This window comes from Streptomyces sp. NPDC056373 (assembly GCF_042262425.1).
Classification (GTDB): domain Bacteria; phylum Actinomycetota; class Actinomycetes; order Streptomycetales; family Streptomycetaceae; genus Streptomyces.
The window spans coordinates 57672-170803 of record NZ_JBHJPX010000002.1; the positions used below are offsets into that span (position 1 = coordinate 57672).

Annotated in this window: 101 protein-coding genes, 3 pseudogenes and 1 riboswitch (2 of these 105 cut by a window edge); of the genes and pseudogenes, 39 read left to right on the top strand and 65 right to left on the bottom strand. The window is 72.0% G+C overall.

Annotation, left to right across the window (positions count from 1 at the left end; translation table 11 throughout):
* On the top strand, positions 1-1572 hold the 3' portion of the coding sequence (locus tag ACFCXS_RS04220) for a glycoside hydrolase family 3 C-terminal domain-containing protein (RefSeq protein ID WP_376641559.1). Its footprint begins 1266 nt before the window's first position; 1572 of the gene's 2838 nt are visible here — the last part of the coding sequence; its start codon lies off the left edge, out of view; its stop codon occupies positions 1570-1572.
* Positions 1573-1692: 120 nt separating this feature from the next.
* Here the strand turns inward: ACFCXS_RS04220 and ACFCXS_RS04225 are convergent, their stop codons facing one another.
* The 3 genes from ACFCXS_RS04225 to ACFCXS_RS04235 form a co-directional block, all read right to left on the bottom strand.
* Positions 1693-3138 carry an aldehyde dehydrogenase family protein gene (locus tag ACFCXS_RS04225; protein ID WP_376641560.1) on the bottom strand — a complete coding sequence of 482 codons (1446 nt, stop codon included), beginning with the start codon at positions 3136-3138 and terminating at the stop codon, positions 1693-1695.
* 122 nt (positions 3139-3260) lie between these two features.
* Entirely contained in the window at positions 3261-4934 is a 1674-nt protein-coding gene (locus ACFCXS_RS04230) for a PucR family transcriptional regulator (RefSeq protein ID WP_376641561.1), read from the bottom strand.
* A gap of 119 nt (positions 4935-5053) precedes the next feature.
* Positions 5054-7186, bottom strand: a complete 2133-nt coding sequence (locus ACFCXS_RS04235; RefSeq protein WP_376641562.1) for an ATP-binding protein — start codon at positions 7184-7186, stop codon at positions 5054-5056.
* A gap of 251 nt (positions 7187-7437) precedes the next feature.
* Here ACFCXS_RS04235 and gabT point away from each other — a divergent pair, with 251 nt between their 5' ends.
* A complete protein-coding gene (gene gabT / locus ACFCXS_RS04240) occupies positions 7438-8772 on the top strand; it encodes a 4-aminobutyrate--2-oxoglutarate transaminase (RefSeq protein ID WP_376641563.1) in 1335 nt (444 codons plus the stop codon).
* Positions 8773-9193: 421 nt separating this feature from the next.
* Here the strand turns inward: gabT and ACFCXS_RS04245 are convergent.
* Positions 9194-9691 (bottom strand): annotated as a pseudogene (locus ACFCXS_RS04245) (acyltransferase); the annotation flags it as partial.
* Between the two features lie 316 nt (positions 9692-10007).
* Between ACFCXS_RS04245 and ACFCXS_RS04250 the strand changes: the two are divergent.
* Positions 10008-11637: pseudogene (locus ACFCXS_RS04250) on the top strand (IS200/IS605 family accessory protein TnpB-related protein).
* Here ACFCXS_RS04250 and ACFCXS_RS04255 read toward each other — a convergent pair.
* The gene (locus ACFCXS_RS04255; RefSeq protein WP_376641564.1) at positions 11634-11912 is read right to left on the bottom strand and encodes a hypothetical protein; all 279 of its coding nucleotides are present in this window, start codon (positions 11910-11912) and stop codon (positions 11634-11636) included. The pseudogene ACFCXS_RS04250 and the gene ACFCXS_RS04255 sit on opposite strands and share 4 nt — an antisense overlap.
* Positions 11913-11967: 55 nt before the next feature.
* Between ACFCXS_RS04255 and ACFCXS_RS04260 the strand changes: the two genes are divergently transcribed.
* Positions 11968-12639: a phosphatase PAP2 family protein gene (locus ACFCXS_RS04260; RefSeq protein WP_376641565.1), complete on the top strand. Its 672-nt coding sequence runs from the start codon at positions 11968-11970 to the stop codon at positions 12637-12639.
* Here the strand turns inward: ACFCXS_RS04260 and ACFCXS_RS04265 are convergent.
* The 7 genes from ACFCXS_RS04265 to ACFCXS_RS04295 form a co-directional block, all read right to left on the bottom strand.
* The gene (locus ACFCXS_RS04265; RefSeq protein WP_376641566.1) at positions 12621-13091 is read right to left on the bottom strand and encodes a hypothetical protein; all 471 of its coding nucleotides are present in this window, start codon (positions 13089-13091) and stop codon (positions 12621-12623) included. The genes ACFCXS_RS04260 and ACFCXS_RS04265 overlap by 19 nt on opposite strands.
* 142 nt (positions 13092-13233) lie before the next feature.
* Positions 13234-14652, bottom strand: a complete 1419-nt coding sequence (locus ACFCXS_RS04270) for an NAD(P)/FAD-dependent oxidoreductase (RefSeq protein ID WP_376641567.1) — start codon at positions 14650-14652, stop codon at positions 13234-13236.
* 20 nt (positions 14653-14672) lie between these two features.
* The gene (locus ACFCXS_RS04275) at positions 14673-15473 is read right to left on the bottom strand and encodes an ABC transporter permease (RefSeq protein WP_376641568.1); all 801 of its coding nucleotides are present in this window, start codon (positions 15471-15473) and stop codon (positions 14673-14675) included.
* The gene (locus ACFCXS_RS04280) at positions 15474-16403 is read right to left on the bottom strand and encodes an ABC transporter permease (RefSeq protein WP_376641569.1); all 930 of its coding nucleotides are present in this window, start codon (positions 16401-16403) and stop codon (positions 15474-15476) included.
* Entirely contained in the window at positions 16403-17548 is a 1146-nt protein-coding gene (locus ACFCXS_RS04285) for an ABC transporter ATP-binding protein (RefSeq protein ID WP_376641984.1), read from the bottom strand. The genes ACFCXS_RS04280 and ACFCXS_RS04285 overlap by 1 nt, the downstream gene beginning before the upstream one ends.
* Before the next feature lie 5 nt (positions 17549-17553).
* Positions 17554-18801 carry a spermidine/putrescine ABC transporter substrate-binding protein gene (locus ACFCXS_RS04290; RefSeq protein WP_376641570.1) on the bottom strand — a complete coding sequence of 416 codons (1248 nt, stop codon included), beginning with the start codon at positions 18799-18801 and terminating at the stop codon, positions 17554-17556.
* 56 nt (positions 18802-18857) lie between these two features.
* Positions 18858-20393: a gamma-aminobutyraldehyde dehydrogenase gene (locus ACFCXS_RS04295; protein WP_376641571.1), complete on the bottom strand. Its 1536-nt coding sequence runs from the start codon at positions 20391-20393 to the stop codon at positions 18858-18860.
* Positions 20394-20593: 200 nt separating this feature from the next.
* Here ACFCXS_RS04295 and ACFCXS_RS04300 point away from each other — a divergent pair, with 200 nt between their 5' ends.
* Positions 20594-21169 carry an NADAR family protein gene (locus tag ACFCXS_RS04300; RefSeq protein WP_376641572.1) on the top strand — a complete coding sequence of 192 codons (576 nt, stop codon included), beginning with the start codon at positions 20594-20596 and terminating at the stop codon, positions 21167-21169.
* A 51-nt stretch (positions 21170-21220) separates the two neighbouring features.
* Here the strand turns inward: ACFCXS_RS04300 and ACFCXS_RS04305 are convergent, their stop codons facing one another.
* Together ACFCXS_RS04305 and ACFCXS_RS04310 are read right to left on the bottom strand one after the other, a co-directional pair.
* Entirely contained in the window at positions 21221-21697 is a 477-nt protein-coding gene (locus ACFCXS_RS04305) for a DUF4190 domain-containing protein (protein WP_376641573.1), read from the bottom strand.
* A gap of 69 nt (positions 21698-21766) precedes the next feature.
* Positions 21767-22405 carry a DUF4190 domain-containing protein gene (locus ACFCXS_RS04310; protein ID WP_376641574.1) on the bottom strand — a complete coding sequence of 213 codons (639 nt, stop codon included), beginning with the start codon at positions 22403-22405 and terminating at the stop codon, positions 21767-21769.
* Between the two features lie 240 nt (positions 22406-22645).
* Between ACFCXS_RS04310 and ACFCXS_RS04315 the strand changes: the two genes are divergently transcribed.
* A complete protein-coding gene (locus tag ACFCXS_RS04315; RefSeq protein ID WP_376641575.1) occupies positions 22646-23707 on the top strand; it encodes an adenosine deaminase in 1062 nt (353 codons plus the stop codon).
* Positions 23704-24429, top strand: a complete 726-nt coding sequence (locus ACFCXS_RS04320) for a glycerophosphodiester phosphodiesterase (RefSeq protein WP_376641576.1) — start codon at positions 23704-23706, stop codon at positions 24427-24429. Before ACFCXS_RS04315 ends, ACFCXS_RS04320 begins: the two co-directional genes overlap by 4 nt.
* Here ACFCXS_RS04320 and ACFCXS_RS04325 read toward each other — a convergent pair.
* Both ACFCXS_RS04325 and ACFCXS_RS04330 read right to left on the bottom strand, forming a co-directional pair.
* The gene (locus tag ACFCXS_RS04325) at positions 24374-26032 is read right to left on the bottom strand and encodes an RNA polymerase sigma factor (protein WP_376641577.1); all 1659 of its coding nucleotides are present in this window, start codon (positions 26030-26032) and stop codon (positions 24374-24376) included. The genes ACFCXS_RS04320 and ACFCXS_RS04325 overlap by 56 nt on opposite strands.
* 440 nt (positions 26033-26472) lie before the next feature.
* Positions 26473-29550 (bottom strand): LuxR C-terminal-related transcriptional regulator, encoded by a 3078-nt coding sequence (locus ACFCXS_RS04330; protein ID WP_376641578.1) that lies wholly within the window; start codon positions 29548-29550, stop codon positions 26473-26475.
* Between the two features lie 291 nt (positions 29551-29841).
* Here ACFCXS_RS04330 and ACFCXS_RS04335 point away from each other — a divergent pair, with 291 nt between their 5' ends.
* The 3 genes from ACFCXS_RS04335 to ACFCXS_RS04345 all read left to right on the top strand — a co-directional run bounded on the left by ACFCXS_RS04335 (position 29842) and on the right by ACFCXS_RS04345 (position 33341).
* Positions 29842-30510, top strand: coding sequence for a LuxR C-terminal-related transcriptional regulator (locus ACFCXS_RS04335; RefSeq protein WP_376641579.1), 669 nt, complete (start codon positions 29842-29844; stop codon positions 30508-30510).
* Between the two features lie 159 nt (positions 30511-30669).
* Positions 30670-31359 (top strand): DUF4255 domain-containing protein, encoded by a 690-nt coding sequence (locus ACFCXS_RS04340; RefSeq protein ID WP_376641580.1) that lies wholly within the window; start codon positions 30670-30672, stop codon positions 31357-31359.
* Positions 31356-33341: an ATP-binding protein gene (locus ACFCXS_RS04345; RefSeq protein WP_376641581.1), complete on the top strand. Its 1986-nt coding sequence runs from the start codon at positions 31356-31358 to the stop codon at positions 33339-33341. Before ACFCXS_RS04340 ends, ACFCXS_RS04345 begins: the two co-directional genes overlap by 4 nt.
* A 13-nt stretch (positions 33342-33354) precedes the next feature.
* Here ACFCXS_RS04345 and ACFCXS_RS04350 read toward each other — a convergent pair whose 3' ends face one another.
* Together ACFCXS_RS04350 and ACFCXS_RS04355 are read right to left on the bottom strand one after the other, a co-directional pair.
* Complete coding sequence (locus tag ACFCXS_RS04350) at positions 33355-34764, bottom strand: RICIN domain-containing protein (RefSeq protein ID WP_376641582.1); 1410 nt, start codon at positions 34762-34764, stop codon at positions 33355-33357.
* Between the two features lie 86 nt (positions 34765-34850).
* Complete coding sequence (locus ACFCXS_RS04355) at positions 34851-36500, bottom strand: DUF4157 domain-containing protein (RefSeq protein ID WP_376641583.1); 1650 nt, start codon at positions 36498-36500, stop codon at positions 34851-34853.
* Between the two features lie 232 nt (positions 36501-36732).
* On the opposite strand from ACFCXS_RS04355, the gene ACFCXS_RS04360 reads away from it, so the two are divergent.
* The 12 genes from ACFCXS_RS04360 to ACFCXS_RS04415 all read left to right on the top strand — a co-directional run bounded on the left by ACFCXS_RS04360 (position 36733) and on the right by ACFCXS_RS04415 (position 51368).
* Positions 36733-38322 (top strand): phage tail sheath family protein, encoded by a 1590-nt coding sequence (locus ACFCXS_RS04360; RefSeq protein ID WP_376641584.1) that lies wholly within the window; start codon positions 36733-36735, stop codon positions 38320-38322.
* A 60-nt stretch (positions 38323-38382) separates the two neighbouring features.
* A complete protein-coding gene (locus ACFCXS_RS04365) occupies positions 38383-38826 on the top strand; it encodes a phage tail protein (RefSeq protein ID WP_142159014.1) in 444 nt (147 codons plus the stop codon).
* Positions 38826-39320, top strand: coding sequence for a hypothetical protein (locus ACFCXS_RS04370; protein ID WP_376641585.1), 495 nt, complete (start codon positions 38826-38828; stop codon positions 39318-39320). The genes ACFCXS_RS04365 and ACFCXS_RS04370 overlap by 1 nt, the downstream gene beginning before the upstream one ends.
* Positions 39317-39475, top strand: coding sequence for a DUF6760 family protein (locus ACFCXS_RS04375; RefSeq protein ID WP_376641586.1), 159 nt, complete (start codon positions 39317-39319; stop codon positions 39473-39475). The genes ACFCXS_RS04370 and ACFCXS_RS04375 overlap by 4 nt, the downstream gene beginning before the upstream one ends.
* Positions 39476-42088: 2613 nt before the next feature.
* On the top strand, positions 42089-43357 hold the full coding sequence (locus tag ACFCXS_RS04380; RefSeq protein ID WP_376641587.1) for a hypothetical protein: 1269 nt from the start codon (positions 42089-42091) through the stop codon (positions 43355-43357).
* 67 nt (positions 43358-43424) lie between these two features.
* Positions 43425-43847, top strand: a complete 423-nt coding sequence (locus ACFCXS_RS04385; RefSeq protein WP_376641588.1) for a phage tail protein — start codon at positions 43425-43427, stop codon at positions 43845-43847.
* Positions 43848-43914: 67 nt separating this feature from the next.
* Positions 43915-44640, top strand: a complete 726-nt coding sequence (locus ACFCXS_RS04390) for a peptidase M23 (protein ID WP_376641589.1) — start codon at positions 43915-43917, stop codon at positions 44638-44640.
* Positions 44640-46541 (top strand): VgrG-related protein, encoded by a 1902-nt coding sequence (locus ACFCXS_RS04395; protein ID WP_376641590.1) that lies wholly within the window; start codon positions 44640-44642, stop codon positions 46539-46541. The genes ACFCXS_RS04390 and ACFCXS_RS04395 overlap by 1 nt, the downstream gene beginning before the upstream one ends.
* 55 nt (positions 46542-46596) lie before the next feature.
* A complete protein-coding gene (locus tag ACFCXS_RS04400; RefSeq protein WP_376641591.1) occupies positions 46597-47037 on the top strand; it encodes a GPW/gp25 family protein in 441 nt (146 codons plus the stop codon).
* Positions 47037-48998 carry a putative baseplate assembly protein gene (locus tag ACFCXS_RS04405; RefSeq protein ID WP_376641592.1) on the top strand — a complete coding sequence of 654 codons (1962 nt, stop codon included), beginning with the start codon at positions 47037-47039 and terminating at the stop codon, positions 48996-48998. The genes ACFCXS_RS04400 and ACFCXS_RS04405 overlap by 1 nt, the downstream gene beginning before the upstream one ends.
* 28 nt (positions 48999-49026) lie before the next feature.
* Positions 49027-49587 carry a phage tail protein gene (locus ACFCXS_RS04410; protein WP_376641593.1) on the top strand — a complete coding sequence of 187 codons (561 nt, stop codon included), beginning with the start codon at positions 49027-49029 and terminating at the stop codon, positions 49585-49587.
* Positions 49584-51368, top strand: coding sequence for a zinc ribbon domain-containing protein (locus tag ACFCXS_RS04415; protein ID WP_376641594.1), 1785 nt, complete (start codon positions 49584-49586; stop codon positions 51366-51368). The genes ACFCXS_RS04410 and ACFCXS_RS04415 overlap by 4 nt, the downstream gene beginning before the upstream one ends.
* 60 nt (positions 51369-51428) lie before the next feature.
* On the opposite strand, the gene ACFCXS_RS04420 is transcribed toward ACFCXS_RS04415, so the two are convergent.
* Entirely contained in the window at positions 51429-52868 is a 1440-nt protein-coding gene (locus ACFCXS_RS04420) for a gamma-aminobutyraldehyde dehydrogenase (RefSeq protein WP_376641595.1), read from the bottom strand.
* A gap of 164 nt (positions 52869-53032) precedes the next feature.
* On the opposite strand from ACFCXS_RS04420, the gene ACFCXS_RS04425 reads away from it, so the two are divergent.
* From ACFCXS_RS04425 to ACFCXS_RS04455, 7 genes are all read left to right on the top strand, one after another.
* Positions 53033-53572, top strand: coding sequence for an Lrp/AsnC family transcriptional regulator (locus ACFCXS_RS04425; protein ID WP_376641596.1), 540 nt, complete (start codon positions 53033-53035; stop codon positions 53570-53572).
* Positions 53573-53585: 13 nt separating this feature from the next.
* Complete coding sequence (locus ACFCXS_RS04430) at positions 53586-54953, top strand: aspartate aminotransferase family protein (protein ID WP_376641985.1); 1368 nt, start codon at positions 53586-53588, stop codon at positions 54951-54953.
* 206 nt (positions 54954-55159) lie between these two features.
* The gene (locus ACFCXS_RS04435) at positions 55160-55909 is read left to right on the top strand and encodes an ABC transporter ATP-binding protein (RefSeq protein WP_376641597.1); all 750 of its coding nucleotides are present in this window, start codon (positions 55160-55162) and stop codon (positions 55907-55909) included.
* Complete coding sequence (locus ACFCXS_RS04440) at positions 55891-57576, top strand: hypothetical protein (RefSeq protein WP_376641598.1); 1686 nt, start codon at positions 55891-55893, stop codon at positions 57574-57576. The genes ACFCXS_RS04435 and ACFCXS_RS04440 overlap by 19 nt, the downstream gene beginning before the upstream one ends.
* A gap of 113 nt (positions 57577-57689) precedes the next feature.
* Positions 57690-58097, top strand: a complete 408-nt coding sequence (locus ACFCXS_RS04445; RefSeq protein ID WP_376641599.1) for a VOC family protein — start codon at positions 57690-57692, stop codon at positions 58095-58097.
* 24 nt (positions 58098-58121) lie between these two features.
* Complete coding sequence (locus ACFCXS_RS04450; protein WP_376641600.1) at positions 58122-59243, top strand: LOG family protein; 1122 nt, start codon at positions 58122-58124, stop codon at positions 59241-59243.
* A gap of 145 nt (positions 59244-59388) precedes the next feature.
* Positions 59389-60084: an LAETG motif-containing sortase-dependent surface protein gene (locus ACFCXS_RS04455; RefSeq protein ID WP_376641601.1), complete on the top strand. Its 696-nt coding sequence runs from the start codon at positions 59389-59391 to the stop codon at positions 60082-60084.
* A 272-nt stretch (positions 60085-60356) separates the two neighbouring features.
* Here ACFCXS_RS04455 and ACFCXS_RS04460 read toward each other — a convergent pair whose 3' ends face one another.
* The 4 genes from ACFCXS_RS04460 to rlmN all read right to left on the bottom strand — a co-directional run bounded on the left by ACFCXS_RS04460 (position 60357) and on the right by rlmN (position 65417).
* Positions 60357-61376, bottom strand: a complete 1020-nt coding sequence (locus ACFCXS_RS04460) for an ABC transporter ATP-binding protein (protein ID WP_376641602.1) — start codon at positions 61374-61376, stop codon at positions 60357-60359.
* On the bottom strand, positions 61377-63041 hold the full coding sequence (locus ACFCXS_RS04465) for an ABC transporter permease (protein ID WP_376641603.1): 1665 nt from the start codon (positions 63039-63041) through the stop codon (positions 61377-61379).
* A complete protein-coding gene (locus ACFCXS_RS04470) occupies positions 63017-64054 on the bottom strand; it encodes a thiamine ABC transporter substrate binding subunit (RefSeq protein WP_376641986.1) in 1038 nt (345 codons plus the stop codon). The genes ACFCXS_RS04465 and ACFCXS_RS04470 overlap by 25 nt, the downstream gene beginning before the upstream one ends.
* 125 nt (positions 64055-64179) lie before the next feature.
* A riboswitch (TPP riboswitch) is annotated at positions 64180-64286 on the bottom strand.
* Between the two features lie 24 nt (positions 64287-64310).
* On the bottom strand, positions 64311-65417 hold the full coding sequence (rlmN, locus tag ACFCXS_RS04475; RefSeq protein WP_376641604.1) for a 23S rRNA (adenine(2503)-C(2))-methyltransferase RlmN: 1107 nt from the start codon (positions 65415-65417) through the stop codon (positions 64311-64313).
* A 168-nt stretch (positions 65418-65585) separates the two neighbouring features.
* On the opposite strand from rlmN, the gene ACFCXS_RS04480 reads away from it, so the two are divergent.
* Both ACFCXS_RS04480 and ACFCXS_RS04485 read left to right on the top strand, forming a co-directional pair.
* Positions 65586-65807 (top strand): hypothetical protein, encoded by a 222-nt coding sequence (locus tag ACFCXS_RS04480; protein WP_376641605.1) that lies wholly within the window; start codon positions 65586-65588, stop codon positions 65805-65807.
* A gap of 211 nt (positions 65808-66018) precedes the next feature.
* Positions 66019-66207: a hypothetical protein gene (locus ACFCXS_RS04485; protein WP_376641606.1), complete on the top strand. Its 189-nt coding sequence runs from the start codon at positions 66019-66021 to the stop codon at positions 66205-66207.
* On the opposite strand, the gene ACFCXS_RS04490 is transcribed toward ACFCXS_RS04485, so the two are convergent.
* The gene (locus ACFCXS_RS04490; protein WP_376641607.1) at positions 66204-67112 is read right to left on the bottom strand and encodes an acyl-CoA thioester hydrolase/BAAT C-terminal domain-containing protein; all 909 of its coding nucleotides are present in this window, start codon (positions 67110-67112) and stop codon (positions 66204-66206) included. The genes ACFCXS_RS04485 and ACFCXS_RS04490 overlap by 4 nt on opposite strands.
* Before the next feature lie 80 nt (positions 67113-67192).
* Between ACFCXS_RS04490 and ACFCXS_RS04495 the strand changes: the two genes are divergently transcribed.
* Positions 67193-67348, top strand: a complete 156-nt coding sequence (locus ACFCXS_RS04495) for a hypothetical protein (protein ID WP_376641608.1) — start codon at positions 67193-67195, stop codon at positions 67346-67348.
* Positions 67349-67370: 22 nt separating this feature from the next.
* Here the strand turns inward: ACFCXS_RS04495 and ACFCXS_RS04500 are convergent, their stop codons facing one another.
* The 6 genes from ACFCXS_RS04500 to rpsB form a co-directional block, all read right to left on the bottom strand.
* A complete protein-coding gene (locus ACFCXS_RS04500; RefSeq protein WP_376641609.1) occupies positions 67371-67820 on the bottom strand; it encodes an SRPBCC family protein in 450 nt (149 codons plus the stop codon).
* Positions 67821-67949: 129 nt separating this feature from the next.
* Positions 67950-69077: a phosphatidate cytidylyltransferase gene (locus ACFCXS_RS04505; RefSeq protein ID WP_376641610.1), complete on the bottom strand. Its 1128-nt coding sequence runs from the start codon at positions 69075-69077 to the stop codon at positions 67950-67952.
* On the bottom strand, positions 69077-69634 hold the full coding sequence (frr, locus tag ACFCXS_RS04510) for a ribosome recycling factor (protein ID WP_006136598.1): 558 nt from the start codon (positions 69632-69634) through the stop codon (positions 69077-69079). Before frr ends, ACFCXS_RS04505 begins: the two co-directional genes overlap by 1 nt.
* Before the next feature lie 166 nt (positions 69635-69800).
* Positions 69801-70556 carry a UMP kinase gene (gene pyrH, locus ACFCXS_RS04515; RefSeq protein WP_376641611.1) on the bottom strand — a complete coding sequence of 252 codons (756 nt, stop codon included), beginning with the start codon at positions 70554-70556 and terminating at the stop codon, positions 69801-69803.
* A 184-nt stretch (positions 70557-70740) separates the two neighbouring features.
* Entirely contained in the window at positions 70741-71577 is an 837-nt protein-coding gene (gene tsf, locus ACFCXS_RS04520) for a translation elongation factor Ts (RefSeq protein ID WP_376641612.1), read from the bottom strand.
* 175 nt (positions 71578-71752) lie between these two features.
* Positions 71753-72664: a 30S ribosomal protein S2 gene (gene rpsB, locus ACFCXS_RS04525; RefSeq protein ID WP_376641613.1), complete on the bottom strand. Its 912-nt coding sequence runs from the start codon at positions 72662-72664 to the stop codon at positions 71753-71755.
* A 274-nt stretch (positions 72665-72938) separates the two neighbouring features.
* Here rpsB and ACFCXS_RS04530 point away from each other — a divergent pair, with 274 nt between their 5' ends.
* Positions 72939-73511 carry a M23 family metallopeptidase gene (locus tag ACFCXS_RS04530; protein WP_376641614.1) on the top strand — a complete coding sequence of 191 codons (573 nt, stop codon included), beginning with the start codon at positions 72939-72941 and terminating at the stop codon, positions 73509-73511.
* Positions 73512-73647: 136 nt separating this feature from the next.
* Here ACFCXS_RS04530 and ACFCXS_RS04535 read toward each other — a convergent pair whose 3' ends face one another.
* From ACFCXS_RS04535 to ACFCXS_RS04620, 18 genes and pseudogenes are all read right to left on the bottom strand, one after another.
* A complete protein-coding gene (locus ACFCXS_RS04535; protein ID WP_376641987.1) occupies positions 73648-74205 on the bottom strand; it encodes a TetR/AcrR family transcriptional regulator in 558 nt (185 codons plus the stop codon).
* 93 nt (positions 74206-74298) lie between these two features.
* Positions 74299-75141 carry an RNA polymerase sigma factor WhiG gene (gene whiG, locus ACFCXS_RS04540; RefSeq protein WP_376641615.1) on the bottom strand — a complete coding sequence of 281 codons (843 nt, stop codon included), beginning with the start codon at positions 75139-75141 and terminating at the stop codon, positions 74299-74301.
* Between the two features lie 271 nt (positions 75142-75412).
* Complete coding sequence (gene dprA / locus ACFCXS_RS04545) at positions 75413-76573, bottom strand: DNA-processing protein DprA (protein WP_376641616.1); 1161 nt, start codon at positions 76571-76573, stop codon at positions 75413-75415.
* Positions 76570-78195 carry a YifB family Mg chelatase-like AAA ATPase gene (locus ACFCXS_RS04550; RefSeq protein WP_376641617.1) on the bottom strand — a complete coding sequence of 542 codons (1626 nt, stop codon included), beginning with the start codon at positions 78193-78195 and terminating at the stop codon, positions 76570-76572. Before ACFCXS_RS04550 ends, dprA begins: the two co-directional genes overlap by 4 nt.
* The gene (locus ACFCXS_RS04555; protein ID WP_376641618.1) at positions 78196-78597 is read right to left on the bottom strand and encodes a YraN family protein; all 402 of its coding nucleotides are present in this window, start codon (positions 78595-78597) and stop codon (positions 78196-78198) included.
* A 76-nt stretch (positions 78598-78673) separates the two neighbouring features.
* Positions 78674-78982 (bottom strand): DUF2469 domain-containing protein, encoded by a 309-nt coding sequence (locus ACFCXS_RS04560; RefSeq protein ID WP_003993268.1) that lies wholly within the window; start codon positions 78980-78982, stop codon positions 78674-78676.
* Between the two features lie 56 nt (positions 78983-79038).
* Complete coding sequence (locus tag ACFCXS_RS04565) at positions 79039-79563, bottom strand: NUDIX hydrolase (protein WP_376641619.1); 525 nt, start codon at positions 79561-79563, stop codon at positions 79039-79041.
* Positions 79553-80335, bottom strand: coding sequence for a signal peptidase I (gene lepB / locus ACFCXS_RS04570; RefSeq protein WP_376641620.1), 783 nt, complete (start codon positions 80333-80335; stop codon positions 79553-79555). The genes ACFCXS_RS04565 and lepB (ACFCXS_RS04570) overlap by 11 nt, the downstream gene beginning before the upstream one ends.
* 51 nt (positions 80336-80386) lie before the next feature.
* Complete coding sequence (lepB, locus tag ACFCXS_RS04575; RefSeq protein ID WP_376641621.1) at positions 80387-81349, bottom strand: signal peptidase I; 963 nt, start codon at positions 81347-81349, stop codon at positions 80387-80389.
* A complete protein-coding gene (gene lepB / locus ACFCXS_RS04580; protein ID WP_376641622.1) occupies positions 81237-82331 on the bottom strand; it encodes a signal peptidase I in 1095 nt (364 codons plus the stop codon). The genes lepB (ACFCXS_RS04575) and lepB (ACFCXS_RS04580) overlap by 113 nt, the downstream gene beginning before the upstream one ends.
* Complete coding sequence (gene lepB / locus ACFCXS_RS04585) at positions 82324-83049, bottom strand: signal peptidase I (RefSeq protein WP_376641623.1); 726 nt, start codon at positions 83047-83049, stop codon at positions 82324-82326. Before lepB (ACFCXS_RS04585) ends, lepB (ACFCXS_RS04580) begins: the two co-directional genes overlap by 8 nt.
* A gap of 45 nt (positions 83050-83094) precedes the next feature.
* Positions 83095-83445, bottom strand: coding sequence for a 50S ribosomal protein L19 (gene rplS / locus ACFCXS_RS04590; RefSeq protein ID WP_053668736.1), 351 nt, complete (start codon positions 83443-83445; stop codon positions 83095-83097).
* A 136-nt stretch (positions 83446-83581) separates the two neighbouring features.
* The gene (gene trmD, locus ACFCXS_RS04595; protein ID WP_104781422.1) at positions 83582-84415 is read right to left on the bottom strand and encodes a tRNA (guanosine(37)-N1)-methyltransferase TrmD; all 834 of its coding nucleotides are present in this window, start codon (positions 84413-84415) and stop codon (positions 83582-83584) included.
* A complete protein-coding gene (rimM, locus tag ACFCXS_RS04600; RefSeq protein ID WP_376641624.1) occupies positions 84415-84975 on the bottom strand; it encodes a ribosome maturation factor RimM in 561 nt (186 codons plus the stop codon). The genes trmD and rimM overlap by 1 nt, the downstream gene beginning before the upstream one ends.
* An 84-nt stretch (positions 84976-85059) precedes the next feature.
* Complete coding sequence (locus ACFCXS_RS04605) at positions 85060-85299, bottom strand: RNA-binding protein (protein WP_031107040.1); 240 nt, start codon at positions 85297-85299, stop codon at positions 85060-85062.
* 2 nt (positions 85300-85301) lie between these two features.
* Positions 85302-85718, bottom strand: coding sequence for a 30S ribosomal protein S16 (gene rpsP / locus ACFCXS_RS04610; protein WP_030852064.1), 417 nt, complete (start codon positions 85716-85718; stop codon positions 85302-85304).
* 295 nt (positions 85719-86013) lie between these two features.
* Complete coding sequence (locus tag ACFCXS_RS04615; protein WP_376641625.1) at positions 86014-86616, bottom strand: hypothetical protein; 603 nt, start codon at positions 86614-86616, stop codon at positions 86014-86016.
* A gap of 253 nt (positions 86617-86869) precedes the next feature.
* Positions 86870-87037 (bottom strand): annotated as a pseudogene (locus tag ACFCXS_RS04620) (proline--tRNA ligase); the annotation flags it as partial.
* A 202-nt stretch (positions 87038-87239) separates the two neighbouring features.
* On the opposite strand from ACFCXS_RS04620, the gene ACFCXS_RS04625 reads away from it, so the two are divergent.
* Positions 87240-88094 carry a class I SAM-dependent methyltransferase gene (locus ACFCXS_RS04625; RefSeq protein ID WP_376641626.1) on the top strand — a complete coding sequence of 285 codons (855 nt, stop codon included), beginning with the start codon at positions 87240-87242 and terminating at the stop codon, positions 88092-88094.
* Positions 88095-88231: 137 nt separating this feature from the next.
* Positions 88232-88834, top strand: coding sequence for a hypothetical protein (locus ACFCXS_RS04630; RefSeq protein WP_376641627.1), 603 nt, complete (start codon positions 88232-88234; stop codon positions 88832-88834).
* A 78-nt stretch (positions 88835-88912) separates the two neighbouring features.
* Here the strand turns inward: ACFCXS_RS04630 and ffh are convergent, their stop codons facing one another.
* From ffh to ACFCXS_RS04655, 5 genes are all read right to left on the bottom strand, one after another.
* Positions 88913-90463 (bottom strand): signal recognition particle protein, encoded by a 1551-nt coding sequence (ffh, locus tag ACFCXS_RS04635; protein ID WP_376641628.1) that lies wholly within the window; start codon positions 90461-90463, stop codon positions 88913-88915.
* An 81-nt stretch (positions 90464-90544) separates the two neighbouring features.
* On the bottom strand, positions 90545-93010 hold the full coding sequence (locus tag ACFCXS_RS04640; RefSeq protein ID WP_376641629.1) for a [protein-PII] uridylyltransferase: 2466 nt from the start codon (positions 93008-93010) through the stop codon (positions 90545-90547).
* A gap of 37 nt (positions 93011-93047) precedes the next feature.
* Positions 93048-93386, bottom strand: a complete 339-nt coding sequence (locus ACFCXS_RS04645) for a P-II family nitrogen regulator (protein ID WP_003993253.1) — start codon at positions 93384-93386, stop codon at positions 93048-93050.
* Positions 93383-94723, bottom strand: a complete 1341-nt coding sequence (locus tag ACFCXS_RS04650; protein WP_376641630.1) for an ammonium transporter — start codon at positions 94721-94723, stop codon at positions 93383-93385. The genes ACFCXS_RS04645 and ACFCXS_RS04650 overlap by 4 nt, the downstream gene beginning before the upstream one ends.
* A gap of 338 nt (positions 94724-95061) precedes the next feature.
* The gene (locus ACFCXS_RS04655; protein ID WP_376641631.1) at positions 95062-96558 is read right to left on the bottom strand and encodes a hypothetical protein; all 1497 of its coding nucleotides are present in this window, start codon (positions 96556-96558) and stop codon (positions 95062-95064) included.
* Positions 96559-97002: 444 nt separating this feature from the next.
* On the opposite strand from ACFCXS_RS04655, the gene ACFCXS_RS04660 reads away from it, so the two are divergent.
* Entirely contained in the window at positions 97003-97665 is a 663-nt protein-coding gene (locus tag ACFCXS_RS04660) for a bifunctional DNA primase/polymerase (RefSeq protein ID WP_376641632.1), read from the top strand.
* 115 nt (positions 97666-97780) lie between these two features.
* Here the strand turns inward: ACFCXS_RS04660 and ftsY are convergent, their stop codons facing one another.
* Positions 97781-98980: a signal recognition particle-docking protein FtsY gene (gene ftsY / locus ACFCXS_RS04665; RefSeq protein ID WP_376641633.1), complete on the bottom strand. Its 1200-nt coding sequence runs from the start codon at positions 98978-98980 to the stop codon at positions 97781-97783.
* Positions 98981-99131: 151 nt separating this feature from the next.
* On the opposite strand from ftsY, the gene ACFCXS_RS04670 reads away from it, so the two are divergent.
* Positions 99132-100103, top strand: coding sequence for an LLM class flavin-dependent oxidoreductase (locus ACFCXS_RS04670; RefSeq protein ID WP_376641634.1), 972 nt, complete (start codon positions 99132-99134; stop codon positions 100101-100103).
* 136 nt (positions 100104-100239) lie between these two features.
* On the opposite strand, the gene ACFCXS_RS04675 is transcribed toward ACFCXS_RS04670, so the two are convergent.
* From ACFCXS_RS04675 to ACFCXS_RS04690, 4 genes are all read right to left on the bottom strand, one after another.
* Entirely contained in the window at positions 100240-101658 is a 1419-nt protein-coding gene (locus tag ACFCXS_RS04675; RefSeq protein ID WP_376641635.1) for a sugar porter family MFS transporter, read from the bottom strand.
* A gap of 223 nt (positions 101659-101881) precedes the next feature.
* The gene (gene smc / locus ACFCXS_RS04680) at positions 101882-105487 is read right to left on the bottom strand and encodes a chromosome segregation protein SMC (protein ID WP_376641636.1); all 3606 of its coding nucleotides are present in this window, start codon (positions 105485-105487) and stop codon (positions 101882-101884) included.
* A 212-nt stretch (positions 105488-105699) separates the two neighbouring features.
* Positions 105700-105903 carry a hypothetical protein gene (locus tag ACFCXS_RS04685; RefSeq protein ID WP_030852030.1) on the bottom strand — a complete coding sequence of 68 codons (204 nt, stop codon included), beginning with the start codon at positions 105901-105903 and terminating at the stop codon, positions 105700-105702.
* 378 nt (positions 105904-106281) lie between these two features.
* Complete coding sequence (locus ACFCXS_RS04690; RefSeq protein ID WP_376641637.1) at positions 106282-106563, bottom strand: acylphosphatase; 282 nt, start codon at positions 106561-106563, stop codon at positions 106282-106284.
* A gap of 161 nt (positions 106564-106724) precedes the next feature.
* Here ACFCXS_RS04690 and ACFCXS_RS04695 point away from each other — a divergent pair, with 161 nt between their 5' ends.
* Both ACFCXS_RS04695 and ACFCXS_RS04700 read left to right on the top strand, forming a co-directional pair.
* Entirely contained in the window at positions 106725-107879 is a 1155-nt protein-coding gene (locus tag ACFCXS_RS04695; RefSeq protein WP_376641638.1) for a CAP domain-containing protein, read from the top strand.
* Between the two features lie 152 nt (positions 107880-108031).
* On the top strand, positions 108032-108430 hold the full coding sequence (locus ACFCXS_RS04700) for a winged helix-turn-helix transcriptional regulator (protein WP_376641639.1): 399 nt from the start codon (positions 108032-108034) through the stop codon (positions 108428-108430).
* Here ACFCXS_RS04700 and mutM read toward each other — a convergent pair.
* The 7 genes from mutM to rsmD all read right to left on the bottom strand — a co-directional run.
* Positions 108420-109280 (bottom strand): bifunctional DNA-formamidopyrimidine glycosylase/DNA-(apurinic or apyrimidinic site) lyase, encoded by an 861-nt coding sequence (mutM, locus tag ACFCXS_RS04705; protein WP_376641640.1) that lies wholly within the window; start codon positions 109278-109280, stop codon positions 108420-108422. The genes ACFCXS_RS04700 and mutM overlap by 11 nt on opposite strands.
* Before the next feature lie 102 nt (positions 109281-109382).
* Positions 109383-110231: a ribonuclease III gene (gene rnc, locus ACFCXS_RS04710; RefSeq protein ID WP_344459010.1), complete on the bottom strand. Its 849-nt coding sequence runs from the start codon at positions 110229-110231 to the stop codon at positions 109383-109385.
* Positions 110232-110238: 7 nt separating this feature from the next.
* Entirely contained in the window at positions 110239-110412 is a 174-nt protein-coding gene (gene rpmF / locus ACFCXS_RS04715; protein WP_003951102.1) for a 50S ribosomal protein L32, read from the bottom strand.
* Positions 110413-110414: 2 nt separating this feature from the next.
* On the bottom strand, positions 110415-111065 hold the full coding sequence (locus tag ACFCXS_RS04720) for a YceD family protein (RefSeq protein WP_351639385.1): 651 nt from the start codon (positions 111063-111065) through the stop codon (positions 110415-110417).
* A 128-nt stretch (positions 111066-111193) separates the two neighbouring features.
* A complete protein-coding gene (locus tag ACFCXS_RS04725; protein ID WP_376641641.1) occupies positions 111194-112315 on the bottom strand; it encodes a cell division initiation protein in 1122 nt (373 codons plus the stop codon).
* Between the two features lie 121 nt (positions 112316-112436).
* On the bottom strand, positions 112437-112916 hold the full coding sequence (gene coaD, locus ACFCXS_RS04730) for a pantetheine-phosphate adenylyltransferase (protein ID WP_104781443.1): 480 nt from the start codon (positions 112914-112916) through the stop codon (positions 112437-112439).
* A 26-nt stretch (positions 112917-112942) separates the two neighbouring features.
* Positions 112943-113132: the final stretch of a 16S rRNA (guanine(966)-N(2))-methyltransferase RsmD gene (rsmD, locus tag ACFCXS_RS04735; RefSeq protein WP_376641642.1), read on the bottom strand. Its footprint extends 398 nt past the window's final position; the window shows 190 of its 588 coding nt (coding positions 399-588); the start codon falls outside the window, past its right edge — the gene reads right to left on this strand; it ends in the stop codon at positions 112943-112945.

Consider the following 113132-nt stretch of genomic DNA (forward strand, 5'->3'; position numbering starts at 1 on the left):
TTCCTGCACGTGCCGGTGGTGGAGGACGCCGCCGACCAGGTGCGCGGCGCCGAGGGCGCGCTCGACCCGGCGCTGCTCGCGGGCCGCACCGACCTGCCCCCGCTCACCACGGACCTGGAGGGCACCGAGCTGGCGCTGATCGACTGGGGCGAGGGTGTGCTGACCCTGCGCGCGCCCGACGGCCGCTATCTCTCGGTCGCCGAGGACGGCTGCCTGCGCGCCTCCGCCGACCAGCCGGGCGGGTGGGTCGTGCAGGAGACGTTCCGCCTGGAACCGCACGGGGACGGGCACCTCCTGAAGCACCTGGGGACGGGTCGCCACGTGTGTGTCTCCGCCGACGGCGTGAAGGTTGCCGACGCGGATCCCGAGGTCTTCGAGCTGGTCGTCGCCGAGCGCGGCGAGGAGGCGGTGGCGCGGGCCGCGGCGGCGGCCGACGTGGTCGTGGTGGTCGCGGGCAACGACCCGCACATCAACGGCCGCGAGACCGAGGACCGTACGACCCTGTGCCTGCCGGGGCACCAGGAGCGGCTGCTGCGGGCGGCTCGGGCCGCGAACCGGGCCACCGTGCTGGTGCTGGTCTCCGCCTATCCGTACGCCGTCGATCCGGCCGAGCTGCCCGCCGTGCTGTGGACCGCGCACGGCGGCCAGGCGGCCGGCACCGCCCTGGCCCGCGTCCTGGCCGGTGACGTCTCCCCCGCCGGGCGTCTGCCGCAGACCTGGTACGCCGCCGACTCCGACCTGCCGGGCCTGCTCGACTACGACGTGATCGGCGCCCGCCAGACGTACCTGTACTTCGAGGGGACGCCCCTGTTCCCCTTCGGGCACGGCCTGTCGTACACGTCGTTCGCGTACGGCGGCCTGAGGGCCCGGGTCGAGGGCGAGAGGGTGCGCGTCTCGTTCTCCGTCACCAACACCGGCGACGTCACGGCCGACGAGGTGGCCCAGCTCTACACCCGGGCCGTCGACGCCTGCGTGCCGCGTCCACGCCGCGAGCTGCTGGACCACCGCCGCGTCACCCTCACCCCCGGGGCGAGGGCCGAGCTCGACTTCGACGTCCCGCTGAGTGCCTTCGCGTTCTGGGACGTCGCCCAGGACCGGTGGCGCGTGGAGCCGGGCGCTCACGAGCTGCTGGCCGGGGCGTCCGCCGAGGACGTCCGGCTGCGCGCGACGGTCACGCTCGACGGGGAGCCGGCCCTGCCGCGCGCGGTCCTCGCGAAGGGCCTGGCCGCGGCCGGGTTCGACGAGCAGAGCGGCATCGAGATCGTCGACCGGACGAAGGTCTCGGGCGACGCGGTGACACCGGGCGGCACGGAGGCGGCCGAACTGGTCTACCGGGCCTGCGACTTCGGCCGGGGGATCTCCGAGGTGACGGTGGAGGTGGCCGGGTCGGGCACGGTGGAGCTCTCCCTCGACGGCGGCCCGGCCCTGGCGGCGCTGTCGCCCGCCGCACCGACCTCGGGTCCGTACGACTACGTCTCGCTCGGCGCGGCCGTCGCCGCCGCGGGCGTCCACGACGTGCACCTCAGGCTGCGCGGCCCGCTGCGGCTCGCGCACGTCGGCTTCTCCGGCTGAGGGTCCGAAGCAGGCCGGCGCGAAGAAGGGGCCCGGCACCGGAAGGCATCGGTGCCGGGCCTCTTCACAGAGCTTATATGAAAATGGTTTCCATAAGCCAGGGGGTGGGGCGGATGCGGGTCAGAGGTCGATGCCGGTCAGCACCAGCACCCGCTCGTACGTGTAGTCCTCCATGGCGAACCGCACGCCCTCGCGGCCCACACCGGACTGCTTGACGCCGCCGTACGGCATCTGGTCGGCACGGTAGGACGGCACGTCGCCGACGACCACGCCGCCGACCTCCAGGGCCCGGTGGGCGCGGAAGGCGGTCTGCAGGTCGTGGGTGAACACGCCCGCCTGGAGGCCGTACTTGGAGTCGTTGACGGCGGCGAAGGCCGCGGCCTCGCCGTCCGCCTTCTGCACGGTGAGGACCGGCCCGAAGACCTCCTCGCAGGAGATCGTCACGTCGGCCGGGACCTCGGCCAGGACGGTCGGCGCGTAGGAGGCGCCGTCGCGCTTGCCACCGGTCAGCAGCCGGGCACCGGCGTCCACGGCCTCCCGCACCCACGTCTCGACGCGCTTCGCGGCGTTCTCGTCGACCAGCGGGCCGACGTCCGTCTTGTCGTCACCCGGGTCGCCGGTGACCTGGGCCTCGACGGCGGCGACGATGCGCGGCAGCAGCCGGTCGTACACCGAGGCGTCGGCGATGACCCGCTGCACGGAGATGCAGGACTGGCCGCCCTGGTAGTTGGAGAAGGTGGCGATGCGGTTCGCCGCCCGCTCCAGGTCCTCGTCGCTCGCCCAGTCGGCGAGGACGACGGCCGCGCCGTTGCCGCCCAGCTCCAGGGTGCAGTGCTTGCGCGGCACCGAGTCCATGATCGCGTAGCCGACCTTCTCGGAACCGGTGAAGGAGATCACGGGCAGGCGCTCGTCCTGCACGAGGGCGGGCATCTTGTCGTTGGCGACCGGCAGGATGCTCCAGGAGCCCGCGGGCAGCTCGGTCTCGGCCAGCAGGTCGCCGATGATCAGACCGGACAGCGGGGTCGCCGGGGCCGGCTTCAGGATGATCGGGGCGCCCGCGGCGATGGCCGGGGCGATCTTGTGGGCGCAGAGGTTCAGCGGGAAGTTGAAGGGCGCGATGCCGAGCACGACGCCCTTCGGGAAACGGCGCGTGAGGGCGAGCCGGCCCTGGCCGCCGAGGTCGGTGTCGAGGCGCTGGGCCTCGCCGCCGTTGAACCGCCGGGCCTCCTCGGCCGCGAACCGGAACACGGACACGGCCCGGCCGACCTCGCCGCGCGCCCACTTCAGCGGCTTGCCGTTCTCGGCGGAGATCAGCTGTGCGATCTCCTCGGTGCGCTCGGCCAGACGCCTGCTGACGTGGTCGAGGGCGGCGGCCCGGACGTGGGCGGGGGTGGCGGCGAACTCGTCCAGCGCGGCGTGCGCGGCGGCCACGGCCTCCTCGACCTGCGCGTCCGTCGGCACGCTCACCTTGCCCACGAGCCGCCCGTCCCAGGGGGAGGTGACGTCGAAGGTTTCCTCGCCGGTGGCCTGGCGGCCGGCGAGCCAGAAGGCGTGGGTGGAGGTCATGTGAGTTCCGGCCCTTCGGCGTTGGGGGTGATCCTGTGCTACGGGACCAACGGTAGGCGCGAGGTGGCCGAAGCACGTTTGTCCGAGCCGTAGCAGTAGGGGACGCAGATGCTCCGGTTTGGCTACTCAGTGGAGGCCGCCTTCAGGGCCAGCCACAGCTCCATCCGGACGTCCGGGTCGTCCAGGGACCGGCCGAGGATCTCCTCGACGCGGCGCATGCGGTAGCGCAGGGTGTGCCGGTGGACCCCGAGCTCGGCCGCCGCCGCGTCCCACTGGCCGTGCTTGGACAGCCAGGCGCGCAGGGAGGAGACGAGGTCTCCGCGACCGGTGGCGTCGTGCTCGTACAGCGGACGCAGCATGCCGTCGGCGAAGGCCCGTACGGCGTCGTCCGCCAGCAGCGGCAGCACCGATCCGGCAGCCATCCGCTCGTGCTCCACGAGGACCCGCCCGCGCCGCCTCGCCACCGACAGTGCCTGCTCGGCCTGCTTGTACGCGGCGGACGCGGCGATCGGCCCGGCCGGTGCCGACAGGCCGACGACGAGCTCGTCGTCCTCGCCGCCCGGCACCTTCTCGCGTACGCCGGCCCGGGCCGTCTCCAGGGCGGCCGCGTACTCCCCGCAGGCCGCCGCGGCGGCGCCGCCGTCCGCGGCCAGCACCACCAGCCGCTCCCCCTCCGGCACGACCAGCACGGCCTCACCGGCGCGGGCCGCCGCGGACTCCATGACGTCGGCGAGAACGGCGAGGGGGTCGCCGCCGGTGTCGGCCGCGGCGAGCGCGGCGGCCGAGGACCGCTCGGCGGGCGCAGCGCCCTTGCGCGCCCCGGCACGGGCCAGCGCGGCCGACGCCGACACCGGTACCCGCTCCGCGACCAGCATCCGGAACGGCGCGTCCAGCAGCTCGCCGTACAGGTCCCCGGCGACGGCGCGGGCGTGGTCCGGCTCACCGGCCAGCAGCATGCGCAGCACCGCCGCCCCGACGCGCTGCTCGGCCGCCTGGAGGGACCGGGAGCGTTCCGTGGTCAGGGTCAGCAGCGCGATGGCGGAGTGGACGGCGTAGCGCTCGGCGGTGCCCGGGGCGGCGGCCGTGCCCACGGCGAGGGCCGCGCGCGGGCGACGGCCGGTGCCTATGGTGTGCAGCTCGACCCGGTCCTCGTTCTCCGGGCCGCCGGCCACGGAGGAGGCGGGCGCGGGGCGGTCCCGCAGCTTCTGCACGTCCCCGGTGAGCCGCGCGGCGCGGCGCCCCGCCCACTCCGGTGCCGTGGCGACGACCGCGCCCGAGGCGTCGTACAGCGCCGCCCAGCCGTCGACCTGCGCGGCCAGCGCGGCCAGGAGCCCCTCCGGGCCGCCGGTCTGGGCCTGCCGGGTCAGTTCGCGCTGGGCGGCGAACCCGGCGGTGACGGCCCGGTACTGGTCGGCGGCGATCGCGGCGGAGACGGCCTTGCTGATGGCGAGGAACGGCGTGCGGCGCGGCACCTCCAGCAGCGGCAGGCCCTCCTTCCCGGCCGCGTCGACGAGCGCCTCGGGGATCTCCTCGTAGTTGACGCCGACGGCGAAGCCCAGCCCGACCACTCCGGCCCCGGCCAGCCGGTGGACGTAGCGGCGCATGGCCTCCGGGGCCTCGGCGTCCAGCTTGAGCGCGGTGATCAGCAGCAGTTCGCCGCCCTCCATGTAGGGGACGGGGTCGGCGAGCTCGCTGACGTGCGCCCAGCGGACCGGCACGTCGAGGCGGTCTTCGCCCGCCCGCACGGTCAGTTTCAGCGCGGAGTGGTGGACGAGCGAGGCGAGCGTCGGGGGCATGAGGCCTTCTGCGTCAGGGCTGTGTGATCTCTGTGGTCTTTTGGCCGCCACGTATGAACGACCTGTGACGATTCTGCCTCACCGTACGGTCCCCGCGTACCCGCGCAGGTGGGAAGGGGTCAGCCCCGCAGATCCACCAGCAGCGGAGGCGCGTGCTCGCCCTTGACGTCGGTCAGCGACAGCACCGCGTGCCCGGCCGGCACGGCGTGCGCCAGCTCGGAGGCGGACCAGCGCTCCCGCTCGACCTGCCGCACGGTCACCGCCCGCGCGGTCGGGGCCTTGCCGGTGATCACCCGGCGCACCATGTGCACGGCCTTGCCCGCCGGGGTCTCCGCGATGATCTGCCGGTCGGTGACGTCGCGGGCCTCGGTCCACTCCTTGCCCCAGACCTCGGCGAAGTCCTGCCCGTCCCAGGGTGTGAGACCCGACAGGGCCATCCGGCAGCCGGTCGCGCCGAGCAGCGGCCCGCGCAGCGGCCGGGCCACGTCGTCGAGGGTCCGCAGGGTGAGCACGACCCCGGCGTTTCCGGAGCGCAGCCGCTGGATGCCGCGCACGGCCTCGGGTGTCACCACCCCGGTCGCGTCGTCCAGCACCAGGCAGGCGAACAGCGATCGGTCCTCGCGTACCGCGACACTCGCCGTGAACTGGGCGAGCACGAGGCGGGCCAGCATCTTGGAGGCGTCGGCGTGCCCGCGCTGGGGCAGGTCGATGCGCACCCGCACCGGGTGGTCGAGGGCCTTGAGGGTGAAGGGCCGGGACTGCCCGGAGGTGTCGAAGAACCCGGCGAACGCGGGCCGGTCGAGCAGGGCGACACGATCGCCGAGCACTCCACCGACGTCACCGGGCTGCCCCATCTGCCGCTCCCGGGCGTCGAGCTCCCGCAGCAGCGACTCCTGCCCGGCCTCCTGGAGCCCCTGCCGCAGCGCGGCGAACGGCCCGGGCGCGCCGTCGAGCAGCTGCCGCAGCTCGGGGACGGAGGGGAAACGCCCGTGCACGGCGCGGAACGGGCCGAGCAGCTGGGCGAGGACGGTGGTGGACCGGCGGCTGTCACTGCCGGGGTGCGGGTCGGCGAGGTCGCCGACGAGCGCCTCGGCGAGCACGGCCGCGGCCTCGTCCGGGTCACTGGTGCCGCCGTACAGATCCAGGTCGTACTCGGACTCCTGGTTGCCGATCCGCACGACCACGTCGTAGGCGTCGGCCGGTCCGAGCCCCGCGCCGGCCGCCCCGACGACGACCACGGCGGCCCGCCCGGCGAGGGCGTGCAGGCAGAGCGACTCGGCGAGAGGGCGGACGACGGTCCCGGTCTTGCCGGAACCCGCGGGGCCGACGGCGACGAGCGAGGTGCCGAGCAGGTCGGGCCCGAGGGCGAGCCCCGTACCGCGGTAGGTGTAGGGGTTGCGGGCGTCGTCCACGGTGGTGCCGAGCCGCACCTGCCCGGTGACGAGGTCGTGCCGGGAGAGCCGGGCGGGCAGGTCGCGCTCCCCGGAGGGGTGCAGGCACGCGGCGGCACCGTCCTTGAGCACGGCGCCGCTGAAGCCGGCGAGGCTGTGCCGCCCGGTGCGCACGCCCTGCCAGGCGCGCAGGATCCGGGCGTGGTCGACGTCCCGCATCAGTCCGGAGCGGGCCTCGGCGGCGAGCCGCTCGGCGGCATCGGGGGCTCCGGCGGCACGCAGTTCGTTCCACTGGGCCGGGTCGTCCTCGGGCGCCGTACGGGTCTCCTGGGCCTCCGGCCGGCGGAAGCGGGGGGTGACGAAGCGGCGCCACACCTCGCCCCAGCGGCCGAGCCGGGCCGCCCCGACCATGATCACCAGGGCGACGAGCAGCTCGTACCCCTGGTAGACGACGAACGTCCCGGTCTCCCCGAGGGCGCTGTCGCCGCCGCGCCAGGCGTCGGGGACGATCAGGTCGAACGGCACCCACCACCAGGTGCCGATGTAGCCGTTCTGCAGCAGCGACCAGATCAGCCATCCCACGAGGAAGGCGATCAGTGCCCCGCTGAGCAGCTGCCGGGTGGGGATCTCCTCGGGCTCCTCGGCGGGCCGCGGCCGGTGCCCGAACCGCCACACGCCCGGGGCGGCGTCGGGGCGCGGCGCCCGCAGCCAGGTGAGGAACGCCGACCCGTCCGCCGGCGGTGGCATCCCCGGCGCCCGGGGCGGCAGGGGAGGCATCGCGGGCACCTCGGGAGGTCCCGCCGGGCGCGGCACAGGGCTCGCATGCGTACCCCGCGCCTCCTGCGTCCCGTCGCTGTCCATCGCCCTTGCCCCCTGACCAGCCGTTCCGTCCACCATCAGCGAGCCAATCTAACGCCCTCTCCTGGGGAGTTCACCGCTTACGCGGCCGGGTGATGGGCACCAGCCCATCAGAGTGCCATGTCCACCCCGGACAAGGCGCCCCGCCGACAACGCCCACATGGAGCATGCCCACCCCCCTTCCCCCGCCCTAGCCTGCGAGAAAAGAAGCCAAGATTCCGCTGAGACCATCCGCACCACCCCAGGAGCCCCGCATGACCGCACTTCCGCAGGAGCGCCGCGTCGTCACCGCCATTCCCGGTCCGAAGTCGCAGGAGCTGCAGGCCCGCCGTACCGCCGCGGTCGCGCAGGGCGTGGGGTCCGTGCTGCCCGTGTTCACGGCGCGCGCGGGCGGCGGGATCATCGAGGACGTCGACGGCAACCGTCTGATCGACTTCGGGTCGGGCATCGCCGTGACCTCCGTGGGCGCCTCCGCCGAGGCCGTCGTACGGCGGGCGTCGGCGCAGCTGGCCGACTTCACCCACACCTGTTTCATGGTCACGCCCTACGAGGGTTACGTCGAGGTCGCCGAGGCGCTCGCCGAGCTGACCCCCGGTGACCACGCCAAGAAGAGCGCCCTGTTCAACTCCGGCGCCGAGGCCGTCGAGAACGCTGTGAAGATCGCGCGGGCGTACACCAAGCGGCAGGCCGTCGTGGTGTTCGACCACGGCTACCACGGGCGTACCAACCTGACGATGGCGCTGACCGCCAAGAACATGCCGTACAAGCACGGCTTCGGCCCGTTCGCGCCCGAGGTGTACCGGGTGCCGGTGGCGTACGGCTACCGCTGGCCGACCGGGCCCGGGAACGCCGGTCCCGAGGCCGCCGCGCAGGCCATCGACCAGATCAGCAAGCAGGTCGGCGCGGAGAACGTCGCCGCGGTCATCATCGAGCCGGTGCTCGGCGAGGGCGGCTTCATCGAGCCGGCCAAGGGCTTCCTGCCGGCGATCCGCAAGTTCACCGAGGACAACGGCATCGTCTTCGTGGCCGACGAGATCCAGTCCGGCTTCTGCCGCACGGGCCAGTGGTTCGCCTGCGAGGACGAGGGCATCGTCCCGGACCTCATCACGACGGCGAAGGGCATCGCCGGCGGTCTGCCGCTCGCGGCCGTCACCGGTCGCGCCGAGATCATGGACGCCGCGCACGCGGGCGGCCTGGGCGGCACCTACGGCGGCAACCCGGTCGCCTGCGCGGGCGCGCTCGGCTCGATCGAGACGATGAAGGAACTCGACCTCAACGCCAGGGCGAAGAACATCGAGGCGGTCATGAAGGCCCGCCTCGGCGCCATGGCCGAGAAGTTCGACATCATCGGCGACGTCCGGGGCCGGGGCGCCATGATCGCCATCGAGCTGGTCAAGGACCGCGCCACCAAGGAGCCGAACCCGGAGGCGACGGCAGCGCTCGCCAAGGCCTGCCACGCCGAGGGCCTGCTGGTCCTGACCTGTGGCACCTACGGCAACGTGCTCCGCTTCCTGCCGCCGCTGGTGATCGGCGAGGACCTGCTGAACGAGGGTCTCGACATCATCGAGCAGGCGTTCTCCCGCGTCTGATCCCTCGGCACGCGCATCTGAGCCGGCGTCCGGGCAGGTGAGCCGCCCCGGTTCCGCCACCGGGGCGGCGAGCGGCAGACGGTGTGAAGAAGGTGTGCGAGGTGGATGACAGGGGGCCCTACGGCCTGTCGTGCGCCCCGGCCCTGTCGTAGGTTCTACCCAGATGAGAGATACACCCCGCCCACAGGGGACTGTGGGTGACATCAGGCCGGGGCCTCCCCAGCTTCGACCTGGTCGTGCCCTCGCGCACACAACCGGAGCCTGAGGCTCTGGATCTCCTCACCGATCGGACAGTCGCCCGCCCCAAACCCCCCGGGGCGCGCGGCGTTCCGGTCCGGAACGGCCGCCCCGGAACTCCCCCCCCCTGTTCCGGGGCGGCCGACCTCTCTTTCCGCCCCTTGTGCGACACCGCGAGCCGCGGTCAGCCCCGTGTGAGGGGCGCGGGCTCCGGGCGGTGGATCCCCCGCGGGCGGTATCCGAGAATGTCGGCCACGCCGAGCACGTCCGCGAGCAGCCAGATGATCGCCAGCCACATCTCCGTGCCCTGGAGGCCCGGTTCACGGCCCGGCCCGGAGCCGTCGGGGGTCGGGCCGAAGCCGAAGCCCCGGCCGTCGTGCCATCGGCGCAGGGCGGCCGTGAGCTGGTTCGCCGCCCAGGAGCGCGCCTCTTCCGAGCGGTGAGCGGTCTGCCGGGCACAGAGCCACAGGGGGTGGATCACGTCCAGGACATTGCAGGCGTTCTCCCTGCCGGGCGCGAAGTGGCGGGGGTCGCGGGCGTGGTCGAGGACGGTGTCGATCACGCGCTCCGGGTACGGCACGGGCAGACCGAACTGGGCGAAGGAGCCCCGGGTGAGGCGGTAGTAGCCGTTGACCATCTGCAGGCGTCCGTCCTGGCGGGTGGGTGAGCCCCACATCCCGGTCCCACCGGCTGCTGATGAACCGGCAGATCCGGAGCGGAGCCGTGGTTGAAGCCGAGCAGTGAGCTGTGGGCGCCGATGCGCACCCCGTCCCCGAGGGTCACGGTGCCGCGCACCACCGTGAAGGGGTTGTGAACTGCTGGCGGCTGACTGTGCATAGGCGTGTTCAGGCATACATGAGTGAGCGTCAGTGCTGCGGCTGTTGCGGCCTCATGGGTGTGAAACGAAAGTTCCCCTGTCGAATGTGTGACCTCTGCCCGGAGTGGTCGTTGAGCGTGCGAAGGGGTTGATCGGCTGGCGCGGGGACGGGGGGAAGGATATGGGCGAGCTGCGGAAGCCGGCGGCCTCGTTCGTCGTCCTCGGCCCGTCCGGGGTGACGGTCCGCGACCGGCTCAAGCACCTGACCGCCGAGGACGAACGAGTGCTGCGTCTGGTCGGTGACCATCTGGGCACGCTCGCCTCCCGGGATCTGAAGGCGCGGTGCGCCGCGGGGCTGGAGCACGATAGTGAGTTGTGGGCTGAGCGTAAGCGGGTCCTGACGGTGGAGTCCGTCCTCGCGGTGGGCCGGGTCGATCACGAAGGCCACGCACGATCAGTGGGCGCTGGCCCGGCGCGGTCAGCTCGCGCACATTCAGAATCTTCAGGCGAGTGTGCGCACGATCGAGCACCGGTTGTCCCTGCCGGTCGGCGAGGCGGGCAGCAGGCGAGCTCCGGGCGGATACCGCAGCAAGCGGGAGTGGTTTGTCAAGACGCGCCGCCTGCACGTGCTGACCGACCGGCTCGATATGGCGCGGGCGGACTGGGAAGCCGGACGCGTGGGCGTGGTACGCGGCGGGAAGGGGCTGTTGAACACCCGCCACCATCTGCGGGCCGCCGGGCTCACAAAGGAGCAGTGGCGTGCGCGGTGGCGAGCCGGGCGGCGGTTCCTCGCAGCGGACGGCGAGTCGGGTAAGCGGTTCGGCAACGAGACGATCCGCGTCACGCCCGACGGCGAGGTCTCGATCAGGCTCCCCGCGCCGTTGGCGTATCTGGCGAACGCCCCGCACGGCCGGTATGTGCTCGCCGCGACGGTGGCGTTCGCGCACCGCGGTGAGCAGTGGGCCGACCGTATCCAGACCAACCGGGCGGTCGCCTACCGCATCCACGAAGACACCGTCCGGGGCCGCTGGTACCTCACCGCGTCCTGGACGATCCCCCCGGTCAAGACCGTGCCCCTGGCCACGGCCCGCACGGGCGGGCTGGTCGGTGTGGACACCAACGCCGACCACCTGGCCGCCTGGCGCCTGGACACCCACGGCAACCCCGTCGGCGAACCCCTCCGCTTCTGCTACGACCTGTCCGGTACCGCACAGCACCGCGACGCCCAGATCCGCCACGCCCTGATCCGCCTGCTGCACTTCGCCAGGCGGCATGGCCTTGCGATCGCGGTCGAGGATCTCGACTTCACCGCGGACAAGACGCGCGAGAAGCACGGCCGCCGCAAGACGTTCCGCAAGCTGATCTCCGGCATGCCCACCGCCCGGCTGCGGGCCCGGCTGGTGTCGATGGCGGCCGAACTCGGCATCACCATCGTCGGCGTCGACCCCGCCTACACCAGCCGCTGGGGTGCCCAGCACTGGCAGAAACCCCTCACCAGCACACGCCGCAACCCCACCCGCCACGACGCGGCCGCCGTGGCGATCGGCAGGCGCGCCCTGGGACACCCGATCCGGCGACGGACGGCACCGCCCCCCGCTCACCGGAGTGATGAGCAGGGGCATCGGACCGTCCAGGCCAGCTCGGTGGCCCCAGGGCGTGAGGAACCCCGCCCCCGCATTCCCGGACCACGGACACGATCCGTGCGCGCCGGATACGGGGCGAAAGCGGGCAACCAGGACACCCAACACCGTTCGGGGCGCCCGGCTGAGCATGAGTTCTGGCACCAGGACTCACTCCCGCTCAGTCTTTAGGAACGGTTGATCGTGCAGTCGGCCCCCGTGCGCATGCGGTCGGTGACATAGGCATGGGCGGCGATGTACGAGCGGTCTCCCAGGTGCAGGACGTCCGGGTGCACGGCCGCCGTCCCGGCCACGAAGCAGCTCTCGCCCAGGAGCACCTCCCCGGGCCCCGCCAGCAGCCGCCGCTGCCGCTCCCGCTGTGCCGCGCGCTGCCCGTCGCAGGCCCGCCCGGCGAAGAGCCAGGGGCAGTGGTCGAAGAGACTGTCGTCGTCGGACGGCTGGTTCACATGATCCTCCGAAGGGCCGCGAGAGGGCGTCGGCGCTCGTGCCAAGCTGTGCCCCATGCCGATCACCGCGCACCAGGACCGTACCGCTCCCCCGGGCCCCCTCGCCCTCCTGCTCGCCCTCCCGGCTGTCCTCTTCGCGCTGATCACCTGGCAGGTCGTCGCGGACGGTCCGCTCGTCCGGCTCGACGAACGCCTCAGCCGCGTCCTGGTGGAGCCGGACCGCTGCTCCGAACTCCTCGCCGACCTGGGCAACGTGCAGGTCGCGGTCCCGGTCCTCGCCGTCGCGCTCGGGTACGCCGCGGTACGTCACCGTCGTACCGGCGTGGATCGCTGGTGGCTGCCCGTCGCCGCCGCGGCCCTGCTCATGGCCCTGGTCCCGGCGCTGGTCGTCCCGCTGAAGGAACTCACGGCCCGCCCGGGCACCCCGGCCGTGCCGCCCGGCACCGGTTACTACCCCTCGGGCCACACCGCCACCGCCGCCGTCGCCTACGGTTCCGCGACCCTGCTTCTGCTCCCCTGGCTCCGCACCACCCTGGCCCGCCGCTTTCTGGTCGCCGTCTGCGTCGCCCTGGTCCTGGGCGCGAGCTACGGCCTGGTCCGTCGCGGCTACCACTGGCCGCTCGACGTGCTGGCCAGCTGGTGTCTGTGCACGGTGCTGCTGGCGGCGCTGTGGCTGGTCGTCCGGGCCGTGGCGAGGCCCGGGCGGTCTCAACCACCAGGGGCCTGACCGTCGTTCTCCGTGGCCAGGGCCGCCGCCGCCTCGTGCATCGCCAGTTCCAGCAGGGCCGGGTCCGTCAGCATGCCCGAGCCGTCCGGGGGGACCAGCCAGCGGACGCCGCCGGGTGAGGAGCGGCCCGGGTACGGCACGACGATCCAGGTGCCGGCGCCCGCCGTGCGGATGCCCGTGCCGAGCCAGCGGGCAGCGGTGCCCGGCGGCACGAAGAACCCCATGCGGGCGTCACCGAAGTCGACGAGCACGGGGCCCGGCCGGTCGAGGACGCGGGTGAGCACGTCGAGCGTGGCGTACCCGAGTTCGCCGGGCAGGATCAGCACGTCCCAGGCGCTGCCGGCGGGCAGCAGTGCGACCCCGAGCGGGTTGCGCTCCCACTCCCAGCGGCAGGCCTCGGGATCGGGCGCGACGGATGCGAGCCACTCGACCGCCGTCTTCGCACCGGTCATCGTCAAAGACCCCCTTCTCTCTCGCGTATCCCCCGGACGCGCGGGGCGTCCGAGGGGCATCACGAGGGAGAAGGGGGTGTCCCCCAGGCCATTACGCGGGTTCCGGCACCTCGTTGGAGTGAACCGGATCACACCCGGTCGATCAGCTGTCGAATCCCAGCCCCAAGCGGTCCATCGTGCGCAACCACAGATTGCGGCGGCCGCCCTGGGCGTCCGCGCGGGCCAGTGACCACTTGGTGAGGGCGATGCCCGTCCAGGCGAAGGGCTCCGGCGGGAAGGGCAGGGGCTTCTTGCGGACCATCTCCAGTTCCGTGCGTGGCGTGCGTTCGCCGGACAGCAGGTCCAGCATCACCTCGGCGCCGAAGCGGGTGGCACCGACCCCGAGGCCGGTGTACCCGGCCGCGTACGCCACCTTGCTCTGGTGGGCGGTGCCGAAGAACGCCGAGAAGCGGGAGCAGGTGTCGATGGCGCCGCCCCAGGCGTGGCTGAAGCGGACGCCCTCCAGCTGCGGGAAGCAGGTGAAGAAGTGCCCGGCGAGCTTGGCGTAGGTCTCGGGGCGGTCGTCGTACTCGGCGCGGACCCGGCCGCCGTAGGGGTAGATCGCGTCATAGCCGCCCCACAGGATCCGGTTGTCCGCGGACAGCCGGAAGTAGTGGAACTGGTTGGCGCTGTCGCCGAGGCCCTGGCGGTTCTTCCAGCCGATCGATTCGAGCTGCTCGGGGGTGAGCGGCTCGGTCATCAGGGCGTAGTCGTAGACCGGGACGGTGTACGAGCGGACGCGTCTGACCAGGTTCGGGAAGATGTTGGTGCCGAGGGCGACCTGGCGGGCGCGGATCCCGCCGTAGGGGGTGCGTACGGCCATGCCGGGCCCGTACGGCTTCAGGGTGAGGGCGGGGGTGTTCTCGTAGACGCGCACGCCCAGTTCCACGCACGCCCGCTTCAGGCCCCAGGCGAGCTTCGCCGGGTGGAGCATGGCGACGCCCCTGCGGTCCCACAGGCCCGCCTGGAAGGTGGGTGAGTTCACCTGCTCCCGTACGGCGTCGGCGTCCAGGAACTCGACGCCGTCGGCCAGGCCCCGGCGGGACGTCTCCTCGTGCCACTCGCGCAGTTCACGTGCCTGGTAGGGCTCGGTGGCGACGTCGATCTCGCCGGTGCGCTCGAAGTCGCAGTCGATGGAGTGCCGGGCGACGGCCGCCTCGATCTCGTCGAGGTTGCTCTCGCCCATCCGCTGGAGGGTGTGGATCTCGTCCGGCCAGCGGGTGAGGCCGTTGGGCAGGCCGTGGGTGAGGGAGGCGGCGCAGAATCCGCCGTTGCGGCCGGAGGCGGCCCAGCCCACCTCGCGGCCCTCCACCAGCACCACGTCCCGCTGCGGGTCGCGCTCCTTGGCGATCAGCGCCGTCCACAGACCGCTGTACCCGCCGCCGACGACCAGCAGGTCGCAGGTCTCGGAGCTGGTGAGGGCGGGTTCGGGACGGGGCCGGCCGGGGTCGTCCAGCCAGTACGGGACCGGCTGGACGTCGGAAAGCGAACGGGTCCACTGATTCATGGCGCTCGGGGCCATGATTTCAACTCCCTACGGGGTTATGCCTTCTGCCTGTTGCGGCGGTTTCCGGCAACCATGGAAACCAGGACGAACAGTACGGCGACGACGAACATGGTCGTGCCGATGACATTGATCTGAACGGGCGTTCCGCGCTGCGCCGAACCCCAGACGAACATGGGGAAGGTGACGGTCGAGCCGGCGTTGAAATTGGTGATGATGAAATCGTCGAAGGACAGCGCGAAGGCGAGAAGTGCGCCCGCCGCGATGCCCGGTGCGGCGATCGGCAGCGTCACCCGGACGAAGGTCTGGAACGGGCCCGCGTACAGGTCCCGGGCCGCCTCCTCCAGTTTGGGATCCATCGACATCACGCGTGCCTTGACGGCCGTGACCACGAAGCTCAGGCAGAACATGATGTGCGCGATGAGGATGGTCCAGAAGCCCAGCTGGGCGCCCATGTTGAGGAACAGGGTGAGCAGCGAGGCGGCCATGACGACCTCGGGCATCGCCATCGGCAGGAAGATCAGCGAGTTCACGGCGCCGCGGGCGCGGAACCGGTAGCGGACCAGGGCGAAGGCGATCAGGGTGCCGAGGAGGGTGGCGCCGAGGGTCGCCCAGACCGCGATCTGGAGGCTGAGGGACAGCGACCCGCACAGCCCGGAGACCTCGCACGGGTCCTTCCAGGCGTCCAGGGAGAACTGCTGCCATTCGTAGTTGAAGCGCCCCTTCGGTTTGTTGAAGGAGAACACCGTGACGACGACGTTCGGCAGGAGCAGATAGCCGAGGGTCAGCAGTCCCGCCAGGACGACGAGATTTCTCTTGAGCCAGTTGACGAAAGCCATTCAGACCAGATCCTCCGTCCCGGACCTGCGGATGTAGAGCGTGACCATGAGCAGAATGGCCGCCATGAGAATGAAGGAGAGCGCCGCGGCCGTCGGATAGTCGAGCACTCTCAGGAACTGCGTCTGGATGACGTTTCCGACCATGCGGGTGTCGGTGGAGCCGAGCAGATCGGCGTTCACGTAGTCACCGGCCGCCGGAATGAAGGTCAGCAGCGTTCCGGAGACCACGCCCGGCATCGACAGCGGGAAGGTGACCTTGCGGAAGGTGGTCCACGGCCTGGCGTACAGGTCCCCCGCCGCCTCGTGGAGCCGGCCGTCGATGCGCTCCAGCGAGGTGTAGAGCGGAAGGATCATGAACGGCAGGAAGTTGTACGTCAGACCGCACACCACCGCGAGCGGGGTGGCCAGGACGCGGTCGCCGGCGGTCATGCCCAGCCAGTCGGTGACGTCCAGGACGTGCAGCGTGTTGAGCGCGCCGACGACCGGTCCGCCGTCCGCGAGGATCGTCTTCCAGGCCAGGGTGCGGATCAGGAAGCTGGTGAAGAACGGCGCGATCACCAGGATCATGATCAGGTTCTTCCAGCGGCCGGCGCGGAAGGCGATCAGATACGCCAGCGGGTAGCCGAGCAGCAGGCACAGGATCGTCGCCGTGCCGGCGTAGAGCACCGAGCGGACGAACTGCGGCCAGTACGCGGAGAGCGCGTCCCAGTAGGTTGCGAAGTGCCAGGTGACCTTGTAGCCCTCCTCCAGGGAGCCCGTCTGCACGGACGTGGAGGCCTGGTAGATCATCGGCAGCGCGAAGAAGACGACCAGCCAGAGGATGCCGGGCAGCAGCAGCCAGTACGGCGTGAAGCGGCCCCTGCGCTTGGGGGGCTTCGGCTCGGGGGCCTCGGGTGCGAGGGGCGGTGGCGCCTCGGTGAGTGTCGACATCAGGCCGCCTCTTCCACGCCCGCGTCGGCGTCCTGGGCGGCGTCCAGGCCGAAGGTGTGGGCCGGGTTCCAGTGCAGGACGACCTCGGCGCCGGGTACCAGGCGGGGGTCGCGGTCGATGTTCTGGGCGTAGACCTCGAAGTCGGAGCAGACCGGGCTGTCGACGACGTACTGCGTGGAGACGCCGATGAAGCTGGAGTCGGCGATCCGGCCGGTGATGCGGTTGCGGCCCTCGGGGATCTCGCCGGCGTCGTCGGCGTGGGTCAGGGAGATCTTCTCGGGGCGCACACCGACCAGTACCTTGCCGCCGGTCGTCGCGGGGGCGGAACATCGCGCTTCGGGCAGGACGAGTTTGCCGCCGCCCGCCTTCAGCACGATCTCCTCGCCGTTCTTCGAGTCGACCTCGGCCTCGATGAAGTTGGAGGTGCCGAGGAAGTTCGCGACGAAGGTGGTGCGCGGGTTCTCGTAGAGGTCGGTGGGGGCGCCGAGTTGCTCGACGCGGCCCGAGTTCATCACGGCGACCGTGTCGGCCATGGTCATGGCCTCCTCCTGGTCGTGCGTGACGTGCACGAAGGTGATGCCGACCTCGGTCTGGATGCGCTTGAGCTCCAGCTGCATCTGGCGGCGCAGCTTGAGGTCGAGGGCGCCGAGCGGCTCGTCGAGCAGGAGCACCTTGGGGTGGTTGATCAGCGCGCGGGCGACGGCGACGCGCTGCTGCTGGCCGCCGGAGAGCTGGTGCGGCTTCTTGCGGGCCTGCTCGCCGAGCTGGACGAGGTCGAGCATCTCCTCGACCTGCTTCTTCACCGACTTGAGGCCGCGACGGCGCAGGCCGAAGGCGACGTTCTCGAAGATGTCGAGGTGCGGGAAGAGGGCGTAGGACTGGAAGACCGTGTTCACCGGCCGCTTGTACGGCGGCAGGGCGGTCACGTCCTGCTCGCCCAGGAAGACGGTGCCGGCGGAGGGTTCCTCCAGGCCGGCGATCATGCGCAGGGTGGTGGTCTTGCCGCAGCCGGAGGCGCCGAGCAGGGCGAAGAAGGAACCCTGCGGGACGGTCAGGTCGAGCGGGTGGACGGCGGTGAAGGAGCCGTAGGTCTTGGCTATGCCCGTGAGGCGGACGTCGCCGCCGGGGCCGGTCTTGTTCGTCATGGTGGTCACGCCCCCGTCAGCTTCGCGAACTTGGCTTCGAACTCGGTCTCTTCCTTCGAGCTCAGCGAGCGGAAGGCGTGGGACTTGGCGGCCATGGCCTTGTCGGGAATGATCAGCGGGTTGTTCGCCGCGTCCTTGTCGATCTTCGCGAGCTCGGTCTTCACACCGTCGACGGGGCACACGTAGTTGATGTACGCGGCGAGTTCGGCGGCCGGTTTCGGCTCGTAGTAGAAGTCGATGAGCCGTTCGGCGTTGGTCTTGTGCCGGGCCTTGTTGGGGATCAGCAGGTTGTCGGTGGACGTCACGTAGCCGCTGTCCGGGATGAGGAAGTCGATGTCGGGGCTGTCCGCCTTGAGCTGGACGACGTCACCGGCCCAGGCGACGCAGGCCGCGAAGTCGCCGCTGGTCAGGTCCGAGGTGTAGTCGTTGCCGGTGAAGCGGCGGATCTGGCCCTTGTCGACGGCCTTCTGGAGGCGGGCGACGGCCGCGTCGTAGTCGTCGGCGGTGAAGTCGGCCGGGTCCTTGCCCATGTCGAGCAGCGTCATGCCGATGCTGTCGCGCATCTCCGACAGGAAGCCGACCCGGCCCTTGAGCTTGGGGTTGTCCAGCAGGTCGGACACCGACCTCACCTCGACGCCGTCGAGGGCCTTCTTGTTGTACGCGATGACGGTGGAGATGCCCTGCCAGACGTACGAGTACGCGCGGCCCGGGTCCCAGTCGGGGCTGCGGAACTGGGCGGAGAGGTTGGCGTAGGCGTGGGGCAGGTTGCTCGGGTCGAGCTTCTGCACCCAGCCGAGGCGGATCAGGCGGGCGGCCAGCCAGTCGGTGAGGACGATCAGGTCGCGGCCGGTGTCCTGGCCCGCGGCGAGCTGCGGCTTGATCTTGCCGAAGAACTCGTTGTTGTCGTTGATGTCCTCGCTGTACTTGACCGTGATGCCGGTCCGCTTCGCGAACCGGTCCAGGGTCGGGTGGCGCTTGCCGCTGTCGTCGACGTCCATGTACTCGGTCCAGTTGGAGAAGTTCACCGTCTTCTCCTTGGCCGAGTGGTCCTCTGCCGAGACGCCGCCCTGCGTCTGACCGGCGGCGGGAATGCCGCAGGCGCTCAGCGTCCCGAGTCCGCCGGCCGCGAGCGCCCCGCCCGCCGAGGCGCGCAGCAGGGACCGCCGGGTGAGGGCGGCCCTGCCGTTCTTGAAACTGCGCCGCACGGCGGCCACTTGGGCCGCGGACAGGCGGTCGGGCTCGTACTGCTCCATGCGCGTGGTGCCCTTTCGGAGGGTGGACGGCCGTTGGTCAGGCGGCCTGCGAACGGCTATCGATCCCCGAACACGGTGCGGTGCCAGTCCTTCGCGGCCACCGCGGTGTTGTCGAACATGACGTGCTTGATCTGGGTGTACTCCTCGAACGAGTACGCGGACATGTCCTTGCCGTAGCCGGAGGACTTGTGGCCGCCGTGCGGCATCTCGCTGATGATCGGGATGTGGTCGTTGATCCACACGCAGCCGGCCTTGATCTCGCGGGTGGCCCGGTTCGCGCGGTACACGTCCCGGCTCCAGGCGGAGGCGGCCAGGCCGTAGGGGGTGTCGTTGGCGAGCGCGAGGCCCTCGTCGTCGGTGTCGAACGGCAGCACGACCAGGACCGGGCCGAAGATCTCCGACTGGACGACCTCGCTGTCCTGGGCCGCGTCGGCGATGAGGGTGGGCCGGTAGTAGGCGCCCTTGGCCAGCTCCCCCTCGGGTGCCTCGCCGCCGGTCACCACGCGCGCGTAGGCCCGCGCGCGGTCCACGAATCCGGCGACCCGGTCCCGCTGCACGTGCGAGATCAGCGGGCCGAGGTCGGTGCCGGCGGCGAAGGGGTCGCCGAGCCGGACGCTCTCCATGAGCGCCGCGGTCCGCTCCACGAAGGCGTCGTACAGCGGCCGCTGCACATACGCGCGCGTGGCTGCCGTGCAGTCCTGCCCGGTGTTGATGAGGGAGCCCGCGACCGCGCCGTGGGCGGCGGCCTCCAGGTCGGCGTCGTCGAAGACCACGAAGGGTGCCTTGCCGCCGAGCTCCAGGTGGAGGCGCTTGACGGTGGCGGTGGCGACCTCGGCGACGCGCTTGCCGACCGCGGTGGAGCCCGTGAAGGACGTCATGGCCACGTCGTGGTGGCCGACGAGGTGCTCTCCGGCCTCCTTGCCGGTGCCGGTGACGATGTTGATCACGCCGTCGGGGATCCCGGCGTCCGTGGCCGCCTGGGCGAAGAGCAGTGAGGTGAGCGGGGTGAGCTCGGCCGGCTTCAGGACGATGGTGTTGCCCGCGGCGATCGCCGGGAGGATCTTCCAGGCGGCCATCTGGAGGGGGTAGTTCCAGGGCGCGATCGACCCGACGACCCCGATGGGCTCACGCCGGATGTACGAGGTGTGGTCACCGGAGTACTCACCGGCGGACTGCCCTTGCAGATGCCGTGCGGCACCGGCGAAGAAAGCGGCGTTGTCGATGGTGCCCGGGACGTCGAACTCGCGGGTCAGCTTCAGCGGCTTGCCGCACTGCAGCGACTCGGCGCGGGCGAAGTCCTCGGCCCGGTCGGCGAGGACCGCGGCGAACCGGTGCAGGGCGTCGGACCGCTCGCCGGGGGTGGTCCCCGCCCAGCCGGGGAAGGCCGCGCGGGCGGCGGCGACGGCCCGGTCGACGTCGGCCGGGCCGGCCAGCTCGTAAGTGAGGGCCTCCTCGCCCGACGCCGGATCGACGACCGCGTGCGTGCGGCCGGAGGTGCCCCTGGTCAGACGGCCCGCGATGTACTGCGCGCCCTCCGCGAAGCGCTCCTCGGCCGGAAATCGGTCCGGGGTGGCGGTGCCCGGGTTGTGCATGTCGCTCTCCTCCGTGTCCCCTGACGGGGGCCGGCGTGGCTCAGGCTCGATTTGAGTGCCGATCCTGACAGAGGTATGCCACTCCAACAAGTGATTCCGTTGTTGATTTTTGGTTACGCGACGGAATCTGTCGACCAGGTGTCGAGTTCACCGCGAAAAGGCAGGACGCTGTGTCAGTGGTGCGTGCCAGACTCGCCTGCATGGAGAAGATCACGGGGGCGGTCGGCTCGCAGGAGGCCCTGATCGCGGCGGTCCGGGCGGGGGCCAGGGTCAGGTATCTGCACTTCTGGGGGCACCGGCCGCGGCCGGACGGACGGATCGGGGCGAGCTGTCTGAGCCAGTGGTGGCCGGCGCCGTTCACGGTCGACGGCGTGGACTACGCGACGGCCGAGCACTGGATGATGGCGGCCAAGGCGCGGCTCTTCGAGGACGCGGCGGCGGAGCGTGCCGTGCTGGCCGCGGAGCATCCCGCCGGGGCGAAGAAGGCCGGGCGGCTGGTGCGCGGCTTCGACGAGCCGGTCTGGGCGCGGGAGCGGTTCCGGATCGTCGTGGAGGGCAGTGTCCACAAGTTCGCGGCGCATCCCGAGCTGCTGGGCCATCTGCTGGGCACGGGCGACCGGGTGCTGGTGGAGGCGAGTCCCGTGGACCGGGTGTGGGGCATCGGGCTGGCCGCGGACGACGAGGCGGCGGCCGATCCGCAGCGGTGGCGAGGGCCGAATCTGCTGGGGTTCGCGCTGATGGAGGCGCGGGAGCGGCTGCGGACGGCCGGAGCATGAGCAAGGGGCCGGTCCTCGGGACCGGCCCCTTGCGAAGCCACGGGAGCCGCGTCAGGACGCCGCGCCGAGACCGCCCATGATGCTGGCGAACAGCAGGAAGCCCAGCAGCGGCAGGATCACGGTGGCGATGATGCCGCAGACCAGGCCCGCGGTCGCGGCGCCCTTGTTGGTGGCCTCACCGCGGTTGGCCCTGCCGCGGCCGATGGCACCGAAGATGATCGCGAGAATGCCCAGGATCACGCCGAAGAACCACATGATGAACGTCACGCTGCACACCACGCCGATGATGCCCAGCACCAGTCCCGTGGTCCCCATGCCGTTGCTCGGCTGCGCCGGCATCCCGTAGCCGGGCGCCTGCGGGTAGCCCACGGGCGGCGCGGCCGGGTAGCCGGGGCCGCCCTGGGGGTAGCCGTAGCCCGGGGCGGCGGGGGGCTGCTGCGGATAGCCGTAACCGGGGGTGCCCGGAGGCTGCTGCGGGGGCTGGGCCGGCGGGCCGAAACCACCCGGGGGCGGATTGGTGTTGGACATGGACGATCTCCCCTCCGTTGTCAGACCAGGGCATCGTAGTGGCCAAGTCGGCCGCGCAGAGCCGCTGTTTCAGCGGTGGGACGGGGCGGTGGCCACCGGGCCGAAGGCGCCGTAGGACGAGTCGTCGTCGTAGCTGTCACTGTTGATCGCGGCGGTGATGCCGACGGCGATCAGGACGATCACGGTGATGCCGAGGATGATCCCGATGATGCCCATGATCAGACCGGCCTGGGCCTGACCGTGGTTGGTGGCCACCCCGGCCTCGGCGCGCTTGCGGCCCTTGATGCCGAAGACGACGGCGAGGATGCCGGTGACCAGGGAGACCACGCCGTAGAGGCAGAAGAGGGTGCAGGAGACGATGCCGAGCACCATCGCGGCGATGCCCAGGCCGTTCTGGGGGGCCGGGGGCATACCGGGCCAGCCGTAGCCGGACTGGGTGTACCCGGACTGCGGGTAGCCGGGGTAGCCGTAGCCGCCGGGCGCTCCGGGGCCGGTGGGAGCCACGGGCGGGGGCGGCACGGCGCCGGTGCCGGACGGGTCGTACTGCGGCGTGCCGGTCGGCGGGGTGAAGCCCGGCATGGAGGTGACCGTGGCCTGGTCGTGGACGGACGGCGGCTGCGGCGTCTGGTTCTTGTCGAGCGAGGGCGTGCTCTCCGGCGGCGCCCACGGGTCGTGGCTGCCTCCGTCGGGCTGCGTCGCGTCCGTCATCGTGCGGTCCCCCCTGGGTCGATCGTGTGGTCATGCTACGGGGCGGGTCGGTGCATGCCACAGTGCGGGTGCGTGGGGCCGCTCGTCCCCCGGCGGCGGAGCCGCACGACGGCACGGCCCGCGCCCCTGGAGAAGGGCGCCGCACCACACGGCATACGATGAATTCGCGTCAATCGATCAGCCGATCACCCGCGCCCCGCCCGCCTCATGCCGCGGTGGCGCCGTTCCGGGGAGGAACCCTTGACCGAGCATCTCGTCGACCCCCGCGCCCCACGCGACCTGAAGGCCTTCATCGCGGAACTGCCCAAGGCCGAACTGCACGTGCACCACGTGGGATCCGCCTCCCCCCGGATCGTCTCCGAACTGGCCGCGCGCCACCCCGACTCGAAGGTGCCGACCGATCCCGAGGCCCTGGTCGACTACTTCTCGTTCACCGACTTCGCGCACTTCATCGACGTGTACCTGTCGGTCGTCGACCTGATCCGCACCCCGGAGGACGTCCGGCTGCTGACGTACGAGGTGGCCCGGGACCTGGCGCGGCAGCAGGTGCGGTACGCCGAGCTGACCATCACCCCCTTCTCCTCCACCCGGCGCGGCATCGACGAGCGGGCCTTCATGGACGCGATCGAGGACGCCCGCAAGGCCGCCGAGTCCGAGTTCGGGACCGTGCTGCGCTGGTGCTTCGACATCCCCGGCGAGGCGGGCCTGGAGGCCGCCGAGGAGACGACCCGGCTCGCCACCGACGACCGGCTGCGCCCCGAGGGCCTGGTCTCCTTCGGTCTCGGCGGGCCCGAGGTGGGCGTCGAGCGGCCGCAGTTCAAGCCGTACTTCGACCGGGCGATCGCCGCCGGGCTGCACTCCGTACCCCACGCCGGCGAGACGACCGGCCCGCAGACGGTGTGGGACGCGCTGACCCACCTGCGGGCCGAGCGCATCGGGCACGGCACCAGCTCCGCGCAGGACCCGAAGCTGCTCGCGCACCTCGCCGAGCACCGGATCCCGCTGGAGGTGTGCCCGACCTCGAACATCGCCACGCGCGCGGTGCACACCCTCGACGAGCACCCGATCAAGGAGTTCGTGCGCGCCGGGGTCGTCGTCACCGTCAACTCCGACGACCCGCCCATGTTCGGCACGACCCTGGAGAACGAGTACGCGGTCGCCGCCCGGCTCCTCGACCTCGACGAGCGGGGCCTGGCCAAGCTGGCCAAGAACGCCGTCGAGGCGTCCTTCCTGGACGCGCCAGGCAAGGCCCGGATCGCCCGCGAGATCGACACCTACACCGCGCAGTGGCTCAGCCGGTGACGCCCGCCCCGGTCGCCGTGGCCCACCGGGGCGACCCCTACCACGTCCGCGAGAACACCGTCGCCTCGCTGCGTTCCGCCCTGCGCCGGGGCGCTGACGCGGTGGAGATCGACGTACGGCTCACCCGGGACGGTGTGCCGGTGCTGTTGCACGACGCGACGCTGAAGCGCCTGTGGGAGCACGAGCGGGCCCTGCGCGCACTGTCGTCCGAGGAGGTGCGCGGGCTGACCGGCGGCGGGGTGCCGACCCTGACCGAGTCGCTTGGCGCGACCGACGGGCACCGGGTGATGATCGACCTGCCCGGGTCGCCCGATGTGCGGGCGGTGCGCCGGATCACGGGCGTCGTGGCGGAGGCCGGTGCGGCCGACCGCGTCTACTACTGCGCGGACGCCGAAGCCATGCTCGCCGTGCGCGCGGTGGACGCGGACGCCGAGATCGCCCTCACCTGGACGACACTGGCCCCGCCGCGGCCGGTGCTGCTGGAGGCGATCCGCCCGCGCTGGCTCAACTACCGCTTCCCCCTGGTGGACCGCCCCCTCGCCGAGCGCGTGCACCGCGACGGGTATCTGGTGTCGGTCTGGACCCCCGACACCCGCCGCTCCATGCGCCGGCTGCTTCAGGCGGGCGTGGACTCGATCACGACGAACCGCGTCGACGTGCTGTGCGCTACACGCGCGAGCGCTGCGGCACCGTCGCCGGATCGGCCGGGGTCGCGCGCGTGAGGTACTGCGGCACCGGTGCGCGGTCCGTGCCGGTGTCGCGGACGAGCCCGTAGCGGATGGCCCCCTGGGGCGGACCCTGGCCGATGTCCTCGACCACGGCGTCCCGGTTCGTCGGGAAGACGATGAGGCCGTAGTCGCAGCCCCGTTCGTTCTGGGTGAGGGTGACGGTGCCGTCGACGTAGAAGTACTCGTTCTGCCACATCTGCTGGGTGCCGGACGGGAGGACGGCGTAGCCGATCGCCGGGCCGCCCATGCCGGTGGCGTAGCCGCCCGGGGCACCGGGCAGCGGGTCGTCCATCCGCCGCGAGCCGCCGGACGCCACATGGAAGAGCCTGCCCTTCAGGCCGGTCCAGGACGGCATGACCAGCGTGCCGGGCCGGGACCCGGGCGAGATCTGCCAGCGGACCAGGACGTAGCCCCGGCCGGTGAGGGTCACGCTGTCGCCGCGGTGCTGCATGACGGCCTTTTGGCCGCCGGTGCTGGTGACGCCGGACTCGGGGCGGCGCGGCAGGGCGGCGGGCCGGGCGCCGGGGTCGGGAGCACGGTCGACGGCGTCGACGACGGTGCCGTACGGGTCGCTCTTCTCCCGCACCGCCTTCTCCTTCGTCGCCGACGGCGAGGCCTCGGGAGTGGCCGCGGGCGGGGCCGGGACCCGCGGAGGCAGGGAGGCCGCCGTGGTCGCGGGGGTGACCGCGGCCCGGGGCGGTGGGGCGTCCGGCGGCTGGGTGACGACGTAGGCGCCGCCCGCGACGATCGTGGCGCCCGCCGTCATCGCGACGGCCGGCTTGGTGAGCGCGCCGAGCAGCTTGGCGGACCAGCCGGCGGAGGTGGCGGCCGCCGCGGTCTTGCCGCCGAGGGCGAGCGACAGGCTGAATCCGGCGGGCAGCGGGACCAGGGCGAGGCCGACCAGGAGGCGTTCGGCCGGGACGACGGCCTCGCGGGTGCCGCCGCAGTAGCCGCAGCCGCGGATGTGCCGGGCCAGCCGTTTGCGCCACACGGAGTCGGGCCGGCCGTTCCAGCGGCCGGTCGTCTCGCGCAGGTCGGGGCAGGCGCCGTCCAGGGCGCGGACGATGCCGCGCGAGGTCTCCAGGCGCTCCTTCATCCGCTGGACGCGCACGGCGGCGTGCTGCCGGGTGATGCCGACGGCGGCGGCCAGTTCGCGCCGGGTCAGTTCGCCCGCGACCTCCAGCCACCACAGGGACAGCAGGTGCCGGTCCTCGTCGTCGAGCCACCGGGCCGCCTCGGCGACCTCGCGCCGCTGCCCCTCCAGCTGGAGTCGCAGCACGGTCAGTTCGGCGAAGTCGCAGGCGGCTGCCTCCTCCAGCCGGTCCGGGGTCCTGCGCCGGGCCCGGTCGCGGACCTGCCGCACGGCGATCGCCACGAGCCAGGACCGGAAGCTGTCCGGGTCACGCAGCGAACCGAGGTTGCCGACCGCCCGCAGCATGGTCTCCTGGACGACGTCGTCGACGTCGGCGTGCCCGTTCAGGGCCCGGCCCACGATGTTGTAGACCAGCGGCAGCCAGCCCGCGACCAGCTCGTCCAGCGCCCGCCGGTCACCGGCCTGGGCCGCCGTGATGACGGCGCGCCAGTGCTGACTGTCCACGACGGCCTCTCTACGCCCGATGTCACCGATGTTCCGCACGCACCCTCTCAGCAGGTCCAGGGGTCTCCGCCATGTCCGGGATCACAGGGTGGAGACGGAGCGCGGGGCGGGCGATAACACTTTTCCCGTCCGGGGCCTGCCGGGCAGGGGCGGGTGCCGGCCCTCAGTTCCGGTGCAGCGCCTGCAGGGCAGGGCGGGCGCGGGACCGTGTGGGCCACCGGCCCCCGCTCAGGGCCCGCCGGACACGAGCCGGCGCGAACCGTCAGCCCCGATCGGCATCCGCCGGGCACGGGCGAGCGCGGGCCGTCAGTCACCGTTCAGGGCCTGCCGGCCACGGGCGAGCGCGGGCCATCAACCCCCGCTCAGGGCCCGCCGGACACGAGCCGGCGCGAACCGTCAGCCCCGATCGGCATCCGCCGGGCACGGGCGAGTGCGGGCCGTCAGTCACCGTTCAGGGCCTGCCCGAGTTCGGCCCGGCGCCGGATGCCCAGCTTCTTGTACGTGCTGGTCAGATGGGTTTCCACGGTGCGACGGGCGAGGTGGAGGAGACCTGCGATCTCCGTGTTCGTGCGGCCCTCGGCGGCCAGGCGGGCGATGCGCAGCTCGCTCCCGGTGAGGGAGCCCGAGCCGGTGCGGGCGGTGGCGGCGCGACGGGCCCCGCCCTCCCGCAGGGCCTCCTCCGCGAGCGTCCGCAGCCGGACCGCGCCCAGGCGTTCGGCGTGCCGGGCCGCTGTCCGCAGGCACTCCCGGGCCCGGGCGCGTTCCCCCGCGGCGGTCAGCTGCCGGCCCTGGGCGAGCAGCGCGGCCACCAGTTCGCTCTGCGCGGCCGCCGGCGCAGCCGCGAGGAGACCCACGGCCTCCTCGGCCAGGCGCAGGCCCCGGCGGCCACCGGTGACCGCGCCGAGCACCCTCAGGGCACGGCCGACCGTGCGGGGTGTGTTCCACACCCGCGCCAGGCGCAGCTCCTCCTCGGCCAGGGCGAGCGCCTCCCGGGTGCTGCCGAGGGCCAGCCGGCACTCGGCGGCGGCGGAGCGCCACGGGGTGACGACCGGGCTGACCACCTCGCGGGCCGTCTGGCGGCGACCGCACTCCAGGAAGTCGTGCAGCGCCCCGGCCGTGTCACCCGCCGCGGCCCGCTGCACGCCCCGCGCGTACAGGAACCGGTTCAGCTCCCAGTTGTCGGGCGCCTCGCGCAGGTCGAAGCCGTCGGCGAGTCGCCGGGCCTCCTCCGTGCGGCCGGTCTCCACGAGGGCGATCAGGGTGGTGGCGTGCACGTTGGAGGGCCCGTGGGCGGGCCCGGGCCGTTCGGCGGGCAGCAGTGCGTAGCGACCGCGCGCGGCGGCGATGTCGGCGCGGGTGTTGAGCAGGGCCGCGTGCATCGGGTGCAGCAGGTCGGGGCGCTGACCGGCCAGTCCGCGATCCACCAGTCGGTCGGCCTCGTCGAGTTCGTCGGCCCACTGGGCGACCGCGGCGGCGGTGCCCAGCAGGAAGGGCTCGGTCAGCGGGTGGGCCGGCTCGGCGAGCAGGGCCCGCATCCGCCGCATCGCGTCGTCCGCCGAGGTCAGTGCGGCCGTGGCCGCGTACCGCACGAGCAGCGCCCGGGCCGCGGGGCCGACGAGTTCCGGCGCGTGCTCGGCGGTGTCGCTCAGGCTGCGGTACACGTCCTGACGGACCGTCTGGTCCTGATCGGACAGCAGGGCGGACGCGGTCTGCAGTGCGGCTCCCAGGTCGGGGTGCCCGGTCAGCTGGCCGTCCACCGAGCGCAGCACCTCCACCGCGGCCCGGGTCCGGCCACGCCCGGCCAGCGCGGTACCGAGTGCCACGGCGGCACGCACCCGGTCGTGCGGCGTGCCGTGCAGCCGCAGCGCCTCGGTGAGGCGATTCATCCCGGCCGAGGGCTCTCGGCCGGCGAACTCCAGCGAACCCAGCTCGGTCAGGGTCCGCTGCCGGTGGTCCTCCGGGAGTGGCTCTTGCAGGGCCCTGCGCAAGAACGCCACCGCCTGGTCGGAGCGGCCGTCGCGCAGGGCGAGGACGGTGGCGTCGCGCAGCACGGCCGGGGCCCAGGGGGCGCCCACGGGGCCGGACCGCAGGAGCTGCAGGGCCACCACGGAGGTGGGGGCGCCGCGGTGCAGCATCGCCTGCGCGGCGGCCCGGTGCACCGCGCGCCGCCGGGCGTCGGGGACGCCCGTGAGAACGGCGTCCCGCAGCAGGGGGTGGGCGTAGCGCGGTCGGCCGTCCGGGCCGGGGCGCAGGACGCCGAGTCCGGTCATCGCCGTGAGCCAGCCCGCCACCCGTGCCGGATCGGCTCCGGCGAGCTCGGCGAGCAGCCCGGCCAAGGACTCTCGCGGGCCACCGCCGGCGCATGCGGGCCCGCTGACGTCCGACCCGCGACCACCACCGAACGGCCCGAACCCGCCGCCCGCCAACTCGGGACCACCACCGAACCGCCCGAACCCGCCGCCCGCCGACTCGGGACCACCGCCGGAGGGGCCGGGCCCGCCGTCGGCCTGTCCCGTCGTGTCGTCGATGTCTTCGAGTACGGCGAGCACCCGGGCGACCTCGGCCGTGGCGGGTCCGGCGCTGTCCAGCCACCACTGCACGGCGGCCGGGTAGGAGCCGGGGTAGAGGGCGGCGGAGGTCTCGGGGACGGGTGGCCAGGGGGCGGGGGTGTCGTCGGCGGGGACGTGACTGCGGGTGCTCGGCGCGTCTGCCGGGGCGCTTCCCGCGGGCTCTCGTGCGGGGGCCCGGGGCGTCACGGCTCCGAGGTCGTCGAGGAGCGCACGCAGCAGCAGGGGGCTGCCGGCACCGGCCCGGGCGCAGGTCTCGATCCACTCCGCGGGCGCGCCCGGGTGCTCGGCGCGCACCAGCCGGGCCGCCGAGTCCGTGGTGAGCGGGGCCAGGGTGTGGGTGTCGACGAGGGCGGGCGAGAGGGTGTGGGTGAAGCCGGGAGCGGGCGGGTCGATGTCGTACTGGCTGCGCTCGGTGACGGCCAGCAGGACCGGCAGGGGTAATCGCCCGACGTGCCGGGCCGCTTCGACGAGCCAGCGGTACGAGGGTCCGTCGGCGAGGTGGACGTCGTCCACGGCGAGCAGCATCGCGGAGTCACCGGCGTGCGCGTGCAGGATCCGCCACAGCCGGTCGGCGTGCTCGCGTTCGTCAGCGTCCGGGCCCGGTCTGTCGAACGCGGCGACCCGGTCGAGGAGTTGGTGGACCGCGGCGAAGGGACCGGCCGCGTACCCCGGTGCGCAGCGGGCGCGCAGCACCCGCATGCCCTGGGCGGCGGCGTCTTCGGCGGCGGCTTCCAGGACGCTGGTCCGGCCGGTGCCGGTCGCGCCGCGCAGCAGGACGAGGCCGCCCGTGCCGGACCGTGCGCGGGCGATGCCGGTGGCCAGCAGGGCGGCAGCATCCCGGTGTTCGCCGGGCCGGTCGTGGGAGCGTGACGGTCCGGAGCCGGGCTGCTCGGGCTGCGGATCGCGTGACGGCCCGGACCCGGGCTGCTCGGGCTGCGGATGGGGCATTCCTGGCTCCTTGGTCGGACGTGTCGTCTTCCCCCGTCGAGGACGGCCTGCGCGCGGGGGCGGTGCCGTGACGAGAACCACGGCGGCGGGATCCGGCCCCGGCGCAACCGGGCGGCCCCTCATGTCCCCGCCCGCGTGCGGCCGTTCGTGGTTCCGGCCGCTTCCCGATCTCGTGGTCCCCCTCGTGGTCCTCCACGATTGCGCCCGTCCCACCTGTCCCAGAAGGCTGAGGAGCGCACATCGGCCACCGACCCCACGGAGGTGGCACGCACGCGGACACAGGGGAATCGGTTGCTCAGCTCATCGCGGACCACAGGCCCCGGCACGGCCGACGTGACGGCCCGGATACCCGTGGCGGTGCATGCCGCGGACCCGATCTCCCGCGAGGGGGCGGTCAGCCAGCTGCGCCGGTTCCCGGAGATCGACCTGCGGGAGGAGACCGGGTCCGGTCCCGGCACGGTGGCCCTGCTCATCGACGACGTGCTCGACGACGCGGCGCTGGCCCGGCTGCGCCGGCTCGTGCGCAGCGAGGGCGCGCGAGCGGTGCTCGTGGTGGGCGCACTGCGGGAGACGGAGCTGCTCGACGTGATCGAGTGCGGGGTCGGTGCCATCGTGTGGCGGCGTGAGGCCACGGCGACCCGGCTGGTGCAGGCCGTGCTCGCGGCGGCCCGCGGCGACGGCGACCTGCCGGCCGACCTGCTCGGCCGGCTCATCAGCCAGGTGGGCACCCTGCACCGCGGGGCAGCCGGACGGACCGGCGCTCCGGTCTCTGGGATGACACCGCGTGAGGTGGACGTGCTGCGCCTGGTGGCCGAGGGGTTCGACACCGGTGAGATCGCCAGCAAGCTGTCCTACTCCGAACGCACCGTCAAGAACGTGATGCACGGGCTGACCACCCGACTGCACCTGCGCAACCGGGCGCACGCCGTGGCGCATGCCCTGCGGGAAGGCTACATCTGACCGAACGGACATCCGGATCCGCCCCTGTGGGCAGCGCTTTCTGCCCCGGAGCGGTCCCCGGCGTCCCTGCGGGCCGGGGCGGCACCCGGGGCAGGATCGAGCCGGGGCGGCAGGTGGCACGCGGGACATGCACGGCACGGCGGAAGCAGGAGCGCAGCGGTGATCCACGAGGTGGACGAGGTCCTCAAGGGCCTGCTCAGCGGCGGCGCGCTCGCCGGTTCCGGCATCGACATCGCCCTCGACGCCCCGACCCGCGACTGGGCCGCCCGCCGCAACGCGCCCACGATCAACGCCTACCTCTACGACATCCGTGAGGACGTCAACCGCCGCCAGCGCGGACAGCTCCCGGTCCGGGACGAGCGGGACATCGTCGTCAAGCGCCGTCAGCCGCCGCGCTGGTTCCGGCTGTCGTACCTGGTGACGGCATGGACGAAGCAGCCCCAGGACGAACACCGGCTGCTGTCCGCCGTGCTGGCCACGCTGATCCCGCGCGAGTTGCTGCCGCCCTCCGAACTCCCCGGTTCACTGGCCGCGCTGGGCATGACGATCCCGGTGTCGGTGGCCGGGATCCAGACCGAGTCGCGTTCCCTCGCCGAGATCTGGTCGGCGCTCGGCGGCGAACTCAAGCCGTCCCTGGACCTGGTGGTCACCGCGCCCTTCCCGGCCTACCCCGAGTACGACGCCGGGCCGCCCGTCACCGAGGGCGCCGCGGTGCGCGTGCGGGCCCTGGACGGCACGCCGCCCGGCACGGAGGAACGCGCGCACAGTCCCCGGCAGGTGGCGGCCGCCGAGGAGGCCCGCAGGAGGGCCCGGCGCATCTCGGGACGCGGACGGAAACCGGCGACGTGACCACCAAGACCTCCGAGGCGGCCCCCTCCGCCGCGCTCCTCACCCGCCTCGCGGCACTGCGGCACCAGGCGGCCCTGCTGGTCGAGCACCGGTCGGCCGGCGACCCCACGGCCGGTGACCCGCTGCGCGGCCTGTACCTGTCGGACGAGGCCGTACGGCATCTGCTGCGCCCGGCCGAGCCGTTGCCGCTCGCGTGCCCCGAGCCGGACGGGCCGCCCGGGGACCGGCTGGCCGGGCTGTCCGCCCGGCTCGGGCTGACCGAGCTCGACAGCGCGCTGCTCCTCATCGCCCTCGCGCCCGACCTGGACCGCGGGTTCGAGCCGCTGTACGGCTATCTCAACGACGACGTCAGCAGGCGGCGGGCCACCGTGGCCCTCGCCCTCGACCTGTGCGGTGTCCCCGTCCACCTGGCCGGGGCACGGGCCCGGCTGCGTCCCACGGCCCCGCTGTGCGCGCTCGGGCTGCTCACCGTCGAGGAGCCGGAACGGCCCTTCCTCAGCCGCTCGTTGCGGGCACCGGACCGGCTCGTCGCGCATCTCCTCGGGGACGACACCCCCGACACGGCTCTCGCCGGGCACCTCCATCCGCTGCCGCACATCCTCCCCGGCGACGACGAGGAGTCCGCCCGTTTCACCGGCCTGCTCGCCGCCCGCCTCACCACCGGCGCGCCCCTGACCGCGTACGTCCGGGAGCGCCGCGAAGGGGACGCACTCCCCTGCGTCACCAGTGCGCTGCGGGACGCGGGTCTCACGGCCGTGCAGTTCTCCGGCCCCGCGGACCGGGCCCCCGATCTGCTGTGCGAGGCCCGGCTGAGCGGCCTCGCGGTCGTCGTCACCGGACTGCCGGACGAACCCGGGCCTTTGATGCGGCAGTTGGCCGCGGCGGAGGACGTGCCGGTACTGGTCACCGGAGCGCAGCCCTACGACCCCCGGTGGTGCGAGCAGGACCCGCTCGTCCTTGAGGCTCCGCCGCGGCGCGCGGGAGCGGTGCACGTCTGGTCGGCCGCCCTCGGCGGGGAACCGGACTTCGACCTGGCCACAACCGTCGCCCCGTACCGCCTCGCCGGTGACCACGTCACCCGTGCCGCCCGCGCGGCCCGGGACCTCGCCGCGTTCGAGGGCGTCCCGCTCTCCCCCGCCCATCTGCGCCTCGCCGCCCGCCGGCAGTCCGCCTCCGGTCTGGAGCGGCACGCCCGGCGGATCCGGCCCGCCGTCGACTGGCGGGACCTCGTCCTGCCCGAAGGTCCCCTGGCCCAGCTGCGGGAACTCTCCCTGCGCGCCCGCCACCGCGACCGGGTCCTCGGCGACTGGCGGCTCAGCGCGGGCGGTGGCCGGGGCCGCGGTGTCCTCGGCCTGTTCGCGGGCGACTCGGGCACCGGCAAGACGCTCTCGGCGGAGGTGGTCGCGGCCGATCTCGGCCTCGACCTGTACGTCGTCCAGCTGTCGTCCGTGGTCGACAAGTACGTCGGCGAGACCGAGAAGAACCTCGAGCGCATCTTCACCGAGGCCGACCGCACCGACGCGGTGCTCCTCTTCGACGAGGCCGACGCCGTCTTCGGCAAGCGGTCCGAGGTGAAGGGCGCGCACGACCGGTACGCCAACCTCGAGAGCTCCTACCTGCTCCAGCGGCTGGAGTCCTTCGACGGCATCGCGCTGCTCACCACCAACCTGCGCGCCAACATCGACGAGGCGTTCACCCGGCGCCTGGACCTGGTGGTCGACTTCCCGTTCCCGGACCCGGGGCAGCGCCTGGCGCTGTGGCGGCACAGCCTGTCGCACGTGCCCGGCGCGGACGGCGTCGACCTGGGTTCGCTGGCCGGGGACTTCGAGCTGGCGGGCGGTTCCATCCGCAGCGCCGTGGTGACCGCCGCGTACCTGGCCGCCGGCCGCGGGGGCGAAGTCACGGCGGGCGACCTCCTGGAGGGCGCCCGCCGTGAGTACCGCAAGGCCGGCCGCCTGGTGCCGGGGGAGGGCACCTGGTAGCCGCCCCGCGGGGTCAGCCCTCCGACGGCTTCACGATGTCCCATTCCTGGTCGTCCGTGTTGGAGCAGTCGAAGAGGGTCAGGTTGGCGCCTTCGCCGCCGGTGCTGTAACCGGCCACGTCCAGGCACTTGTTGTTGCTGGCGAAGTTGCGGATCCAGTAGGCGCCGCTCGGCTGCTTGTCGATCCACCACAGCTGGTTGTCGCGGGTCGTGCCGTCACAGGTGTACTTGGTGATCGGGGACCGCACGGGGGCCGCCCCGTAGTCGGGCAGATCCGCGCAGAGCTCTCGCTCCTTGACGTTGCGGATCAGGAAGAGCGCGTGGCCGCCCGGCCCCTTGTCCGGTTCCGTCACCTCGAGGTTCCACCGCTGGGTGCCCTGCGGGGACTCGTTGCACGTGTACTGATGCGGGCGGCCGTCGTCCTTGTCGGCGCCGGGAAGGCCGACGCACCGCTTGGTGGTGGTGTTGCGCAGCAGGATGTTCTCCGCCGGCACCACGGGCTTCGGCGGCTTCTTGGTCTGCTTGGGCGCGCCACCGCCTCCACCCCCCTGTCCGTCTCCGCCCTCCGGCTGCTGCGGGGTCGGTGACGGGGGCGGCGGGGCCGAGGTGAGGGCCGGGGTGGGGCTCGGCGACGGCGCGAGGGTGCTGCCCGCCTCGACGGCCCGGCCGGGACTGGCCTTGGAGGCGACCGCCGGCTTGTAGGTGATCCACAGCATGAGGAAGGTGAACGCGAGGGCGAACAGGATCCCGAAGCAGGTCGCCAGCCAGCGCGGCAGAAATCCGCGCTGGACGAACGTCCCCTCCACGGGCAGCGGTTCGGCGCCCGAGCGCTGCACCGTGAGGGTGTAGGGCCGCTGCTCCTTCGAACCGAACCAGATGATGTTCTTCGGCTTGAGCGTGGCCTTGACGAACGTGGCCCGGCCCGGCTCGATCTGCACGTTGCCCGGGTGGAGGTCGTACGACAGCTCGTCACCGTTGTCGCTGCCTGCGAGGGACGCGGTGAGCCGGGTGTTGCCCACGTTGTCGACCGCGAGCCGGGGCCGTCCCCGCAGGCGCCCCTTGACGGTGGGCGGCACCAGCTCCGCCCGCACCTCGGTGAACGGGGTGATGGTCAGGTTCCCCTCGGGGACGGTCGTCGCCTCGGGGTGCTCGGTCGGCGTGATGCGCACCGCGTAGGGGTTGGGCCCCGCCGTCGCGTCGGGCGTCCGGGGCGGCGCGAACGTCAGCTCCACCGTGCCGGTCGTACCGGGGTAGAGGCGCACGGTTGCCGGTTCGACCGTCGTCCAGGGGGCGACGGGCCCGACCGGTTCGAAGCGGTACTCGTCGACGACGTCGCCGGTGTTGCGCAGGCGCAGCCGGACGCGCGTCACGCTGCCCGGATCGACGGTCGCGGACGCGGGTTCCAGGGAAGTCCACAGGCTCACTGTCGCGACGCTAGCCCGCGGCCGACGGATCGTCAGGAAGCGTGAGGGCAGGATGACATGACCGAACGGGCCACGCCGCGGGGCCGTCAGGTCCGGGGCGTCTGCGCCCCGGTCGCCGTCAGGATGAACTGGGCGTAGGAGTCGGCGTTCATGAGGGCGCGCCGGCCCAGGGCGTACCAGTTGGCCTGCTTGGGCCGGAACGTCTGCTCGTCCTTGCCGGTGAACTCCTTCGGGTCGCGCACCTTGCGCCTCTCGAGCGTCGAGGGCTCCATCGCCGCCGCCACTTCCGGGTCGGCCGCGGCCAGGAAGTCGTCCTCCTTCACCTCCTCGAAGTACGGGCTGTACTGGAAGTCGAGGGTTCCGGCGAACCGGTGGGTGGCCTCGTGGACGATGTACCAGGCGTTCTGGCCGCGTTCCAGCAGGTGGAGGGGGCCGGAGCGCTCCATCATCGGCGGCAGTTCCTCACTGGTCTTCTGATGGCCGAGGTTGAAAAGGCCCGCCAGGTTCTCGGACAGGTTCCCGTCGACCCAGGCGGTGGCGTTGCCCGGCACGCCGGGGACCCCGCTGCCGACCATGGCGATCTGCGCGCCCTGCGCGTTCAGGCCTGCCTGGATGCGCTGGACCACCTCGGTGATGTGCGGCAGGAAGGCCCCGAGCTCCTGGGCCGGAACCGTCCGGAACAGGGGGAAGCCCGAGTGGAGGGCGGCCAGCAGCGGACCCCCGGGGGCGCCGCCGCCGGCCGACTTCAGCAGCTGGAGCGCCGAGGCGATGCGGTGCTTGGCCTCGGCGACCGCGCGCCTGGTCCGGGTGGTGACTTGGGCCAGCTCCCGCTCGGGGATCCGGCCCTCGGTGGAGAACTCGACGTTGTCGCTGCTGTGGAGCTGCTCGGTCGCGTCGTCGTAGAGGTCGCCGGGCCGGGGCTTGCGCTCGGGGTCGAGGCCCAGGTCGCCGGAGGACTTGAGGGCGCCGGGGGCGTCCCCGCTGCGCCAGCGGTAGTGGGGCCGGCCGCGCTCGTCCTGGACGCTGGAGCTCTGGTCGAAGGTCCACACGGTCCGCTGCACCGTCCCCTCGCGCGGTGCGCCGGTGGCGGCCGGGACGGGCTGTGCGACCGTTTCCCGCTCGCCCTGCGCCGCGGGTCCCGGCCCGCCGGCGCCCGTCTCGGGGGCCCGTTGCACGGCGGGCACCGGCCCGTTCATCACCCGCCGGGCGTTGTCCACGGCGTGCCGTTCACCCGAGTCGTCCTCCTGGGAGACCCGCACCCCGGCGCCGTTGTCGGTTCCGGGGACGGGGCCGGTCATCTGGTCCTGGTAATGGGTGAGTTCGTGCGCCCAGTCCTCCTTGGTCAGCGGCGCGCCCTCGACGATGTGGGCGCCGGAGGTGTACGCCTTCGCGCCCAGCTCCGCCGCCGACTCCTGGGCGAGGGGGCCCTTGTGCACGCGTACGCCGCTGAAGTCGGCGCCGCCGAACCGGGCCTCCATCTCGGTCCGCAGCCCGGCGTCCATGCCCTGCCCCGGGCTGTTCAGCACGTCGTGCACCAGGGCGCGGCGCTGCACGGAGGGGGTGTGACCGCAGTTTCCGTCGTGCTCGTGGCGCTCCTCCGCCACGGCGCGGGTGACGGCCGCGTTGCCGGCCATGCGCTGCAGGGCCAGCAGGCGGTGGGCCGGCGCGCCGGGCGCGTCCGCGCGGCGCTCGTCCCGGTCAGCGGCCCGTCCGCCCCGTGTTCCGTGTGCGTGCACGGCGTTCCCCTCGATGATCGACGGCTGACCCGTCAGCTGTACCGGCCGTCGCCGTGTCCCGGGAGGGCCGGGAGGGCAGACCCGGGGGCAGAACGGGCCGGGGGTGTCGCCGGTGCTGCCCTCGCGGGCAACGGCATTGCCCCCGCTCCGGCACCGGAGGACGTTTCGTCCGCGGTCGGGCGCGCGCGAGGGTGGGAGGTGTTCGTGTCTCGTACCCCGAGGAGAGCAGAGCATGCCGTCCTACCTGTCGCCCGGCGTCTACGTCGAGGAGGTGGCCAGCGGCTCGCGCCCGATCGAGGGGGTGGGGACGTCGGTGGCGGCCTTCGTGGGGCTCGCGCCGACCGGTCCCCTGAACGAGCCGACGCTGGTGACCAACTGGACGCAGTACGTGGCGGCCTTCGGTGAGTTCACCGACGGGTACTACCTCGCGCACTCCGTCTACGGCTTCTTCAACAACGGCGGTTCCGCCGCGTACGTCGTGCGCGTGGGCGGCTCCCCCGAGGGTGCTCCCGTCGAGGCCGGCCAGGGCCCCGCGGCCGTCACCGGCCGCTCGAACGCCCCGGCCGAGCTGCCCGCGGGCGAGCCGAAGCAGCTCGGCACGTTCTCCGTCACCGCCGTGGCGCAGGGCGAGTTGAGCGTCGAGGTCGCCGACCCCGAGGGCGAGGGCCCCGCCGAGCGGTTCCGGCTGATCGTCAAGGACGGCGGCAAGCCGGTCGAGACGTTCGACGTGACCGCCAAGAAGGGCGGCCGCAACTACGTCGTCACGCAGGTCAAGGAGCGCTCCAAGCTCATCAGCGTCACCGAGGCCGCGCCGGCCGCGCAGCTGGCCCGCCCGGACAACCAGACGGTGGCCCTGGCGGCACCGGCTCCCGCGCCCGCCGCAGCTCCCGCCGAGCCGGCCGGCACCGCGCAGCCGGGCCCGGCCCAGTACCTGGGTGACTCCGCCGACCGGACGGGCTTCGGCGGTCTGGAGGCCGTGGACGAGATCTCCATGGTCGCGGTGCCCGACCTGATGGCCGCCTACCAGCGCGGCGCGATCGACCTGGAGGCCGTCAAGGCGGTGCAGCTCGGGCTGATCGCGCACTGCGAGCTGATGGGCGACCGGGTGGCCGTCATCGACCCGCCGCCGGGCCTCAACGCCCGCCAGATCCGCGTCTGGCGGCAGGAGACCGCCGGGTACGACTCCAAGTACGCGGCCCTGTACTACCCCTGGATCAAGACCTTCGACCCGGCCACCGGCCAGGCCCGGCTGGTCCCGCCGAGCGGCCACGTCGCCGGCATCTGGGCCCGCAGCGACGCCGAGCGCGGGGTGCACAAGGCGCCCGCCAACGAGGTCGTGCGCGGTGCGGTGGACCTGGAGACCCAGATCACCCGCGGCGAGCAGGACCTGCTCAACCCGATCGGCGTCAACTGCATCCGCGCCTTCCCCGGCCGCGGCATCCGCGTCTGGGGCGCCCGCACCCTCTCCTCCGACCCGGCCTGGCGCTACCTCAACATCCGCCGGTACTTCAACTACCTGGAGGAGTCGATCCTGATCGGCACCCAGTGGGTGGTGTTCGAGCCGAACGACCACAACCTGTGGGCCCGGATCCGCCGCAACATCTCGGCGTTCCTGGTCAACGAGTGGCGCAGCGGAGCGCTCTTCGGGCAGCGGCCCGAGGAGGCGTACTACGTCAAGTGCGACGAGGAGACCAACCCGCCCGAGTCGGTCGACGTCGGCCGGGTCGTCTGCGAGATCGGCATCTCCCCGGTCAAGCCCGCCGAGTTCGTGATCTTCCGGCTGGCCCAGTTCTCCAGCGGCAACGGGGAGCTGGAGGAGTAACCGCCCCGGCCCCCACCCCCGTACACCCCTCACGCTCTTCGTCACAAGGACATCCCACACATGAGTCTCCAGCCGGGTGACGCCCTCACCTCACACAACTTCGGCCTCCAGATCGACGGTGTGATGGTCGAGTACCTCGCCGAGGTCAGCGGCCTCACCCTCGAACAGGACGTCATCACCTACCAGCAGAACACCGCGCAGGGCCGGTCCGAGGTGGCCCTGCTGCCGGGCGTGCAGAAGAACGGGCAGTGCACCGTCGTGCGCGGCATGACCCAGTCGGCGTCGTTCACGCAGTGGATCAACGACTCCATCGCCGGCCGGATGGCCACGGCCCGCAAGAACGCCTCGATCATCATGATGGACTTCGAGGACAACCCGGTGAAGCGGTACAACCTGCGCAACGCCTGGTGCAGCAAGATCGACACGAGCACGGTGAAGGCCGGCGAGGCGGCCGCCCTCACGGAGACCGTCACCATCGTGTTCGAAGAACTGGTCATCGAGTAATGCGGCGTACGGCAGCGAGGGCGGGCGGGGCCGCGCCGGAGGCACCGGGGAGTGCGGAGCCCGGTCCGGAGCCGGCCCAGGACCTCGCCACCCCCGAGCAGGCCCCGCTCCTCCCCCAGGACCACCTGCGCACCGAGTTCCCCTTCCAGCTGCCGCGCGGCTACGTCGACGACTCGGGCACCGTGCACCGGGACGGCGTGATGCGCCTGTCGACGGCGCGGGACGAACTGGTCCCGCTGCGGGACGTCCGCGTCCAGGAGAACCCGGCGTACCTGTCGGTGGTCCTGCTGGGCCGGGTCATCACCCGGCTCGGCACGCTGCCGATGGTCCACGACGGGATCGTGGAGAACATGTTCGCCTCCGACCTGGCGTTCCTGCAGGACTTCTACCGCCAGATCAACGCGGAGGGGCACACCCGGGCGGCAGTGCGGTGCCCGCACTGCACGGAACACTTCGAGGTGGAACTCGGCGGGAGCCGCCTGGGGGAATCGTGACGTACGCGACCGACCGGCTGCACGAGGAGATCGCGTACGTGGCCTACCACTTCCACTGGAGCATGGACGACATCCTGAACCTGGAACACCACGACCGCCGCCGGTTCACGAACGAGATCGCGTCCCTGGTGACGCGTGCCGGGGCGGAGGGCTGAGGGGTGGGGTTTCTGGGGCGTCGGCGCGGCTCGGAGCGGGGGAAGCGGACTGAGGCACGGTCCGATGCCCGCCCGGGCGTGCCGGACGGGCCGGGCACGGAGGTGCGGGCGGAAGCCGGTACGGGCGTGCCGGGCGGATCGGGCACGGAGGTGCCGGCGGAAGCCGGTACGGGCGTGCCGGGTGCCGGCGCACGGGCGGATGTCCGACCCGTGGTGGCCGCTTCCTGGCCGGGGCTGCCGCCGATCCAGCGGGCGCTGGCACCGGGGCAGGGGGCCGGGGTCGCGGACGCGGGGTTCGGCGGGCGGTTGCCCACGTGGCAGAACCCGTCGTTCATGGGCATGGCGTCCCACGCCGTCCTGGACGGACAGTCGAGCGCCGTACTCGCCGACGTTCCCCGCCCGACGGCGGGCCGGCCGGTCTCCGGCCTCGAACGCCGCTCGGGTGCACTGCCGTTGGCCGGCCCGGAGCCGTTGGCGACGCGGCCACCGGCCGTGCCGTTGCGGGCACTTCCGCCGAGGGGTCCTGAAACGGCCGGTGGGCCTGGGGCCGCCGGTGGTCCTGGGACCGCCGGTGGTCCGAGGGTGGTCGGCAGCTCCGGGGCCGCGGGTGGTTCGCGAGCGCTCGGTGCCTCTGGAGCCGCCGGTGGAACGACAGGCGTCGGTGGGTCCGGGGGCGCCGCTGGTCCGCGGGGCGTAGGTGGCTCCCGGGGTGCCGGGCGCCCCGGGGTGACCAGTGGTCCTCGGGTGGCCGGCCGGACCGGGGCCGGGGGTTCCGGTGCGGTGGCGGACGCGGCGCCCGGTGCTTTCCGGGGCACCGGGAACGGGCCTGCCGTGCAGCGGACGCGCAGTGGCGCGCCGGCTGTGTCCGCGAGCCCGTCGCCGCGCGCGGGAAGTGCGGTGGGCCCCCCGGCCGCTCGCTCCGGCAACAGCGGGGCCCCGGCCGCCGGACCGACCCCGGCCGGCAGGCCGTCGGCCGGCAGGCCGTCGGCCGCTCCGCGATCCTCCGCTGCCGGTCAGCCGCGTCCGGGCCAGGGGTGGGGCTCGGCGCCCTCGGCCCGAGCCACCCCCGTGACAGCACAACGCACCCCCGCGGCAGGTTCCGGGCGCCCCGGGCCCGGGCCGGGAACCGCCCCTTCGGCGCCCTCGGGCAGGACCGCTCCCGCCACAGCACACGAGGCAGCACCGGCTGCGCAGCGCTCCCCTGCCGCCCGACCCGGGCACGAGGCGGGGACCGCCGTCCCGACGCCCACGGCCGGACCGACCGTCACCGCGCAACGCACCCCCGCCGCCGCACCCGGGGGACGGCCGGGCACTGGGACGGACGGCTCGGCTCCTGAGGCTCCCGCGGCAGCGCCGGGAGCCCGCCCGGCGTCGCCACGTGCCGGGTCCGCCGACTCGGCGGCTGCCCTGCCGGCACCGGAAGCGACCGCCTCCACGCCGCCCTCGTCGGGCGTCCGGGTGACCCCCGTGCCGGCTGACCAGCCGTTGCGGCCCGGGTCGTTGACGAGGACGTCGGCCGCGGGGACTCCGGTACAGCGGCGAACCCTGCCCACGACACGAGGAGCCGTCAGGTCCCCCCGGGGCAGCACGGCGGGTGCGGCTCCGACGGCAACCGACAGCGGTGGGGCGCACGTTCCCACCCCCGCGATGTCCACCGCACCCGAGCCGCCGGCTCCGGCGCCGGGCAGCCGACCCGCCGGCTCCGTACCGGGGTCGACCAACACCGGCGCCACCGAGGGCGTTCAGGTCCGGAAGGGTGAGCCTCCGCGCCCGGGCCACGGACTCGACCCGGAAAAGGCCCCGACTCCGCTGCGGGCGCCCGGCGGTCATGAGGCAACGGGCCCGGGTACCCCGACGGGACCCCCCAGCGCACCACTCGGGCCCCGCGCCGCCCCAGGGCGGCCCGTGCCCGTCCGTCCCGGCAGCGACCCGGCGGCACGGCCCGGCAGCCCCGCGGCACCGAGCTCCTCCCCGGCCCCGGTGCAGCGACCCGCCGGCCCGCCGGCACGGCCCGGCGCGCCCGGCCCCCACGACGTCCCGGTGCAGCGGCGGTCGTCGCCCTCACCCACGGGCAACTCAGCAGCGCTGCCCGGCACCCCGGCACCCCGGACCGGCGGCACCCCGGTGCAGCGCACGACCGAGGTCCGGCGGGATGCGGCGCACGAGCCCGGGCGAGGCACGCCCGGGCATGGCGAGGTGCCGTCCTCCGCTGCCGCCCCCGGTCCTCACCGAACCAGCCCCACGGCGCCCGCCCCGGGAACCGACACCGACCCGCACCACGGCCGACCCGCCACGGAAGCGCCCGCGCAGCGACTCCCCGGCCCGACGACGCCCTCAGCCCCGGTCGGGCCGCCGAGCCCCACAGCGGGAACCGCCCGGACACCGTCCTCCCGTCCCGCCACCCCCTCAACCCCGGTCGGGCCGCCGAGCCCCACAGCGGGAACCGCCCGGACACCGTCCTCCCGTCCCGCCACCCCCTCAACCCCGGTCGGGCCGCCGAGCCCCACAGCGGGGACCGCCCGGACACCGTCCTCCCGTCCCGCCACCCCCTCCTCGCCGGCCGAGCCGCGACGCCCTGTCCCCGGCAGGCCCGCGAGTACCCCGGCACCTCCCGTGAGGGCAGCGCGCACCTCGGCCGACGGCTCCGGCGAGCCCGCCCCCGCCGTTCAGCGCCGCCCGGCCCTCTCCGGCCCCTCGCCACGGCAGCCGGCCACCGGCAGCGGTACGGCCGTCACCCCCGGCTCCGGCGCCACCACGACGCCCAGCCCCGCCGTCCGGCCCGACACCCCCGCGGCCCCTGCGGTCCAGGCCCCTCACTCCTCGGCACCCACGCCCGTACAGGCACCGGCCGACCGGAACCGTACGACTCCGACCACCGCCCCAGCGGCCGCCCACCCCCAGGGCACCCCCGAGGCCCCCGGCCCTCACACCCCCACGACCTCGACCAGCACCACCCCGGCGGCCCGCCCCCCGGGCATGCCCTCCACCACCGCCCCCGCACCGACACCCGGCAGCGCTCACCCCACCCCCACGGCATCCGCCTCCCCCTCCACACCTGCCCGGGCCACCCGCCGCTCCGCTCCCCCGGCCCCGGTCATGGACGTACAGCGGACGACGGCCCCCACCCGCTCCCCGTCCACCACCCCCCGCCCCTCTCGTCCCGGCCTCGGCGCTCCCCTCACCGCACGCCCCGCCCCCGCGACGCAGTCCCCGGCGCCCGCCACAACCCCGCAGTCCCAGGCGCCCGCCAAGACTCCGCAGTCCACGGGCTCCGCCACGCCCCCCTCGTCGTCCCCGTCACCCTCGCGCACTCCCCACACCACCTCGTCGCTCCCACGCCGCTCCCCCCTGGGCGCCCCCGTTCCCACCCCGCCCGCCCACACCACGCCACTGGCCGCTCCGAGCGGTCTCCCCGCAGCACGCTCCAGCAGCACACCGCACCCTGCACCCCCGCCACCGCAGTCCTCCGTACCGCACGCCCCGGCTCCCCGGCCGACCGCCCGAGCGACCACCCCCACCCCTCAACCGCCCCTCCCCGTCGTCCAGCACCTCTTCCGCAAAAAGCCCAAGACGGCACCCGGCGCCACGCCTCCCTCGGCCACCGGAGCCCTCGCCGCGGCCGCCGCGGCCACGGTCGCCACCACCCTCACCGACCAGGCCCCGCCACCCCCCGACGGCCGGTCGCATCCCGCAGCCCCGGCCGGCCCGCCCCCGCCCGCGTACGCGGAAGTCCCCGCCGGCGCCTTCGACCCCCGTGAGCTGACCGACTTCCAGCTGGACGAACTCGTGCACCGCATCATCGGCCGCATCACCCGCCTGATCCGCGCGGAACTGCGCCTGGACCGCGAACGCATCGGCCGGCTCCGCGACCCCCGCCACTGACCGGCGCCCCCAGCCGCACCACACCCCGGAAACGATCGACCGGGAACGACAGAAAGGCCCACCCGCGATGTCCCGCCAGGATCCGGGCTCCACCATCTGGTTCACCCTCAGCATCGACGGCGAGAGCCTCGGTTTCTTCAACGGATGCGAAGGGCTGTCCTCGCAGGTGGAGATCGAGCAGCGCCAGGAGGGCGGCAACAACGGCTTCGTCTGGCAGCTGCCGACCCGCGTGTCGTTCTCGACGATCCGGCTGACCCGGCCGCTCACCCCGGACACCACCAAGGTGGCCAAGTGGATCTCGTCGCTGCAGACGGGCATCAAGCGGCCCACCGCCCAGATCGCGGCGCTGCGCGCCGACGGGTCGGAGGTCGCCCGTTGGGGGCTCATCGACGTACTGCCGGTGAGCTGGACCGGGCCCACCCTCGACCCGGCCAACCCGGCCGTGGCGACCGAGGTGCTGGAGATCACCCACCACGGGTTCACGGACTGAGCGGACGTACGGAACGGGCAAAACGAACGGAACAGACGGAACGGACCGAGGGGAGGACCGGGACACCATGGCCAGGGGCAGCAAGAGGGGCGCGGGCAAGAGCCTCATCCGCGCCACGCTCGCCATTCACGAACCGCCGAAGGGCAAGAGCAGGACGCCCGGCGGGATCATCAAGACGTTCGACTTCGACTTCAACCCGGCGCAGCTGTCGCTGAGCCGCCGCGCCCAGTGGAAGGCCACCCCCGCGCAGACCGAACGGGTCGGCCCGCTCCCGGAGTTCATGGGGGCGGAGCCGCGCGAGATGGCCGTCGAGATCTTCCTGGACTCCTCGGACGAGCCGACCAGCAACTCCGTGATGAAGAAGGTCGACTCGCTGCTCGCCTGCTGCGAGGTGACCACGAAGAGCATCGCCGCCAAGCAGCCGTCCCCGCCGTGGGTCGTCTTCCAGTGGGGGTCGTTCTCGACGGCCCGTTTCACGGCGTACGTGAGCTCCGTGTCGGCCGACTACACGCTGTTCTCGACCACGGGCGTGCCCATCCGCGCCACCTGCCGGGTGCAGCTGCACGAGATCCCGATGAAGACCAAGGGGCAGAACCCGACCTCGGGCGCGCTCACCGCGCAGCGGGTGCACCGGGTCGTGGCGGGCGACTCCCTCCAGTCGCTGGCCTGGCGGGAGTACGGCAACGCGGCCGCCTGGCGGTCCATCGCCGAGGCCAACGGCATCGACGACCCGTCGCGGCTGCCGACCGGCGTCGAACTCGTGCTGCCGGCCGCCGAGGAGGTGCGTTCCTGATGGTGCAGTCCTCGTTCGTCAGCGTCGTCGACGTGAAGATCGGCGGCGCCCCCCTGCCGCCCGAGTTCCTCCCGGATCTGGTGGAGAGCCACGTCGACCAGGGGGTCGGCGTCCCGGCCGCGTTCCGGCTGACGTTCCGCGATCCGTACCGGCTGCTGCTGGGCAAGCTGGGCATCACCTTCGGCACCGAGGTGGTGTTCACGCCGGTGGCCGACGGCGAGGGCGCGGGCGATCCGCTGCTGACCGGCGAGGTCACCGGCCTGGAGGCCGACTACGACGGCACGGGCAGCTACACCGTCGTCCGCGGCTACGACGCCGGGCACCGGCTGCTGCGCCGGCGCCGGGTGGCGGCGTACCGCAACCAGAGCGCCTCGGACATCGCCCGCAAGCTCGCCGGCCAGGACGGTGTGCCGATCGGGCGGATCGAGTCGACGAAGACGGTGTACGAGTTCATCAGCCAGTCCAACGTCACCGACTGGGACTTCCTCGCTCGGCTCGCCGACGAGAACGAGATGGTCATGTCTGTGGACGCGGACGGCAGATTCCAGTTCGTGCGCCCCAAGTCGGCCTCCGGAGCGCCCTCCCCGAACACCGACGGCGACAAGAGCCCGTTCGTGCTCCAGGGCGGTCACGACATCCTGCGCCTGCGGGCCGCCGTGACGGCCGCCGACCAGGTGGCCAAGGTCGAGTCGCGCGGCTGGGACGTGACGACGAAGAAGAAGCTGACCGCCACCGCGCCCGCGACCGGCAACCCCGGCATCACCATCGGCACCACCCCGGGCGCGGCGGCCGGGAAGTTCAAGGCCACGAAGCTCGTCGAGACGGGCACGCCCTACGACAAGCAGAGCGAGGTGAAGTTCGCCGCCGACGCCCTCGCCGACGACGTCACCGGCTCGTTCGCCGAGCTGGAGGTCGTCGCGCGCGGAAACCCCAAGCTGCGCCCGGGAGTTCCGGTCGCGCTGGCGGACGTGGGCGTGCCCTTCGAGGGCAAGTACACCGTCACCTCGGTGCGGCACGACTTCGGCGACGGCAGGCACTACGAGGCGTGGGTGACGGTCAGCGGACGGCAGTGGCGCTCGCTGTTCGGGCTGGCCTCGGGCGGGACGCCCGCCGCGCCCCGGCTGCCCGGCGTGGCCAACGCCCTCGTCACCGACGTGAACGACCCGCTCAAGCAGGGCCGGGTGCGGTTGCAGTTCCCGTGGCTGGACGACACGTACGTCAGCGACTGGACGCGGACCGTGCAACTGGGCGGTCTGGGCGGCGGCGGGGTGTTCCCGATGGACGTCAACGACGAGGTGCTGGTCGCGTTCGACCGGGGCGCCCTGGACCATCCGTTCGTGATCGGCGGGCTCTACAACGGGCGGGACAAGCCGACCACCGTCGGCGATGTGCCGCTGCACGACACGGTCCGCAAGAAGGCGAGCCGGCACACCGTCTCCGACCGGGACGGCAACCGGATGGACCTGCTCAGCCAGAAGACGGGCCTGCGCAAGCAGGGCGTCCGGCTGGTCTCCGGTGACAAGCAGCTGACCATCAACCTGGACCGGACGAAGACCGAGATCACCGTGGACAGCAAGGGCTCGGTGACGATCAAGGGCAGCCGGTCGGTGTCGGTCGAGGCCGGTACCGATCTCACGCTGAGCGCCAAGCGGGCCGTGAACATCAAGAGCGGCGGGCTGGTCAACATCCAGGGCCGCGGGCTGGTCAACCTCAAGTCGCTCGGCGGAGCGGTCACCGTGGACGCGATGGGCGCGCTCAATCTCAAGGCGGTCGGCGCGGCGACGTTCACCGCGGGCGGCACGGTCCAGGTCAACACCATCGCGAACGTCGGCATCCGGGCGATCACCGTCGCGCTGCAGGGCGCGGTGCTGGTCAACAACAAGCCGTATCCGCTGCCGTGACGGCCGGCGAGCCCTTCAAGATCGTCAGGATGAGGAGAAGGCAGGTGGCCCACTGATGGCCGAGCAGTTCGTCGGCTCCGGCTGGTCGTTCCCGCTGCGTATCGGGCCGACCGGCGGGATCGCCCTGGTCAGCGGGGAGCGGGAGGTCGAGGAGGCGATCCGTCTTGTGCTGTCGACCGCGCCGGGCGAACGGCCGATGCGGCCGGACTTCGGCTGCGCGATCCACGACCTGGTGTTCGCGCCGGTCAACGAGCAGACGGCGGGCCGCATCCAGCACGAGGTGTACGTCAGCCTGGACCGCTGGGAGCCGCGCATCGAGGTCGAGGACGTCGAGGTCACCGCCGGCACCGACCAGAGCGTCCTCTGGATCGACGTCCGCTACTCCATCCGCGGCACCAACAACCCGCGCAGCCTGGTCTTCCCGTTCTACGTCATTCCGTCCCACGAGGAGCCCGACGCCCCCGGCGCGGGCACCGCCCCCGAAAGCGACCGCTGATGGCCCTGCCCTCACCCAACCTCGACGACCGCCGCTTCCAGCAGTTCGTCGACGACGCCAAGCGCTACATCCAGCAGCGCGCCCCGGAGTGGACCGACCACAACGTCTCCGACCCCGGTGTCACCCTCGTCGAGACGGTGGCCCACATGGCCGACCAGATCGTCTACCGGCTGAACCGGGTGCCGGAGAAGAACCATCTGGCGTTCCTGGACCTCGTGGGGATCACCCTGTTCCCGCCGTCCGCGGCCCGCACCGACATGACGTTCTGGCTGTCGGCGCCGCAGGAGGAACCGGTGCGGGTGCCGGTCGGCACGGAGGTCGCCACGCTGCGCACCGAGAGCGAGGAGGCGGTCGTCTTCGCGACCGAGCGCGAACTGCGGGTGGTGCCGAGCGCGTTGCGCCATCTGCTGGTGCAGCACCGGGGCGAACCCGTGGCCGACCGGACGCACGACCTCGCCGAGGACGGCAAGGACGTACTGTGCTTCGCCGAGTCGCCCGGCCCGGGGGACGCCATGCTGCTCGGCCTGACGGCGGCGGTGCCGCACTGCGCCGTCGCCCTGGACCTGGACAGCCGGGTGGACGGTGTCGGCGTGGACCCGCGCCAGCCGCCGCTGGTGTGGGAGGCGTGGACCGCGGACGGCTGGCAGCCCTGTGAGGTGGACCGGGACGGCACCGGCGGTCTCAACCGGCCCGGTGAGGTCGTCCTGCACGTCCCCGGCGGGCACGTGCTGTCCCGCAACGCCGGGCAGGAGGCGGGCTGGCTGCGCTGCCGGGTCACCGACCCGCTGCCGGACCAGCCCTTCTACACCACCTCGCCGACCGTGCGGGCCGCCGATGCCTTCACGATCGGCGGCACCACCGGGGCCGTGCACGCGGAGACCGTCCACGACGAGGCACTGGGCGAGTCCACAGGGCTGCCGGGGCAACGGCTGCGGCTGGCGCACGCACCGGTCGTCGGGGACGACCCGCCGGTGCTGCTGCAGACCGCCGAGCACGACGGCTGGGCGGACTGGCGGGTCGTACCGAACTTCGCGTCCTCCGGGCCCGAGGACCGGCACATCACGCTCGACGCCACGACCGGCGAGATCGCCTTCGGTCCCGCCGTGCGCGAACCCGACGGCTCGCTGCGGCAGTACGGGACGGTCGCACCCAAGGGCGCCCCCGTGCGGGCCCGCCGCTACCGCACGGGAGGCGGCCGGGCGGGCAACGTGGCACGCGGCGCCGTGCGGATCCTGCGCACCTCCATCCCGTACGTCTCCGAGGTCGTCAACCGCGAGGCCGCGCGCGGCGGTGTGGACGGCGAGACGGTCGAGGAGGCGAAGGTCCGGGCGCCGATCACGCTGCGCGCCCAGGAGCGGGCGGTGACCCTGCGCGACTACGAGGAGCTGGCCCGCCGCGCCGCCCCGGAGACCGCCCGCATCACCTGCCTGGAAGGCGAGGAGGGTGAGCACGGCGCCTACGCGGTACGGGTGCTGGTGGTGCCGCAGGCCGTGCCGGACCCGGGCGGCCGGCTGCGCTTCGAACAACTGGTGCCCGGAGACTCCCTGTTGGACCGCATCACCCGGCACCTGGACGAACGACGCCTGATCGGCACCCGGTTGGCGGTGGGCCCGCCGTACTACCAGGGCGTCACGGTCGTGGCCACGGTGCACGCGTTCCGGGGCGTCGACACCGACCGGGTGCGCCGGCAGGCGCACGACGCCCTGTACCGGCACCTCGATCCGCTGACCGGCGGTGCCGACGGCAGGGGCTGGCCGTTCGGGCGGCCCGTCCAGGCCGGGGAGGTGTTCGCGGTGCTGCAGCGCGTGCCCGGGGTCGAGCTGGTCGACGAGGTGATCCTGCACCCCGCCGACCCGCTCACCGGCAAACGCGGCGAGCCGACGGACCGGATCGACCTGTCGGCGCCGTCGCTGGTGTTCTCCTTCGACCACCGCGTCCGGGTGATCGGGGACGGATCCTGATGGGCCGGATCCTGACGGGGAGCAGCGCATGAGGGGCTCCATCGACGGCCTCGGGTCCCCCGCGCCGATCGGCGTGATGCTGCCCGCCGTGTTCGCCGACGACGACCTGGCCCAGCGGTTCGTGGGCGGGCTCGACGACGTTCTCGCCCCGATCCTGGGCGTGCTGGACAGTCTCGACACCTACTTCCGCCCGTCCCTCGCGCCGCTCGACTTCACGCAGTGGCTGGGCGGCTGGGTCGGTGCGGAGACCGACGGCGACGAGCCCGAGGCGCTGCTGCGGGCAGCCGTGGCCGCCGCCGCGTATCTGCACCGCATCCGCGGCACCCGGCTCGGGCTGTCCGAGGCGGTCCGGCTGGCGTTCGGCGTGGAGCCCGAGATCACGGAGAGCGGCGGCGCGTCGTGGAACGCCCGCCCGCTGGGCCCTTTCCCCGGCGACCCGCGCCCCCGCCTCCACGTCCACCTGCGCCTGCCCGCCCCCACCACCGCGGACCGGCACCGCCTGGACACCCTCGTGTCCGCCGCCCGCCCCGCCCACATGCCCTACACCGTCCAGGTGACCGCCACCCCCGAGAGGACCCCGCACCCATGACGACCCCCCAGAAATGCGCCGACTGCGGCACCCGCGCGCAACCGGGCCAGTCGTTCTGCGACGCATGCGGGTCCGTACTGAGCTGGACGGACGGCGCCGCCGCAAGCACCGGAACCGGCGGCTCATCAGGTGCTCCCGGCAGCGCCCCGGCCCGCGGCCCGTCCGACGCCGCGCACGGCGCCACGACCGGCAGCACGCCCGGTACCGCGCACGGCGCCACCACCGGCAGCACGCCCGGTACCGCGCACGGCGCCACCACCGGCAGCACGCCCGGTACCGCGCACGGCGCCACGACCGGCAGCACGTCCGGTGTCCCACACAGCAGCACGTCCGGTGCCGCACATGTCACCGCGGCCACCGGCGCTCCCGGCACCACCGGCAACGCCCGGCCCCACGGCGTGTCCGGTGCCGCAAGCAGCGTCGCAACCCACGGCCCGTCCGGTGCCCCCGGCGGCGACGCGGGCGGGGCGTCCGCCACGCCGCCCTCACCGGGCACGGCCGCCACAGCCGCTCACGCCGACGCGCACCCCGGCCGGGACGCGTTCTCCGGCCCGGACGGAGCCGCCGGCCTTCCCCGCACGGCCCGGGACCAAGCCGTCACCGGCAACGCACCACAGGCCGCCCCCGCCACGCGAACCCCCGCCACCCCCGCCCCCGCCACCGCCACCGGCACCGCCCCGGAGGAAGATGCCGCCGGCGCCCGGGCCGCACAGCACCCGGAGCCCGGCACCGCCCCCTCCCGACCCGCGGACCACCACGGCGCACCCTTCGGCGACCCGAGCCGACCGCCCGCCACAGCCCGCCCGGCCCCGGACGACACCGCCCCCACCGAACCCGTCCCCCCGGCCGCCCAGGACCCGGACCCGTCCAGCACCCAGGGCATCAACACCCGGGCCCGCCGGCTCCTCGTCCCGGTCACCGACGCCGAACCCCGCCCCGTCGCCGAGCCCTCCGTCGCCCCCGTCCTGCCCGGCCGGCCCACCCCCCGGCGTCCCGAGTCCGTCCGGGCCCCCGGCGAGGAGCACGGTGTCGACGGCGGCGCGCCCTGCCCCTGGTGCGCCACGCGCAACCGCCCCGAGCGGCACTTCTGCGCGCGATGTGCGATGCCCATGGCCGGTGACGGACCCGCCCCGGCCCGGCTGCCCTGGTGGCGGCGGCTCGGCCCGTTCGGCAGCCGGGAAACGCCCTGGGCGGGCGACCGCCCCCGGCTGCGCCGCACCTTCGACCGGGTCCTGTCCTGGCTGGGCATCGGAATCGTCCTGGCGCTGCTGATCGCCCTGGCGGTCAACATCCCGCAGGGCATCCAGGCCACCCGGGACCACTTCGCCAAGCGCGCCCCGGTCTCCCCGGACCGCTACAGCGCCTCGCGCTCCTACCCCGGCCACAAGCCGGAGCTGGCCTTCGACAAGGTCAACGACAGCTGGTGGGGGCCGGGCGTGTCCGAGACGGGCCGGGGCCAGTACATCGAGGCCCGTTTCGACCAGCCCACCCGGCTGCTTGACCTGATCATCACGCCGGGCACGTCCACCCGCGCCGACGAACTCACGAAGTCGGCGCTTCCGCACCGGCTCACCGCCACCATCACCGGCGCGGACGGCAAAACCACGACCCGTCGGCTGACCCTCGACCAGGGCGCGGGCCCGCAGCGGCGTGCCTTCCGCGTCGGAGAGGTCACCGCCGTCCGCTTCACCATCGACTCCGCCTACGGCACCTCGGCGGAGAAGCAGGTCGCCATCGCGGAGATCGAGTTCTTCGGCCCGTCCAGCGCCAACGGCACCTGAGCACGCCGCGGCCCCGGACGGAACCAGCCGTCCGGGGCCGCTCGGTCGTGTCCGTCCCGCTTACGCGTCCAGCGACGTCATCACGTGCTTGATGCGCGTGTAGTCGTCGAAGCCGTAACCCGAGAGGTCCTTGCCGTAGCCGGACTTCTTGAAGCCGCCGTGCGGCATCTCGGCGACCAGCGGGATGTGGGTGTTGATCCACACACAGCCGAAGTCGAGCTTCTTCGACATCCGCATGGCACGGCCGTGGTCCTTGGTCCACACGGAGGAGGCCAGCGCGTACTCGACGCCGTTGGCCCACTCGACGGCCTGCTCCTCGTCGGAGAAGGACTGCACGGTGATGACCGGGCCGAAGACCTCCTGCTGGATGATCTCGTCGGTCTGCTTGAGGCCCGAGACGACGGTCGGCGCGTAGAAGTAGCCCTTGTCGCCGACCCGCTTGCCGCCGGCCTCCACGCGCGCGTGCGCGGGCAGCCGGTCGATGAAGCCCTCGACCTGCTTGAGCTGGTTGGGGTTGTTGAGCGGGCCGAACAGCACGTCCTCGTCGTCCGGCTGCCCGGTCTTCGTCTCGGAGGCGGCCTTGGCCAGCGCGGAGACGAACTCGTCGTGGATGGACTCGTGCACGAGCACACGGGTGGCGGCCGTACAGTCCTGGCCGGCGTTGAAGTAGCCGGCGACGGAGATGTCCTCGACGGCCTTGGCGATGTCGGTGTCCTCGAAGACCACGACCGGGGCCTTGCCGCCCAGCTCCAGGTGGACGCGCTTGACGTCCTTGGCGGCGGACTCGGCGACCTGGATGCCGGCGCGCACGGAACCGGTGATGGAGGCCATCGCCGGGGTGTCGTGCTCGACCATCAGGCGACCGGTGTCGCGGTCGCCGCAGATGACGTTGAAGACGCCCTTGGGGACGATCGAGCCGATGATCTCGGCCATGAGGACCGTCGAGGCCGGGGTGGTGTCGGACGGCTTCAGGACGACGGTGTTGCCCGCCGCGATCGCCGGGGCGAACTTCCACACGGCCATCATCATCGGGTAGTTCCACGGCGCGACCTGCGCGCAGACGCCGACCGGCTCCCGGCGCACGATGGAGGTCAGGCCCTCCATGTACTCACCGGCCGAGCGGCCCTCCAGCATCCGCGCCGCGCCCGCGAAGAAGCGGATCTGGTCGACCATCGGCGGGATCTCCTCGGAGCGGGTCAGCCCGATGGGCTTGCCCGTGTTCTCCACCTCGGCCGCGATCAGCTCCTCGGCGCGCTCCTCGAAGGCGTCCGCGATCTTCAGCAGGGCCTTCTGCCGCTCCGCGGGCGTGGTGTCGCGCCAGCCGGGAAAGGCCTCGGCGGCCGCCGCCATCGCCGCGTCCACGTCCGCCTGCCCGGACAGCGGAGCGGTCGCATACGCATCACCCGTCGCGGGATTGACCACCTCGGTGGTCCGTCCGTCGGCGGCGTCCCGGAACTCACCGCCGATGTAGTTGCGCAGACGACGAAGCTCGGTGCTCACTGCCGGCCCTCCAGTTCGGATGTCCAGTACTTGAGACACCCACCCTAGTCGGCCGACCCACGTTTTCAACACCCCCACTCCCTTCGATCGTGCGGAATCCGCAGGACTGAAGGACTGAAACAACGAATTTCATCGATCCAGGCTTGCGGAAGTGTCGAGACCTCGTGCACAGTGACCCCGTGGCCAGTCGAAGCGCAGAACAGAAGGGCTCGCGGGAGTCCCGCGAGCCCTCCCGCGAGTCCAGGAACGGCAGCTCGCCGCAGCTGGACGCCGTCTCCCTCGCCATCATCGAGCAGCTCCAGGAGGACGGCCGCCGGCCGTACGCCGCCATCGGCAAGGCCGTGGGCCTGTCGGAGGCGGCCGTGCGCCAGCGCGTCCAGAAACTGCTCGACCAGGGCGTGATGCAGATCGTCGCCGTCACGGACCCGCTCACCGTGGGCTTCCGCAGACAGGCGATGGTCGGCGTCAACGTCGAGGGCGACGTGGAGTCGGTCGCGGACGCGCTGTCGGCCATGTCCGAGTGCGAGTACGTGGTGATGACCGCGGGCTCCTTCGACCTGATGGTGGAGATCGTCTGCGAGGACGACGACCACCTCCTCGACGTCATCAACAAACGCATCCGGGCCGTGCCCGGAGTGCGCTCCACCGAGAGCTTCGTCTACCTCAAGCTCAAGAAGCAGACCTACATGTGGGGAACCCGATAACCGTGAGGACCCGATAGCCGTGAGCAAGGACCTCTCCCAGTCCGCGTACGACCACCTGTGGATGCACTTCACGCGCATGTCGTCGTACGAGAAGGCCCCCGTCCCCACGATCGTGCGGGGCGAGGGCACCTACATCTACGACGACAAGGGCAAGCGCTACCTGGACGGCCTCGCCGGCCTCTTCGTGGTGCAGGCCGGGCACGGCAGGGTCGAGCTCGCCGAGACCGCCTTCAAGCAGGCGCAGGAGCTCGCGTTCTTCCCGGTGTGGTCCTACGCCCACCCCAAGGCCGTCGAGCTGGCCGAGCGCCTCGCCCACCACGCCCCGGGCGACCTGAACAAGGTCTTCTTCACCACCGGCGGCGGTGAGGCGGTGGAGACCGCCTGGAAGCTCGCCAAGCAGTACTTCAAGCTGGTCGGCAAGCCCACCAAGCACAAGGTGATCTCCCGCGCGGTCGCCTACCACGGCACCCCGCAGGGCGCCCTGTCGATCACCGGCCTGCCGGGCCTGAAGGCCCCCTTCGAGCCGCTGGTCCCCGGCGCGCACAAGGTCCCGAACACCAACATCTACCGCGCCCCGCTGTTCGGCGACGACCCGGAGGCCTTCGGCCGCTGGGCCGCCGACCAGATCGAGCAGCAGATCCTCTTCGAGGGCCCCGACACCGTCGCGGCCGTCTTCCTGGAGCCGGTGCAGAACGCGGGCGGCTGCTTCCCGCCCCCGCCCGGCTACTTCCAGCGGGTCCGCGAGATCTGCGACCGCCACGACGTCCTGCTCGTCTCGGACGAGGTCATCTGCGCCTTCGGCCGCCTGGGCACCATGTTCGCCTGCGACAAGTTCGACTACGTCCCGGACATGATCACCTGCGCCAAGGGCATGACCTCGGGCTACTCCCCGATCGGCGCCTGCATCATCTCCGACCGCCTGGCCGAGCCGTTCTACAAGGGCGACAACACCTTCCTGCACGGCTACACCTTCGGCGGCCACCCGGTCTCCGCCGCGGTGGGTCTCGCCAACCTCGACCTGTTCGAGCGCGAGAACCTCAACCAGCACGTCCTGGACAACGAGGGCAACTTCCGCTCCACCCTGGAGAAGCTCCACGACCTGCCGATCGTCGGCGACGTCCGCGGCAACGGCTTCTTCTACGGCATCGAGCTCGTGAAGGACAAGCACACCAAGGAGTCCTTCGACGAGGAGGAGACCGAGCGCGTCCTGTACGGCTTCCTGTCCAAGGCGCTGTACGACAACGGCCTGTACTGCCGTGCCGACGACCGCGGCGACCCGGTCGTCCAGCTCGCCCCGCCGCTGATCTCGAACCAGGAGACCTTCGACGAGATCGAGCAGATCCTGCGCGCCACCCTCACGGAGGCGTGGACGAAGCTCTGACGGCTGTCGCTCCGATCGTCTGCCTGGATGATCAACACCGGCCCCGGTGCCGCCCGTTCGAGTGAGAAACGGCGGCCCGGGGCCGCGTGCTGTCCGGCGTCCCGCCGCCTTCTGCCTAGCGTGCCCAGTGACCGATCGGCCCCGCCTTCGTTCCCCCGCACGGGGGATGGCACGGGAACTACGGATCTGAACCGAGGTGTACGCGCATGGAGGCCCCGCCGGACAACGACGTGCTCTGGGCACGCGCCCTGCACTTCCAGCACGACGACGGCTCGCCCGCGCTCTGCGGCGTCTCGCTCGGGGTGCGCGAGGGCGAGATCCTCGCCCTGAGCGGCCCGCGCGGCAGCGGCAAGACGACCCTGCTGCGGTGCCTGTCCGGCCTGGTGCCCGTCCGGCGCGGCGAGGTCTGGTTCAACAGCGTGCCCGTGCACACCATGGGCCCCCTCACCCGTGAACGGTTGCGCCGCGACCGCTTCGGCTGGATCGACCCGGCGCCCTCCCTCGTCCCGGAGCTCAACGCCTGGGAGAACACCGCCCTGCCGCTGATGCTGCGCGGCACCAGCCGGCGCCGCGCCAAGAAGGCGGCCCTGGAGTGGCTGGAGCGACTGGACATCGGCGAGAGCGCCCGCAAGCGCCCGCGCCAGCTGGTCCAGGCCGAGCGGCAGCGGGTCTGCATCGCCCGCGCGCTGGCCCCCGCGCCCTCGGTGCTGTTCGCCGACGAGCCCACGGCGCCCCTGCACCGCGCCGACCGCGCCCAGGTGCTGCGCACCCTCACCACCGCGGCCCGCTCCCACCGCATCACCGTCGTCCTGGCCACCCACGACGCGGACACCGCGGCCCTCGCCGACCGCACGGTCTCCCTGCTCGACGGGCGGCGCGTGCAGACGGTGCACCTCCCGCCGGTCCCCGAGACCAGCGAGCCGGAAGGCCGGGCGGCGTGCTCGCTCTCCGTCTGACCCGCGGCGCCCACCCGGCCGTCCAGCTGCGCCGTCTCCTGGTGGCGGCGGCCTCGGCGGGCACGGGCTTCCTGTTGCTCTGCGCCCTCGGCTACGCGATGGGCCACCCCGGCTCCCCCGGTTCCGCCGCGCTGCGACTGGCCTGGTGCGCGGCCCCACTGGCCGCCACCGTGTACTTCGCGCTCGCGGTCGCCCGTACCGATCCCGGCACCAAGCCCCGCGCCGCGCTCTCGGCGATCGGTCTCGGCCCGGTGCGCATGATGGCCGTCTCGGCGACGACGACGGCGCTGTCCTGCACGCTCGGCTCGATGCTGGCCCTGCTCGTCTTCCTGCACCTGCGGGGCGACCTGACGGGCATGCCGTTCGACGGCGCCGCCGCCGATTCCCTCGCCGCGGGTCTGCCCTTGCCGCTGCCGGCCGCCCTGACGCTGCTGTCACTCGTGCCCGTCGGCGCGTCGGTGGCGGTGGCCCTGGCCCTGCGGCCACGCGAGGCAGGGCCGACCGGCCCACGGTCGGCCACCCGGACGTACGGCCGCTTCGGCGCGTACCGGCGCACCCCCACCCGCGAGACGTTCGGGGCCTACGGCCGGTTCGGCCGGCAGATCGTCCGGCCCACGGGCGGCTCCGTCACCGGGCCCGCCGCGAAGAGCGGCCCACCGGCGGCCCGGACGAGCGAGCCGGCCCCGGCGGCGGTGCCGGGCTCCGGGGCGGTGAGCGCGCTCGCGGAACACGGCGGGACGGTGAGCGCGGTGGCGGGGTCCGTGGCCCGGGTGCCGGGCCACACGCTCGGCGGACCGGCCGAGCCGGCCACCCCGGAGACGGACGGCGGCAACCCCTCCGACCCGGCCCGGCCCTCCGCGGCCCCCCGGCCGGCCTCACCGGAGGCAGCGGCCGCGAGTGCCCCGGCCGGCGATCCCGCCCAGTGGCTCAGCCCCCGCGCGGCGGAACCGGACGCGGCAGGAGCCATCAGCCCCGCCGGGGCCCTGGCGAGGCACCAGGGCCCACCTGCCGCGGCCCCCGGCACCCCCGACGATTTCAGCGCCCCCGACGCGGCCCTGCCGGACACCATCGCCGCCCCCTCCGGTCTCCCCTGGGGCATCACCGTGCTGGCCGCGGGCCTGGCCGTGGAGAGCTACACCAGCCGTACCGCCCCCACGCCCCCCGACCTGTCCTTCTCCGGTGCCTCCCCCGGCGTGATGGCGGGCTGGGCGCTGGCCGTCGTCGGCCTGGCCCTGGCCGGTCCGGGCCTGACGCACCTGTGCGGACGGCTGCTCCAGTCGGCCCGCCCAGGCGCCCGGCGGCTCCTGGCCGGCCGCATCCTCATGGCGGAGTGCGTCCGCATCGGGCGCCCCCTGGGTGTCGTCTGCGCGGTCATGTCCGCCGCGTGGGCGATGGCGCTGCTGCACGCTCCGGACGGGCTCGCGCTCGGTCCGCTCACCACCCTCGGCGTGCTCCTCGTGACCGGATGCACCACGGCGACGCTCCTGACGGCCGCCGTCGAGGCCCGGCAGGCCCGCGCCGGCACCACGGCCGCGCTGCTGCGGCTCGGCGCCCCGGCCACGTTGCTGCGCAGCGCCGCCGCCCTGCGCGCGGGCGCCCTGCTCGCCCTGTTCGCTCCCCTCACCCTGACGGTCGCGGAACTGGCCGCGCTGCCCCTGGCGCGCTGAGCCGGCCCTCGCCGGAAGGCCCGTACGAAAAAAACTCCGCGGGGCGATGAGTTCCGGGCCGGCCCCCGGTCTGTCCCCGCGTAACCACACGGACTTGATGGGAGAGACCCCGCATGTACCAGCAGATGATCTTCGTGAACCTGCACACCGGCGACCTCGGCGCCTCGAAGAAGTTCTTCACGGAGCTGGGCTTCACGATCAACGAGCAGTTCAGCGACGACACGACCGCCTCGGTCGTGATCAGCGACACCATCGTGGTCATGGTGCACACCAAGGAGAAGTACCTCCAGTTCACCAAGAAGGAGATCGCGGACTCGACGAGAACCAGCGAAGTGCTGATCGCGCTGAGCGCCGAGAGCCGCGAGAAGGTCGACGAGCTGGTCGACAAGGCGGTCGCGGCGGGCGGTTCCGTCTCGGGCGAGACCCAGGACCACGGCTTCATGTACGGCCGCGCCTTCGACGACGTGGACGGCCACACCTTCGAGGTCGTGTGGATGGACCCCGCGGCCCTCCAGGGCTGACGGCGTGCCGCCTAGCATGGGCGGGTGCAGACGATGCCCGCCCATGCGGCCCACCACGACGACCGTGAGATAGAGACCCTCGAGGAGTTCGACGCAACCGTCTCGGCGCGCGGCACCCTCGCCGGACACCGCGTCCAGGCAGTCGATCTGACGGACCGTACGCGCGAACTGCTCACCCACGACACGGCGGGCGCGGTCTTCCTCGGCTGCGCGATGCGCGAGGACGCGGCCGCGAAGATCCGCGGCGACGGCGCCCTGGTCTTCCCTCCGGTCCCGGGCCTGCCGTTCGACCCGTACCGCGGCCTGGTCTACTCGCCCGACGAACTCTTCGCGTCGCTGGCCGACGGCTACGAGGCCACGCCCGACGCCCTTGCCTACGCCTGGTTCCAGCGCACGAAGACGGACCGCGACATCTACGCGTCCATGCTGCGCTCGATCCACGACGACTCCGTGTCGGACGCACTCGACGAACTCCTGTCCGGCGCCCGGGTCGTGGGGGTGATGGGCGGTCACGCGATGGCCCGCGGCACCGAGGAGTACGCGGGCGCCGCACGGCTGGGCCGGGAGCTGGCCCGGGCCGGCTTCACGATCGCCACCGGTGGCGGCCCGGGCGCCATGGAGGCGGCCAACCTCGGCGCGTACGCCGCCCCCTTCGACGACGAGATGCTCACCGAGTCGCTGGAACTGCTGGGCAAGGCACCGCACTTCACCCCTTCGATCACCCAGTGGGCCGCAGCCGCCTTCGAGATACGCACCCGCTGGCCGCAGGGCGGCCGTTCGGTCGGCATCCCGACCTGGTTCTACGGCCACGAGCCGCCGAACGCCTTCGCCTCCCACATCGCCAAGTACTTCTCCAACGCCACCCGCGAGGACGGCCTGCTGGCCCGGTCCAACGCGGGTGTGGTCTTCCTGCCGGGCGCCGCCGGGACCGTGCAGGAGATCTTTGACAACGCGACGCCCAACTACTACGAGTCGCGCGGCGAACCCACGCCGATGGTGCTGGTGAACCGGGTGCACTGGACGGAGAGGCTGCCCGCGTGGCCGCTGCTCCGGTCGCTGGCCGGGGAGCGCGCGATGGAGGCGCGGATCGCGCTGGTCGAGCGGATCGAGGAGGCGCCCGAGGCGTTGAAACGTCTCGGCGGTTAATAAGAAGGCAAAGCAAGTGCTTGCAGGCTGCATATGCGTTGACACTACTTATGCGCCGCTTATAGACCTGTGAGCCTCACGGTAGTGCTGATGCCCAGTCAACACTGCCTCAGCCCCCCGCATCTGCAATCTTGTAAGGACAAACGTGGCAGTTCTGTCCGTATCCCGCCGCGCACGCGCCGTGCGCATCCTCGGCATCGTCTCCGCCTCGGCCGCGCTCGCGCTCGGCACCGCCGGCAACGCGCTCGCCTGCAACATCAGCGAGTTCTCCGCCGAGGCGAAGTGCGACGGCGACAAGGGCGTCATCACGGTCACCGACGTGGACCCCGCCGGCATCCCGGCGACGGTCACCGTCTACCTGCAGAACAACGGCGCCGACGCGAAGAAGGTCGGCGAGCAGGTCGTCAAGGGCTCGCGCGAAGGCACCACCATCACCTTCGCCGACGACTGGAAGGCGAACGCCGAGTACCGCATCCACGTCAAGGCGTCCTCCTACGTCGACGAGGACATCAAGCCGAACCTCGTCACCCCGGCCACGGCCTGCAAGAAGGAGGAGGAGCCCCCGGCTTCGACTCCCCCGGCGACCCCGACCCCGACCCCGTCGGCGTCCCCGTCCAAGCCCGCCGAGGAGAGCGAGAGCCCGGCTCCGGAGCCCTCGGAGAGCCAGAGCAGCTCACCGGCGGGCAACGCGCCCGCCCCGGCCGGTGACTCCAACCTCGCCGAGACCGGCGCCGACTCCAACACCGGCCTCATCGCCGGCATCGCGGCGGCCCTGGTCGTCGTCGGTGGCGGTGCGGTGTTCTTCGGCATGCGCCGCCGCGGAGCGAACAGCGACAGCTGAGGCCCGCGCAGACCGCGACGTGGCCCGTCCCCCGACCCGGGGGCGGGCCACGTCCCGTCTCACCCGAACGTCGCCCGCTCTGCGACCGGCACCGCGCAGTTCCCTCGCCCTGTCGTGCGGCACCGTGCGCTGCACGTCAGGTCGGCACCGTCGCGGACAGGTCGGTGCCGGAGGTGACCACCGACCTCAACAGGGCTGCCTGGTGGGCGATCTCGTCGCAGTAGCTCTCGTGCGTGAGTGGCGTCGTGCCCCGCGCCCCGGGCCGGGGACGATCAGTCGAGCACCACGATTTCGGCCGCGTCGAAGTCCACGCCGACCTCGTCCCCCACTCCCGGTGCCGCCCGCAGCGGGCACGCCGCCTCCAGGCGCGGGGCGTCCTGCGGCTGGAGGTGGAGGGCGACATGGGTGCCTTTGAAGGTGCGCGCGGTCACCGTGCAGCGAAGGCCGGTGTCGGCGGTCACCAGGCGTACCCCGGCGGGCCGCACCAGCAGGGTGCGGGTGCCCTGCGGGGCGCCCACCGGCACCGGTACCTTGCCCCAGGGCGTGTCCGCCGCCTCCGTCCCGACGGTCGCCTCGACCACGTTCTCGAAACCGAGGAAGCGGGCGACGAAGGCATCGGCGGGCCGCTGCCACACCTCGAGGGGCGTGCCGGACTGGGCGATCCGCCCGTCCCGCATCACGACGACCCGGTCGGCCAGCGCGAAGGCCTCCCCCTGGTCGTGCGTCACGGCGAGCACGGTCGTACCCAACCGGCCGAACAGTTCCTTCAGTTCGACGACCAGCCGCTCCCGCAGCGACCGGTCGAGCTGCCCCAGCGGTTCGTCCAGCATCAGCAGCCGGGGGCTCGGCGCGAGGGCCCGGGCCAGCGCCACCCGCTGCTGCTCCCCGCCGGACAGCGCGGCGACGGCCCGGCGGCCCGCGCCCGGCAGCCCCACGAGGTCCAGCAACTCCTGGACGCGCTCGGCCTGTCGCCGCTTGGGCTCACCACGCATCCGCAGTCCGAACGCCACGTTCCCGGCAACGTCCCGCTGCGGGAACAGCTGATGGTCCTGGAACATCAGGCCGACGCCCCGCCGGTGCGCGGGCACGCCCGCCCGGTCACGGCCGTCGAGCACCACCCGCCCGGAGTCGAGGGGCTGCAACCCGGCCACCGCCCGCAGCAGCGTCGACTTGCCGCTGCCGCTGGGCCCGAGCACGCACACGATCTCGTGCTCGGCGACCTCCAGGTCGACGGCGTCCAGCACGGCGCGTCCGCCGAAACGGACCGTCGCGCCCTCCAGGCTGAGCAGCATCTAGAACTCCCCCGTCCGGTCCGAGCGGAGCTTCTCCAGCACCAGCAGGGCCACGGCGCACACCACCATCAGAATCGTCGAGAGGGCCATCGCCTGCCCGTAGTTGAGGTCCCCCGGCCGGCCCAGCAAACGCGCCACGGCCACCGGGAGCGTCGGCCGGTCGGGCCGTGCGATGAACACCGTCGCCCCGAACTCCCCCAGGGACACGGCGAAGGCGAACCCGGCCGCGATGAGCAGCGCCCGCCGCACCATCGGCAGGTCGACCTCCCGCCACACCCGCCAGGGCGAGGCCCCGAGCACCGAGGCCGCCTCCCGCAGCCGCACGTCCACGGCCCGCAGCACGGGCAGCATGGTCCGGACCACGAACGGCACCCCGACCAGTGCCTGTGCGAGCGGCACGAGGATCCACGAGGACCGCAGATCCAGCGGCGGCTCGTCGAGGGAGATCAGGAACCCGAAGCCGACGGTCACCGCGGACACCCCGAGCGGCAGCATCAGCAGCGCGTCGAAGCCGCGCACGAACCGACCGGCGTCCCGGCGGGTGAGCGCGACCGCGGCGAGCCCGCCGATGACCACGGCGATCAGCGTGGCGGCGACGGCGTACGACAGGGAGTTGCCGATCGCCTCGATCGGCGGGACCAGGAACACTCCCCCGTCCTCGCGGGTCAGCGCCCGGTAGTAGCCGAAGCCGGGCGCACCCAGGGAGCGCTGGACCAGCACGGCCAGCGGCAGCACGAGCAGCACGGCCACGGTGAGAAGTACCCCGCCGAGCAGCGCCCACTCCCCGGCGCCGCGCGGCCGGCGCGCGGTCAGGGAGGCGTCCACCAGCCGCAGCGCGGTCTCGCGCCGCCGCACGGTCCAGGCGTGCAGGGCGAGGATCGCGCCCACCGCGACGAACTGGATCAGCGTCAGCACGGCCGCGGTCGACAGGTCGAAGATCTCCGAGGTCTGCCGGTAGATCTCCACCTCCAGGGTGGAGAAGGTGGGCCCGCCGAGGATCTGCACTACACCGAAGGAGGTGAAGGTGAACAGGAAGACCATCAGCGTGGCGGCGGCCACGGCGGGGGCGAGCGCGGGCAGTGTGACCTGCCGCCAGGCCTTCGGCGGCGACGCCCCGAGCACCCGCGCGGCCTCTTCCTGCCGCGGGTCGAGCTGCGCCCAGAGCCCGCCGACCGTCCGGACGACGACCGCGTAGTTGAAGAAGACGTGCGCGAGCAGGATCGCCCACACGGTGGTGTCCAGCCGTACGCCCCACAGCTCGTCGAGCAGCCCGCCCCGGCCGACCAGCGCGAGGAACGCCGTACCGACGACGACCGTCGGCAGCACGAACGGCACGGTCACGACCGCCCGCAGGACCTGCTTGCCCGGGAAGTCGAAGCGCGCGAAGACGTACGCGCCAGGAAGCGCGACGAGCAGCGTGAGCGCGGTGGAGACCGCCGCCTGCCAGGTGGTGAACCACAGGACGTGCCGGACGTCGGACTGCGCCAGCACCTCCCCGATCCGCCCGAGGTGCCAGGCCCCGCCGGTCTTGAGGCCACGCGCGACGATCGCGGCGACGGGGTAGGCGAAGAAGACCGCGAAGAACGCGACGGGCACGGCCAGCAGACCGAACCGCGCCGCCGCGCCCCGCTTGCGGGCGGCTACTTCAGTACGAGTGAGGTCCACGACTTGACCCACTGGTCACGGTGGTCGGCGATCTTCGCCGGGTCCATGGTCTCCGGGTCCTTCGCCTGCGGCCCGTACTTCACGAACTCCGGCGGCACCTTGGCGCCCTCGGTCACCGGGTACACGAACATGTTGAGCGGCATGTCCTCCTGGAACCTCTTGCTGATGAGGAAGTCCAGGAACGCCTTGCCACCCTTGGTGTTCTTGGCGTTGGCGAGCAGCCCGGCGTACTCGACCTGCCGGAAGCAGGTGCCTTCGGCGACGCCGGTCGGGGCGGTGCTCGGCTTGGGGTCGGCGTAGACGACCTCGGCGGGCGGCGAGGAGGCGTACGACACGACGAGCGGCCGGTCGCCCTTGGCCTTCTTGCCGCCGGCCGACCCCGAGAACTCCTCGTTGTAGGCCTGCTCCCAGCCGTCGACGACCTTGACGCCGTTGGCCTTGAGCTTCTTCCAGTAGCCCTCCCAGCCCCCGTCGCCGTACGCGGCGGCGGTGCCGAGCAGGAAGCCGAGGCCGGGCGAGGAGGCGGAGGCGTTCTCGGTGACGAGCAGGTTCTTGTACTGCGGCTTGACGAGATCGCCGAAGCTCCGCGGCGGCTGCAGCTTGTGGTCGGCGAAGTACTTCTTGTCGTAGTTGACGCAGATGTCGCCGGTGTCGACGGGGGTGACCCGGTGCTTGTCCTGGTCGACCCGGTACTCGGCCTCGATCTGCCCGGACCCCTTCGTCTCGTACGACTGGAACAGGCCGTTGTCGAGGGCGCGGGACAGCAGGGTGTTGTCGACGCCGAAGAAGACGTCGCCCTGCGGGTTGTCCTTGGTGAGGATGGCCTTGTTGACGGCCTGCCCGGCGTCGCCGTCCTTCAGGACGGCGACCTTGTAGCCGGACTGCTTCTCGAAGGCCGCGATGACGTCCTTGGACGCGGCCCACGAGTCGTGGCTGACGAGCGTCACCGTCTTGGAGTCGCCGGACCCCTGGCCGCTGTCGGACGAGCCGCACGCGGCGAGCGTGCCGGCCATGCCGAGCCCGACGACGACGGCCGTCAGTCGCTTCTTGTTGTTGCTCACTGAATTCCTCCTGGGGTGACCAGGAGAAGACGCGGCCCTGCCCGGGACTTCTGGGGATCCCGGGCAGGGCGCAACAGCTCGAGTGGTGACCGATCTCCCTACCCAGAATGACCTGGGCGAGGTTCGGAGGGTCTGCGGCCGTGTGCCGCACTCTCAGCGCTGTGGCGCTCCCCTGTCGGAATATGCAGATGTACTTACGACGGTCAGACTACCGTTCGGTGGCGGCGAGCTGACCACATGCCCCGTCGATCTCCTGACCACGGGTGTCCCGGATCGTCACCGGCACACCATGGGCGGCGATGGCCTCCACAAAGGCCTTCTCGTCCTCGGGCCGGGAGGCTGTCCACTTCGACCCGGGTGTCGGGTTCAGCGGGATGAGGTTGACGTGCACGGGCCGGCCCTTGAGCATCCGGCCGAGCCTGTCACCACGCCAGGCCTGGTCGTTGATGTCCCGGATCAGCGCGTACTCGATGGACAGCCGCCGCCCCGACTTGGCGCTGTACTCGAAGCCGGCGTCCAGCACCTCGCGGACCTTCCAGCGGGTGTTCACCGGCACGAGGGTGTCGCGCAGCTCGTCGTCGGGCGCGTGCAGCGAGATGGCGAGGCGGCACTTGAAGCCCTCGTCGGAGAACCGGTGGATGGCCGGGACGAGCCCGACCGTCGACACGGTGATGCCGCGCTGCGAGAGGCCCACACCGTCGGGCTCGGGGTCGGTGAGCCGCCGGATGGCGCCGGCGACCCGGTTGTAGTTGGCGAGCGGCTCGCCCATGCCCATGAAGACGATGTTGCTGAGCCGCGCCGGGCCTCCGGGGACCTCCCCGTCCCGCAGCGCCCGCATACCGTCGACGATCTGGTGCACGATCTCGGCGGTGGACAGATTCCGGTCCAGTCCCGCCTGCCCGGTCGCACAGAACGGGCAGTTCATGCCGCATCCGGCCTGCGAGCTGATGCACATGGTCACGCGGTCCGGGTAGCGCATCAGCACGGACTCGACGAGCGTCCCGTCGAACAGCCGCCACAGGGTCTTGCGGGTGGTGCCCTGGTCGGTCGACAGATGCCGCACGACGGTCATCAGCTCGGGCAGCAGGGCTTCCTGCAGCCGCCCCCGGGCACCGGCAGGAATGTCCGTCCACTGCTCCGGGTCATGCGCGTACCGCGCGAAGTAGTGCTGCGAGAGCTGCTTGGCACGAAACGGCTTCTCCCCGACCGCGGCAACGGCCTCCTTGCGCTCGGCAGGAGTGAGATCGGCGAGATGCCGCGGCGGCTTCTTGGCTCCGCGGGGGGCGACGAATGTGAGTTCTCCGGGCTTAGGCATGGCCGTACCAGTGTCGCAGATCAACTCCGGCCATCCGGGCCGGAGTGGGGTGGGGGCGGTCACCTGTGGGGTCGGCTGCAGCGGTGGCCGCCCTCGAACGGCGCAGGGACGGCCCGGGGCGCGCGTCATGGCGATGGGATGATCGCTGCGGGAGGGGTGCGAGTGGACATGCTCGAACTGATGGAGTGGCTGGCCGAGCAAGGCGTCACGACCGTCTTCAAGGTCGACGGTGACCGCATGGCCGAGCGACGGGCGGCATGGATGGTCATCGTCAGCGGTGGGCCGCTCGACGAGGACTCGTTCTTCCGTGCCGACTTGGCCACGCCAGATGCATGCCTGGACTCGTTGCTCGCCCATCTGGAGAGCAAGGGCCTCTCACCGTTCGCGTGATCACGCTCCTTCCCGCCCCGCTCCCGGACCTGAGCGTTCAGTGGCACCCGCGCCGTGCGCGGGCCCAGCGGCCACCCGACCCGACGGACGTCGGATGACGCGCCAGCCGCTCCTGCGAGCCCGGCTGCGCAGCCGTGGCCCTGGAGAGCAGCTGAAGGTGAGGTGCCCCTGACATGATGGGGCGGACCATCACAACAAGCGGGGGGCGAGCATGCTCGTGCTCATACTGTCGGTAGTCGTTCTGCTCCTCATCGGCGGCTGCGTCTGCGTCTTCTGGGCGGCCCGGGGCGACGCCCCCCGCTGGGCACGCGGGGTGGCCAAGGTGACGCTGCTCGGCAGCGAACTGGCCCGCAGCACGAGCCGGAGTTCCCGCACCCAGTCCGACGGCGGGGATGACTAGCGTCTGTCCGGAGACCTGAGTCCCGCGTCGGCCGTTGCCGGTCGGCCGGGACCGTCGCTGCCGAGCAGGTCGAGGATGTGGGGCCAGGCAGCCTCGCCCAGGAGTGCGTCGGCTTCGGCGGTGCCCCCGTACGCGAAGTGGGTGGACGCCGGCGCCGGGCTCTCGCCGGGAAAACGTGGCCGGTGGCCGGCGTCGTCGCGGGCGATCAGCCGCACCGTCCGCCCTGCCCCGCGCCGACGCCGGACCAGCTGTTCAGCGAAGGGAAGCGACGGCCACATCGCGTCATCGCCGCCCGCAACCAGGAGAAGATCGGCTCTGGCCGTCTCCACGGGGATCTCCGTATCCGGCAGCGAGCGGCCGAAGGCCCGCTCGCTCTGTTCGTACCAACCACGGATGGCCACAGGCCCGCTGCCCGGTTGCGCGGGAGCCCAGGACTCGTCCAGGGGCGCGAACGGGAGCGGCCGCTCCTGCCAGGTCCAGGACGAGCGGTACGGGCGGTGCTCCCCGTCACGGCCTGCGCCGATGTTGCACCACACCCGGGACGTGGGCGACAGCGCGACGGCCACGTCCACGCGGGGATCGTGCACCGCCGTGAGCAGGGCCGCCTCGGCCCCCTTGGAGACGCCGAGGACACCGATGCGCCGCGCTCCGCCCCGTCGCAGCAAGCCGACTGCGGCGGTGAAGGTCTCCAGGGGAACCTCACAGATCCCCGGGGATTGCCCGGGGCCTCCGAACCACCGGATCGCCAAGGCCGTGAAGCCCTGCCGGGCAAGGATGCACGCGCGCTCCCGCTCGACGCGTCCGCTGGATCCGGCGAGGACCAGAACACCGACGTCACTGCCACGGACCGGAGCGGCCAGCATGCCTTCCCAAGGACCGGACGGCTCCCGCTCGGTGATCTCCACGCGCTCCCCCTGTCGTCCGGTCTCACTCCAGCCCCGCGGAACCGAGTGTTCCCGTCCGAGCCTGCGGGCACGCGCGAGCAATGACGTCCTTCTACGCGGCACCGGTGCAGCTGGCGGACAAATGGCAGGGCCCCCCGTGGTTCAAGTGGGCCTTTCTCGCGGTGTGGGCGCTGTGCGGCGCGTTCGTCCTCTTCCAGCTGCGGCAGAACGGCTGGAAGTTCCCCCGGCGGCGCTGAACCGAGCCGCCGCGGGGGCACCCTACTCGGCCGCCTGCTCCAGCCGGTCCTTGAGCAGTTGCTCGTTGCGTGGGAGTTCCTTGCGGACCTGGGGGCGTACGACGAGGGGGACCAGGACCTTTCCCATGCCGTGGCCCTCGAAGTCGATGTCGATCGTGACGTGTGAGCGGCGGCCCTCGTCGTAGGGCTCGACCTCACCGTGCACCTGCGCCCGGACAGGGCCGTCGACACCGCGCATGCCCCAGCTGTGCGGCGGGTCGTACTCGGTGACCTCCATGGTCATCGGCATGACGCGACGGCCGACGTGCCGGGTCACCCGGACCTTCGAGCCGATACCGACGGGCCCCTCGTCGAGGCGCTCCGCGGAGACGGCGCTCAGCTGCCATTCCGGCATGCGACGGGCGTCCATGACGTAGTCGTAGACCTCCTCCGGACGGCGCTCGACGTCGACGCTCTCTCGGATGATGGCCATGATGACCTCCTTGGGAGATACATCTGAATCGTCCCACTCCAGGCCCCCGGACGTCTCCCCGAGACGGCAGCGAGCCCCCGACCGCAAGGACGGGGGCTCGCTGACAGAAGTACGCCTCGGCAGTACGCCTCAGCCGGACCCGACGAACAGCACGAGCAGCAGCCACACCACCGGAGCCGTGGGCAGCAGCGAGTCGAGCCGGTCCATGATGCCGCCGTGCCCCGGCAGCAGCGTGCCCATGTCCTTGATGCCGAGGTCCCGCTTGATCATGGACTCGCCGAGGTCGCCCAGCGTGGCGGTGACCGCGACCGCGAAGCCCAGCACCAGTCCCTGCCACCAGGCACCGTCGTCGATGAGGAACTGCATGCACAGCGCCCCCGCGACCATGGCGAAGGAGACCGCGCCGAGCAGCCCCTCACGGGTCTTGCCGGGGCTGATGCGCGGGGCGAGCTTGTGCCGGCCGAACCGCCAGCCGACGGCGTACGCCCCGGTGTCGCTGACGACTGTCAGCAGCAGGAAGGTGAGCACCCGCTGCGGTCCGTCGTCCGCGGTCAGCATCATCGCGACGAAGGTCGCCAGGAACGGCACGTAGAACGCCGCGAAGACACCGGCGGTGACGTCCCTCAGGTAGCCCTCGGGCGGTTCGGTCATGCGCCAGACCAGGACAGCCAGTGCCGTGAGCGCCATCGCCACCCACGCGCCCTCGGCGCCCCGCACGTACCCGGCGACGACCATCGCGGCACCACCGAGCGCGAGCGGCACGATCGGCGCCCGGATGCCCTTGCGCTCCTCCAGCCGCTTGGTCAGCTCCCACAGGCCCACCACCACGGCCACCGCGACGACACCGACGAACACGGCCTTGACGACGAACAGCGAGGCGACGATCACCACGCCGAGCCCGACACCGACCCCTATCGCGGCACTCAGGTCGCGGCCCGCGCTCTTCTTCGGCGGCTTGGGCGCCGGCTGCGAGGCGTCGGGCATGGGCTCCGGATTCGTGTCGTTTCGGACCGGGGTGCCGCTCGGCCGAGCAGCTCCCCGGTCGTCATCCTGGTTACCGCCGAATTCGGTCACGTCGGGCACGATGGGCATGGGGCGAGTCTGAGGCGCTTCATACGCATCGTATGCGGGACCCGCCGGGGCGGCCCCTCGGACGTGCCCCTGGCCCGGGCCCTGGACGTGCCCGTGACCATGCCCTTGGTCGGTGGGCCCCCAGTACCCGGCCTGCGGCGGCGCCCCCCAGGAAGAGTCGTTCATCAGACCTCGAGCAGCTCCGCTTCCTTGTGCTTCAGGAGCTCGTCCACCTGCGCCACGTACTTCGCGGTGGTGTCGTCGAGCTCCTTCTCCGCACGGCGGCCCTCGTCCTCGCCGACCTCGCCGTCCTTGATCAGCTTGTCGATGGCTTCCTTGGCCTTGCGGCGCACGGAGCGGATCGAGATCTTCGCGTCCTCGCCCTTGCCCTTGGCGACCTTGATGTACTCGCGGCGGCGCTCCTCGGTGAGCTCGGGGAACACCACCCGGATGATGTTGCCGTCGTTGCTCGGGTTGACGCCCAGGTCGGAGTCGCGGATCGCCTGCTCGATGTTGCGCAGCGCGCTCTTGTCGAACGGGGTCACCACGGCCATGCGCGGCTCGGGCACGGAGAACGAGGCCAGCTGGTTGATCGGCGTCGGCGCGCCGTAGTAATCCGCCACGATCTTGTTGAACATCGCCGGGTGCGCACGGCCGGTGCGGATCGCGGCGAAGTCCTCCTTGGCGACCACGACGGCCTTCTCCATCTTCTCCTCGGCCTCGAGGAGGGTCTCTTCGATCACCACTTGCTCCTGCGTGTCTTGAGTAGGCCCGGCTGCGGTTCCATGTGGGGCGGCGGCCGGCTGCGTCGCGTCTTCTTCCTGCACGGTTCCCGACCGGCGGGACAATGTCCATCCCCCGGCCCGGCTCCGTCCCGTCCGTCCCCCGGACGGGGTTGTACCCGGGGTGTCAGTCCCGGCTGCCGGGGTCCCCCACCAGCGTGCCGATCTTCTCACCCTTGACGGCACGTCCGATGTTGCCCTCCGCCAGCAGCTCGAAGACCACGATCGGGAGCTTGTTGTCGCGGCACAGGGTCACGGCCGTGGCGTCGGCGACCTTGAGATCGCGCGTGATGACCTCGCCGTATCCGAGGTGATCGAACTTCACCGCGTCCGGGTTGGTCTTGGGGTCGGAGTCATAGACCCCGTCCACGCCGTTCTTGCCCATGAGCAGCGCCTCGGCGTCGATCTCCAGGGCGCGCTGGGCGGCGGTGGTGTCGGTGGAGAAGTACGGCATGCCCATTCCGGCGCCGAAGATGACCACGCGGCCCTTCTCCAGGTGCCGCACGGCGCGCAGCGGGATGTACGGCTCGGCGACCTGGCCCATGGTGATGGCGGTCTGCACCCGGCAGTCCACGCCGACCTTCTCCAGGAAGTCCTGGAGGGCGAGGCAGTTCATGACCGTGCCGAGCATGCCCATGTAGTCGGAGCGCGCCCGGTCCATGCCACGCTGCTGGAGTTCGGCGCCGCGGAAGAAGTTGCCGCCGCCGATGACGATCGCGATCTCCGCGCCGTCGCGTACGACGGCCGCGATCTCGCGGGCGATCTTGTGCACCACGTCGGGGTCGACGCCAAGGCCGCCGCCACCGGAGAAGGCCTCTCCGGACAGCTTCAGCAGAAACCGGCCGCTCACTTTGCCGTCGTCGCTCTTCTGGGCCTTGGTCATGGGGGATCCCGCCTCTTTCACGTGTTGCACATACCAAGAAGGCCATTGCCGGTGGGGCGTGTTTCACATCCCATACGGCAATGGCCTCCTCGTCAGATCTGCTGTCGTCCGCCACTGGTGTGACGGCGTACGCGGACGACTGCTGTCGACCCTATCGGGGTCGGGCGTCGAGCGCGGTACGGACTCAGATGCCGACCTTGATGCGCGAGAAGCGCTTCAGGGTGACACCGGCCTCGTCCAGGATCTTCTGGACGGACTTCTTGTTGTCCAGCGCGTACGGCTGGCCGAGCAGCGTGGCGTCCTTGAAGAAGCCGTTGAGGCGACCCTCGACGATCTTCGGCAGGGCGGCCTCGGGCTTGCCCTCGGCGCGGGTGGTCTCCTCGGCGACGCGGCGCTCGGACTCGACGACCTCGGCCGGGACGTCCTCCTTGGAGAGGTACTTCGGCGCGAAGGCGGCGATGTGCTGGGCGACGCCCTTGGCGATCTCCGCGTTCGGCTTGTCCAGCTCGACGAGGACACCGATCTGCGGGGGCAGGTCGGGCATCGTGCGGTGCATGTACGCCGTCACGTAACCGTCGGCGAACTGCGCGAAGCGGTCCAGGACGATCTTCTCGCCCAGGTTGGCGTTGGCCTCGTCGACGAACGCCTGGACGGTCTTGCCGGCCTCGATCTCGGACGCGAGCAGGGCGTCGAGGTCGGCCGGGGAGGTCTTGGCGACGTGCTGCGCGATCTGGTTGGCGACGGCCTGGAACTTGTCGCCCTTGGCGACGAAGTCCGTCTCGCACTTCAGCTCGACGATGACGCCGGAGGAGTTGTCGTCGGCGATGATCGAGACCACGGCGCCGTTCTCGGCGGAACGGCCCTCGCGCTTGGCGACGCCCTTCTGGCCCTTGATGCGGAGCGCCTCGACGGCCTTCTCGACGTTGCCCTCGGCCTCGTCCAGCGCCTTCTTGCAGTCCATCATGCCGGCGCCCGTGAGCTCACGGAGCTTCTTGACGTCGGCGGCGGTGTAGTTCGCCATGAGTCTGTGAATCTCTCTCGAAGTCTGGAAGATCGAAGATCTGCGGATGCGCTCCATGGAGCAGGAGCGTGCTGTCCCTCCGCTGACCTACGGGTGAACGGCGGGAGCGGACTTCACCGCGCCGGTGGGCGCTGGTTGCGGTGCCGCTCCCGCCGTCACCACGGGACTGACGGGGTCAGGCCTGCTCGGCCTCGGCCGGCTTGTCGTCCTCGGCCGGCTTCTCGGCCTCGGCGGCCGGGGCCTCGGCCGGAGCGGCCTCGGCGGCGGGGGCGGCCTCGGCGGCGGGGGCGGCCTCGGCAGCCTCGTCGGCCTTCTTCTCGCCCTCGAGCAGGTCGCGCTCCCACTCGGCCAGCGGCTCGCCCGCGGCCTTCTCGCCCTTGCCTTCGGTGGCGACACCGCTGCGGGCGATGAGGCCCTCGGCGACGGCGTCGGCGATGACGCGGGTGAGCAGGGTGACGGAGCGGATCGCGTCGTCGTTGCCCGGGATCTTGTAGTCGACCTCGTCGGGGTCGCAGTTGGTGTCGAGGATCGCGACGACCGGGATGTTCAGCTTCCGGGCCTCACCAACGGCGATGTGCTCCTTCTTGGTGTCCACGATCCAGACGGCGCTGGGCACCTTCTGCATCTCGCGGATACCGCCGAGGGTCTTCTCCAGCTTGGCCTTCTCGCGCGAGAGCACGAGAAGCTCCTTCTTGGTCAGACCGGACGCGGCGACGTCCTCGAAGTCGATCTGCTCGAGCTCCTTGAGGCGCTGCAGACGCTTGTAGACGGTCGAGAAGTTGGTGAGCATGCCGCCCAGCCAGCGCTGGTTGACGTAGGGCATGCCGACGCGGGTGGCCTGCTCCGCGATGGCCTCCTGCGCCTGCTTCTTCGTGCCGACGAACATGACCGTGCCGCCGTGGGCGACGGTCTCCTTGACGAACTCGTAGGCGCGGTCGATGTACGACAGCGACTGGAGCAGGTCGATGATGTAGATGCCGTTGCGCTCCGTGAAGATGAAGCGCTTCATCTTCGGGTTCCAACGACGGGTCTGGTGACCGAAGTGGACGCCGCTCTCCAGCAGCTCCCGCATCGTGACGACGGCCATGGCCGTATCTCCTTGATTTTCTCGGTTGTGCCGCGGATGCCGGACGGCTTCCGCGCCTGACGCCCACTGCGCGCCGTTCCACGAGGGACCGAGGGGCGCTGATACGGGCCCGTTGACGGGGTTCGTATCGGGGCGTGCGAAGTCGACCCGATGGCTCGGGTCGCCATCAGAAGTGTACGGGACCCGCGGGGTGCCGGGTGACGCCGTTGTCCACAACCCGCGGGTGATCCACAGCCGGGGGCCGCGAGAAGTGACGGCCCGGGACGCTTTGCCCATGCGAGTGAACCGGTGTGTCCGCGTGTGTACGCGTCTGATCCTGCTGCTGCTCCTCACGGCGTGGGCCTTGCTGGCCCCGCCCCCGCGGCTGCTCGCGGCGGGCTCTCCCCTCGGGGACCCCGCCGTGCCGGCGGTCGGCCGCACATGGCCCGTGGGCCTGCGTCCTGCGGTCCTGCGCGGCTGGGAGCCCCCGGCTACGGTCTACGGCCGCGGCCACCGGGGCGTGGACCTGGCGGCGGCACCGGGAACGCCGGTGCGGGCGGTGGCGGCGGGCCGGGTCTCCTTCGCGGGCAGGGTGGCCGGAAAGGGAGTGGTCTCGGTGGAGCTGACGGGTACCGGAGACCCTCCTCTGCGCACGACCTACGAACCGGTGACGGCGTCGGTGGACGAGGGCGACGAGACGGAACCGGGCGAGGTGATCGGCACGGTGGACGCGACCGGCTCGCACTGCACGGCTGCGTGTGTGCACTGGGGCCTGCGCAGGGGCGAGACGTATCTGAACCCACTGGACCTGCTGCCGCCGTGGCTGCTGCGTCGAGGCCCCTCCCGGCTCCTGCCGGTCTGGTCGTAGCCGGGGACCGGGCGGGGCGTGCCGTGCGGGCGACACGGGCGAGCCTGCGGCCGGCACGGACCCGCCCCGGCGCGGATGCCACTCAGCCCCGCACGCCCCGCGCGGGCGACACGGGCCCGCCCGGCGCGGACGCGGCTCAGCCCCGCACACCCCGCAGCGCCATGGATACCGCCGCGTCCGCGATGGTCGCCGGGTCCTCCGCCGCTCCCAGTTCGATCCTGCGCACGGCCGCGTCCACGACGCCCTGCAGCAGCATCGCTGCCAGCCTGGGCTGCTCAAGCCCCAGCTCGCCCAGCGCCTCGACGATGATCGCGACCAGCCCGCCGTGCGCCGCACGGATCTTCTCCCGCGCCCCCGCGTCGAGTTCACTCGCGGAGATCGCCACCACGGCCCGGTGCCGCCGGTCCCCGACCAGCGCCAACTGCTGCCGCACATATGCCTCGACCTTGGCCTCGGCCGTCTGCGCCCGCTCCATCGCCGCCGACACGTCCGCCGCCCAGACCGGGAAGTCGACCTCGCACAGTTCCTCGACCACGGCCGCACGCGACCGGAAGTACTCGTAGACGGACGAGCGCGCGAGGCCCGTCCGCTCGGCGAGGGCCGGGAAGGTCAGCGCCTCCGTACCGCCCTCGGACAACAAGGAACGAGCCGCGTCCAGCAGGGCGGCTCGCTGCATCGACCGGTGCTCGGCCACGGAGGCCGCTCGAATCCTTGGCACGTCAACACTCTACGGACGCACCCCGCCACGCGGGAGTGGTTGATGCCGGCCCGAGAGTATCCGGCCAGGTCAGCGGCCGAAGCCCGCCAGTTTCGCTCTCAGCTGGAGCACCGACTTGGTGTGGATCTGGCTGACCCGGCTCTCGGTCACCCCCAGCACGTTCCCGATCTCGGCCAGGGTGAGGCCCTCGTAGTAGTACAGCGTGACCACGGTCTTCTCCCGGTCGGGCAGCGTGTTGATCGCCCGTGCCAGGAACCTCCTCAGCTCCCGGTCCTCGGCGACCTCGACGGGGTTGTCGGCGGCGGTGTCCTCGAGCGTGTCCATGACGCTGAGCCCGTCGCCGCCCTCACCGCCCCCGTGCAGCAGCTCCTCCAGGGCCACCACGTTGGCCAGCGACAACTGACTGAACACCGCATGGAGTTCCTCGACGGCGATGCCCATCTCGCCGGCCACCTCGCTCTCGGTCGGCGTCCGCCGCAACCGGGCCTCCAGCGTGGCGTACGCCCGCTCCACGTTGCGTGCCTTCTGCCGCACCGAACGGGGGATCCAGTCCAGCGCCCGCAGCTCGTCGATCATCGCGCCGCGGATCCTGGTGATCGCGTAGGTCTCGAACTTGATCTCCCGGTCGATGTCGAACTTCTCGATCGCGTCGATCAGCCCGAACACCCCGGACGAGACGAAGTCCGCCTGCTCCACGTTGGACGGCAGGCCCACGCTGACCCGCCCGGCGACGTACTTCACCAGCGGCGAGTAGTGCAGGATCAGCTGCTCCCGCAGCCGCTCGTCCCCCGTCGCCTTGTACGACCGCCACAACTCGTCGAGCGTCGAGGGAGCGGGCGGCCGCACGCTGCCACCGTCACGGGCGGCTGGGGGGATCGCCGCCCGGTCGGACCCGGAGGTGTGCTGGGGCATTCGTCGCCTTGTGCCGTTCTGCTGCGGAGTGGTGCTGCCGGGGTGAGCTGTCTGTCTGATGTCGAGTTGCCTGTCGTGTCGGGATCCTCGCGAGCGTAGCGTGACTGCGGCGTCGCGGTGCGCGAAGGGCGGAGGCCAGGGCGGGCGCAGATACGTTCCTCAGGACGCCCCCTCGGGGTGGCGCGGTCGCCGGGTGTGATCACCGCAGGGCCCCAACTGGGCGCATTTCCAAGGGATGTCGGGGTTCCCCCGGACGGCCGAACACAGGCCGTCAGCACGGCCGGCGAGCGTCACGGACCGACATCACCGCCTGGCGTGTCAACTTCCAGCCGTCGCCGTGTCGTTCGACGTAACCGAGTGCTCGGAGTTCGTACAGTCTCGCGATCGCGTCGTCCGGCGCGGTCTGTGCGGAGCGCGCGATCTCGTCCGGCCCGGCCGTGCCGCGTCCCGGCAGCGCGTCGAGCACCTGCCGGGCGGCCGGCTCCAGCAGGTCACGGGGCAGGACGGGGCCTCTCCGGTCGGGGGCCAGTTCCCCCATGCCGCCGACCAGTTCCACGACGTCCGCGGCATCCGTGACCAGGACGGCCTCCCCGCGCAGCAGATCGTGCACCCCGGCGGAGAGGGCGCTGGTGGCCGGGCCCGGCACGCCCATCGTGTGCCGGCCGAGGCGCTGCGCCGCCCGCGCGGTGACCAGGGAGCCGCTGCGGTGGGCCGCCTCGACGACCACCGTGCCGCGGGTGAGCGCGGCGATGACCCTGTTCCGCAGGATGAAGCGGCTCGGCGTGGGGTGGTCCCCGGGTGGCAGCTCGCCGATCACCAGCCCCTGTTCGGCGATCCTGCCGATCAGCTGGGTGTGGCCGCGGGGGTAGGGCCGGTCGACGCCGCAGGCGAGGACGGCGACGGTGGCGCCGCCGGCTCCGAGGGCTCCGCGATGGGCGGCACCGTCGACTCCGTAGGCTCCGCCCGACACCACGACCCAGCCCCGCTCGGCGAGCCCGGCGGCGAGGGTGGCGGCCATGTGGGCCCCGTACTCGGTGCAGGCCCGGGAACCGACCACGGCGACCGACTTCAGCGCCCACATCCGCAGACCGGCCCGCCCGCGCACCCACAGCCCGAGAGGCCGGGCGTCCCCGAGATCGTCGAGCTGTCCGGGCCACTCAGCGTCCCCGGGGGCGACGAACCGCACGCCGGCGTCCCGGGCGGCCGCCAGATCCCGGCGCGGCCGGGCGGCCTCGGCCCTGGCCACCAGCCCGGCCCACCGCTTCCCACTCACGCCCGGGAGGACGGTGCCGCCCTCCCGTAACCGCCGCACCACCTCCCCGACCCCCAGCTCCCGCACCCACCGCCCACCGACCTCGTCGCCGGGCTCGATGACGCGGGTGAGGAGGACCCGGCAGAGCAGGTCGTCGTCCGCTGCACCGGCGACGCTCATGTCAGTGCCCCGATGGCCATGGGGACGCCTCGCGGCACGCCCGTGCGCAACTGGAGTGCCAGGGCGACGTCCATGGCGCCGGGCCGGTCGTGGCCGACGAGGTCCGCGACGGTCCAGGCCACGCGTAGGACGCGGTCGAGGCCCCGGGCGGTCAGGACACCTCGCTCCAGGTTCCGCTCGGCCTCGTCCATGGCGCCGGGCTCGGCGTACCAGCGGCTGCGCAGCTCACGGCCGGGCACCTCGCTGTTCGTGCACCAGGGGGTGCCTGCGAGGCGCTCGGCGGCCCGTTCCCGGGCCGCCCGCACCCGGTCGGCGACCGTCGCGGTCGATTCGCCGCTGGCGCCGATGGCGGTCAGCTCGGTGCGGGTGATGCGGTCCACCTCGACACGCAGGTCGACCCGGTCCAGCAGCGGACCGGAGAGTCTGGCCTGGTAGCGGCGGATCGCCGAGGGCGGGCACTCGCACAGGTCGTCCCGCTGCGAGAACCGGCCGCAGGGGCAGGGATTGGCCGCGAGCACCATGAGGAACTTCGCGGGGAAGCGCACCACTCCGGCACTGCGCGCGATCACGACGTGCCCGGCCTCCAGCGGCTGGCGCAGGGCGTCCAGGGCCTGGCCGCTGAACTCCGGCGTCTCGTCCAGGAAGAGCACCCCGCGATGAGACAGGGACACGGCCCCGGGCCGAGCGATGCCCTGGCCGCCGCCGACGAGGGCCTGCATCGTGGCCGAGTGGTGCGGGGCGCAGTAGGGGGCGACGTCGACCAGCGGCTTACCAGGGGGCAGCAGGCCCGCCACCGAGTGAACCGCCGTGACCTCCAGTGACTCCTGCCGGCCGAGCGGGGGCAGAATGGCCGGCAGCCGTTCGGCGAGCATCGTCTTGCCGGCGCCGGGCGGCCCTTGGAGGAAGAGGTGGTGCCCGCCGGCCGCGGCCACCTCCACGGCGGTGCGTGCCGAGGTCTGCCCGACCACGTCCGCCAGGTCATGGCCGTGATCGAGCGGGGAGGCGCCGGCGCTGTGCATGCCGGTGGCCGCGCCGGTCCCCGGCATGCGCAGCCCGGCGAGGAGCGGGTCCGGGCGGCCCTGCTCGTCCGGTTCCTCGTCGGGCAGGGGTTCGTCGGCCAGAACGGCGATCAGCTGCCGCAGGCTCCGCACCCCCAGCACCGAGACCCCCGGTACCAGCGACGCCTCCGGCACCGCGCACTCCGGCACCACGACCTGCTCGTACCCCGAATCGGCCGCCGCCAGCACCGCGGGCAAGACCCCCCGTACCGGCCGCACACGCCCGTCCAGGCCCAGTTCGCCGATCATCACGATGTCGGCCAGGACCCTCGGGTCGATGCGCTCCGCCGCGCCGAGGACCGCTGCCGCGACGGCCATGTCGAAGCCGCTGCCGGACTTCGGCACCGAAGCCGGGCTCAGGCCGACGGTGAGTTTCTTCTGGGGCCAGGTCGCGCCCGAGTTGACGACCGCGGCGCGCACCCGGTCCCGGCTCTCGGTGAGGCTCTTGTCGGGCAGTCCCACCAGCGTGAACGCCGCGACGCCGGGTTCGAGGTCGGCCTGGACCTCGACGACCACGCCCTCGACGCCGACCAGGGCGACCGAACACGTGCGGGCGAATGCCATTCAGGCCACCCCCCGCACATGCTCGACCACGGCGGCTCCGCGGGCCGGCAGCAGTACCCCGACCACGTCGATGCGGACCCCTCCGGGAGGTGCGCCCCCGTGGGTCTGGATCCACCGCTCGGCCAGGCTCCGCAGCCGCTCCGCCTTCCGTGGGGTCACGGCCGCCATCGGATGCTGGAAGGGACCCTCCCTGCGGGTCTTCACCTCGCAGACGACCAGGACGTCCCCGTCCCTGGCCACGATGTCGATCTCGCCGGTCCGGCCGGAGCGCCAGTTGCGCTCCAGGACCGTCAGACCGGCCTCGGTCAGCCGCCGTGCGGCCAGACCCTCCCCGTACTTGCCCATGGCACTGCGCGCCAGATGTGCGGTCATGTCGGCACCACCTCCGGCGCCAACGATCACGCACCCGTCCCCACAAAGTGGATCTTGGTGGACGGCTCAGCGGTTGTGGACAACTCCCTCACCCGCGCGGGGAACCTCAGCCGCTCGGCAGCTCCAGGTCGCTCTTGTTCAGCTCCTCGATGTTCACGTCCTTGAACGTGAGGACCCGTACCTGCTTCACGAACCGCGCCGGCCGGTACATGTCCCAGACCCAGGCATCCGCCATGGAAACCTCGAAGAACACCTCACCCTGGACCGAGTGCACCTGCATCTCGTAGTCGTTGGTCAGGTAGAAGCGTCGCTCGGTCTCGATCACGTATTTGAACAGACCGACGACATCGCGGTACTCCCGGTAGAGCTTCAGCTCCATCTCGGTCTCGTACTTCTCGAGGTCCTCGGCGCTCATGGCATGTTCCCCTTCAGCCGTGCGATCCCCCCATTGTGCGCCAGTCCTGTGCGGCCCTAGACGATTTCCGGGTCAAGGATCACTGGCCTGGCCGGGGGACCTTCGTCGAGCAGCGTGCGCAGCAGCCCGGCGAGTCTGGTCGGATACACCGTCTCATGTGCCCGGCTCAGTTCCGGACACGTCCACCAGCGCGCTCCGGCGACACTGCGCCGTTCCAGCTCGGTCAGCCCGGTGGCGGCCACCGTCGTGCGGTCCGTACGCGCCAGGTAGTACCACTCGTCCTGGTCCCAGCGGCGGCCCGCGAACGGGAAGGAGCACCGCCGACGCCACAGCACCGGGCCGAGCTCGACCTCGGTGATGCCCGTCTCCTCGGCGAGTTCCCGCAGTGCGGCCTCTTCACGGGTCTCCTCGCCCTCCACACCGCCGCCGGGGGTGAACCACCAGTCGTCGGCCGGGTCGTCCGGCTCGTGCCCGTGCAGCAGCAGGATGCGGTCCCGCGGGTCGAGCAGCACGACCCGGGCGACCCGGCGCAGCCCGCCCTCGTAGGTGTCCTGGCCCGCTCCCGTGGCCTCAGCGGACACCTGCGGGCTCCGCGGCGCTCTCCCGCCGGGCCCGGGCGGCGCCCGTACGCTTGGCGATGGGCCCGTAGGCGCCTCCGCCCAGGACGAGCACGGCGCCGGCGATCACGAGGAGGGTGATCGTCCGCAGCGGCCCGGGCGAGGAGAGGGTGCCGAGCGGCTCGAAGCCGGTGGGGGCCTGCAGCATGCCCTTCATGGGCCACACGACGGTGTCGACGCGGGCGTCCACCGCGGAGCGCGCCACCGTGCCACTGGCGGCATCGGTCAGGTGGGCCGTGGAGTCCACGGAGTTGCCCCGCTCGTCGCCGAGCAGGAACAGCCGGCCCTTGGGGACGGTCACGGTCGGGAAGTTGCTCATCTCGGCCGGTGTGCCCTTGGGCAGGTACGTTTCGTCGATCTCCTTGCCGTTGACCTTCAGCCTGCCGTCCTGGCAGCAGGAGACCGTGTCGCCGCCGACGGCGACCACGCGCTTGACCATCGGCGCGTTGGCCCAGGTCGCGTCCTTGAAGACGACGACGTCACCGCGGCGCACCTCGCCGCCGTCGACACGCTGCGCCAGGATCCGGTCGCCCGCGTCGATCGTCGGGGTCATCGAACTCGTGGGCACGGTGTACGGCCGGTAGACCACCGCTCCCCAGGCGAACCCGCCGAGAAACAGCACGAGGCCCAGTGCGACGGCCAGCCCGGACAACCGCTGTCCGGTCCGGCTGCCCACCGGGCCCGTGCCCGAGCCGCCGCTGCGCGGGGCCGTGTGCGTCATGCTCTCGCCACCCATGGGTCCGCACCCTACCCGGGGGTACCGGCCGGGGTCAGCCCATGGTCGGGATCACTGCTTCCGGCGACGCCAGAGCACCACCGGCACCACGCCGAGGAGCGCGATCCCCTGTGGCGCGACCGTCAGGCCCGCGGCGGCCGGCTGGGCGTTCAGCCCGGGCTGGTCGAAGGTGTCCGGAACCGGCAGGGTGGCCCAGCGGTTGATGGGCCAGGCGACGACGACGGCGCGTCCGACGACGTCCTTCACCGGGACCATGCCGTGGTGCTTGTCGGACTGGTTGTAGCGGGAGTCCCGCGAGTTCTGCCGGTGGTCGCCCATGACCCAGATGTAGCCCTTGGGGACCTTGACCTTGAACTGGCCGCCCTGGTCGTCGACGCTGCACGGCGTGTTGCCGGCGTAGACGTAGTCCCGCTCGTCGAGTGCCTTGCCGTTGACCATGAGCGGGCCGGTGTTCTTGCACTCGATCGTGTCGCCGCCGACGCCGACGACCCGCTTGATGAGGTCCTTCTCCTCCGCGGACGGCATGAGGCCGATCCAGCTGAGGAAGGTCTGCAGCGCGTTCGGGTCCGTGGTCGGCTCGCCCGCCAGCCAGTTGTCCGGGTCGTGGAAGACGACGACCTCGCCGCGCTCGGGCTCGGAGCCGAACCAGGGCGTGAGCTTGTCGACCAGGACGCGGTCACCCTGCTGGAGGGTGTTCTGCATCGAGTCGGAGGGAATGGAGAACGCCTGCACCAGGAAGGTCTTGATCAGCAGCGCCAGAACCAGCGCGATACCGATCAGGATGGGCAGCTCCTTCCAGAAGGAGCGCGGCTTCTTCGGTGTCCTGGCCGTACCGCCCGGTCCCTGGTCCTCGGCTGTCGTGTGCTCGCCCGTCACCCTGCCGTCCTCGGCTGTCCCGGAGTCATTCCCGGAGGTCACGGCGCTGTCCGCGGCCGGGACGGCGGATTCCGCGGGGCGTCCGCGGTGCTCCTCGCCGTCGTGTCCGGACCGTGCGCCGACCGCCACATCCCCCACGCCAACTCCTCACTCTGTGCCGCCGCCTGCCCCATACGCGGCGCAGGCCCACCACTCCCATAACGAGCGGGAGTTCCGCAGGGGTCGGGAGCTGGATCGTTCCGTTCGGATCGTAGGGGGCAACCCTATGCGACAGTTCGGGAGCAGCGGTCGACCCGGGGGCCGAGTCGGACACGGTGGCGTACGTATTCGGCTCCTCCAGCATGTTCCAGTGCCCGAAGGGCCAGGCGATGACCATGGCGCGGCCCACCACCTCGTCCAGGGAGACCGTGCCCCCGTAGTCGGTGTCCTGGTGGGCGCGGGAGTCCGCCGAGTTGTTCCGGTGGTCGCCCATCACCCACAGCCGTCCCTGGGGGACCGTGATGTCGAACGGCGTGTCGGACGGGGCGGCGCCGGGATACAGGTAGTCCTCGTTCAGCGGGACGCCGTTGACGGTCACCCGCCCTTGCGCGTCGCAGCACTTGACGCGGTCGCCGCCGACGCCGACGACCCGCTTGATGAGGTCCTTCTCGTTCTCGGACGGCAGCAGGCCGATGAAGGTGAGCCCTTCCTTCACCTGCTTGATGACGACGGGGTCGGACTTCTGCGTGGTGGGCTGTTCGTCCTGGAGCCAGCCGCCGGGGTCCTTGAAGACGACGACGTCCCCGCGCTGGGGCTGCGAGCCGAACCACGGGGTGAGCTTGTCGACCAGGACGCGGTCGCCGATCTGGATCGTCTGCTCCATGGAGCCGGACGGGATGACGAAGGCCTGGACGAGGAACGTCTTCAGCACGAGCGCGATCAGGACCGCCACGCCGACGAGGAGCGGTATCTCCTTCACGGCTCCGCGCCTGCGGCGCCGCTTGACCTTCCGCTGGAGCTTACGGCGCTCGGCCCGCGTACGTCCGCTGCCGGACGGACCGGCGGCGCGCCGGGCACCGGTGGGCAGCAGGTTCTCCGCGGGGCCCGCAGGGACGCCGCGCGGTTTGCCGCGGTTACCCATGGGCGCCCGCCCTGCCGGCGTCGGGCACGCGCGCGTAGGCGTCCGGCCGGTGCAGCCGGGTGGCGTGACCGAGCGGCCAGACGATCCAGTCGGCGCGGCCGATCACGGCGTCGACGGGGATCATGCCGCCGCCCGGCGAGCCGAGGTGGTCGCGGGAGTCGCTGGAGTCGCTGCGGTGGTCGCCGAGGACGAACAGGGTGCCGCCGGGGACGACGACGTCGAAGGGCACCGCGGACGGGCTGTCGCCGGGATGCAGGAAGCCCGACTCGTCGACCGGCCGGCCGTTCACCTGGATCCTCCCCTCCCTGTCGCAGCAGACCACGCGGTCTCCCCCCACACCGACAACGCGTTTGACGTAGTCCGCGTGCCCGAAGTACCCGGTCCCGTCGAACACGACGATGTCTCCCCGCTGCGGCACGGCACCGAAACGGTACGCCAACTTATTTACGAGAACCCTGTCCCCGATCCTCAATCCCGGCTCCATCGATCCGCTGGGGATCTGGAACGGCCGCAGCACGAACGTGCTGAGCAACAACAGGAACACCAGGCAGACCAGCAGGGTGAGGGTGATCCGGCCGCCCGGGACCCAGGAGCTGACACGCGCCACCAACGCGAAACGCGACCGGTCCTCCGGCCCTGCGGGTTCCGAGACGGTCGTCCGGGAGCCGGAAGGGCGGGAGGAGCGGTCGCGCTCCGTGGGCTGTGCTTCGGTGTCCATCGGAGCCAGATGCTATCCGGCTCCGGTGTGAACCCCGGAGAGCGCTCAGCTCTCGCGCTTCTCCTTGATCTTCGCGGCCTTGCCGCGCAGCTCGCGCAGGTAGTACAGCTTGGCGCGGCGGACGTCACCCTTGGTGACGAGCTCGATCTTCTCCACGATCGGGGTGTGCACCGGGAAGGTGCGCTCGACGCCGACGGAGAAGGAGACCTTGCGGACCGTGAAGGTCTCGCGCACGCCGGCACCCTGGCGGCGGATCACGACGCCCTTGAACTGCTGCACACGGGAGCGGTTGCCCTCGATGACGCGCACGTGGACGTTGACGGTGTCGCCCGGGCGGAAGGCGGGGACGTCGCTGCGCAGCGACGCGGAGTCGACGGTGTCGAGCAGGTGAGACATTTCGTCTGCTTTCCTCGCTGATGCCACAGGTCATCAACGGAAACTAGGTGTTTCGGGATCAGGTGTGTGCGGGTCGGGGCGGACGTCGTCTCCCCCTGTGGCAGGGGCGCACGCCGGACGGACGCACAACAGCTGGCTATTCTTCCACGCCGTCGGTCCTGCGCCAAAATCGGCCGTACGGCTCCCCCGCCGGGTCGGGCGCCCAGCCCAGGATGGAGAGCATCTCGCGGTCCTTCTTGTCGAAGGCCTTGGGGTCACAGCGCTCGATGAGGTCGGGCCGGTGGGCGGTGGTGCGCTTGAGGGCCTCGTCGCGGCGCCAGCGGGCGATCTTCCCGTGGTGGCCGCTGAGCAGCACGTCGGGGATGTCCCGGCCGCGCCACTCGGGAGGCTTGGTGTAGACGGGCCCCTCGAGCAGGTTCGCCATGGCGCCGGGCGCGAAGGAGTCGTCCCGGTGGGACTCGGCGTTGCCCAGGACGCCGGGCAGCAGCCGCGCCACGGCCTCCGTGACGACGAGGACGGCCGCCTCGCCGCCGGCCAGGACGTAGTCGCCGATGGACACCTCGTACACCGGCATCCGTGTCGCGTACTCGTCGACGACGCGGCGGTCGATGCCCTCGTAGCGGGCCGGGGTGAAGATCAGCCAGGGGCGCTCGGAGAGGTGGACGGCGAGTTCCTGGGTGAAGGGGCGGCCGCTGGGGGTGGGCACGATGAGGGCGGGCGCGCGGGAGCCCGTCTCGTAGCCGTCGGCGAGGACGGAGTCCAGTGCGTCTCCCCACGGCTCGGTCTTCATGACCATGCCGGGGCCGCCGCCGTAGGGGGTGTCGTCGACCGTGTTGTGACGGTCGTAGGTCCAGGAGCGCAGGTCGTGGACGTGCACGTTCAGCTGTCCACGCGCGCGTGCCTTGCCGACGAGGGAGACGTTCAGCGGTTCCAGGTACTCGGGGAAGATCGTGACGACGTCGAGGCGCATCACGACTCTTCCTGTCCGGAGGCCTCGTCCCGGCTGGACGCGATCTCGGCGCGGTCGTCGATCAGGCCCGGCGGCGGGGTGATGACGGCCTTCTGCTCCTCGAGGTCGATCTCGGCGACGATCTCCTCGACGAAGGGGATCATCACCTCGCTGCCGTCGGGACGCTCCACGATGAACAGGTCCTGGGTGGGCAGGTGCGAGATCTCCGTGATCCGGCCGACCTCGGTGCCGTCGGCGGTGACCACGTCGAGGTCGATGAGCTGATGGTCGTAGTACTCGTCCTCGCCCTCGGGCAGTTCCTCCGGGTCGATCTCGGCGATCAGGAGGGTGTTGCGCAGTGCCTCGGCGCCGGTGCGGTCGCTGACGCCTTCGAAGCGCAGCAGGAGACGGCCGCTGTGGACGCGGCCCGTCTCGATGGTGAGCGGTCCCACGGATGCGGGATCGGTGGTGAGTACGGCACCGGGGCCGAGCCTCAGCTCCGGCTCGTCGGTCCGCACCTCGACGGTGACCTCACCCTTGATGCCATGGGCACGGCCGATCCGTGCGACTACCAGCTGCACGTGTCCATTCTCCTGTCATACGACTGCGGGCCGGGGACGGCCCAGTGGCCCTCCCCGGCCCGAGCCGGTGCTGTTGCGAAAGCGTCAGCGGACGTGGTCCACGTCGACGAGGTCGACGCGGATGCCGCGGCCGCCGATGGCGCCCACGACGGTACGCAGGGCGCGTGCGGTGCGGCCGTTGCGGCCGATCACCTTGCCGAGGTCGTCCGGGTGGACCCGGACCTCGAGCACTTGCCCGCGGCGCAGGTTGCGCGAGGCGACCTGCACATCGTCAGGGTTGTCGACGATGCCCTTCACGAGGTGCTCGAGAGCCTCCTCGAGCATGCTCAGGCCTCGGTCGAAGCGGACTCGGCGGCCTCGTCCTTCTTCTCGGCCTTCTTCTTCTGGGTGATCGCCTCACCCTTGCCCTCGTCGTCGCCGCCGATGGCCTCGAACGACGGGCGCGCGGCCTTCTCGGGCTGCGTCAGCAGCGGAGCCGGGGCGGGCTCGCCCTTGAACTTCTGCCAGTCGCCGGTCTTCTTGAGGATGGCCATCACGGGCTCGGTCGGCTGGGCGCCGACACCGAGCCAGTACGCCACGCGCTCGGCGTCGACCTCGATCACCGACGGGTTGTACGTCGGGTGGTACTTGCCGATCTCCTCGATGGCCCGGCCGTCACGGCGGGTACGGGAGTCGGCGACGACGATGCGGTAGTGAGGCGAACGGATCTTGCCCAGACGCTTCAGCTTGATCTTGACTGCCACGGGAGTGGGTTCTCCTGGATTTGACGTGATTGGGCACGGCGAGAAATGCCGCGTGGGGTTGCGGTACCCGAGTGCCCGATGGACGCGTCAGCCGGAGGAGAGAGGGGTCCTGTGCGACTGTCGAGTACAGCTAGCCATTGTGCCACACCCGGCGGGTCGCTCCGGGCCGGGGCCCTGATCCGCCGTGCGGGCACGCCGATGGCGCACCCGGCGTGAGAGGTGAGGCATGTCGGGTGCGCCATCGGCCCGAGCCCTGCGCCGAAGACCGGCAGCCACGAGATGCCGGTGCGGGGCGTCAGCTCGCGACCGCTCCCACGATGTCCGGGATCCGGAACGGCTTACCGCAGCCGCCGCAGACGATCGGGGCCTGGGCGAGGACGGACGGGACGACCCGGACGTTGCGGCCGCAGTCGCAGACCGCCTTGACACGGACACCACCACCCGACGATCCGTGCCGGGCGGCCGGACCACGGAAGGTGCGGGACGTGTCGGAGGAGGTGGCCGCGGTGTGGGCCTTGAGGGCGCGCTGGAGACGCTCCATCGTCGGGCGGTAGCGGCGCTTCGCCTCGGGGGTGAGCGAGACCAGGGAGAAACCGCTGCTGGGATGCGGTTCCTCGGGGTGGTCCAGGCCCAGCTCCTCGGCGATCGCGAGGAATCTGCGGTTGTGGTAGCGGCCGGCCCGGGAGGTGTCGCGGACTCCGCGCGCGGCGGCGATGCCATGGACTGCCTCATGGAGCAGTCGCTCGAAGGAGAGCTCGTGACCGCACGCGGACGACGACTCCCCGATCAGGGACTCTGGCGCGGCAAGGTCGGGCAACTCGGGGTGGTACCGCTGAATATCGGCCCACGCCTGTGCCAGCTCTGCGGCGAGAACAGGTGGTGTCTGTGTCGTGCTCACGTAATGACAACGAGCCGGGGTGCCCCAGTGTTCCGATTCCGGGCCATCCCAAATAATTTGCACGTACCCGTCAGTTGCCTCTGATGCGTCCCGACGAGGGCGGGTGCGCCGATCTGTGGAGAAGCCTCGCAGCTCACCACAAGGTGGTGCGTACTCCCGCGTACGCACCGGCGCGTAGTGCGTATCCGCGCGCCGGGGCGGCAGAGGTCTGTGGATCCGCAAGAGGCGTTTCGGCCGCCTTGCGCCTCACTCGGTGAGCCCGTGCCACGACCGCGACGTTACCGGGTGCGTCGTCGGCCTCCGGCACCGACCCGTCCTCGGCGACCGGACACCGTACGGTCACCGCGTGATCGGCCGGTTCGGCCTCGCCCCGGGCGCCGAGCACCGCCCACGGGATGCGCGCCCACCCGGGTGCCTTCGCCACGGCGAGACGGTACGGGCCCAGATTGCCGGAATGTGAAATCTCGCCATAGGCACATGACAACTCACAGACCCTGCCGCATTCCACTGGACGACGGGTCGAGGGGGGAGTTTCCTGGCATACGGGGGTAGTGCGAGCGCACTGTCACGGGGGCCATGGAATCGGGCAAGAGGCAACTCTCGGCGGATTGGGGCGCTTACTTATGACACCTACGCTCGTGCGGCAGCACCTGCCCCACGCGGGGGCCGCACCCCGCGTGGACCTGCGTGCACGCGCGCGTGACTGGTCCGAGATCCAGGAGCGGATGCTCGTACCGCTCTACGAGGCCGTCTACGAGCGACTGGACGTGGGTCCCGCGACGCGGCTGCTCGGCCTCGGCTGCGGTTCCGGGCTCTCCCTGCTGATGGCCACCGCCCGGGGAGCGGCGGTCACCGGTGTCGACGCTTCCCCCGAGAGAATGGCCCTGGCGCGGGAGCGGCTGCTCCCCGGGGCACCGGGCACACGTGCGCGTCCGGAAGCCCGGCTGGTCGACGGCTCTCCCCGGGACACCGCGGAGCCGGGCGCTCCCGGCTACACCCTGGTGACCGCCTTCGAGCCGATCGGATGCCTGGCGGGCGACTCGGAGGGACTGGCCGGAGCGCTCGCGGAGGCGACTCCGCTCGCCCGGCGCGGTGCGGCCGTGGTGCTGGCGGGCTGGGGCCCGCCGGAGCGCTGCGCCACGGCGTCCGTGATGCGGGTGGCGACGAAGCTGGCCGAGCCGCTGCGCACCTCGGGCAGCTGGCGCCCCGCCTGCCGCGACGACCTGGAGGACGTCGCCCACCGGGCCGGGCTCAGGCCGGACGGGTCGGGGCGGGTGGCGTGCCCCTTCGGCTACGCCGACGTGGACAGCGCGGTACGCGGCCTGAAGTCGACGGGTCTGTTCGACGCGGCGACGGCGGCGACGGACCAGGTGCAGGTCGACAAGGAGCTGGCCGAGGCCCTGCATCCGCACCGGCGGCAGGACGGGACGGTGTGGATGCCGAACGTGTTCCGGTACCTGATCGCCCGGACGCCCTGACGAACAGCGCTCCCGATGCGGGTGTGAATGGTGTGAAGGAAACGCCAAGGGGAGTTTTTGGTTCCACCAAGTGGATCATGAACGCTTAAAGTGATCCACCGCTCGGGGGACCTACACATCTGCATACAGGAGCTGCTGTGCCGCACCACCAGACCGCGCTGCGCCTCGTCGCGCCCGTCGCCGTCCTCGCCCTGACGCTCACCGCCTGCGGGGGCGGCGACGACACCGCCGACGCGAAGAGCACGGGCACCGCCCAGGCCAAGGCCTCGCCGTCGCCGGAGCCCACCTCCGGCGGCGAGATGGGCACCGGCGAGAGCGCCACGGGCAAGGTCGCGGAGGACCCGGGCGAGGTCACCTACGAGGTCCTGGCACAGAAGGTCGAGGTGGGCACCGAGGCCGAGGCGGCGAAGGCCGTCTCCGAGCCGGACAAGGTCAAGGGCAAGGCGCTGGCCGTCGCGTACGTGAAGTACACGCACAAGAGCGGGCCTGCCCTCACCGACGGCTCCGACGTGCACGACGGCGCGACGGTCTTCGCCGACGGACAGCGCGGCTCGGTCCTCATCGGCGCGTCCGAGGACGCCGCCGGCTGTGAGGACCCGTACGACGTCGAGAGCTGGAAGCAGGGCGAGAGCCATGTCTTCTGCGAGACGTACGTGGTCCCGGCGAACGCCGAGAGCGTCGAGGTCCACTGGTCGGAGGAGGACGGCGAGCCGTACGTCTGGAAGTTCCCCAACGGCTGACCGGCCAGGCACCGGCACACGACCGAGGGCGCCCCCTCCAGGAGGAGGGGGCGCCCTCAGCGTCGTCCGGACGGGCCGTCAGCCCATGAACTTCTTGAACTCGTCGGGCAGTTCGAAGTCCTTGCCGCCCTGCTGCGGCAGCCCGAGGGCGCCGCCGCCCTCGGCCGCGGCGGCCCGGCGGGCGGCCTCCTCCTGCTCCTGCTGCTTGCGCTTCATCGGGTTGCCGGAGCGCTGCTTGCCCTTGGCCTTCTTCGGCTGCTTCTTGGTGCGGCCGGGGCCGCCACCCATGCCGGGCATCCCCGGCATCCCGGGCATGCCGCCGCCCTGGGCCATGCGGGACATCATCTTGCGGGCCTCGAAGAACCTTTCGACCAGGTTCTTGACCGCGCTGACCTCGACGCCGGAGCCCCTGGCGATACGGGCGCGGCGCGAGCCGTTGATGATCGTCGGCTCCTGGCGCTCGGCCGGGGTCATCGACTTGATGATGGCGGCCGTGCGGTCGACGTCCCGCTCGTCGAGGTTGGCGATCTGGTCCTTCATCTGGCCCATGCCCGGCAGCATGCCGAGCAGCTTGGAGATGGAGCCCATCTTGCGGACCTGCTCCATCTGGGCCAGGAAGTCGTCCAGGGTGAAGTCCTGGCCCTTCTTGGACGCCAGCTTGGAGGCCATCTTCTCGGCCTCTTCCTGGCTGAACGTCTTCTCCGCCTGCTCGATCAGGGTGAGCAGGTCACCCATGTCGAGGATGCGGGAAGCCATCCGGTCAGGGTGGAAGGCGTCGAAGTCGTCGAGCTTCTCGCCGTTGGAGGCGAACATGATCGGCTTGCCGGTGATCTGCCGGATCGACAGGGCGGCACCACCGCGGGCGTCACCGTCGAGCTTGGAGAGCACCACGCCGTCGAAGCCGACGCCGTCGCGGAAGGCCTCGGCGGTGTTGACCGCGTCCTGGCCGATCATCGCGTCGACGACGAACAGGATCTCGTCCGGGGAGACGGCGTCGCGGATGTCCGCGGCCTGCTGCATCATCTCCTGGTCGATGCCGAGACGGCCGGCGGTGTCCACGATCACGATGTCGTGGACCTTGGACTTGGCGTGCTCGATGGAGTCCTTGGCGACCTTGACCGGGTCGCCGACGCCGTTGCCCGGCTCGGGGGCGTAGACGCTGACGCCCGCGCGGTCGGCGACGACGCTCAGCTGGTTCACGGCGTTGGGGCGCTGGAGGTCACAGGCGACCAGCAGCGGCGAGTGGCCCTGCTCCTTCAGCCAGCGGCCGAGCTTGCCCGCGAGGGTGGTCTTACCGGCACCCTGCAGACCCGCCAGCATGATCACGGTGGGCGGCTGCTTGGCGAAGCGCAGGCGCCGGGTCTCGCCGCCGAGGATGGTGACCAGTTCCTCGTTGACGATCTTGAGGACCTGCTGGGCGGGGTTCAGCGCCTTGCTGACGTCGGCACCGAGGGCGCGCTCCTTGACGTTCTTGATGAACGTCCGGACGACGGGCAGCGCCACATCCGCCTCGAGCAGCGCGATCCGGATCTCGCGCGCCGTGGCGTCGATGTCCGCCTCGGAGAGCCGTCCCTTGCCGCGCAGGTTCTTGAAGGTCGCTGAGAGGCGATCGGAAAGAGTATCGAACACGGCGCTCGCGGTCCTCGGGGTCGGTGGCTACAGGGAATCGCCCTCCAGGGTATCCCGGCGTGACAAGTCGCCGGGTCGGCCTCACCCCCGCAGTGTCTCCTCCAGCTTCCTCGCCACCGCCGCCGCCTCGTCCCCGGGCAGCGGCGCGCCTTCCGGGCCGGTCACGTAGAAGGCGTCGACGGCGTTGGCGCCGAGGGTCGAGACGTGGGCGCTGCGGACCTGCACGTGCGCGTCCTCCAGGGCGCGGCCGATGCGGAACAGCAGCCCCGGGGCGTCCTGGGAGCGGACCTCGATGACCGTGGCCAGCCGGGAGGCTGCCGGGTGGACCGACACCCGGGCCGCGGGGGCGATCACGCCCCGGCGGCGCGGATAGGCAGCGTCCCGTTCGGCGAGGCGGCCGGCGATGTCCAGGGAGCCGTCCAGGGCCCGGACGAGGTCGGAACGCAGCCGGGCTGCCTGCGGCAGCGAGCCGTACTCGGCCGCGACGCGCCAGTCCAGCAGCAGGACGGAACCGTCCACGCCGTCCGGCAGGTGCAGGGAGCGCAGCTCGGCGGTGCGTACGGTCAGCCGGTGCATGGCGAGGACGCCGGCCACCGCGGGCAGCACCCCGGGCTGGTCGGGTACGGCGATGAGCAGTTCCACGCCGAGCGGCTCGGGGTCGCCGGACGGCTCCTGCCCGGCGGGCGGCTCGGTCTGGGCCCGCAGCGAGAGCACCGGGCTGCCCGTCGCGGCGGCCTCCAGGGCGAGCCGCTCCTGTTCGGCGGTCGGCGCGGCCTCCTCGGGGTCGTCCGGGGCGTCGCCGGCGAGCACCGCCGAGACCCGTTTGACCAGGTCGGCGACGAGCGAGCCGCGCCAGGACGACCAGGCCGCCGGGCCGGTGGCGAGGGCGTCGGCCTCGGTGAGCGCGTGCAGCAGCTCCAGGGTGCCCTCGGAGGCGACGGCCTCGGCGACGGAGCGCACGGTGGCCGGGTCCTCCAGGTCACGCCGGGTCGCGGTGTCGATGAGCGTGAGGTGGTGCCGTACGAGGGTGGCGATGACGGTCACGTCGTGGCGGTCGAAGCCGATCCGGGTGGCCACGTCCTTGGCGATGATCTCGCCCGCCACGGAGTGGTCGCCGGGCCAGCCCTTGCCGATGTCGTGCAGCAGCGCGGCGACCAGCAGCAGGTCGGGGCGGCTGACCCGGCGGGTGAACTCGGAGGCGCGCACCGCGGTCTCGATGAGGTGCCGGTCGACGGTCCACAGGTGCACGGCGTTGCGCTGCGGGCGGCAGCGGACCCGCTCCCAGTCCGGCAGCAGCCGGGTGATCAGCCCCTCGGCCTCCAGCGCCTCCCAGACCTCGATGGTGGGGCGCCCGGAGCCGAGCAGGGTGACGAGCTGTTCTCGGGCCTCGGCGGGCCAGGGCGTGGGCAGCGGGCGCACGGTGGCCGCCAGGCGCCGTACGGCGTGCAGCGAGAGGGGGAGGCCGGCCTGCGCGGCGGCGGCCGCGGCGCGCAGCGGCAGCACCGGGTCGCGTTCGGGGCGCGCGGCGCGGGCGAGCACCACCTCGCCGTCCTGCTCCACCACTCCCTCGGCCAGCGGTGAGCGCTCGGCGGCCGGTTTCCCGCTGCCCGGAGCACGCCCGCCGCCCAGCATGGCGCGCAGCCGGGGCCGCACGGCGCGCGACCGCAGGACGCGCCCCACCTCGCGCCAGGTGACGTCACTGGCGTACGAGATGAGCCGGGCCGCCTCGTAGACCTGCCGCAGCAGGGTGTCCGCGTCGAGCAGGCCCAGCTCGGCGGCCACCTGGTCCTGCTCCTGGAGGGCGAGCCGGTCGGTGGCGCGCCCGGTGGCGAGGTGCAGGGCGTCCCGGACGTCGAGGAGCCGGCGACGGGCGTCGGCCAGGCCCTCACGCGGGGCGTCGGCGAGCCAGGAGGCGGCGACGGCGCGCAGCGCGGTGGCGTCGCGCAGCCCGCCGCGGGCCTCCTTCAGGTCGGGTTCCAGCAGGTACTGCAGCTCGCCCTGGCGCTCGGCGCGTTCGGCGCACAGTTCCTGCAGTTCGGGAAGGCGTTTGGGGGCCTGGTTGCGCCAGTCGGCCAGGACGGCCGTGCGCAGCGAGGAGGTGAGGCCGAGGTCACCGGCGATGTGCCGGGCGTCCAGCAGTCCGAGCTGCACCTTGAGGTCCTCACCGGCGGTCTTGCGGGCTTCGGCCGGTGTGCGGACGGAGTGGTCGAGGTCCAGGCCCAGGTCCCAGACGGGGTACCAGAGCCGGTCGGCGAGGGCGGCGACGGCCTTGGTGTCGCTGCCGTCGTGCAGCAGGAGCAGGTCGAGGTCGCTGCGCGGGGACAGCTCGCCGCGTCCGTAGCCGCCGACGGCGACGAGAGAGGCCCCGCGCAGTCCCTCGGCGCCCGCCGCGAACAGGCCGGTGAGCCAGTCGTCGGTGAGTTCGGCCAGGGCCGCACGGCGCGGCGGCCCGGACCGCGCCTCCTCGGTGAGGAGACGCAGCCGGGCCGCCGCGTAGCCGCTGGGTCCCGAGTCCTCTGCTTCCTTCTGCACGTCCGTACCCGTCACCCAGTGGCTCCTGTTCCGTTCGTCTGCTTCGAGGACTTCAGAGCGCGTCGGGACCGCGCTCGCCGGTCCGGACCCGTACGGCCGTGTCGACCGGGATCGACCAGACCTTGCCGTCACCGATCTTGCCGGTGCGGGCCGCCTTGACCACGACGTCGATCAGCTGCTCTGCGTCGTCGTCCTCGACCAGGACCTCGATGCGGATCTTGGGGACCAGGTCGACGGTGTACTCGGCGCCCCGGTAGACCTCGGTGTGGCCCCGCTGACGACCGTAGCCGCTGGCCTCGGTGACCGTCAGGCCGTGTACGCCGAAGGCCTGGAGGGCTTCCTTGATCTCGTCGAGCCGGTGCGGCTTCACGACGGCGGTGATGAGCTTCATGCGTCCACCTTCTTGCTCGCGGCTGCGGCGACGGGGGCCGTGACGGCCGTCCTGGCGGCGCCGCCACCGGCGCCGCTGAAGTCGTATGCGGTCTCGGCGTGCTCGGCCTGGTCGATGCCGGTCACCTCGTCGTCCTCGGTGACCCGCATACCCATGGTCTTGTCCAGGATGAAGGCGAGGATCGCGGAGACGATCAGGGAGTAGGCGAGGACCGCGAAGACGCCGGCGCACTGCTTCCAGAACTGGGTCAGGCCGCCGCCGTAGAAGAGGCCCTCGGCCGTGGACTGGCCCTTGCCGCTGGCGAAGAAGCCGATCAGCAGGGAGCCGAGGACACCGCCGACCAGGTGGACACCGACGACGTCCAGGGAGTCGTCGTAGCCGAACCTGTACTTCAGGCCGACGGCCATGGCGCACAGCACACCGGCGATGGCGCCGACCGCGATCGCGCCGAGCGGGGTGACCGCGCCACCGGACGGGGTGATGGCGACCAGGCCCGCGACCGCGCCGGAGGCGGCGCCCAGCGTGGTGAACGCGCCGTGGCGGATCTTCTCGTAGATCAGCCAGGCCAGCATGGCGGCGGCGGTGGCGATCTGCGTGTTGACGAACATCAGCGCGCCGACGCCGTCGTCGTTGCCGAGCCAGGAGCCGGCGTTGAAGCCGAACCAGCCGAACCACAGCAGACCGGCGCCGAGCATGACCAGCGGCAGGCTGTGCGGGCGCATCGGGTCCTTCTTGAAGCCGACGCGCTTGCCGATGACGAGGATCACGCCGAGCGCCGCGGCACCGGCGTTGATGTGGACCGCCGTACCACCGGCGAAGTCGATGACGCCCAGCTCGAAGGCCCAGCCGCCGGCGCCCCAGACCCAGTGCGCGACCGGGAAGTAGACGACCGTGGCCCACAGGGTGATGAACAGCGCCCACGCGCTGAACTTCACGCGGTCCGCGAGAGCACCGCTGATCAGGGCCGGGGTGATGATCGCGAACATCAGCTGGAAGACCATGAACACGAACACCGGGATGGTGTAGCCGGGCCACAGCTCCGTCAGGCCGATCTTGTCGAGGCCGAGCCAGTCGGAGTTCCAGCCGATGAGGCTGCCGGAGTCGGTGCCGAACGCCATGGAGAAGCCGTACAGCACCCACAGGATGGTGACGATCCCGAGGCTGATGAAGCTCATCATCAGCATGTTCAGGGTGCTCTTGACGCGGACCATGCCTCCGTAGAAGAAGGCCAGGCCCGGCGTCATGAGCATCACCAGGGCGGAACAGATGAGCATGAACCCTGTGTTCGCGGCAGACAGCTTGGGCGCTTCTGCGGCAAGGGTGATGGCTGGTGCCATCGGCGTCTCCTCGTCATTGGTACGGCCCCGTGCGGGCGAAGCCTCGAGCGGAATGAGGGGTGGGCCGGTTATGCGCCACGAGATTGACGCAGCGCGGTTTCGGTCGGAGCCCCTCGTTGTTTCGCGACCGTGACGAAGGCGTCCTCTGTGTTACGCGTCGATGAACTGCCCGCCGGCGGGCAAGCCGATCGTTATCGTGGCGCAACCTTCGGCTTTCAGGCAGCCGTGGGCGCACAGGCCGGCCGCGGCCGGCCTTCCGATGACCTGGCATGGGGGAGCCGAGTCGGGCAGTTCGGGAGGGCCGGCCGCGGCCGGGGTTCAGGAGGTCGGACGGCTTCTCAGACCGCCTCGGCGGTCTCGGGAAGTTCCGCCGCGAGCCGCTCGGTGAGGTCGACGACCTCACCGAGGTCACCGAATTCCCGGGCGGCGGTGTCGACCGTCTTCCGGATCCGGGTGTTGACGCGCTCGGAGCGGACCTTCTTGGCGACCTGCATGGCCTCGGTGGCGAAGACCGTGCTCCGCTCGGGCTCGCGCTGGAGGAGGTGCACCGTGGCCATGCCGATCAGGTTCAGTGCGTACGAGCGCTGGTGCTCGCCGTCCTCGGCGAAGAGCTTCACGGCCCGGTTCATCAGGGGCTCGGCCAGCGAGGCGTACGTGGGGCTGCGGCCCGCGACGTAGGCCAGGTCGCGGTAGGAGTGGGAGTTCTCGCCGTGCAGCTCGGCCTCGGAGAAGAAGCGGATCCAGTCGGGGTCCGGCTCGTCCCACTCGTCGGCCTCGGAGAAGGTGTCCTCCGCCATCCGCACGGCCCGCTTGCACTTGCCGGGCTGCCCCATGTTGGCGTAGGCGCGGGCCTCCATCGCATACAGCATCGACTGGGTGCGCGGACTGGCGCAGTCGCGGCTGCCGTACTGCGCGAGGTGGATCAGCTCCAGCGCGTCGTCGGGCCGGCCGAGGTGGATCATCTGGCGGCTCATGCTGGACAGCACATACGACCCCAGCGGCCGGTCACCGGCCTCCTTGGCGGCGTGCAGCGCGAGGACGAAGTACTTCTGCGCGGTCGGCTGGAGCCCGATGTCGTACGACATCCAGCCGGCCAGCTCGGCGAGTTCGGCGGCGACCTTGAACAGGCGGCGGGTGGTGGACTCCGGCTGGGGTTCCTGGAGGAGGTCCGTCACCTCGTGCAGCTGTCCGACGACCGCCTTGCGACGCAGGCCGCCGCCGCACTGGGCGTCCCACTGCCGGAACATCACCGTCGTGGACTCCAGGAGGTCCAGCTCCGGCCTGGAGAGCCGGCCGCGGGCACGCCCGGAGCCGCCCGGATGACCGGGCTCGTCGCGTGGGGCCTGGGGTGAGGGGACGAGCCAGCGCTGCATGGGCTCGATGAGGGCCGGGCCCGCGGAGAGGGCCAGCGAGCTCCCGAGGAAGCCGCGGCGCGCCAGCATGAGGTCGCTGCGCGAGAACTCGCTGAGCAGGGCCACGGTCTGCGGGCCCGTCCAGGGCAGGTCCACGCCGGTCGCGGAGGGCGACTGGCGCGCGGCGCGCAGGCCCAGGTCCTCGACGGAGACGACGACGCCGAAACGCTCGGAGAACAGCTCGGACAGGATCCGGGGGATCGGCTCGCGGGGGTTCTCCCCGTCGAGCCAGCGGCGCACCCGCGAGGTGTCCGTGGAGATGTGGTTGGCGCCCAGCTGCCGCGCCCTGCGGTTGACCTGGCGGGCGAGCTCGCCCTTGGACCAGCCGCTGCGCGCGAACCAGGAGGTGAGCAGCTCGTTGGGGCGCTTGTCAGCGTGCGTCGCGCTCGCAGCGTTCGTTCCGCTTCCGCCGTTGCCGCTCACTGGAACGCCCCCATCCCTGAGACCACTTGTCGCCGAGTGCGCCAAGCCCTATCAGCATGCCGGTTTGTACGGCCGTCCGTCCGGCCCTTGTCACCCTTCGAACGGAATGACGACTTGCCTCCGGCATACCCACGAGCGCATGTGCCCCCAGGGCTCGTGCACACAAAGTAATCCTACGATCACCCGTCCAACCACGGCTCACACGGAAACGCCACCATTCGCCACCCCTTCGAATGAACTCATGTACGCCTGGGCGCGATTCACTTGACACAGCACAACCAGGAGTGGGTGCAGCGATGCACTTGGGGGCGCGCGTCGCCGGACACGCCCCTCCGGGCACACCCGGGCGCCGAGTGGGCGGGCCGCCACCGGGAAGGCGGAAACAGAGAGTCACGCACCGCGTCCGCTGCGTAACCACCGGGCGCCGGACCCGTTGGAGGGGGCATGGGGTTCACGATCGGCATCAACCGCGGCATGCGCGACATCCGGTCCGGCTCACGCCGCCGCCGCACGTCGGACGGCACGGCCGTGGCCGAGTACACCGGACTGTGGGGCTGGGACGTGGTGCCGGGCGCCCGGGCCTCGGCGGGCGCCTGCTCCTGCGGCCGCGGCGACTGCCCCGCGCCGGGCGCGCACCCGCTCGATTTCGCCCCGGTGCTCGCGGCCGGTGCGACGCTGGACGCCGTGACCGAGACGTGGGGCGAGTTCCCCGGTGCCTCGGTGATGCTCCCGGTCGGACGGGCCTTCGACGTCATCGAGGTGGCCGAGTCCGCCGGCTGCCGCGCGCTGGCCCGGCTGGAGCGCATGGGCCTGCCCGTCGGCCCGGTCGCCGCGACCCCGGACGGCCGGGCGCACTTCTTCGTCGCCCCCGGCGCCGCCGCCGATCTCCCCGGCCTGCTGTACCGCATGGGCTGGGACGACCCGGACTCCCTCGACCTGCGCGGCCTCGGTCCGGGCGCGTACATCACGGCACCGCCCTCCGACCGCGGCGGCCTCGGCCCGGTGCGCTGGCTGCGCTCCCCCGCCCTGGACTCGGCGTGCCGGCCGCCGGAGGCCCGCCTGGTACTGGGCACGCTGGCCTACGTGGCACACCGGTCGCGGGCCTAGATCGCGTCCGGTACCGACGTACACAGCGAAGCGCCCGTCCCGATCACGCATCGGGGCGGGCGCTTCGTGTGCGGACACGGATGTCCGCAGGTCGCTCCTCGGCCGAGTCGCGAGCTCACTCTCCGATGAGGGCGTCGACGAATGCCTCCGGCTCGAACGGCGCCAGGTCGTCCGCGCCCTCGCCGAGCCCGACGAGCTTGACCGGGACGCCCAGCTCGCGCTGGACCGCGACCACGATGCCGCCCTTGGCCGTGCCGTCCAGCTTGGTCAGCACGATGCCGGTGATGTCGACGACCTCGGAGAAGACCCGGGCCTGCACCAGGCCGTTCTGGCCGGTGGTGGCGTCCAGGACGAGAAGTACCTCGTCGACCGGGGCCTGCTTCTCCACGACCCGCTTGACCTTGCCGAGCTCGTCCATGAGGCCGGTCTTGGTGTGCAGGCGGCCGGCGGTGTCGATGAGCACGACGTTCGCGCCCATCTCCTTGCCCTCCTTGACCGCGTCGAAGGCCACGGAGGCGGGGTCGCCGCCCTCCGGTCCACGCACGGTGTGGGCGCCGACGCGCTCGCCCCAGGTCTGGAGCTGGTCGGCGGCGGCGGCGCGGAAGGTGTCGGCGGCGCCGAGCACGACGCTCTGGCCGTCGGCCACCAGGACGCGGGCGAGCTTGCCGGTGGTGGTGGTCTTGCCGGTGCCGTTGACGCCGACGACCATGACGATCCCCGGCTTGCGGTCCTCCGGCTCGGTCTTGACCGCGCGGTCCAGGTCGCGGCCGACCAGCGTGACCAGTTCCTCGCGGAGCAGGCTGCGCAGCTCCTCGGGGGTGCGGGTGCCTAGCACCTTCACCCGCTCGCGCAGCCGCTCGACCAGTTCCTGGGTGGGCTGCACGCCGACGTCCGCGGTGAGCAGCGTGTCCTCGATCTCCTCCCAGGTGTCCTCGTCGAGGTGCTCGCGCGACAGCAGGGTGAGCAGGCCCTTGCCGAGGGCGTTCTGCGAGCGGGAGAGCCGGGTCCGCAGCCGGACCAGGCGGCCGGCTGTGGGTTCCGGGATCTCGATCTCGGGAGCTTCGGCGGGCGGCTCCTCGACTACGACCGGAGCCGAGCCGTCCGGGAGATCCACCTCCTCGATGGTGCGCCGCGGTTCCTCCCGCGGCGTCTCGGCCTCGTCGCCGACGTGCGGCTCGGCCGGTGGGGCGGTGATGTCGGGCGCTGCGGGCGGGGGCGGGGGCAGCTGCTTCTTGCGCCGGCTGCCGACGATGAGCCCACCGAGCGCGCCGAGCACGACCACGGCGATGACTACAGCAAGGATGACGATGTCCATAACGGGTCCAGTATCAGTCATGGGCCCGCGGGTCACCCCGCTCGCACCGCCCCGCCGGGCCGGGCGCCGCCGGATCTCCACACCCCTGGATGTCTGACGCATCGTCAGCTAACGTCCCCCGGACACCCGCCCGGCGGAGGGAGACGCCCCCATGCCCGTCACGGTCGCACGCTTCAACCTCGTCGCTCCCGGGGCGACGCCCGCCGAGCTCGGCGCCCGCTACCGGGCGGCCCTGGAGATGGCCGTGTACGCCGACGACCGGGGCATGAGCACGGTGCAGACGGAGGAGCACCACGGGGCGGACAACAACTGGCTGCCGTCGCCGTTCGCCTTCGCGGGAGCCGTCTTCGGCGCGACCCGGCGTGTCGCGGTGACCGTCTCGGCGGTCATCGGCCCGCTGCACGACCCGCTGCGGCTGGCAGAGGAGATCGCCGTGCTGGACCTGCTGAGCGGCGGCCGGCTGGTGACGGTCGCCGGGATCGGATACCGGCCGCAGGAGTACGAGCACTTCGGGGTGGACTTCGCCCGGCGCGGGAAGCTCCAGGACGAACTGCTGGAGACACTGCTGGCGGCCTGGACGGGCGAGCCCTTCTCCTACCGGGGCCGCACGGTCCGTGTCACCCCGCGCCCCTGCACCGAACCGCACCCGCTGCTCCTGGTCGGCGGCTCGTCCCGGGCAGCGGCCCGTCGCGCGGCCCGGCTCGGGCTGCCGTTCTTCCCGAGCGCGCATCTGCCGGAGCTGGAGGCGTACTACAAAGAGCTGCTCGTCGAGTACGGCACCGAGGGCTGGGTGATGATGCCCGCCGCCGAGACGCCCCTGCTGCACGTGGCGGAGGATCCGGACCGGGCCTGGGCGCGGTACGGGCGGCACTTCCTGCACGAGGCGCGGACGTATGCCTCCTGGCAGCCGGGCGGGATGCGCTCGGCGGTGAAGTCGGCCGCGACGACGGTCGAGGAGCTGCGCGCGGAGGGCGTGTACCGGATCCTCACCCCGCAGGCGTGCCTGGCGCTGGGGCTGGAGTCCTATGTCCTGCATCCGCTGGCGGGCGGGATGCCGGTGGAGGAGGGGTGGCGGAGCCTGCAGTTGTTCTGCGAGCGGGTGCTGCCGGGCCTGGACCGCTGACGCTGCCGGAGGCCTAGGTCCGGCGTACGACAGACCGCCGCCCCGGCTCGGGCAGTGGCCGAACCGGGGCGGCGGCGGGATTACGGGGAGAGGGGCAGCGGGGACTTGGCCCTTCTCCCCGAGTCGCGGGACGGGTCTAGCCCATCTCCTCCAGGGCCTTGCCCTTCGTCTCCTTGACGAACTTCAGGACGAACGGGATCGAGAGCGCGGCGAACGCCGTGTAGATCACGTAGGTCAGGGAGAGGTTCCAGTCGGCGAGCGAGGGGAAGCTCGCGGTGATGGCCCAGTTGGCGATCCACTGCGCGGCGGCGGCCACACCCAGGGCGGCTGCGCGGATCCGGTTCGGGAACATCTCGCCGAGCATGACCCAGACGACCACGCCCCAGGACAGGGCGAAGAAGAGGACGAAGACGTGCGCGGCGATCAGGGCGATCCAGCCCTGCGTGGCCGGCAGCTTGCCGTCGACGAGGTGGTGGGAGAACGCCCAGGCCTCCAGCGCCAGGCCGACGACCATGCCGACCGAGCCGATGATCGCGAGCGGCCGGCGGCCGATGCGGTCGACGAAGATCATCGCGATGACGGTGCCGACGATGTTGATGATCGACGTGGTGAAGGAGTAGAAGAACGAGTCGGCGGGGTCGACGCCGACCGACTGCCACAGCGTCGCGGAGTAGTAGAACGCGACGTTGATGCCGACGAACTGCTGGAAGACCGACAGGCCGATGCCGACCCAGACGATCGGCTTGAAGAAGAAGCCGCCGCCGAGCAGGTCCTTGAAGCTCGACCTGTGCTCGCTCTTCATGGCGCCCTCGATCTCGGCGACACGGGCGTTCAGGTCGACGTCCTTGCCCTCGACCTCGGTGAGGATCTCGCGGGCGCGCTCGTGCTTGCCGACGGAGATCAGGAAACGCGGGGACTCGGGGATGACGAAGGAGAGCAGGCCGTAGAGGACGGCCGGGACGACCATGACGCCGAGCATGACCTGCCAGGCCTCCAGGCCCATCAGCTTGCCGCGCTGGTCACCGTCGGCGGCGTTCAGCAGACCCCAGTTGACCAGCTGCGACACGGCGATGCCGATGACGATCGCGGCCTGCTGGAAGGAGCCGAGCCGGCCGCGGTAGGCGGGCGGGGCGACCTCGGCGATGTAGGCCGGGCCGATCACGGAGGCCATGCCGATGGCGAAGCCGCCGACGACCCGCCAGAAGGCGAGGTCCCACAGCGCGAAGGGCAGCGCGGAGCCGACGGCGCTGACGGTGAAGAGGGCCGCCGCGATCTGCATGCACCGGATGCGGCCGATGCGGTCGGCTATGCGGCCGGCGGTCGCCGCGCCGATGGCGCAGCCGATGAGGGCGATGGCGATGACCTGGGCGAGGGCCGCGGAGCCCACGTCGTAGCGGTCACGGATGGCCTCGACGGCGCCGTTGATCACGGAACTGTCGTAGCCGAAGAGGAAACCGCCCATCGCGGCTGCCGCCGCGATGAAGATGACGTGCCCGAGATGCTCGGGGTGAGCCGTCCTGGCTCCTGACTGGGGTGCCTGCGCTGTGCTGGTCACGTGTACTCCTCAGGCCACCGGCAACGCTGCCGGAGGGGATCAGCCCTTCGAGGTGCCACCTGAAGGTACCTGAAGGTAAAAGGAACGTTGCCGAGACTATGCCTTCAAGTTTCGAAGTCAATAGGTCAGTGACTGAGAATCCGAGGCAGAAGTGTGGGGGCAATGTGTTCAAGTGTTGAAGTCATGAAGAGCTGCAGGTGAGGCTGGTGTAACGCGCACGCATCTAGCGGAGGCGCTGGCTGATGACCTTCGACACACCGTCGCCCTGCATGGAGACGCCGTAGAGCGCGTCGGCGACCTCCATCGTGCGCTTCTGGTGGGTGATCACGATCAGCTGCGAGGCCTCCTGCAGCTCCTGCATGATCCGGATCAGCCGCTGGAGGTTGGTGTCGTCGAGGGCGGCCTCGACCTCGTCCATGACGTAGAACGGGCTGGGCCGTGCCTTGAAGATCGACACGAGCATCGCCACCGCGGTCAGCGACCGCTCCCCGCCCGAGAGCAGCGACAGCCTCTTGACCTTCTTGCCCGGCGGACGCGCCTCGACGTCCACGCCCGTGGTGAGCATGTTGTCGGGGTCGGTCAGGATCAGCCGCCCCTCGCCACCGGGGAACAGCCGGCTGAAGACGCCCTCGAACTCCCGGGCCGTGTCGCGAAAGGCCTCGGTGAAGACCTGCTCGACGCGCTCGTCGACCTCCTTCACCACCTGCAGGAGGTCCGCCCGCGTCTTCTTCAGGTCCTCGAGCTGCTCGCTGAGGAACTGGTGGCGTTCCTCCAGCGCCGCGAACTCCTCCAGGGCGAGCGGGTTCACCTTGCCGAGCTGCTGGTAGGCACGCTCGGCGGCCTTCAGCCGCTTCTCCTGCTCGGACCGGGCATACGGCTTCGGCCGGTTGCGGGGGTGCTCCGGGTCCTCCGGCAGCTCCTCGCCCTCGGCGGGGGGCGAGGGCGGCACGAGCTGGTGCGGTCCGTACTCCGCCACCAGCCCGGCCGGTTCGACACCCAGCTCCTCCAGCGCCTTGGTCTCCAGCTGCTCGATGCGCAGCCGCTTCTCGGCGCCGAGTACCTCGCCGCGGTGGACCGAATCCGTCAACTTGTCGAGCTCGCCCTTGAGGTCACGCCCCTCGGTGCGGGCACTGGCGAGTTCCTGTTCGCGGCGGGCCTTCGCGGTCTCGGCGGCGGTGCGCTCCTCGTCGGCGCGGGCGAGGGAGACCTCGACGTGCGCGAGCAGCTGCCGGGCACCGGCACCGACGGCCTCGGCGACGGCCGCCTCGTGCCGCAGCCGGGCCCGCCGCTGCTCGGCACGCGCGCGTGCCTCGCGTTCCGCGCGGGCGGCCCGGTCGAGCGAGTCGGCCCGCCCGGCCAGTGCCTTGACCCGTTCCTCGTGCGTACGGGCCTGGAGTCGGGCCTCCATCTCGGTCTGGCGCGCGTTGGCGCCGTCGGCTGCGAGCCGGTCCCGTGCGGAGGTGTCGGGCTCCTCCTCGATCGGCACCTCCTCGGCGACGGCGAGCCGCTCGGCGAGTTCCTCGACCTCCTGGAGCGCCTTGTCCAGGGCGTCCTGCGCTCGGGCCGCCGCGGCGGCGGACCGCTCGGCCTCCCCCGCCGCGCCCCGCGCCTGCCCGGCCAGACGGCCGAGCTGCTGGGCGACCGCCGACTTCTCCCGGTCGCCGGCCCGGCGCCGCTCCCCCAGTTCCTCGACCAGGGCGGCACGTTCCCTGCGCCTGTCGACCGCCGCGTGCTGCGTCTCGGTGAGCGCCTCGCAGCGGACGGCCAGCTCGTCCAGTTCGGCTGCGGCCTCGTCGACGGAGGCCTGGACCTCGAGGAGGCTGGGGGCGCCGGCGGAGCCGCCGTGGGCGAAGTGGGCGCCGAGGAGGTCGCCTTCGGCGGTCACGGCGGTCAGGTGAGGGTGGGAGTAGACGAGGTCCTCGGCGTCCTCCAGGGTGCTGACGACGACGATGCCGTGCAGCAGCCGTCGGACGGCCGGCATAAGGTCGGAGGGGCCGCGTACCAGGTCTTCGACGTAGGTGTGGCGGGTGTCCGCAGGACCGTTGTGGCTGGTCGCGCTCACGCTGCGGGAGCCGCATGTCGGGCACGGCCCCGCGCCCCTGAGGGGCTCTTCTCCCGCCAGGAGCAGGGTGGCTCTGCCCCCGTCCTGCTTGCGGAGGAGCCGGATCGCGTCGGCCGCCGAGGCCGGGGTCGTCACGGCGATCGCGTCCGCTGCCGCTCCGAAGGCCGCGGCGACAGCGACCTCGTGGCCGGGGGCCACCGTCAGCAGTTCCGCCGCCGGTCCGAGCAGGCCGGAGAGGCGGTCCTTCGCCGCGAGCAGCATGCCGGTGCCGTCCTTGCGCCGCAGGCCGAGTGCCAGCGCCTCGTGACGGGCCTGGGTCGCTGCGCGTTTCCGCTCCGCCGCGGTGGCCTCCTCGCGGGCCGCCGCGAGGGCGGCCTCGGCCTCGGCCAGCTGCCGCTTCGCCGCCTCGTGCTGCTCGGCGAGCTCCGCGTCGCCGGCGTCGAGGCCGTCGACCTCGGCCTTGAGGGCCTCGTACTCCTCCTGGGCGGCGACGGCCCGTTCCTGCGCCTCGTCGCGGGCGGCGGCAAGGCGTTCGATCTCGGCCTGGGCGGAGGCAGCGCGGGAGCGGGCGGCGTTGACCTGGCCGCTGAGCCTGGCCAGGCCCTCTCGCCGGTCGGCGATGGCGCGGGCGGCGTCCTTCAGGCGCCGTTCCTCTTCGGTGAGCGCGCGTTCCAGCTCGGCGCGGTGGGCGACCGTGTCCTCCAGGGCGCGTTCGGCCGCCTCCAGGGCCGCCTCCAGCTCGGCCTCCTGCTCACGGATGCGGGCGGCCTCGCGCTCCATGTCCTCGGGGTCGCGGCCGCGGCGCTCCTCGGGGGGCGCGGAGGTGGCGCTCTTCACGCGGGCGTCGGCCAGTGAGATGGTGCCGCGCACGCGTTCGGCGAGCTGTGAGAGCTCGTACCAGGTCTGCTGGGCGCGCTGGAGTCGCGGCGTGAGCCGGCGGACCTCGTCCTCCAGGAGGGCCTCGCGCTGCTGCGCCTTGCGCAGGTCCTGCTCGGCGGACTCCTTGCGCTCCTTCAGCGCTGCCTCGTCGGCGACCTCGGCCTTGAGGGCCTCCCGGAGCCGTACGAGGTCGTCGGCCAGGAGGCGCAGCCGGGCATCGCGCAGGTCGGCCTGGATGACGGCGGCCCTGCGGGCGACGGCGGCCTGGCGGCCGAGGGGCTTGAGCTGCCGTCTGAGCTCGTCGGTGAGGTCCTGCACGCGCGCGAGGTTGGCCTGCATCGCGTCCAGCTTCCGCAGCGCCTTCTCCTTGCGCTTGCGGTGCTTGAGGACGCCGGCGGCCTCCTCGATGAAGGCGCGGCGGCCCATGGGGTCGGCGTGCAGGACGGAGTCGAGCTGGCCCTGGCCGACGATGACGTGCATCTCGCGGCCGATGCCGGAGTCGGAGAGGAGTTCCTGGATGTCGAGGAGACGGCAGGTGTCGCCGTTGATCTGGTACTCGCTGCCGCCGTTGCGGAACATGATCCGCGTGATGGTGACCTCGGCGTACTCGATGGGCAGGGCACCGTCGGAGTTGTCGATGGTCAGGGACACCTCGGCGCGGCCCAGCGGGGGACGGCCGGTGGTGCCGGCGAAGATGACGTCCTCCATCTTGCCGCCGCGCAGCGACTTGGCGCCCTGCTCGCCCATGACCCAGCTGAGCGCGTCGACGACGTTGGACTTGCCCGAGCCGTTCGGTCCCACGACGCACGTGATCCCCGGCTCGAACCGGAGGGTGGTCGCCGAGGCGAACGACTTGAACCCGCGGAGGGTCAGGGCCTTGAGGTGCACGCCGCCGGACTCTACCGCCCGGGTGTGTCTCACTCCATGAACCCGCGGTTTCGCCGTTGAACGCGCAGGGCACATCAGACGTTAAAGACGGTGAAAGGATGCGGGGGCAAGAAAGAAGGGACGCCGACAGGGCGTCCCTTGCACTTCTGACTACTAGGCGGTTGTGACGGGCGGCCCAACCACTGCTGTGCTGTTGTGGAGCGGTGCAGTGATCAGGTGAGCGCAGGCTCCGCCTGGTGTGCGTCAACGCTCTCCATGATCCTGTCGTGAGAAGCGGCAGCCGTCAGCGCTTCGTTCTCCGCCTGGATTCGTCCGAGCTCGGATTCCAGGTCCTGGACGCGCTGCTGGAGCCGTCGCATCTCGGCGAGGAGTCGCGGGTCGGAGCCGCCGACGTAACCGAGAAGCGCCTTTGCCATGATGGATGGTCCTCCACAATGCGTGACCGACCGCTGCGGTGTGGGTCGTGAGGGATTCGCACCCGCGGTCTTGGCAGGGCCTGGAGTTGTACTGCCGTTCAGCCATGCCAAACAGCTAAGGTGCGCGGGGCTTTCAGCGTCTCACCAAAAAGTTTGACGGTCAACACGATCACGCCCCGTATTGGGGGGCGGTCCGGGCGCGCGAGGCCTGGAACGGCCGTACTGCGGCTCCTGCGGGGCCCTCGGGGCGTGGCGATCATCCTTGCGTGCGGAGCCCTGCAAGGCAAGCGGTTCTGGCAATCACCAGCAAGTTTCCTCTCCGAGCGGCTGTCGGTACGCCGCCCGGAGGTCGCCCCGGGAGCCGCCCGGCGGGCGTGATCAGCGGATGGCGAAGCCGTCGTAGCCGCCGCGCGGTGTGTCCCAGATCTCGGTGACGCCGTCCACACTGCCGGGCGTGTCGTCCCCCTGGAGCCACTCCAGCAGGCCCTCACAGCCATCGCGCCGGCCCTCGGCGACCACTTGGACGCGACCATCGCCCAAATTGAGAGCAAAGCCACTCAAGCCGCCGATCTCCAATGCCTTGGCCCGCGTGAACCAGCGGAAACCCACACCTTGGACGCGTCCCCGCACCCAGGCGACCAATCGCACATCCTCGCTCATGACTGCAACCTAACCGCCCAAACTCTCTCCGGGCACTTCCTCCACTTGCGCCATGCGGTACCGTCCCCCCTCAACGAATCTCATATGAAACTCACACGATCGAGTGAGTTTGGTGTTGATCTCGAGGACGAGTCGACCGCCAGGACGAGGAAGGCCAGGACATGGGACGCCACCGACGCTCCGACGCCGGCCGCGCCGCCACGGGCCGCGCCACGGGGCTCACCCACGCCGACGGATTCGCGGAGGGCCACGATCCGCTGTACCCCACCGCGGACGACGCCCCGACGATGGGCATCGCGCCGTACCTGAACCCGGAGGCGTACGCCGGCACCTACGCGAAGAGCGAGGCGTACCTGTTCGCCGGCGAGGGGTCCGCCGCGGGTGACGGCTTCGGCGATACGGCCGTCTTCGCGAGCGACGGCTTCACGAGCGACGGGTTCACGCCCGACAGCGGCGTCCGGCGTGCCGGTTCGCACCGCCGCCGCAAGAAGGGCGCCCGGCCGATGCGCACCGGTCTGCTCGGCGTTTCCGCCGCCGTCGCCCTCGGCACGGTCGCGGTCGCCACAGGCGCGGTGCCCGGCCTCGACAACTACAAGCTCGGCGGGGGCGGCGGGGCCGACAAGGTCCAGGCCGGGGACACACCGACGAACACCCCGATCGAGCAGGGTGGCACCGCCGGAAGCGCCGACAGCCGGGACGAGACGTCCACCAGCCGGGACGCCGAGCGTTCCGGCACACCGTCGCCGTCCGCCTCGAAGACCTCGGCCGCGCCGAGCAAGACGCCCGAGAAGCCTGAGAAGACGCAGGAGCAGACTCCGGAGAAGGCTCCGGAGAAGAAGAAGCCGGCGGCCACCCCGAGCGAGAAGCCGGAGAGCACGCCCTCCCGTACGGCCACGAAGGCGCCGAGGACGCCCAGCGCCTCCGCCGCCCTGTCCGGAGAGTCCGCCGCCGCGGCCCAGGTGCTCAGCCTCGTGAACGAGGAGCGGGCCAAGGTGGGCTGCAGACCCGTCGCCGCGAACAGCGCCCTCACGGATCTGGCCCAGAGCTACAGCGAGGACATGGCGGCGCGCGGCTTCTTCGACCACACCGACCCGGACGGCCGCACCCCCTGGGACCGGGCCGGGAAGGCCGGGATATCCAACCTCGGCGGCGAGAACATCGCCCGCGGCCAGGCGGACGCAGCGGCCGTGATGGACGCCTGGATGAACAGCCCCGGCCACCGCGCCAACATACTGAACTGCGACTTCAAGACGCTGGGCGTAGGGGTCGAACTCGGCTCCGGCGGCCCCTGGTGGACGCAGGACTTCGGCTACTAGGCCCGGCTCCTGGCCCTGCCCACGGCACCTCGGGTGACGTGGGAAAGACGCCTCGCAGCACTCGAGTGGTGTGGAAGAGCCTGGATCCCTGCGCGCTAACTTCTGGTTAGCGCAACCTATTGGTCAGCGCTGCGCTCACGTACGCTGGGTTCATGACCACCACCGAGGGGCTCACGGAGGGCCTCGAAGAGCTTCCGTTCAACGTGTTCGCCAAGGCCTGCCCGTCGCGCGGCACGCTGGAGCACGTCACGGGCCGCTGGGGCGGCCTCGCGCTCGGCGCCCTGTACGAGGGGTCGCTCCGCTTCAACGAGCTGCGCCGCCGTGTCGACGGGGTCAGCGAGAAGATGCTGTCCCAGACGCTGCACGCCCTGGAGCGCGACGGACTGGTCCACCGCGAGGCCCAGCCGACCAATCCGCCCCGGGTGGACTACGAACTGACGCCCCTCGGGCGGGACGTGACCGAACGGCTGCTCGCCCTGATCCACTGCGTGGAGGGCAGCATGGAGCAGGTGCTGGCCGCGCGCGAGCGGTACGACTCCGCTAGGGCGTGACCCTGGGCGGTCGCTGGCACTTCGGGCAGTAGTAGCTCGACCTGTTCATCCAGGGCCGTCGCCGCATGGGAGTGCCGCAGCGCCGGCAGGGCAGGCCCTCGCGCCCGTACGCGTCGAGCGACCGGTCGAAGTAGCCCGACTCGCCGTTCACATTGACGTACAGGCTGTCGAAGCTGGTGCCGCCCACCGCGAGGGCCGAGTTCATCACGTCCCTCACATGCCCCAGCAGCATCAGGGTGCGGGGGCGGGTGAAGGTCGCGGTCGGGCGTTCGTAGTGGATGCGGGCGCGCCACAGGGCCTCGTCCGCGTAGATGTTGCCGACACCGCTGATCAGCGACTGGTCGAGCAGGGCCCGCTTGATCGTGGACCGCTTCCGGCGCAGCGCCCGGTGGAAGGCCTCGTCGTCGAAGAGCTCGTCGAGCGGGTCGCGGGCGATGTGCGCGATGACGTCCGGCAGGCCGTCGGGGGTGTTGTCGTGCAGTGAGAGGCCGCCGAAGGTGCGCTGGTCGACGAAGCGGAGTTCGGTGTCCAGGACGTCGGTGAAGCGGACGCGGATGCGCAGGTGCTTCTCGTCCGCGGCGGTGTGCGGCTGGACCAGGAGCTGGCCGCTCATGCCGAGGTGGGCCAGGATCGACTGGTCGGTGTCCTCCAGCGGCAGCCACAGGTACTTGCCGCGCCGGCTGGGAACGCCGATGCGGTGGCCCTTCAGACGGTGTGCGAAGTCGTCGGCGCCCGCGAGATGGCGGCGTACCGCACGCGGGTGCAGCACCTCGGCCTCGGCGACCGTCCGGTGGGCGACCCACCGCTCGAGACCGCGCCGTACGACCTCGACCTCGGGCAACTCGGGCATGGACTCCCCCGTCACGGACCTGTGGATGACGCGAGCGCCCGCCCCGGGCAGGGGCGGGCGCTCGGGTGCGCTGTGCTCGCCGCCCGGTGAGGGCGGCGGCGGTCAGCCGCCGGCGCTGCCGTCGGTGACCGTCTGGGCGGCCTGAGCAGCTGCCGTCTGCGTCGCCTCGGCGTCCTTCGCCGCCTTGGCACGCTCGTCCGCCGCGGCCCGGATGGACCGCCATGCGGACTCGGCGGCCTGCTGCTCCGCCTCCTTCTTGCTGCGGCCGGTGCCGGTGCCGTACGAGACGCCTCCGACGCGGGCGGCAGCAGTGAAGGTCTTCTCGTGGTCGGGGCCGGTCTCCGTGACCAGGTACTCGGGAACACCGAGTCCCTCGGTCGCGGTGAGCTCCTGGAGACTGGTCTTCCAGTCCAGGCCGGCTCCGAGGTTCGAGGACTTCTCGATCAGGGGGTCGAACAGGCGGTGCACGAGCTCCGCCGCCGAGTCCAGTCCCTGGTCCAGGTAGACAGCGCCGATCACCGCTTCGAGGGTGTCGGCGAGGATGGACGCCTTGTCCCGGCCGCCCGTGCCCTCTTCACCCCGGCCGAGCCGGATGAAGGAGCCCAGGTCGAGCCCGCGGCCCACCTCGGCGAGCGCACGCGAGTTGACCACCGCGGCCCGCAGCTTGGCCAACTGGCCTTCTGGGAGATCCGGGTGGGTGCGGTACAGCGTGTCCGTGACCACGAGGCCGAGGACGGAGTCCCCGAGGAACTCCAGGCGCTCGTTGGTCGGCAGACCGCCGTTCTCGTATGCGTACGACCGGTGGGTCAGTGCGCGCACCAGAAGGGCGGACTCGAGCTTGTACCCGAGCCGCCCTTCCAGAAGCGTGTGGGACGAGGCCTGGTTGTCCGCCGGAGCACTCCCGCTCGCACGGGAAGACTTGTTCTTAGGCGTGGACACAGTGCCTCTCACCAGCCGCTCAGACCTCGAGGACCTGGCGCTTGTTGTAGGTGCCGCAAGACGGGCACGCGATGTGCTGCTGCTTGGGCTCGTGGCAGCGCTCGCACGCAACCAGGGTGGGGACCGCAGCCTTCCACTGCGACCGGCGGTGGCGCGTGTTGCTGCGCGACATCTTCCGCTTCGGAACAGCCACGGCTACTTCTCCTGCTTCTCGTCGACGCCCGCTTCCGCGTCAGCGCCGCTCATCTCGTCCTTCTCGCCGTCCTTCATGGTGCCGGCGAGTCCCTGCAATGCCGCCCAACGGATGTCGACGGCGTCGTGGTGGTGGTCCGGGTCGTCCGCCAGCCGCGCGCCGCACTCGGCGCACAGACCGGGGCAGTCTTCCCGGCACACCGGCTGCATCGGCAGTGCGAGCACCACCGCATCACGCAGCACGGGCTCGAGGTCGAACAAGCCGTCCTCGAGGAAGAGCCTGTCCTCGTCGTCCTCGGCGTCGTCGCCCGGTTCCGCGATCACGCGGCCCCGGTCGTCGGCGTCAGGGTACGAGAACATCTCCTGGAACTCCGCTTCGAGCTCCTGCTCTAGCGGCTCCAGACACCTTACGCACTCCCCTTCGGCCGCGGCACGGGCGGTGCCTGTGACGAGCACCCCTTCCATGACCGACTCCAGGCGGAGTTCGAGCTCCACCGGGGCGCCTTCCGGCACTCCGATGACTCCCTTGATACCGAGGTCCTTGGGAGCGTCGACCGAGCGGGTCAGGCGCTGCAGCGCACCAGGCCGCCGGCCCAGCTCGTGTGTGTCGAACACGAGGGGGTTGCGGTGGTCGAGGCGGGCGTTCAGGGCCATTCCAACTTTCGGTTTGCCGAGCTCAGGGGCCGCTGCCCCACGTTGTTCCCGGGCAGCGTTGATCGCGGACGTACGCGCGACCGAAGAGCCAGGATACTGGACCTTTCGCTCTCGACCCAATCCGGGGCTCAGCCCTGGCCGCGGCCCTGCTCGTAGGCCCGCAGTTGCTCGGCGCTGATCATGCCGGTGTCGAAGAGGCTGGTCTCGTCCAGGGCGTAACCCTGCTGGGCGTGGTGGCCCTGCTGCTGGGCGTGCTGCCCCTGGTGCGGCTGCTGCTGGACCTGGTTCGGGTCGTAGGCGGCCTGCTGGGGGTCGTACCCCTGGAAGGCGTAGGGATCGGCGTGCTGGTAGCCGTAGGGGTCCTGCTGGGCGGCGTAGGCCTGCTGCGGGTAGCCGCCGTACGGATCGGGCTGCTGGGCGGGGTCGCCTCCCCCGGGGGCGTAACCGGGGCCCTGGGCGTACGCCGGCTGTGGCTGTCCGTAGTCCTGCTGCTGGGCGGGCTGCCCGGCCGGGGGCTTCTGGTCGGCGAGGGCGGCCAGGTCGGCGAGGTAGTCGGCGTCGCTGGAGTGCTGGACGGTGCTCGCGTCGTCGGCGAGGGAGCCGAGGTCGTCGGTGGCGATCCGGCCGTGCAGCTTCTGCCGGCCGCGGCCGACGGCCTCCAGGGTCTTGGCGAGGACCGCCTCGAAGGCGCCGAGCTTGACGTCGACGTACTCGTCGGCGCTGCGGCGCTGGGTCTCCGGGTCGTGGCTGCGCTCGGGGGCGTCGTCGTCCTCGGGGTTCTCGTATCCCAGCTCGTCGGTGCCGGGGCCGGTGCCCAGGAGCTTCTCGCGGCCGCGGCCGACGGAGCCCAGGGTCTTGGTGAGGACGACCTCGAAGTTGGCGAGCTTGGAGTCGACGTACTCGTCGGCCTCGGCGCGGATCTCCTCGGCCTCCTGACGGGCCTCGGCGAGGATCCGGTCGGCCTCGGCCTGGGATCGGCGGGCGACCTCGGTGCCGGAGATCAGCGATCCGCGCTCGGCGTGCGCGCTCTCGATGATCTGCTGGGCCTCGTGACGGGCCTGCTCGACCATCTGCTCGCGGCCGCCGATGAGCTCCTGGGCCTGGGCGAGGGAGCCGGGCAGGGCCGCGCGTACCTCTTCCAGCATCGCGAGCAGGTCGGCGCGGTTGACCACGCACGAGGCCGACATGGGCATGGACCGGGCGCCGGAGACCGCGGAGACGATCTCGTCGAGCTTCTTCTGCACGTCCACCGTGTGCTCGCCACTCTCTACAGATGCGTTGGAGACGGACGGGACGACTGTACGGCCATGGGGTCGCCGCGGAACACCGGGTGACGGGCAGTCAGGCTCCGAGGGGACGCCGGAGGGCGGTTCAGTCCTTCCTCAGGCGCTCGGTGAGCTCCTGGAGGACCTCGGCCGGGACCAGGTGGGACACGTCGCCGCCCCAGGTCGCGACCTCCTTGACCAGGGAGGACGACAGGAAGCTGTAGGTCGGGTTGGTGGGGATGAAGAGGGTCTCCACGCCCGACAGGCCGTTGTTCATCTGGGCCATCTGCAGCTCGTAGTCGAAGTCGCTGACCGCTCGCAGCCCCTTGACGATGGCGGGGATGTCGCGCTGCTTGCAGAAGTCGACGAGCAGGCCGTGGAAGGCCTCCACGCGGACGTTGCCGTACTCGGCGGTGACCCGGCGGATCAGGTCGATCCGCTCTTCGATCTCGAACAGGCCCTTCTTGGCCTGGTTGATCATCACCGCGACGTAGACCTCGTCGTACAGCCTGGAGGCGCGGGAGATGATGTCGAGGTGTCCGTTGGTGATCGGGTCGAACGACCCGGGACATACGGCGCGGCGCACTTGTGATCCCTCGCTCTCCGGTCCGGTCATCGTGCGTCTTCGCACGTAGAGGCGGCGCGACCGTACCAAAACGTTCCCTCGCCGTAGCGACGGGCCCGGAGGGCTTCGAAACCCTCGGGCCACCGGAATTCACCGCCTCTGGTGCTGCGCTCCACGGTGACGAGGGCTTCCCCGGCGAGCCAGCCCTCGGTGCGGAGTGTGAGGAGGATCTCCCGA

What these genes read in the sequence shown, in the direction of transcription:
- ACFCXS_RS04225 (WP_376641560.1), bottom strand. Translation starts at nt 3,138, where the DNA reads ATGACCTCCACCCACGCCTTCTGGCTCGCCGGCCGCCAGGCCACCGGC.
- ACFCXS_RS04230 (WP_376641561.1), bottom strand. Translation starts at nt 4,934, where the DNA reads ATGCCCCCGACGCTCGCCTCGCTCGTCCACCACTCCGCGCTGAAACTG.
- ACFCXS_RS04235 (WP_376641562.1), bottom strand. Translation starts at nt 7,186, where the DNA reads ATGGACAGCGACGGGACGCAGGAGGCGCGGGGTACGCATGCGAGCCCT.
- gabT (WP_376641563.1), top strand. Translation starts at nt 7,438, where the DNA reads ATGACCGCACTTCCGCAGGAGCGCCGCGTCGTCACCGCCATTCCCGGT.
- ACFCXS_RS04260 (WP_376641565.1), top strand. Translation starts at nt 11,968, where the DNA reads ATGCCGATCACCGCGCACCAGGACCGTACCGCTCCCCCGGGCCCCCTC.
- ACFCXS_RS04265 (WP_376641566.1), bottom strand. Translation starts at nt 13,091, where the DNA reads ATGACCGGTGCGAAGACGGCGGTCGAGTGGCTCGCATCCGTCGCGCCC.
- ACFCXS_RS04270 (WP_376641567.1), bottom strand. Translation starts at nt 14,652, where the DNA reads ATGGCCCCGAGCGCCATGAATCAGTGGACCCGTTCGCTTTCCGACGTC.
- ACFCXS_RS04275 (WP_376641568.1), bottom strand. Translation starts at nt 15,473, where the DNA reads ATGGCTTTCGTCAACTGGCTCAAGAGAAATCTCGTCGTCCTGGCGGGA.
- ACFCXS_RS04280 (WP_376641569.1), bottom strand. Translation starts at nt 16,403, where the DNA reads ATGTCGACACTCACCGAGGCGCCACCGCCCCTCGCACCCGAGGCCCCC.
- ACFCXS_RS04285 (WP_376641984.1), bottom strand. Translation starts at nt 17,548, where the DNA reads ATGACGAACAAGACCGGCCCCGGCGGCGACGTCCGCCTCACGGGCATA.
- ACFCXS_RS04290 (WP_376641570.1), bottom strand. Translation starts at nt 18,801, where the DNA reads ATGGAGCAGTACGAGCCCGACCGCCTGTCCGCGGCCCAAGTGGCCGCC.
- ACFCXS_RS04295 (WP_376641571.1), bottom strand. Translation starts at nt 20,393, where the DNA reads ATGCACAACCCGGGCACCGCCACCCCGGACCGATTTCCGGCCGAGGAG.
- ACFCXS_RS04300 (WP_376641572.1), top strand. Translation starts at nt 20,594, where the DNA reads ATGGAGAAGATCACGGGGGCGGTCGGCTCGCAGGAGGCCCTGATCGCG.
- ACFCXS_RS04305 (WP_376641573.1), bottom strand. Translation starts at nt 21,697, where the DNA reads ATGTCCAACACCAATCCGCCCCCGGGTGGTTTCGGCCCGCCGGCCCAG.
- ACFCXS_RS04310 (WP_376641574.1), bottom strand. Translation starts at nt 22,405, where the DNA reads ATGACGGACGCGACGCAGCCCGACGGAGGCAGCCACGACCCGTGGGCG.
- ACFCXS_RS04330 (WP_376641578.1), bottom strand. Translation starts at nt 29,550, where the DNA reads ATGCCCCATCCGCAGCCCGAGCAGCCCGGGTCCGGGCCGTCACGCGAT.
- ACFCXS_RS04360 (WP_376641584.1), top strand. Translation starts at nt 36,733, where the DNA reads ATGCCGTCCTACCTGTCGCCCGGCGTCTACGTCGAGGAGGTGGCCAGC.
- ACFCXS_RS04365 (WP_142159014.1), top strand. Translation starts at nt 38,383, where the DNA reads ATGAGTCTCCAGCCGGGTGACGCCCTCACCTCACACAACTTCGGCCTC.
- ACFCXS_RS04370 (WP_376641585.1), top strand. Translation starts at nt 38,826, where the DNA reads ATGCGGCGTACGGCAGCGAGGGCGGGCGGGGCCGCGCCGGAGGCACCG.
- ACFCXS_RS04385 (WP_376641588.1), top strand. Translation starts at nt 43,425, where the DNA reads ATGTCCCGCCAGGATCCGGGCTCCACCATCTGGTTCACCCTCAGCATC.
- ACFCXS_RS04390 (WP_376641589.1), top strand. Translation starts at nt 43,915, where the DNA reads ATGGCCAGGGGCAGCAAGAGGGGCGCGGGCAAGAGCCTCATCCGCGCC.
- ACFCXS_RS04395 (WP_376641590.1), top strand. Translation starts at nt 44,640, where the DNA reads ATGGTGCAGTCCTCGTTCGTCAGCGTCGTCGACGTGAAGATCGGCGGC.
- ACFCXS_RS04400 (WP_376641591.1), top strand. Translation starts at nt 46,597, where the DNA reads ATGGCCGAGCAGTTCGTCGGCTCCGGCTGGTCGTTCCCGCTGCGTATC.
- ACFCXS_RS04405 (WP_376641592.1), top strand. Translation starts at nt 47,037, where the DNA reads ATGGCCCTGCCCTCACCCAACCTCGACGACCGCCGCTTCCAGCAGTTC.
- ACFCXS_RS04410 (WP_376641593.1), top strand. Translation starts at nt 49,027, where the DNA reads ATGAGGGGCTCCATCGACGGCCTCGGGTCCCCCGCGCCGATCGGCGTG.
- ACFCXS_RS04415 (WP_376641594.1), top strand. Translation starts at nt 49,584, where the DNA reads ATGACGACCCCCCAGAAATGCGCCGACTGCGGCACCCGCGCGCAACCG.
- ACFCXS_RS04435 (WP_376641597.1), top strand. Translation starts at nt 55,160, where the DNA reads ATGGAGGCCCCGCCGGACAACGACGTGCTCTGGGCACGCGCCCTGCAC.
- ACFCXS_RS04445 (WP_376641599.1), top strand. Translation starts at nt 57,690, where the DNA reads ATGTACCAGCAGATGATCTTCGTGAACCTGCACACCGGCGACCTCGGC.
- ACFCXS_RS04460 (WP_376641602.1), bottom strand. Translation starts at nt 61,376, where the DNA reads ATGCTGCTCAGCCTGGAGGGCGCGACGGTCCGTTTCGGCGGACGCGCC.
- ACFCXS_RS04470 (WP_376641986.1), bottom strand. Translation starts at nt 64,054, where the DNA reads ATGGCCGGCACGCTCGCCGCGTGCGGCTCGTCCGACAGCGGCCAGGGG.
- rlmN (WP_376641604.1), bottom strand. Translation starts at nt 65,417, where the DNA reads ATGCCTAAGCCCGGAGAACTCACATTCGTCGCCCCCCGCGGAGCCAAG.
- ACFCXS_RS04480 (WP_376641605.1), top strand. Translation starts at nt 65,586, where the DNA reads ATGCTCGAACTGATGGAGTGGCTGGCCGAGCAAGGCGTCACGACCGTC.
- ACFCXS_RS04485 (WP_376641606.1), top strand. Translation starts at nt 66,019, where the DNA reads ATGCTCGTGCTCATACTGTCGGTAGTCGTTCTGCTCCTCATCGGCGGC.
- ACFCXS_RS04495 (WP_376641608.1), top strand. Translation starts at nt 67,193, where the DNA reads ATGACGTCCTTCTACGCGGCACCGGTGCAGCTGGCGGACAAATGGCAG.
- ACFCXS_RS04500 (WP_376641609.1), bottom strand. Translation starts at nt 67,820, where the DNA reads ATGGCCATCATCCGAGAGAGCGTCGACGTCGAGCGCCGTCCGGAGGAG.
- ACFCXS_RS04505 (WP_376641610.1), bottom strand. Translation starts at nt 69,077, where the DNA reads ATGAACGACTCTTCCTGGGGGGCGCCGCCGCAGGCCGGGTACTGGGGG.
- pyrH (WP_376641611.1), bottom strand. Translation starts at nt 70,556, where the DNA reads ATGACCAAGGCCCAGAAGAGCGACGACGGCAAAGTGAGCGGCCGGTTT.
- tsf (WP_376641612.1), bottom strand. Translation starts at nt 71,577, where the DNA reads ATGGCGAACTACACCGCCGCCGACGTCAAGAAGCTCCGTGAGCTCACG.
- rpsB (WP_376641613.1), bottom strand. Translation starts at nt 72,664, where the DNA reads ATGGCCGTCGTCACGATGCGGGAGCTGCTGGAGAGCGGCGTCCACTTC.
- ACFCXS_RS04530 (WP_376641614.1), top strand. Translation starts at nt 72,939, where the DNA reads ATGCGAGTGAACCGGTGTGTCCGCGTGTGTACGCGTCTGATCCTGCTG.
- whiG (WP_376641615.1), bottom strand. Translation starts at nt 75,141, where the DNA reads ATGCCCCAGCACACCTCCGGGTCCGACCGGGCGGCGATCCCCCCAGCC.
- dprA (WP_376641616.1), bottom strand. Translation starts at nt 76,573, where the DNA reads ATGAGCGTCGCCGGTGCAGCGGACGACGACCTGCTCTGCCGGGTCCTC.
- ACFCXS_RS04550 (WP_376641617.1), bottom strand. Translation starts at nt 78,195, where the DNA reads ATGGCATTCGCCCGCACGTGTTCGGTCGCCCTGGTCGGCGTCGAGGGC.
- ACFCXS_RS04560 (WP_003993268.1), bottom strand. Translation starts at nt 78,982, where the DNA reads ATGAGCGCCGAGGACCTCGAGAAGTACGAGACCGAGATGGAGCTGAAG.
- lepB (WP_376641620.1), bottom strand. Translation starts at nt 80,335, where the DNA reads ATGGGTGGCGAGAGCATGACGCACACGGCCCCGCGCAGCGGCGGCTCG.
- lepB (WP_376641622.1), bottom strand. Translation starts at nt 82,331, where the DNA reads ATGGGTAACCGCGGCAAACCGCGCGGCGTCCCTGCGGGCCCCGCGGAG.
- lepB (WP_376641623.1), bottom strand. Translation starts at nt 83,049, where the DNA reads ATGGACACCGAAGCACAGCCCACGGAGCGCGACCGCTCCTCCCGCCCT.
- rplS (WP_053668736.1), bottom strand. Translation starts at nt 83,445, where the DNA reads ATGTCTCACCTGCTCGACACCGTCGACTCCGCGTCGCTGCGCAGCGAC.
- trmD (WP_104781422.1), bottom strand. Translation starts at nt 84,415, where the DNA reads ATGCGCCTCGACGTCGTCACGATCTTCCCCGAGTACCTGGAACCGCTG.
- ACFCXS_RS04605 (WP_031107040.1), bottom strand. Translation starts at nt 85,299, where the DNA reads ATGCTCGAGGAGGCTCTCGAGCACCTCGTGAAGGGCATCGTCGACAAC.
- ACFCXS_RS04625 (WP_376641626.1), top strand. Translation starts at nt 87,240, where the DNA reads ATGACACCTACGCTCGTGCGGCAGCACCTGCCCCACGCGGGGGCCGCA.
- ACFCXS_RS04645 (WP_003993253.1), bottom strand. Translation starts at nt 93,386, where the DNA reads ATGAAGCTCATCACCGCCGTCGTGAAGCCGCACCGGCTCGACGAGATC.
- ACFCXS_RS04650 (WP_376641630.1), bottom strand. Translation starts at nt 94,723, where the DNA reads ATGGCACCAGCCATCACCCTTGCCGCAGAAGCGCCCAAGCTGTCTGCC.
- ACFCXS_RS04660 (WP_376641632.1), top strand. Translation starts at nt 97,003, where the DNA reads ATGGGGTTCACGATCGGCATCAACCGCGGCATGCGCGACATCCGGTCC.
- ftsY (WP_376641633.1), bottom strand. Translation starts at nt 98,980, where the DNA reads ATGGACATCGTCATCCTTGCTGTAGTCATCGCCGTGGTCGTGCTCGGC.
- ACFCXS_RS04670 (WP_376641634.1), top strand. Translation starts at nt 99,132, where the DNA reads ATGCCCGTCACGGTCGCACGCTTCAACCTCGTCGCTCCCGGGGCGACG.
- ACFCXS_RS04685 (WP_030852030.1), bottom strand. Translation starts at nt 105,903, where the DNA reads ATGGCAAAGGCGCTTCTCGGTTACGTCGGCGGCTCCGACCCGCGACTC.
- ACFCXS_RS04690 (WP_376641637.1), bottom strand. Translation starts at nt 106,563, where the DNA reads ATGAGCGAGGATGTGCGATTGGTCGCCTGGGTGCGGGGACGCGTCCAA.
- ACFCXS_RS04695 (WP_376641638.1), top strand. Translation starts at nt 106,725, where the DNA reads ATGGGACGCCACCGACGCTCCGACGCCGGCCGCGCCGCCACGGGCCGC.
- ACFCXS_RS04700 (WP_376641639.1), top strand. Translation starts at nt 108,032, where the DNA reads ATGACCACCACCGAGGGGCTCACGGAGGGCCTCGAAGAGCTTCCGTTC.
- mutM (WP_376641640.1), bottom strand. Translation starts at nt 109,280, where the DNA reads ATGCCCGAGTTGCCCGAGGTCGAGGTCGTACGGCGCGGTCTCGAGCGG.
- ACFCXS_RS04720 (WP_351639385.1), bottom strand. Translation starts at nt 111,065, where the DNA reads ATGGCCCTGAACGCCCGCCTCGACCACCGCAACCCCCTCGTGTTCGAC.